Annotated in this window: 99 protein-coding genes and 1 pseudogene; 56 read left to right on the forward strand and 44 right to left on the reverse strand. The window is 63.6% G+C overall.

The genetic code is table 11. The features are described from left to right. Positions 1-111: 111 nt before the first annotated feature. Together RhoBH5_RS27420 and dapD are read right to left on the reverse strand one after the other, a co-directional pair. Positions 112-426: pseudogene (locus tag RhoBH5_RS27420) on the reverse strand (amino acid permease); the annotation flags it as partial. Continuing rightward, complete coding sequence (gene dapD / locus RhoBH5_RS27425) at positions 426-1,379, reverse strand: 2,3,4,5-tetrahydropyridine-2,6-dicarboxylate N-succinyltransferase (RefSeq protein ID WP_019749368.1); 954 nt, start codon at positions 1,377-1,379, stop codon at positions 426-428. The gene dapD and the pseudogene RhoBH5_RS27420, both read right to left, overlap by 1 nt. A 49-nt stretch (positions 1,380-1,428) precedes the next feature. On the opposite strand from dapD, the gene dapE reads away from it, so the two are divergent. The 10 genes from dapE to RhoBH5_RS27475 all read left to right on the forward strand — a co-directional run bounded on the left by dapE (position 1,429) and on the right by RhoBH5_RS27475 (position 9,878). Beyond that, positions 1,429-2,499 (forward strand): succinyl-diaminopimelate desuccinylase, encoded by a 1,071-nt coding sequence (dapE, locus tag RhoBH5_RS27430; RefSeq protein ID WP_030536946.1) that lies wholly within the window; start codon positions 1,429-1,431, stop codon positions 2,497-2,499. Between the two features lie 16 nt (positions 2,500-2,515). Then, positions 2,516-3,319: a TIGR00730 family Rossman fold protein gene (locus tag RhoBH5_RS27435; RefSeq protein ID WP_003945176.1), complete on the forward strand. Its 804-nt coding sequence runs from the start codon at positions 2,516-2,518 to the stop codon at positions 3,317-3,319. Further along, complete coding sequence (locus RhoBH5_RS27440; protein WP_270009022.1) at positions 3,313-3,870, forward strand: TIGR00730 family Rossman fold protein; 558 nt, start codon at positions 3,313-3,315, stop codon at positions 3,868-3,870. Before RhoBH5_RS27435 ends, RhoBH5_RS27440 begins: the two co-directional genes overlap by 7 nt. A 112-nt stretch (positions 3,871-3,982) precedes the next feature. Beyond that, complete coding sequence (locus tag RhoBH5_RS27445) at positions 3,983-5,755, forward strand: long-chain-acyl-CoA synthetase (RefSeq protein ID WP_003945170.1); 1,773 nt, start codon at positions 3,983-3,985, stop codon at positions 5,753-5,755. Between the two features lie 30 nt (positions 5,756-5,785). Beyond that, a complete protein-coding gene (folP, locus tag RhoBH5_RS27450; RefSeq protein WP_042450383.1) occupies positions 5,786-6,685 on the forward strand; it encodes a dihydropteroate synthase in 900 nt (299 codons plus the stop codon). Continuing rightward, entirely contained in the window at positions 6,682-7,623 is a 942-nt protein-coding gene (locus RhoBH5_RS27455) for a glucosyl-3-phosphoglycerate synthase (protein ID WP_003945188.1), read from the forward strand. The genes folP and RhoBH5_RS27455 overlap by 4 nt, the downstream gene beginning before the upstream one ends. A gap of 32 nt (positions 7,624-7,655) precedes the next feature. Continuing rightward, positions 7,656-8,033, forward strand: coding sequence for a DivIVA domain-containing protein (locus RhoBH5_RS27460; RefSeq protein ID WP_007736086.1), 378 nt, complete (start codon positions 7,656-7,658; stop codon positions 8,031-8,033). Further along, entirely contained in the window at positions 8,033-8,602 is a 570-nt protein-coding gene (locus tag RhoBH5_RS27465) for a DNA-3-methyladenine glycosylase I (protein ID WP_003945189.1), read from the forward strand. The genes RhoBH5_RS27460 and RhoBH5_RS27465 overlap by 1 nt, the downstream gene beginning before the upstream one ends. 151 nt (positions 8,603-8,753) lie before the next feature. Further along, the gene (locus tag RhoBH5_RS27470; protein WP_003945169.1) at positions 8,754-8,921 is read left to right on the forward strand and encodes a DUF3117 domain-containing protein; all 168 of its coding nucleotides are present in this window, start codon (positions 8,754-8,756) and stop codon (positions 8,919-8,921) included. Between the two features lie 117 nt (positions 8,922-9,038). Continuing rightward, positions 9,039-9,878, forward strand: coding sequence for a putative RNA methyltransferase (locus RhoBH5_RS27475; RefSeq protein WP_007736089.1), 840 nt, complete (start codon positions 9,039-9,041; stop codon positions 9,876-9,878). A gap of 6 nt (positions 9,879-9,884) precedes the next feature. Here RhoBH5_RS27475 and glgA read toward each other — a convergent pair whose 3' ends face one another. After that, complete coding sequence (gene glgA, locus RhoBH5_RS27480; RefSeq protein WP_003945186.1) at positions 9,885-11,057, reverse strand: glycogen synthase; 1,173 nt, start codon at positions 11,055-11,057, stop codon at positions 9,885-9,887. Positions 11,058-11,189: 132 nt separating this feature from the next. On the opposite strand from glgA, the gene glgC reads away from it, so the two are divergent. Beyond that, positions 11,190-12,404 (forward strand): glucose-1-phosphate adenylyltransferase, encoded by a 1,215-nt coding sequence (glgC, locus tag RhoBH5_RS27485; protein ID WP_003945185.1) that lies wholly within the window; start codon positions 11,190-11,192, stop codon positions 12,402-12,404. Here the strand turns inward: glgC and RhoBH5_RS27490 are convergent. After that, a complete protein-coding gene (locus tag RhoBH5_RS27490) occupies positions 12,401-13,036 on the reverse strand; it encodes an O-methyltransferase (protein WP_007736091.1) in 636 nt (211 codons plus the stop codon). The genes glgC and RhoBH5_RS27490 overlap by 4 nt on opposite strands. 330 nt (positions 13,037-13,366) lie before the next feature. On the opposite strand from RhoBH5_RS27490, the gene sigE reads away from it, so the two are divergent. From sigE to tatB, 4 genes are all read left to right on the forward strand, one after another. Continuing rightward, positions 13,367-13,963: an RNA polymerase sigma factor SigE gene (sigE, locus tag RhoBH5_RS27495; protein WP_029255812.1), complete on the forward strand. Its 597-nt coding sequence runs from the start codon at positions 13,367-13,369 to the stop codon at positions 13,961-13,963. Between the two features lie 52 nt (positions 13,964-14,015). Continuing rightward, on the forward strand, positions 14,016-14,375 hold the full coding sequence (locus RhoBH5_RS27500; RefSeq protein ID WP_003945180.1) for a hypothetical protein: 360 nt from the start codon (positions 14,016-14,018) through the stop codon (positions 14,373-14,375). A 30-nt stretch (positions 14,376-14,405) separates the two neighbouring features. Continuing rightward, positions 14,406-15,929, forward strand: a complete 1,524-nt coding sequence (locus RhoBH5_RS27505; RefSeq protein ID WP_370852746.1) for a trypsin-like peptidase domain-containing protein — start codon at positions 14,406-14,408, stop codon at positions 15,927-15,929. Positions 15,930-16,003: 74 nt separating this feature from the next. After that, positions 16,004-16,396, forward strand: coding sequence for a Sec-independent protein translocase protein TatB (gene tatB / locus RhoBH5_RS27510; protein ID WP_003945177.1), 393 nt, complete (start codon positions 16,004-16,006; stop codon positions 16,394-16,396). Positions 16,397-16,460: 64 nt separating this feature from the next. Here the strand turns inward: tatB and RhoBH5_RS27515 are convergent, their stop codons facing one another. The 5 genes from RhoBH5_RS27515 to RhoBH5_RS27535 form a co-directional block, all read right to left on the reverse strand. Then, on the reverse strand, positions 16,461-17,597 hold the full coding sequence (locus tag RhoBH5_RS27515; protein WP_003945178.1) for an Mrp/NBP35 family ATP-binding protein: 1,137 nt from the start codon (positions 17,595-17,597) through the stop codon (positions 16,461-16,463). A 24-nt stretch (positions 17,598-17,621) separates the two neighbouring features. Further along, the gene (locus RhoBH5_RS27520) at positions 17,622-18,485 is read right to left on the reverse strand and encodes a lytic transglycosylase domain-containing protein (protein WP_003945171.1); all 864 of its coding nucleotides are present in this window, start codon (positions 18,483-18,485) and stop codon (positions 17,622-17,624) included. Positions 18,486-18,630: 145 nt separating this feature from the next. Next, positions 18,631-20,100: a lytic transglycosylase domain-containing protein gene (locus RhoBH5_RS27525; protein ID WP_223304678.1), complete on the reverse strand. Its 1,470-nt coding sequence runs from the start codon at positions 20,098-20,100 to the stop codon at positions 18,631-18,633. 75 nt (positions 20,101-20,175) lie between these two features. Further along, the gene (locus RhoBH5_RS27530) at positions 20,176-20,718 is read right to left on the reverse strand and encodes a DUF1003 domain-containing protein (protein ID WP_003945067.1); all 543 of its coding nucleotides are present in this window, start codon (positions 20,716-20,718) and stop codon (positions 20,176-20,178) included. Then, positions 20,715-22,001 (reverse strand): magnesium transporter MgtE N-terminal domain-containing protein, encoded by a 1,287-nt coding sequence (locus RhoBH5_RS27535; RefSeq protein ID WP_003945077.1) that lies wholly within the window; start codon positions 21,999-22,001, stop codon positions 20,715-20,717. The genes RhoBH5_RS27530 and RhoBH5_RS27535 overlap by 4 nt, the downstream gene beginning before the upstream one ends. Positions 22,002-22,073: 72 nt before the next feature. Between RhoBH5_RS27535 and RhoBH5_RS27540 the strand changes: the two genes are divergently transcribed. From RhoBH5_RS27540 to RhoBH5_RS27565, 6 genes are all read left to right on the forward strand, one after another. Further along, entirely contained in the window at positions 22,074-23,036 is a 963-nt protein-coding gene (locus RhoBH5_RS27540) for an HpcH/HpaI aldolase/citrate lyase family protein (protein ID WP_054826602.1), read from the forward strand. A gap of 107 nt (positions 23,037-23,143) precedes the next feature. Further along, complete coding sequence (locus RhoBH5_RS27545) at positions 23,144-23,638, forward strand: general stress protein (protein ID WP_003945065.1); 495 nt, start codon at positions 23,144-23,146, stop codon at positions 23,636-23,638. Positions 23,639-23,889: 251 nt separating this feature from the next. Further along, positions 23,890-25,227 (forward strand): ABC transporter substrate-binding protein, encoded by a 1,338-nt coding sequence (locus tag RhoBH5_RS27550; protein ID WP_030536939.1) that lies wholly within the window; start codon positions 23,890-23,892, stop codon positions 25,225-25,227. Positions 25,228-25,307: 80 nt separating this feature from the next. Beyond that, on the forward strand, positions 25,308-26,189 hold the full coding sequence (locus RhoBH5_RS27555; RefSeq protein ID WP_044480569.1) for a carbohydrate ABC transporter permease: 882 nt from the start codon (positions 25,308-25,310) through the stop codon (positions 26,187-26,189). 1 nt (position 26,190) lies between these two features. After that, positions 26,191-27,021 carry a carbohydrate ABC transporter permease gene (locus RhoBH5_RS27560; protein WP_003945075.1) on the forward strand — a complete coding sequence of 277 codons (831 nt, stop codon included), beginning with the start codon at positions 26,191-26,193 and terminating at the stop codon, positions 27,019-27,021. A 4-nt stretch (positions 27,022-27,025) separates the two neighbouring features. Further along, complete coding sequence (locus RhoBH5_RS27565) at positions 27,026-28,195, forward strand: ABC transporter ATP-binding protein (RefSeq protein WP_003945069.1); 1,170 nt, start codon at positions 27,026-27,028, stop codon at positions 28,193-28,195. 3 nt (positions 28,196-28,198) lie between these two features. Here RhoBH5_RS27565 and RhoBH5_RS27570 read toward each other — a convergent pair whose 3' ends face one another. After that, positions 28,199-28,435 (reverse strand): hypothetical protein, encoded by a 237-nt coding sequence (locus RhoBH5_RS27570; RefSeq protein WP_207624637.1) that lies wholly within the window; start codon positions 28,433-28,435, stop codon positions 28,199-28,201. A gap of 126 nt (positions 28,436-28,561) precedes the next feature. On the opposite strand from RhoBH5_RS27570, the gene RhoBH5_RS27575 reads away from it, so the two are divergent. Beyond that, positions 28,562-29,827, forward strand: a complete 1,266-nt coding sequence (locus tag RhoBH5_RS27575; RefSeq protein ID WP_064444249.1) for a sensor histidine kinase — start codon at positions 28,562-28,564, stop codon at positions 29,825-29,827. Between the two features lie 10 nt (positions 29,828-29,837). Beyond that, entirely contained in the window at positions 29,838-30,944 is a 1,107-nt protein-coding gene (locus tag RhoBH5_RS27580; RefSeq protein ID WP_064444032.1) for a winged helix DNA-binding domain-containing protein, read from the forward strand. Here the strand turns inward: RhoBH5_RS27580 and RhoBH5_RS27585 are convergent. Both RhoBH5_RS27585 and RhoBH5_RS27590 read right to left on the reverse strand, forming a co-directional pair. Further along, positions 30,937-31,800 carry a hypothetical protein gene (locus RhoBH5_RS27585; protein WP_003945080.1) on the reverse strand — a complete coding sequence of 288 codons (864 nt, stop codon included), beginning with the start codon at positions 31,798-31,800 and terminating at the stop codon, positions 30,937-30,939. The genes RhoBH5_RS27580 and RhoBH5_RS27585 overlap by 8 nt on opposite strands. After that, positions 31,790-32,488, reverse strand: coding sequence for a metallophosphoesterase family protein (locus RhoBH5_RS27590; protein WP_221741908.1), 699 nt, complete (start codon positions 32,486-32,488; stop codon positions 31,790-31,792). The genes RhoBH5_RS27585 and RhoBH5_RS27590 overlap by 11 nt, the downstream gene beginning before the upstream one ends. A gap of 71 nt (positions 32,489-32,559) precedes the next feature. On the opposite strand from RhoBH5_RS27590, the gene RhoBH5_RS27595 reads away from it, so the two are divergent. Continuing rightward, entirely contained in the window at positions 32,560-33,144 is a 585-nt protein-coding gene (locus RhoBH5_RS27595) for a suppressor of fused domain protein (RefSeq protein ID WP_007736116.1), read from the forward strand. Positions 33,145-33,169: 25 nt separating this feature from the next. Here RhoBH5_RS27595 and RhoBH5_RS27600 read toward each other — a convergent pair whose 3' ends face one another. Continuing rightward, the gene (locus RhoBH5_RS27600) at positions 33,170-33,616 is read right to left on the reverse strand and encodes an SRPBCC family protein (RefSeq protein WP_007736117.1); all 447 of its coding nucleotides are present in this window, start codon (positions 33,614-33,616) and stop codon (positions 33,170-33,172) included. Positions 33,617-33,750: 134 nt separating this feature from the next. Further along, positions 33,751-34,821 carry a magnesium and cobalt transport protein CorA gene (locus tag RhoBH5_RS27605; protein WP_007736118.1) on the reverse strand — a complete coding sequence of 357 codons (1,071 nt, stop codon included), beginning with the start codon at positions 34,819-34,821 and terminating at the stop codon, positions 33,751-33,753. A 169-nt stretch (positions 34,822-34,990) separates the two neighbouring features. Between RhoBH5_RS27605 and RhoBH5_RS27610 the strand changes: the two genes are divergently transcribed. From RhoBH5_RS27610 to RhoBH5_RS27625, 4 genes are all read left to right on the forward strand, one after another. Beyond that, positions 34,991-35,845, forward strand: a complete 855-nt coding sequence (locus RhoBH5_RS27610) for a PHP domain-containing protein (protein ID WP_007736119.1) — start codon at positions 34,991-34,993, stop codon at positions 35,843-35,845. Beyond that, positions 35,842-36,456, forward strand: a complete 615-nt coding sequence (locus RhoBH5_RS27615; protein WP_164490628.1) for a MarC family protein — start codon at positions 35,842-35,844, stop codon at positions 36,454-36,456. The genes RhoBH5_RS27610 and RhoBH5_RS27615 overlap by 4 nt, the downstream gene beginning before the upstream one ends. 3 nt (positions 36,457-36,459) lie before the next feature. Further along, positions 36,460-36,852 carry a hypothetical protein gene (locus RhoBH5_RS27620; RefSeq protein ID WP_007736120.1) on the forward strand — a complete coding sequence of 131 codons (393 nt, stop codon included), beginning with the start codon at positions 36,460-36,462 and terminating at the stop codon, positions 36,850-36,852. A 476-nt stretch (positions 36,853-37,328) separates the two neighbouring features. Continuing rightward, positions 37,329-38,522 carry an NAD(P)-dependent malic enzyme gene (locus RhoBH5_RS27625; RefSeq protein WP_003945072.1) on the forward strand — a complete coding sequence of 398 codons (1,194 nt, stop codon included), beginning with the start codon at positions 37,329-37,331 and terminating at the stop codon, positions 38,520-38,522. A 73-nt stretch (positions 38,523-38,595) separates the two neighbouring features. On the opposite strand, the gene RhoBH5_RS27630 is transcribed toward RhoBH5_RS27625, so the two are convergent. Genes RhoBH5_RS27630 through RhoBH5_RS27645 form a run of 4 tightly spaced genes read right to left on the reverse strand, consistent with a single transcriptional unit; the run spans position 38,596 to position 42,058 of the window. Beyond that, positions 38,596-39,285 (reverse strand): ABC transporter permease, encoded by a 690-nt coding sequence (locus RhoBH5_RS27630; protein ID WP_003945081.1) that lies wholly within the window; start codon positions 39,283-39,285, stop codon positions 38,596-38,598. Next, on the reverse strand, positions 39,282-39,965 hold the full coding sequence (locus RhoBH5_RS27635; RefSeq protein WP_007736121.1) for an ABC transporter permease: 684 nt from the start codon (positions 39,963-39,965) through the stop codon (positions 39,282-39,284). The genes RhoBH5_RS27630 and RhoBH5_RS27635 overlap by 4 nt, the downstream gene beginning before the upstream one ends. Before the next feature lie 4 nt (positions 39,966-39,969). Beyond that, a complete protein-coding gene (locus tag RhoBH5_RS27640; protein WP_003945084.1) occupies positions 39,970-41,115 on the reverse strand; it encodes an ABC transporter ATP-binding protein in 1,146 nt (381 codons plus the stop codon). A 4-nt stretch (positions 41,116-41,119) separates the two neighbouring features. Beyond that, positions 41,120-42,058 carry an ABC transporter substrate-binding protein gene (locus tag RhoBH5_RS27645; protein ID WP_003945094.1) on the reverse strand — a complete coding sequence of 313 codons (939 nt, stop codon included), beginning with the start codon at positions 42,056-42,058 and terminating at the stop codon, positions 41,120-41,122. 203 nt (positions 42,059-42,261) lie between these two features. On the opposite strand from RhoBH5_RS27645, the gene RhoBH5_RS27650 reads away from it, so the two are divergent. Beyond that, positions 42,262-43,146 carry an ABC transporter substrate-binding protein gene (locus tag RhoBH5_RS27650; RefSeq protein WP_007736124.1) on the forward strand — a complete coding sequence of 295 codons (885 nt, stop codon included), beginning with the start codon at positions 42,262-42,264 and terminating at the stop codon, positions 43,144-43,146. 51 nt (positions 43,147-43,197) lie between these two features. On the opposite strand, the gene RhoBH5_RS27655 is transcribed toward RhoBH5_RS27650, so the two are convergent. From RhoBH5_RS27655 to RhoBH5_RS27665, 3 genes are all read right to left on the reverse strand, one after another. Beyond that, entirely contained in the window at positions 43,198-44,139 is a 942-nt protein-coding gene (locus RhoBH5_RS27655; protein WP_007736126.1) for an alpha/beta hydrolase fold domain-containing protein, read from the reverse strand. Between the two features lie 63 nt (positions 44,140-44,202). Continuing rightward, positions 44,203-45,033: an SDR family NAD(P)-dependent oxidoreductase gene (locus tag RhoBH5_RS27660; protein ID WP_007736128.1), complete on the reverse strand. Its 831-nt coding sequence runs from the start codon at positions 45,031-45,033 to the stop codon at positions 44,203-44,205. Further along, entirely contained in the window at positions 45,030-46,604 is a 1,575-nt protein-coding gene (locus RhoBH5_RS27665; protein ID WP_210377496.1) for a flavin-containing monooxygenase, read from the reverse strand. Before RhoBH5_RS27665 ends, RhoBH5_RS27660 begins: the two co-directional genes overlap by 4 nt. Before the next feature lie 71 nt (positions 46,605-46,675). On the opposite strand from RhoBH5_RS27665, the gene RhoBH5_RS27670 reads away from it, so the two are divergent. Beyond that, the gene (locus RhoBH5_RS27670; protein WP_007736130.1) at positions 46,676-47,305 is read left to right on the forward strand and encodes a TetR/AcrR family transcriptional regulator; all 630 of its coding nucleotides are present in this window, start codon (positions 46,676-46,678) and stop codon (positions 47,303-47,305) included. Between the two features lie 72 nt (positions 47,306-47,377). On the opposite strand, the gene RhoBH5_RS27675 is transcribed toward RhoBH5_RS27670, so the two are convergent. From RhoBH5_RS27675 to RhoBH5_RS27695, 5 genes are all read right to left on the reverse strand, one after another. Next, positions 47,378-51,139: a multifunctional oxoglutarate decarboxylase/oxoglutarate dehydrogenase thiamine pyrophosphate-binding subunit/dihydrolipoyllysine-residue succinyltransferase subunit gene (locus tag RhoBH5_RS27675; RefSeq protein WP_047268983.1), complete on the reverse strand. Its 3,762-nt coding sequence runs from the start codon at positions 51,137-51,139 to the stop codon at positions 47,378-47,380. A gap of 175 nt (positions 51,140-51,314) precedes the next feature. Further along, complete coding sequence (locus RhoBH5_RS27680; RefSeq protein ID WP_270009023.1) at positions 51,315-55,124, reverse strand: ABC transporter ATP-binding protein; 3,810 nt, start codon at positions 55,122-55,124, stop codon at positions 51,315-51,317. A 36-nt stretch (positions 55,125-55,160) separates the two neighbouring features. After that, entirely contained in the window at positions 55,161-55,934 is a 774-nt protein-coding gene (locus RhoBH5_RS27685; RefSeq protein WP_270009024.1) for an ABC transporter permease, read from the reverse strand. Beyond that, positions 55,931-56,932 (reverse strand): ABC transporter ATP-binding protein, encoded by a 1,002-nt coding sequence (locus RhoBH5_RS27690; RefSeq protein ID WP_007736138.1) that lies wholly within the window; start codon positions 56,930-56,932, stop codon positions 55,931-55,933. Before RhoBH5_RS27690 ends, RhoBH5_RS27685 begins: the two co-directional genes overlap by 4 nt. A gap of 68 nt (positions 56,933-57,000) precedes the next feature. After that, positions 57,001-57,750, reverse strand: a complete 750-nt coding sequence (locus tag RhoBH5_RS27695) for a hypothetical protein (RefSeq protein WP_003945111.1) — start codon at positions 57,748-57,750, stop codon at positions 57,001-57,003. A 154-nt stretch (positions 57,751-57,904) separates the two neighbouring features. Here RhoBH5_RS27695 and RhoBH5_RS27700 point away from each other — a divergent pair, with 154 nt between their 5' ends. Next, the gene (locus RhoBH5_RS27700) at positions 57,905-58,315 is read left to right on the forward strand and encodes a VOC family protein (protein ID WP_003945129.1); all 411 of its coding nucleotides are present in this window, start codon (positions 57,905-57,907) and stop codon (positions 58,313-58,315) included. Positions 58,316-58,326: 11 nt separating this feature from the next. On the opposite strand, the gene RhoBH5_RS27705 is transcribed toward RhoBH5_RS27700, so the two are convergent. Continuing rightward, entirely contained in the window at positions 58,327-59,361 is a 1,035-nt protein-coding gene (locus RhoBH5_RS27705) for a glutathione S-transferase family protein (protein WP_064112509.1), read from the reverse strand. 23 nt (positions 59,362-59,384) lie between these two features. Further along, entirely contained in the window at positions 59,385-60,074 is a 690-nt protein-coding gene (locus RhoBH5_RS27710; RefSeq protein ID WP_064112508.1) for a hypothetical protein, read from the reverse strand. Between the two features lie 126 nt (positions 60,075-60,200). On the opposite strand from RhoBH5_RS27710, the gene RhoBH5_RS27715 reads away from it, so the two are divergent. Both RhoBH5_RS27715 and RhoBH5_RS27720 read left to right on the forward strand, forming a co-directional pair. After that, positions 60,201-60,824 carry a PadR family transcriptional regulator gene (locus tag RhoBH5_RS27715; protein WP_007736146.1) on the forward strand — a complete coding sequence of 208 codons (624 nt, stop codon included), beginning with the start codon at positions 60,201-60,203 and terminating at the stop codon, positions 60,822-60,824. Positions 60,825-60,826: 2 nt separating this feature from the next. Continuing rightward, positions 60,827-62,311, forward strand: a complete 1,485-nt coding sequence (locus RhoBH5_RS27720; protein WP_003945132.1) for a DHA2 family efflux MFS transporter permease subunit — start codon at positions 60,827-60,829, stop codon at positions 62,309-62,311. Here RhoBH5_RS27720 and RhoBH5_RS27725 read toward each other — a convergent pair. Next, positions 62,271-63,671, reverse strand: a complete 1,401-nt coding sequence (locus RhoBH5_RS27725; protein ID WP_064112507.1) for an FAD-binding oxidoreductase — start codon at positions 63,669-63,671, stop codon at positions 62,271-62,273. The two genes, RhoBH5_RS27720 and RhoBH5_RS27725, sit on opposite strands and share 41 nt — an antisense overlap. On the opposite strand from RhoBH5_RS27725, the gene RhoBH5_RS27730 reads away from it, so the two are divergent. The 4 genes from RhoBH5_RS27730 to RhoBH5_RS27745 all read left to right on the forward strand — a co-directional run bounded on the left by RhoBH5_RS27730 (position 63,670) and on the right by RhoBH5_RS27745 (position 67,527). Next, positions 63,670-64,470 carry an enoyl-CoA hydratase/isomerase family protein gene (locus RhoBH5_RS27730; RefSeq protein ID WP_007736151.1) on the forward strand — a complete coding sequence of 267 codons (801 nt, stop codon included), beginning with the start codon at positions 63,670-63,672 and terminating at the stop codon, positions 64,468-64,470. The genes RhoBH5_RS27725 and RhoBH5_RS27730 overlap by 2 nt on opposite strands. 93 nt (positions 64,471-64,563) lie before the next feature. Further along, entirely contained in the window at positions 64,564-65,757 is a 1,194-nt protein-coding gene (locus RhoBH5_RS27735) for a class I adenylate-forming enzyme family protein (RefSeq protein ID WP_030536925.1), read from the forward strand. A 35-nt stretch (positions 65,758-65,792) separates the two neighbouring features. Further along, entirely contained in the window at positions 65,793-66,554 is a 762-nt protein-coding gene (locus RhoBH5_RS27740; protein ID WP_064112505.1) for a crotonase/enoyl-CoA hydratase family protein, read from the forward strand. Between the two features lie 7 nt (positions 66,555-66,561). Continuing rightward, complete coding sequence (locus RhoBH5_RS27745; RefSeq protein ID WP_019749316.1) at positions 66,562-67,527, forward strand: adenosine deaminase; 966 nt, start codon at positions 66,562-66,564, stop codon at positions 67,525-67,527. 3 nt (positions 67,528-67,530) lie between these two features. On the opposite strand, the gene RhoBH5_RS27750 is transcribed toward RhoBH5_RS27745, so the two are convergent. Next, a complete protein-coding gene (locus RhoBH5_RS27750) occupies positions 67,531-68,844 on the reverse strand; it encodes a D-arabinono-1,4-lactone oxidase (RefSeq protein ID WP_054781623.1) in 1,314 nt (437 codons plus the stop codon). A gap of 78 nt (positions 68,845-68,922) precedes the next feature. On the opposite strand from RhoBH5_RS27750, the gene RhoBH5_RS27755 reads away from it, so the two are divergent. Together RhoBH5_RS27755 and RhoBH5_RS27760 are read left to right on the forward strand one after the other, a co-directional pair. Beyond that, positions 68,923-69,570, forward strand: a complete 648-nt coding sequence (locus RhoBH5_RS27755) for a TetR/AcrR family transcriptional regulator (protein WP_020908434.1) — start codon at positions 68,923-68,925, stop codon at positions 69,568-69,570. A 70-nt stretch (positions 69,571-69,640) separates the two neighbouring features. After that, on the forward strand, positions 69,641-70,816 hold the full coding sequence (locus tag RhoBH5_RS27760) for an amino acid deaminase/aldolase (protein WP_003945107.1): 1,176 nt from the start codon (positions 69,641-69,643) through the stop codon (positions 70,814-70,816). A 29-nt stretch (positions 70,817-70,845) separates the two neighbouring features. On the opposite strand, the gene RhoBH5_RS27765 is transcribed toward RhoBH5_RS27760, so the two are convergent. After that, positions 70,846-74,289: a TM0106 family RecB-like putative nuclease gene (locus RhoBH5_RS27765; RefSeq protein ID WP_270009025.1), complete on the reverse strand. Its 3,444-nt coding sequence runs from the start codon at positions 74,287-74,289 to the stop codon at positions 70,846-70,848. Between the two features lie 83 nt (positions 74,290-74,372). Between RhoBH5_RS27765 and RhoBH5_RS27770 the strand changes: the two genes are divergently transcribed. Then, positions 74,373-75,014, forward strand: coding sequence for an alpha/beta hydrolase (locus tag RhoBH5_RS27770; protein WP_003945142.1), 642 nt, complete (start codon positions 74,373-74,375; stop codon positions 75,012-75,014). A 5-nt stretch (positions 75,015-75,019) separates the two neighbouring features. On the opposite strand, the gene RhoBH5_RS27775 is transcribed toward RhoBH5_RS27770, so the two are convergent. Continuing rightward, positions 75,020-75,637, reverse strand: a complete 618-nt coding sequence (locus RhoBH5_RS27775) for a cysteine hydrolase family protein (protein ID WP_030536921.1) — start codon at positions 75,635-75,637, stop codon at positions 75,020-75,022. A gap of 92 nt (positions 75,638-75,729) precedes the next feature. Between RhoBH5_RS27775 and RhoBH5_RS27780 the strand changes: the two genes are divergently transcribed. From RhoBH5_RS27780 to RhoBH5_RS27790, 3 genes are all read left to right on the forward strand, one after another. Continuing rightward, complete coding sequence (locus RhoBH5_RS27780; protein WP_007736157.1) at positions 75,730-76,431, forward strand: FadR/GntR family transcriptional regulator; 702 nt, start codon at positions 75,730-75,732, stop codon at positions 76,429-76,431. Next, positions 76,428-77,798, forward strand: a complete 1,371-nt coding sequence (locus RhoBH5_RS27785) for an FAD-binding oxidoreductase (protein ID WP_270009026.1) — start codon at positions 76,428-76,430, stop codon at positions 77,796-77,798. Before RhoBH5_RS27780 ends, RhoBH5_RS27785 begins: the two co-directional genes overlap by 4 nt. An 87-nt stretch (positions 77,799-77,885) precedes the next feature. Further along, positions 77,886-78,872 (forward strand): NAD-dependent epimerase/dehydratase family protein, encoded by a 987-nt coding sequence (locus RhoBH5_RS27790; RefSeq protein ID WP_270009027.1) that lies wholly within the window; start codon positions 77,886-77,888, stop codon positions 78,870-78,872. A gap of 56 nt (positions 78,873-78,928) precedes the next feature. On the opposite strand, the gene RhoBH5_RS27795 is transcribed toward RhoBH5_RS27790, so the two are convergent. The 4 genes from RhoBH5_RS27795 to RhoBH5_RS27810 form a co-directional block, all read right to left on the reverse strand. Continuing rightward, positions 78,929-80,716 carry an AMP-dependent synthetase/ligase gene (locus RhoBH5_RS27795; RefSeq protein ID WP_042450345.1) on the reverse strand — a complete coding sequence of 596 codons (1,788 nt, stop codon included), beginning with the start codon at positions 80,714-80,716 and terminating at the stop codon, positions 78,929-78,931. Positions 80,717-80,855: 139 nt separating this feature from the next. Beyond that, complete coding sequence (locus tag RhoBH5_RS27800) at positions 80,856-81,554, reverse strand: hypothetical protein (RefSeq protein ID WP_003945151.1); 699 nt, start codon at positions 81,552-81,554, stop codon at positions 80,856-80,858. Between the two features lie 126 nt (positions 81,555-81,680). After that, complete coding sequence (locus RhoBH5_RS27805; RefSeq protein ID WP_007736162.1) at positions 81,681-82,307, reverse strand: phosphoribosyltransferase; 627 nt, start codon at positions 82,305-82,307, stop codon at positions 81,681-81,683. 55 nt (positions 82,308-82,362) lie between these two features. Next, positions 82,363-83,190, reverse strand: a complete 828-nt coding sequence (locus RhoBH5_RS27810) for a carbon-nitrogen hydrolase family protein (RefSeq protein WP_003945106.1) — start codon at positions 83,188-83,190, stop codon at positions 82,363-82,365. Between the two features lie 102 nt (positions 83,191-83,292). Between RhoBH5_RS27810 and RhoBH5_RS27815 the strand changes: the two genes are divergently transcribed. After that, entirely contained in the window at positions 83,293-85,068 is a 1,776-nt protein-coding gene (locus RhoBH5_RS27815; RefSeq protein WP_003945121.1) for a DEAD/DEAH box helicase, read from the forward strand. Positions 85,069-85,192: 124 nt separating this feature from the next. On the opposite strand, the gene RhoBH5_RS27820 is transcribed toward RhoBH5_RS27815, so the two are convergent. From RhoBH5_RS27820 to RhoBH5_RS27835, 4 genes are all read right to left on the reverse strand, one after another. Continuing rightward, positions 85,193-87,091 carry an ABC transporter ATP-binding protein gene (locus RhoBH5_RS27820; RefSeq protein ID WP_019749303.1) on the reverse strand — a complete coding sequence of 633 codons (1,899 nt, stop codon included), beginning with the start codon at positions 87,089-87,091 and terminating at the stop codon, positions 85,193-85,195. Between the two features lie 92 nt (positions 87,092-87,183). After that, on the reverse strand, positions 87,184-87,780 hold the full coding sequence (locus tag RhoBH5_RS27825; RefSeq protein WP_007736169.1) for an AMIN-like domain-containing (lipo)protein: 597 nt from the start codon (positions 87,778-87,780) through the stop codon (positions 87,184-87,186). A 56-nt stretch (positions 87,781-87,836) separates the two neighbouring features. After that, positions 87,837-88,247, reverse strand: a complete 411-nt coding sequence (locus tag RhoBH5_RS27830) for a YchJ family protein (RefSeq protein WP_007736170.1) — start codon at positions 88,245-88,247, stop codon at positions 87,837-87,839. A 22-nt stretch (positions 88,248-88,269) separates the two neighbouring features. After that, positions 88,270-89,832, reverse strand: coding sequence for a long-chain-fatty-acid--CoA ligase (locus RhoBH5_RS27835; protein ID WP_030536912.1), 1,563 nt, complete (start codon positions 89,830-89,832; stop codon positions 88,270-88,272). A 262-nt stretch (positions 89,833-90,094) separates the two neighbouring features. On the opposite strand from RhoBH5_RS27835, the gene RhoBH5_RS27840 reads away from it, so the two are divergent. From RhoBH5_RS27840 to RhoBH5_RS27860, 5 genes are all read left to right on the forward strand, one after another. Continuing rightward, positions 90,095-90,868 (forward strand): ABC transporter ATP-binding protein, encoded by a 774-nt coding sequence (locus RhoBH5_RS27840; RefSeq protein WP_003945134.1) that lies wholly within the window; start codon positions 90,095-90,097, stop codon positions 90,866-90,868. Between the two features lie 4 nt (positions 90,869-90,872). Then, positions 90,873-93,407 (forward strand): ABC transporter permease, encoded by a 2,535-nt coding sequence (locus tag RhoBH5_RS27845; RefSeq protein WP_270009028.1) that lies wholly within the window; start codon positions 90,873-90,875, stop codon positions 93,405-93,407. Between the two features lie 68 nt (positions 93,408-93,475). After that, positions 93,476-93,922: a hypothetical protein gene (locus RhoBH5_RS27850; protein WP_007736175.1), complete on the forward strand. Its 447-nt coding sequence runs from the start codon at positions 93,476-93,478 to the stop codon at positions 93,920-93,922. 107 nt (positions 93,923-94,029) lie between these two features. After that, entirely contained in the window at positions 94,030-95,205 is a 1,176-nt protein-coding gene (locus RhoBH5_RS27855) for an acyl-CoA dehydrogenase family protein (protein ID WP_007736177.1), read from the forward strand. An 8-nt stretch (positions 95,206-95,213) separates the two neighbouring features. After that, positions 95,214-96,344, forward strand: a complete 1,131-nt coding sequence (locus RhoBH5_RS27860; protein ID WP_064112466.1) for an acyl-CoA dehydrogenase family protein — start codon at positions 95,214-95,216, stop codon at positions 96,342-96,344. Between the two features lie 58 nt (positions 96,345-96,402). Here RhoBH5_RS27860 and RhoBH5_RS27865 read toward each other — a convergent pair whose 3' ends face one another. Next, positions 96,403-97,749, reverse strand: coding sequence for a DUF5691 domain-containing protein (locus RhoBH5_RS27865; RefSeq protein ID WP_064112465.1), 1,347 nt, complete (start codon positions 97,747-97,749; stop codon positions 96,403-96,405). 104 nt (positions 97,750-97,853) lie between these two features. Here RhoBH5_RS27865 and RhoBH5_RS27870 point away from each other — a divergent pair, with 104 nt between their 5' ends. Continuing rightward, a complete protein-coding gene (locus RhoBH5_RS27870) occupies positions 97,854-99,065 on the forward strand; it encodes a hypothetical protein (protein ID WP_064112464.1) in 1,212 nt (403 codons plus the stop codon). 136 nt (positions 99,066-99,201) lie between these two features. Then, the gene (locus tag RhoBH5_RS27875; RefSeq protein WP_003945109.1) at positions 99,202-99,972 is read left to right on the forward strand and encodes a hypothetical protein; all 771 of its coding nucleotides are present in this window, start codon (positions 99,202-99,204) and stop codon (positions 99,970-99,972) included. A 2-nt stretch (positions 99,973-99,974) separates the two neighbouring features. Here RhoBH5_RS27875 and RhoBH5_RS27880 read toward each other — a convergent pair whose 3' ends face one another. Further along, entirely contained in the window at positions 99,975-100,922 is a 948-nt protein-coding gene (locus RhoBH5_RS27880) for an aldo/keto reductase (protein ID WP_007732210.1), read from the reverse strand. 183 nt (positions 100,923-101,105) lie between these two features. Here RhoBH5_RS27880 and RhoBH5_RS27885 point away from each other — a divergent pair, with 183 nt between their 5' ends. The 3 genes from RhoBH5_RS27885 to RhoBH5_RS27895 are packed head-to-tail and all read left to right on the forward strand — an operon-like array spanning position 101,106 to position 105,927. Then, positions 101,106-101,531: a hypothetical protein gene (locus RhoBH5_RS27885; protein WP_030536906.1), complete on the forward strand. Its 426-nt coding sequence runs from the start codon at positions 101,106-101,108 to the stop codon at positions 101,529-101,531. Further along, positions 101,531-105,634 (forward strand): cation-translocating P-type ATPase, encoded by a 4,104-nt coding sequence (locus RhoBH5_RS27890; RefSeq protein ID WP_270009029.1) that lies wholly within the window; start codon positions 101,531-101,533, stop codon positions 105,632-105,634. The genes RhoBH5_RS27885 and RhoBH5_RS27890 overlap by 1 nt, the downstream gene beginning before the upstream one ends. An 11-nt stretch (positions 105,635-105,645) precedes the next feature. Next, a complete protein-coding gene (locus RhoBH5_RS27895) occupies positions 105,646-105,927 on the forward strand; it encodes a hypothetical protein (RefSeq protein WP_030536904.1) in 282 nt (93 codons plus the stop codon). 69 nt (positions 105,928-105,996) lie between these two features. Here RhoBH5_RS27895 and RhoBH5_RS27900 read toward each other — a convergent pair whose 3' ends face one another. Next, a complete protein-coding gene (locus RhoBH5_RS27900) occupies positions 105,997-111,480 on the reverse strand; it encodes an ATP-binding protein (protein WP_270009030.1) in 5,484 nt (1,827 codons plus the stop codon). 542 nt (positions 111,481-112,022) lie between these two features. Next, on the reverse strand, positions 112,023-112,796 hold the full coding sequence (locus tag RhoBH5_RS27905; protein ID WP_232509030.1) for a hypothetical protein: 774 nt from the start codon (positions 112,794-112,796) through the stop codon (positions 112,023-112,025). A gap of 215 nt (positions 112,797-113,011) precedes the next feature. Between RhoBH5_RS27905 and RhoBH5_RS27910 the strand changes: the two genes are divergently transcribed. Both RhoBH5_RS27910 and RhoBH5_RS27915 read left to right on the forward strand, forming a co-directional pair. Then, complete coding sequence (locus RhoBH5_RS27910; protein WP_003945124.1) at positions 113,012-113,743, forward strand: GNAT family N-acetyltransferase; 732 nt, start codon at positions 113,012-113,014, stop codon at positions 113,741-113,743. Positions 113,744-113,796: 53 nt separating this feature from the next. Then, entirely contained in the window at positions 113,797-114,771 is a 975-nt protein-coding gene (locus RhoBH5_RS27915; RefSeq protein WP_003945115.1) for a sigma-70 family RNA polymerase sigma factor, read from the forward strand. Positions 114,772-114,850: the final 79 nt, after the last annotated feature.

Genomic DNA, 114,850 nt, shown 5'->3' on the forward strand with positions numbered 1-114,850 from the left:
CGCATGCGGTGAGCGCGATCGTCTTCTTCATAGGCATTGCATAGCAGACGCGGCCGACTTTGGACACGATAATCCCCTGACCTGCCCGTACTGTGACAATGGTATGCGACGTATGAACCAGTAGAGCCAGCCCATCACGAAGCCGGCCCACTCGCCGATCCCCAGGCGCGCGTAGTGAGAGAAGGAACCGCTGGCCGGGATCGCGGCGCCCATCTCGCCGAGCATGCGCATCACGAACACCACGACGGCGCCCGCAAGGATGTAGGAGATCAGGACGGCCGGCCCGGCCTTGGCGATACCGACGCCGGTTCCGAGGAACAGGCCGGCGCCGATGGCCGAGCCCAGGCCCATCATCGTTAGATGGCGGACCTTGAGACCGTGGCCGAGAGCAGTGGTTGTTCCGTCGGAGACGTCGGTGCTACTCATCAGTCGTTGGCGTGCAAAGCAGCGTTCAGTTCGACGCCGGTGCCCTTCCACGGCACGACCTCGACGGCACCCGAGACCGAGTTACGACGGAAGAGAAGGTTCGACTTGCCGCTCAGTTCCTTGGCCTTGACGACGGTTCCGTCCGGGCCGGTGACCTTGGTGCCGGCGGTGACGTAGAGGCCCGCTTCGAGGACGCAGTCGTCGCCGAGCGAAATGCCGAGGCCGGCGTTTGCGCCGAGGAGGCAGCGCTTGCCGAGGGAGATCGTTTCCTTGCCTCCACCGGAGAGGGTGCCCATGATCGAGGCGCCGCCGCCCACATCGGATCCGTCGTCGACGACGACGCCCGCGGAGATGCGGCCTTCGACCATCGAGTTGCCGAGGGTGCCGGCGTTGAAGTTGACGAAGCCCTCGTGCATGACGGTCGTTCCGCTGGCGAGGTGTGCACCGAGTCGGACACGGTCCGCGTCACCGATGCGAACTCCGGACGGCACGACGTAGTCGACCATGCGGGGGAACTTGTCGACGCTGAACACGGTCACGACGCCGCGGATGCGCAGACGCGAGCGAACCTGCTCGAAACCTTCGACGGCGCACGGGCCGAAGTTGGTCCACACGACGTTGCTGAGCAGGCCGAACTGGCCGTCGAGGTTGACACCGTGGGGTGCGACGAGACGGTGCGAGAGGAGATGGAGGCGCAGGTAGACGTCATGTGCGTCGACCGGCGCCTTGGAGAGATCGGCGATGGTGGTGCGCACGACGACCTGCGATACCTCGCGAGCGTCATCAGTGCCTGCCAGCAGTGCAAGATCGGAAGGAATATCTGTTCCCTCGACGTTCTCGGTACCGGTCTTGTCGAATGTTCCCAGCTCCGGTGCCGGGAACCAGGTGTCGAGGACGGTTCCGTCCGCGGTCACGTTGGCGATACCTACTGCTGTTGCTCCCTGTGCGCTCACGGGACTAGAGATTACTGGGTGGTGGGTGCACCGGCCTAGGCTGGTGCGTGTGAGCATCCTCGATCTTGCTTCGGACCCCATCGACTTGACGGCCGCCCTGGTCGACATCCCCAGCGTCTCGCACGACGAATCCGTCATCGCGCAGGCTGTCGAGGATGCGCTGCGTGAGCAGACTTCGGGCTTCGAGATCATCCGCAACGGCAATGCCGTGTTGGCGCGTACGTCGCGTGGTTTGCCCAGTCGGGTCATGCTCGCCGGACATCTGGATACGGTGCCGATCGCGGACAACGTTCCTTCGCGGCGTGACGGCGACATCCTGCACGGCTGCGGGACCGTGGACATGAAGTCGGGCGACGCGGTCTTCCTACACCTTGCGGCCACCATCGAGAACCTGGCCCACGATCTGACCCTCGTCTTCTACGACTGCGAAGAGATCGCCGCAACGTACAACGGCCTGGGACGGATCGAACGCGAGATCCCGCAATGGCTCGCGGCGGACGTCGCAATTCTCGGTGAGCCGACGGCCGGTTTCATCGAGGCCGGGTGTCAGGGCACGATGAGGGTGCGGTTGACGGCTTCGGGAACTCGCGCCCATTCGGCCAGGTCCTGGCTGGGGGACAATGCCATTCACAAGTTCGGCGGAGCGTTGGAGCGGTTGTCGAGTTACCAGCCGCGCTCGGTCGACATCGACGGTTGCGGCTACCGCGAGGGCTTGTCGGCGGTGCGGATCTCCGGTGGCGTCGCCGGAAACGTCGTCCCGGACGAAGCCGAGATGGACGTCAATTTCCGATTCGCGCCCGATCGCAGCGAGGTACAAGCCGAGGCGCACGTGCGCGAAGTGTTCGACGGTCTGGGCCTCGGATTCGAGGTCACCGACTCCTCGCCTGGCGCGCTGCCCGGCTTGGCGAACCCGTCCGCTGCCGCCCTGATCGAGGCGGCCGGTGGTCAGTTCCGTGCGAAGTACGGGTGGACCGACGTGTCCAGGTTCTCGGCGCTCGGCATTCCTGCCGTGAACTACGGACCGGGTGATCCGAACCTCGCGCACAAGCGCGACGAGCACGTTCCGGTGCAGCAGATCACCGACGTCGCGGCCGTGCTGAGGAAGTATCTGTCGGCCTGACCGTTAGCCTTGCCGCATGGCACCAGAGAAGAATTCGGCTTCGAAGAAGCAGAGCTCGTCGATCAAGCACCGCGGGCCGGTTCAGCTTCGACGCAAGCGCAAGGACGAGAAGACCACGACGGATCAGCGCTTGCTCGACAAGCGCGGACCCACGGATTGGGTACACACCGATCCGTGGCGTGTGCTGCGTATCCAGAGCGAATTCATCGAAGGTTTCGGCGCACTCGCCGAGGTCCCGCGTGCGGTGACGGTGTTCGGTTCGGCCCGCACCACGGTCGATCATCCCGAGTACCAATCCGGGCGCGAGCTGGGAACGGCGTTGGCCGAGGCCGGGTACGCCGTCATCACCGGTGGTGGGCCAGGAGTGATGGAAGCTGCCAACCGCGGTTGCAGCGAGGCCGGCGGGTACTCGATCGGCCTCGGCATCGAGTTGCCGTTCGAGCAGGGACTCAACGAGTGGGTGGATCTCGGAATCAACTTCCGGTACTTCTTCGCACGCAAGACGATGTTCGTGAAGTACTCCCAGGCATTCATCTGCCTGCCCGGCGGCTTCGGAACACTCGACGAGCTGTTCGAGGCACTCACCCTGGTCCAGACCCACAAGGTCACGCGCTTCCCGATCGTCCTGTTCGGTACCGAGTACTGGTCCGGACTCGTCGACTGGATTCGCGGCACCCTCGAGCGGGACGGCAAGATTTCCGAAGGTGACGTGAATCTGCTGCACGTCACCGACAGCGTGGAAGAAGCAGTACGAATCGTCCTCAACGCCGACAAGGGCGTCGACGAGGCCGCAGATCTGGGGAAAGAAGAAGAATGGTGACCGATTCCGACAAGAAGTACTCGATCTGCGTCTACTGCGCGTCGGGTCCGGTGGACGAATCGTTCCTGGCGTTGGCTGCCGAGGTGGGAACCGCGATCGGTCGACGCGGATGGCAGTTGGTCTCGGGTGGCGGCAACGTGTCGATGATGGGCGCTGTCGCCGAGTCCGCTCGCGCGGCGGGTGCCTGGACCGTCGGCGTCATCCCGAAGGCCTTGGTGCACAAGGAAGTTGCCGACGTCGATGCCGACGAGCTGATCGTCACGGACACCATGCGCGAACGCAAGAAGCTGATGGAAGACCACGCCGACGCGTTCATCACGCTGCCCGGCGGAATCGGGACGCTGGAAGAGTTGTTCGAGACGTGGACAGTCGGCTACCTGGGAATGCACGAGAAACCTGTCGTGATGCTCGATCCCGTCGGCCACTTCACCGGCCTGCTCGAGTGGTTGAACAAGCTCGACGGGACCGGCTTCGTCGGGCGTCAGGCGCTGGACACTCTGCTGGTGAGGACGGACGTCGAGGCCGCGCTCGACGCGTGCGTCAAATCCTGATCAGACGCGTGCGTGAAACCCTGACCTGGGGCATGGCGAGCTTTATTACCGTGCAGTAAGGTGGCCGCAGACTGGGCGGCCGAATGGGCGCCGGATACGTGTTAGGGGAGCCATGAGTTCGGAAGCCCGTTCGACCGTCGGCCTGCTCGATCTGGCGGCAAAACTGCCGTCGATGATCACCGAGGTGCCGATCCTGGCGCGGGGGGCCGCCGGGCTCACCCGTAAGCCTTCGGCCAAGGAATCGATCGGGTTGATCTTCCAGAAGGCCGCGCACGCGCACCCGTCGCGCCCGTTCATCCGGTTCGAGGGCCACGCGACCAGTTACGCGGAGGCCAACGAACTGGTGAACCGCTACGCCGACGTCCTCCGCGGACGAGGAGTCGACCGCGGAGACGTCGTCGGAGTGCTGGCAAAGAACACTCCCGAAGCGCTGCTGATCGCCTTGGCCGCGGTAAAACTCGGCGCGGCAGCGGGCATGCTGAACTACAACCAGCGCGACGACGTTCTGGCACACAGCCTTACGCTCCTCGACGCGCGGGTCCTGGTGGTCGCCGACGAGTGCGAAGAAGCCCTCGAATCGTTGCCCGCCGGATTTAGCGGACCGAACCAACTTCTCGTCAGCGAACTCGCGGATCTGGCGAAGACGGCTGATCCGTCCAACCCCGCGGTCACCGCCGAGGTGCTGGCAAAGGAGAAGGCGTTCTACATCTTCACCTCGGGCACCACCGGAATGCCCAAGGCCAGCTTGATGACTCACTTCCGTTGGCTGAAGTCGATGTCGGGCCTCGGGTTGATGGGCGTGCGCTTGCGCGGCTCGGACACCCTGTACTGCTGCCTGCCGCTCTACCACAACAACGCGTTGACGGTCTCGCTGTCCTCGGTGCTCGCGTCCGGTGCGACAATCGCGATCGGACGTCAGTTCTCGGCCTCGCGGTTCTGGGACGACATCGCACTGAACAAGGCGACCGCGTTCACCTACATCGGCGAACTGTGCCGCTATCTGCTCAACCAGCCGGTCAAGCCGACCGACAGTGACAATGCTGTTCGGCTGATGGTGGGTAACGGTCTGCGCCCTGAGATCTGGGCCGAATTCACCCAGCGGTTCGGCATACCCCGCGTCGCCGAGTTCTACGGTGCGAGCGAATGCAACATCGCGTTCGTCAACGCACTCAACGTCGACAAGACAGCAGGCATCTGCCCGTTGCCGCACGCCGTCGTGGAGTTCGACGAGGACACCGGAAAAGCGTTGCGTGGAGCCGACGGTCGACTCCGCAAGGTTTCCACGGGTCAGGTCGGACTCCTGCTGTCGAAGGTCACCGACCGGGCGCCTTTCGACGGTTACACCGACGAAGCGGCGAGCAACAGCAAACTGGTACGCGGCGGATTCAAGGACGACGACACCTGGTTCGACACCGGAGACCTGGTGCGCAAGCAGGGATGGGGCCACGTCGCCTTCGTCGACCGTCTCGGCGACACCTTCCGTTGGAAGGGAGAGAACGTCGCCACCACGGAGGTCGAGGGCGCGCTGAGTTCGCACCCGGCCGTCGAGGAAGCAGTTGTCTACGGCGTCGAGATTCCGGGCACCGACGGTCGCGCGGGCATGGCGGCGGTCAAGCTGCGGGACGGTCAAAGCTTGGAGGGAAGTGAAGTCGCGGCACACCTCTACGGCAAGCTCCCCAACTACGCGGTCCCGCTGTTCATCCGCATCGTCGACTCACTCGAACACACCAGCACTTTCAAGTCGCGCAAGGTGGAATTGCGCAACGAGGGCTACGACGTCGGCGCCGACACTCTGCACGTTCTCGAAGGCCGTGAGGGTGGTTACGTGGACTCGTACGACGAATACGTCGGAAAGGTCGCGGCGGGCTCGGTACCCAAGGGCTAGACCGAGTTCCGTCATGCCAGTATGAGTGGCATGTCTTCACTCCCCGGTTCTACCGCGCAGCCAGGTCCGGCGCCCACCCTGTGTGGGCGTCCGGTCGCGGTCGACCGTGCACTGGTGATGGCCATCGTCAACCGCACTCCCGATTCCTTCTACGACCAGGGCGCGACGTTCTCGGATTCGGCAGCGATGGCTGCCGTCGATCGGGCTGTCGGAGAAGGCGCCGATCTGGTGGACATCGGGGGAGTGAAAGCTGGGCCCGGTGACCTCGTCGACGCCGACGAAGAGGTCAGGCGAGTCGTTCCGTTCGTCGCCGCGATCAGAGCCAAGTACCCCGAGCTGATCATCAGCGTCGACACCTGGCGGAGCGGCGTCGCGCGGTTGGCACGCGGCGAAGGCGCCGACCTGATCAACGACACGTGGGCGGGTGCGGATCCCGACCTCGTCCTGGTTGCTGCCGAGACTGGTGCCGGGATCGTCTGCTCGCACACGGGTGGCGCGGTTCCGCGCACCCGCCCGCATCGTGTCCGCTACGACGACGTCGTCGCAGATGTGGTCACCGAGGTCGTGTCGGCGGCAGAGCGCGCCCTGGCACTCGGGGTTCCGCGTGACGCGATCCTGATCGATCCCACCCACGATTTCGGTAAGAACACCTTCCACGGGCTCGAGTTGTTGCGGAAAGTGGACGTTCTTGTAAACACCGGGTGGCCAGTGCTGATGGCGCTGAGTAATAAGGACTTCATCGGGGAGACTCTTGGTGTGGAGCTTTCCGAGAGGTTGGAGGGAACATTGGCAGCGACAGCAATGGCCGCGGCGGGCGGCGCCCGGGTGTTCCGTGTTCACGAGGTGGCGTCCACCCGTCGAGTCGTCGACATGGTGGCCGCGATCCAGGGACGCCGTGCCCCGGTACGTACGGTTCGAGGTCTGGCATGAGCATCACCGGTGCGGGCCCGACCCGCGTATGGGCAGACGCCAACAGTTGGGACCATCCGAGTTGGACGGTCGCCGAGCTCGAACGGGCGAAGGGGGGCCGAACCGTCTCGGTGGTGTTGCCCGCACTCAACGAAGAGGACACCGTTGCCGCGGTGGTCGACACCATTCATCCGTTGCTCGGTGGTTTGGTCGACGAGTTGATCGTTCTCGATTCCGGTTCGACCGACAGAACCGCCGAGCGTGCTCGCGCTGCCGGAGCAACGGTGATCAGTCGTGAGAGCGCGGTCCCGTCCATCCCGCCGACTGCGGGCAAAGGTGAGGTGCTCTGGCGTTCGGTCGCCGCAACGACCGGCGATCTGATCGCATTCGTCGACTCCGATCTCATCAATCCCGATCCGGCGTTCGTGCCCAAACTGCTGGGGCCACTGCTCACGGTTGACGGCATCCATCTGGTGAAGGGCTACTACCGCCGTCCGCTGCGCGTGAGCGGCACGGAGGATGCCAACGGCGGCGGGCGAGTCACGGAATTGGTTGCGCGGCCCATGTTGGCCGCGCTGCGGCCGGAACTCACGTCGGTACTGCAACCGCTTGGCGGTGAATACGCGGGCACCCGTGAGCTGCTGTCCGCTGTCCCGTTTGCGCCCGGCTACGGCGTCGAGATCGGCCTTCTGCTCGACACGTACGACACGTTGGGGCTGGCGGCGATCGGTCAGGTCAATCTCGGTGTGCGCAAGCATCGCAACCGGCCGCTCGCCGACCTCGGTGTGATGAGCCGGCAGATCATCGGAACGATGCTCCGGCGGTGCGGGATCGAGGATTCGGGTGCCGGGTTGACCCAATTCCTGGTCGACGGCGATTCTTTCGTGCCCGAGACCACCGAGGTTTCGCTACTCGATCGACCCCCGATGAATTCGATAGTGCGCACCGCGGGGGTCTGACCGCTCACACTCGGGTATGGGAGTATCGGTCCATGATGACGATCCTCCTGTACCTGATTGTCATGGCTCTGGTCGGCGCGATGATCTTCCTCGCCGCCAGCGCTGTGTTCGGGCGCTCGGAAGAGCTGCCGCCGCTGCCTCCTGGCACGACGGCGACCGTACTCCCGGCAGAGGACGTCACCGGGGCGGATGTCGACGCGCTGCGTTTTCAGCAGGTGCTGCGTGGCTACAAGGCGAGTGAAGTGGATTGGGCCCTGCATCGCCTCGGGTTGGAAATCGATTCTCTGCGTGCACAACTGGGCCGTGACGAGCGGTCTGAGGTCCTGGTGAAAGCGGATGCTCCGGACAAGGCCGAAGCATCGCAGGAGGAGCCTGAGACCGTATCCGAATCGAAGGATTCCCAGGGCTGATGGCCGACGGACTCGTTCGGTGCGGCTGGGTGGTCGAGACGCCCGGCGACACGCTCTACCGCGACTATCACGACGAGGAGTGGGGGCGTCCGCTGCACGGGCGCGACGAACTGTTCGAACGACTCGCCCTCGAAGCATTCCAATCGGGACTTTCGTGGATCACGATTCTGCGCAAACGCGAGGCGTTCCGCGAAGCCTTCGACGGGTTCGATCCGGACAAGGTCGCAGCGTACGGAGTTGCGGATGTCGAGAGATTGCTCTCCGATGCCGCGATCGTCCGCAATCGCGCGAAGATCGAGGCGACGATTTCCAACGCCCGAGTGCTCGTGAATTCGCCCGATCTGGACCTCGATTCGTTACTCTGGTCGTTCTCGCCGCCTCGACGCACCAGAAGACTGACATCAATTGCAGAGGTTCCCGCGGTCACTCCCGAGTCGACTGCCATGGCTAAGGAACTCAAGCGGCGCGGGTTCAAGTTTGTGGGTCCTACCACGGCTTATGCGCTCATGCAGGCCACCGGAATGGTCGATGATCACGTGGCTGATTGCTGGGTTCCGGCGCAGGTGTGACGGACGACTGAACACCCCTAAATGTGACTCAGATTCCCGGTTCCCGCATCCATAGGGAACAATGGAGGGTACGAGCCTCGCTGATTGTTGGCGGGGCGCACCGTTAGTCGAGGCGCAGAGCAATGCAGCGCAGATCTGGAGGGAGCAGAGGATGGCGGCCATGAAGCCCCGGACCGGGGACGGTCCCCTCGAAGCAACCAAAGAGGGACGAGGAATCGTCATGCGGGTTCCACTCGAGGGTGGCGGACGCCTCGTCGTCGAGCTGACCCCGGATGAAGCTGCAGCGCTCGGTGTGGAACTCACGAACGTCACCAGCTAGTCGGGTCCAGGTTGTAGCAGTACGAACAACAGCACGTGATTGCACGCAGGCTCCGTATCCGTTTCGGTACGGGGCCTGAAGTGTGTGCGCACCGCCGGTAGCCGAAAGGACGGATCAATGCTTGCCGCCGTGATCGATCTTCTGTCCTGCCCGCAGTGTGCTGCTGATCTGGAATTGGTGGACGGCGCCGCCGAGTGCGACCGCGGACATCGATTCGATATCGCTCGCCAGGGTTACGTGAGCCTGATCAGTGGCGGTGCCACGAAGTTCACCGGCGACAGTGCCGAGATGATTGCCGCGCGTGCACGATTGCTCGGCGCCGGCCACTTCGGCCCGCTGATGGATGCCGTCACCCGGGCCTGCGCGACGACGGCGGGGTCGGACCCCGCGCGGATCGTCGAAATCGGCGCAGGCACAGGACAATACCTCGCACACGTCGTGGATTCGCTGCCTGATTCTCGGGCGATAGCGTTGGACGTGTCCAAGTTCGCGGCCCGGCGTGCCGCGAAGGTCCACGAAAGAATCGGTTCGATCGTCGCAGACGTCTGGCAACCACTACCCATTCGCGACGGAGCGCTCTCTCACGTGCTCTGTGTGTTCGCTCCTCGTAACGGTCCGCAGTCCCATCGAGTTCTCGCCGAAGACGGAGTTCTGGTGGTCCTGACGCCCACCGACAGGCATCTGCGCGAGCTGATCGACATTCTCGCGATGGTCCGGGTCGACGACCGCAAAGTGGAACGTCTCGAATCGTCGATGGCCGGATACTTCGAGCGTGTGAGTAGCGACGAGGTCGAGTTCACGATGTCACTCTCACACCAGGACGTCCTCGACTTGGTGGGGATGGGACCGTCGGCGAGACACCTGACGCCCGCCGATCTGGCTGCCGCCGTGGCGAAGCTGCCGCAGCCGAGCACCGTCACCGCGTCGGCGACGGTCTCGACCTATCGCAAGATCTGACGCGGATCAGCGTCTCGTGACGGCGTCCGCGTAGACCTCGAGCGTCTGCTTGGCGATTTCGGCCCAGGAGAACTCGTCGATCGCACGGATCCTGCCCGCACGACCCATCGCGTCGGCGCCTTCTCGGTCGGCGACAACGGCATTGACGGTGGCCGCGAGCGATTCCTCGAATGCGTTCGGCTCGTAGGCGTTGTAGTGCACGAGTCGACCGGTGACGCCGTCGGCGACCACCTCGGGGATGCCGCCGACGTCGGAAGCGACCACGGCGGTCTCACACGCCATGGCTTCGAGATTGACGATCCCGAGGGGTTCGTACACCGAAGGGCAGACGAATACCGTTGCTGCCGAGAGTATTTCCCTGATCTGCTCGGTCGGAAGCATCTCGCGCACCCAGTAGACATTGCCCCGGTGCCGGGCGAGTTCGGCCACCGCCTTCTCCGTCTCGGCGGCGATCTCCGGCGTATCGGGAGCGCCGGCGCACAGCACGAGCTGAATCTCCGGGTCGAAGTGGTGGGCTGCCGCGACGAGGTGCCCGACGCCCTTCTGCCTCGTGATGCGTCCGACAAAGGCCACGATGGGTTTCGCCGGGTCGACGCCGATCGACGCGAGTGCGGACTGTGCTCCCGGCGCAGATCCCCCGGGATGCCATACCTCGGTGTCGATTCCGTTGCGGACTACGTGAACGCGACTCGGATCGACAGCGGGGTACGCGTCGAGGACGTCGAGTCGCATACCGGAACTGACGGCGATGATCGCGTCTGCGTGCTCGACGGCGTTGCGTTCGGACCACGACGAGATCCGATAGCCGCCGCCTAGCTGTTCGGCCTTCCACGGGCGTCTGGGCTCGAGTGAGTGCGCGGTGAGGATGTGCGGCACGTCGTAGAGAGCCGACGCGAGATGCCCGGCCAGTCCGGTGTACCAGGTGTGGGAGTGGACGATGTCGACACCGGCCGCGGCGTCCGCCATGCGCAGTTCGGTGGAGAGCGTCGTCAGGGCCGGGTTGGATCCGGCGAGAGCGGGGTCGGGAGAGTGGACGATCGCGCCTTCGCGCGGGGCGCCCATGCAGTGCACGTCGACCTCGCACAGCCGTTTCATCTGAGCGACGAGCTCGGTTACGTGTACTCCTGCGCCGCCGTAGATCTCCGGCGGGTATTCCTTGGTCATCATCGCGACTCGCACGCGCTAAACCTAACCGCCCGTGGTCGATCCGGCTACCGATCACGTTATCCCCGACCGTTCGGAGGGGGACACGATCGGACCTCTCGGACTGCTTCGCTAGCGGGAGTTCACCAGTGCGGATAGGTTAGCGGTGTGAGAAGCCAGCCGCATGTGCTTGGAATCGTGCTCGCCGGGGGCGAGGGCAAACGCTTGTATCCGCTGACCGCGGACAGAGCGAAGCCCGCAGTGCCCTTCGGAGGTGCATATCGACTTATCGACTTCGTGTTGAGCAACCTTGTCAACGCGGGATATCTGCGTATTTGTGTGTTGACGCAATACAAGTCACATTCACTCGACCGCCACATTTCGCAGACGTGGCGGTTGTCCGGGTTCGCGGGTGAGTACATCACCCCGGTCCCGGCCCAGCAGCGGCTCGGGCCGCGCTGGTACACCGGCAGTGCCGACGCAATCCTGCAGTCGCTCAATCTCGTTTACGACGAGGACCCCGAGTACATCGTGGTTTTCGGTGCCGACCACGTGTACCGGATGGATCCGGAACAGATGGTTCAGCACCACATCGAATCCGGGGCAGGCGTGACGGTCGCGGGTATTCGTGTACCGCGAAGTGAGGCTTTTGCTTTCGGCTGCATCGACAGTGACGAGTCCGGACGCATCACCCAGTTCCTGGAAAAGCCCGCCCATCCTCCCGGCACACCGGACGACCCAAATTCCACGTTCGCGTCCATGGGTAACTATGTGTTCACCACCAAGGTGCTCGTGGACGCCATCCGCGCTGATTCCGAGAACTCCGATTCCGACCACGACATGGGCGGAGACATCATTCCCGCCTTGGTCGCCGCGGGTGAGGCGTCGGTCTACGACTTCAAGGACAACGTCGTTCCCGGCGCCACCGATCGAGACCGCGGTTACTGGCGTGACGTCGGTACCCTCGACGCCTTCTACGACGCTCACATGGACCTGGTGTCGGTGCACCCGATCTTCAATCTCTACAACCGTCGCTGGCCCATCCGCGGCGCCACCGAGAATCTCGCGCCCGCAAAGTTCGTGAAGGGCGGACTCGCGCAGGAATCGGTGGTCGGTGCTGGGTCGATCCTGTCCGCTGCGACCGTGCGCAATTCGGTACTCAGTTCCAACGTGATGATCGAGGACGGTGCGACCGTCGAGGGCAGCGTGCTGATGCCGGGTGTGCGCATCGGCAAGGGTGCCGTCGTACGGCGAGCGATCCTCGACAAGAACGTCGTCGTCGGTGACGGCGAAATCATCGGCGTCGATCTCGAACGTGACCGCGAACGATTTGCCGTCAGTCAGGGTGGCGTCGTCGCCATCGGTAAGGGCGTCTGGATCTAGAGCTTGCTCGCGCAGAGGAGGCCGTCACCGAGGGGGAGGAGGACTCGAATGAGTCGCTCGTCCTCGGTCACGGCCTTTGCCGCTTCTCGGACCGCAACCGTTGTCGCGTCGCGTGCGGAGCTGTCTGCAACGCGGCCGTCGGCCAGGGCGTTGTGCAGAACGATGACACCGCCGGAGCGCAGCAGGCGGACACCTTCGCGGACGTAGTGCGGGTGGTCGATCGCGGCGCAGTCGACGAATACCAGGTCGTAGCCGCCGTCGGCGAGCCGGGGAAGCACGTCGAGAGCCCGTCCGTTGATCAGGCGAGTGCGTGCCGGAGCGATTCCGCTTTCGCGGAAGGTCAGCTTGGCGGCCCGCTGATGTTCGGGTTCGCTGTCGATCGTGGTCAGGACGCCGTCGTCGCGCATTCCGTGCAGAAGCCACAGGCTGCTCACGCCGGCTCCGGTACCCACCTCGACGGCCGTCTTCGCGTCGAGCATCCTCGCGAACATCGCGAGCGTCGCACCGACGGCGGGCGTCACCGGATGGGCTCCGAGATCCAGCGCTCGATCTCGCGCCGCGGTCAAAATCTCGTCCTCGGAAACTACGTCCTCGACGTGGCGGAGTATCTGTTCGGCGTGGGTCACGCTCATGAGGTTATCGGGCGGTTCGGATTGTCGCTGCAAGGCGCGCAGTCACCAGGATTCTCAGGAATCCCTCAGGCTCCTCATATGGCGTGCACACCGCGATGAGAAAAGGTGTATACATCGCCGGATCGAAGATCGCACGGCGGTATCGATTTCTACCAAGTTGATCTTTCGCAGCTCGGTGATCGGGAACAAATCACAGCATCGGCTGGTTCTCCCGAATATCGCGCATCACGTGATTCGGACAACGCGGTGATCGAACTACGCGATCCCGAGCAGGAGGATCAACTTATTTACCAGGTCAACGACGAGCCTCGCCCTCGAGAGTCGGAAGTTTTGACGACGGAATCGGCTGTGGATTCCGAATTGATCGGCACTGCTGTGTTCGATGCAACTGGTGAGAAGTCCTCCATGCCGTCTTGGGACGAACTCGTGCGTCAGCACGGTGACCGGGTGTACCGCCTGGCCTACCGGTTGTCAGGCGATGCCCAGGATGCCGAGGACTTGACGCAGGACACCTTCATCCGGGTGTTCCGCTCGCTCTCCGATTATCAGCCCGGAACTTTCGAGGGCTGGTTGCACCGCATCACCACAAACCTGTTCCTCGACATGGTTCGCCGACGCAATCGCATCCGTATGGAAGCGCTGCCCGAGGACTACGACCGCGTTCCCTCGCCCGGTCCCGACCCCGAGCAGATCTACCACGACGCGCGCCTCGACGCAGGTCTGCAAGCCGCACTGGACTCGCTCGCACCTGAATTTCGTGCCGCTGTCGTGCTCTGTGACATCGAAGGTCTGTCGTACGAGGAAATCGGTGCCACACTGGGAGTGAAGCTCGGAACGGTTCGTAGCCGTATCCATCGTGGGCGACAGGCGATTCGTGATCATCTGGCAGCGCAGCGCGCAGCCGAATCCGAACTCGTCGGTTTCTGACGGTCGGGTTCGAGCTACAGAGCGGGACGTGGTCAATCACCTGGAGGGACGAATGACGGAGGCGCGGGCACATCGCCAGTTCGGTTCGACCGAACATCTGGCCAGCGAGGCAATCGCTGCCTACGTCGACGGAGAACTCCGAATGCAGGCCTACTTGCGGGCCTCGCATCACATCTCGATCTGTGCCGAGTGCGCTGCGGCCGTCGATGCTCAGCAGCAGGCACGTGGTGCGCTGCGTCGAAGCGGCGAGATGACGATGCCGTTGTCCCTGGTGGGACTTCTCAGCCAGATTCCTTCGTGCAACAGTCCGACTACCGGGCCGAATTCGGAAAACGCCGACAGTTCCGTCGGTAATCAACCCGCCGGCTTCTCCACCATCAGCAAGAGGTTGTCCCGTCGCTGGCGCAAATGACGCCGCGCGCCAGCTTCCCGGCGCGGATCAGTGATACTGGACCATGTGACTGACGGAAAAAGGGGGCACTCCGGAGTGAGTTCGGATTCTTCGGCAAACGGTTCGGTGGACAGACCGGCAGATGCGCCGGTTCTCGACCCCCGTCCGGTCTATCGACCCCAGATCGATCCGGCCTCGCGCCAGGTGTTCGGTCGGCCGAGTGGAGTCGAGGGCTCGTTCACTCCGGTGGCCGCGCGATCGACTCCGTCCTCCGATGTCGTGATCGGGACTCCGGACCCGGTTCTGGCCGAAGCGTTCGGTCGACCCGCAGACGCCACCGAGTCGATCGGTCGCGATCCCGATGCGACGGCGAACAACACGCCCGACGAAGAACCGCCGCGTGATCCGTGGCGTGATCCTGAATCCGCCGTCTCGCTGGGCAAGCCCGCAGAGTCCGAGGCGCCGGTGCAGTTGCCTCCCGCCCAGAAACTCGACGTGCGTGAGCTGTTGTTCGGTCGCAAGGTCGCCCCCTCGGCACTGGCCGCGCTTGCGGGCATGGCGCTTGTCATCGCTCTTGTCGGTGGGTTGCTTGCCACTGTCATCACTGCCGATCGCAGTTCACTCACCAGCTCACGTGTCACGCTCGTTCAATCCGGCGGTGGGGAACAGCCGGAGTCTCAGGTGGCGAAGGTCGCCGACGCGGTACTGCCATCAGTGGTGTCGATTCAGGTCGCCGTCGGCGACCAGGGCAGCACGGGTTCCGGTGTGGTCATCGACGGCGCCGGATACATCGTCACCAACAACCACGTGATCTCCTCGGCCGTTCCGCCCGCTCAGGACGCGAAGATCCAGGTGATCTTCTCCGACGGAACCAAGACCGACGCCCAGATCGTCGGACGTGACGTCAAGACAGACCTCGCAGTGCTCAAGGTGTCGGCGAACAATCTGACGGTCGCTCAGCTCGGAAAATCCGAGGATGTTCAGGTGGGCGACGACGTCGTCGCCGTCGGCTCACCGCTCGGATTGAGCAAGACCGTCACCCGCGGAATCGTCAGTGCACTGAACCGGCCTCTGCGGTTGTCGGGTGAAGGCACCGACACCAACGCCGTCATCGACGCCGTCCAGACCGACGCGGCGATCAATCACGGCAACTCCGGTGGTGCGCTCGTCGACGATGAAGCCCGCGTCATCGGCATCAACACCGCAATGCTCAGTGAGTCCGGTGGTTCGGTCGGGCTCGGCTTCGCGATTCCGATCGACACGGTCACCGAGGTGGCTCAGACCATCATCCGTGACGGCAAGGTTCATCACCCCGACATCGGCGTGAATGCCCGCACCGCGGTCAATGACGCGACCAGTGGTGCTGCGGTGGCCAACGTGCGCGACGGCAGCCCCGCTCAACGTGCGGGGATCGTCGAGGGTGACGTCATCGTCAAGGTCGGTGACCGACCGGTGACAAGCGCCGACGAATTGGTGGTTGCGGTCAACGCGACGACCGTCGATCAGCCTGTCAACGTTCAGTTGATCCGCGACGGACGGCAGGTCGACATTTCGGTCACGCCGGTGTCGGACTGATCGGACCCTGCGATCTTCCTGTGAGGTTGATCCGGACATGCGCGCACCGAGCGAGCACACAGTAGGCTGACCCTGTGTTTGGCAACATCGGTTGGGGCGAGTTCATGATCCTCCTCGTAGCGGCTCTGGTCATCTTGGGACCTGAGCGGCTTCCTGGTGCGGTCTCCTGGGTCACGAAATCCCTGAGGCAGGTGCGCGAATATGCTTCGGGCGCTTCCAATCAGCTCAAGGAAGAACTGGGCACCGATTTCGAGGATCTGCGTAAACCGCTCGCAGATCTGAACAAGCTGCGCGGAATGACGCCGCGCGCTGTGATCACCCAGCACCTCCTCGACGGCGACGACTCCATCTTCACGGGCAACTTCGACAAGAAGCCGCAGAGCGGAGTGCAGGAGCCGAAGACGCTGTCGAAGGACAAGCCACTCACCGCCGGCGAACGTCCTCCTGTGGACTTCGACGCCACCTAGATTCGACATACGCAAGGGCGCCTGTCACCGATCGGTGACAGGCGCCCTTCCGTATGAGGGGGTTCTACAGGTTGCGAACCGTGTTGATACCGAGCGACATTCCGGCCAGCCCGCGCTGACGGACGGCCAACTTGTCGGCGATGTCCTTGAGTGCGATGGCTGCGGGTGAATCGGGAGCGCTGAGGACGATCGGCGTCCCGGCGTCGCCTGCCTCGCGGACGGACGGATCCAGCGGGATCTGTCCGAGAAGCGGAACCTTGGCGCCGACGGCCTTCGTGAGGCGATCGGAGACGGTCTGCCCGCCGCCTTCGCCGAAGACGTCCATACGGGTGCCGTCGGGAAGTTCGAGCCACGACATGTTCTCGACGACGCCGGCGACGCGCTGGCGGGTCTGCAGGGCGATCGCGCCCGCGCGCTCGGCGACCTCTGCAGCAGCCTGCTGCGGTGTGGTGACGACCAGGATCTCGGCGCTCGGGATGAGCTGAGCCACCGAGATGGCGATGTCACCGGTGCCGGGCGGCAGATCGAGCAGCAGCACGTCCAGATCGCCCCAGAACACGTCGGCGAGGAACTGCTGGAGCGCGCGGTGCAGCATCGGTCCGCGCCAGACGACAGGTGTGTTGCCCTGGGTGAACTGCGCGATGGAGATCATCTTCACGTCGTGGGCGACGGGCGGCATGATCATGCGCTCGACCTGAGTCGGCTTGGCGTCAGTGCCGAGCATGCGGGGGATCGAGTGGCCGTAGATATCCGCGTCGAGTACACCCACGGACAGTCCGCGCGCGGCCATTGCTGCCGCGAGATTGACTGTCACGCTGGACTTTCCGACGCCACCCTTGCCGGAGGCCACGGCGTAGACGCGGGTGAGTGAACCTGGCTGGGCGAACGGGATGACGGGCTCGGCGGAATCGCCGCGAAGCGACTTGCGGAGCTCGGTTCGCTGAGCGTCGTCCATGACGTCGAGTTCGACGCGAATCGCACCGACCCCGGCGACATCGGCGACGGCCTTGGTGACGCGTTCGGTGATCTCGGTGCGCATCGGGCAGCCGGCGGTCGTGAGATAGATGCCGATGTCGACGCTGTTGTCACTGGAGAGGGAGATCCCCTTGACCATCCCCAGTTCGGTGATGGGTTTGCGGATCTCTGGGTCCAGAACTCGCGCGAGCGCGGAGCGAACGTCGGACTCGGTCAGTACAGACATGACTCCATGGTAAGTCCAGGTAGGTCAGTGGATGCGCGGCAGGTCCGATGCGGCGGGCACGATGCCGGTGGAGTACCCGAGCGACCAGGCCAGAACGTTGGCGACGTAGGCGGCCGAGTTGTTGTAGCGGTGGATCGCGGAGGCAACCTGGGTGACGTCCTGCATGTTGAGTCCGCCGTCGCACAGGTACTTGCCGGTGGTCAGTGCGGAGTCGAAAAGGTTCTGGGGGTCGGCGATTCCGTCACCGTTGCCGTCACCGGCGTATTGGTTCCACGTGGACGGGATGAACTGCATCGGGCCGACTGCGCGGTCGTAGACGGTGTCGCCGTCGAGGGCGCCGCCGTCGGTGTCCATGATGACGGCCTGGCCGGGGAGGCTGCCGTTGAGTGGCAGGCCGATCACGGGCTTGTAGAGGTTGCCGTTCGCGTCGGCGTCCTTGCCGTCGTTGGCGTGGCCGGATTCGACGCGGCCGATACCGGCGAGGAGCGTCCAGTGCATGTTGCAGTTGGGCTTCTCGACGGCGAGGATCCGCTCGGCGTTCTGGTAGGCGGCGACGCTCACGCTCGGGATTCCGAGTGCTCCCTCGGCCATGGACGCGGGGAGCGGGGGAGTGGCCTGCACGGGAGCCAGCGGCGCGGGTTCCGGCGCGGGGGCGGGAGCCGGCTCGGCGATTGCTTCGACGGCGGGCAGAATCTGCGCCTGCGGCTCCTGCGTGGCTTGTGCGGCGGTGTCCACCGTTTCGGCGGAGCTGGTGTTGAAGAACGGGACCTTGGGAGCGGCGCCGGCCGTGTTGGCTGCGGTGACGAGTCCGATAGGGATGAGTCCGGTGAGCGCGATGACCGAATTTCGACGGATGTGCGAATCTGTCTTCTTGCTGTGCCGACCCACTGTTTATGCCTCCTGAACCTCCGCGAGGAGGTTTTCCGTTCAACTGACGGAGTCGAGGCTACCTGATTTGTTGCGTTTCCGTTATTCAACCGTGATCTAGAAGGGCAGTTTGGGGCATATGCACTGTTCTTTCGTGATTTTTCGGTTACAGAGCGGGCATGCCGGGCAGGCCTGGGAAGAACGGCACGAATGCCGGAGCCGGGGCCGGAGCGGGCTCCGGTGCGGGTGCGGGTGCCGGTGCCGGTGCGGGCTCCGGAGAGGGGGCGGCGGGTGGAGAGGATTCCGCGGGAGCCGCGTCGGTGGTGGCGGGTGCCGTGGCGGCCACTGCCATGCCCGGGATCGTGCACGGCAGAAGGATGCCGTCCTGCAAGGCGTCGAGGGCTGCGGGGTCCGGAAGGATCACACACATGTCGTCGGGCCAGCGCCATCCCTCGGCCGTCAGAATCGGCCACACGAGACCCCGTGAGGTGAGGACGGGGAGCGGGATGATCGGACCGGGAGCTGCGTTCCGGGCGGCGTTGGGTCCCGGAGCGGGGCTGGTCGGCATGACGCCCGGCGGGATCAGTGCCTGGATCTCGGGTGAGAGTGCAGGCATGTCCGGCAGACCCGGGAAGAGGGGAGTGGTGGTCGGGGTCGGCGTCGTCGACGCTGATTCCTTGTCGCCGGCCGCCGGATCGGTAGCCGCAGCCGCGGCGAGTACGGCCGAAGCGGCGGAGTCTGCCGAGGCGGCGGCGTTGATCGCGGAGCTTCCGGTGTTGATGCCCGAGGTGTACGGCAGCTGACCGGAAGGAATGACACCGTTCTTGTATGCCGTCGACCACATGATCACGTTTGCTGCGTAAGCGGCCGAGTTGTTGTATCGCAGAACAGCTTTGGTCTCCTGGGCGACATCGCGCAGGTTGAGTCCGCCGCTGCAGAGGTACTTCGCTGCCGAGAGTGCCGCATCGAAGACGTTGTTGGGGTCCTTGATTCCGTCCCCGTTGCCGTCGCTGGCATATCCGGCCCAGGTGGCCGGAATGAACTGCATCGGCCCGACGGCGCGGTCGTGAGTGGGGTCGCCGTCGATTGCGCCCTTGTCGGTGTCCCGAATGACTTCGTTGCCTGCCAGCCGTCCGTCGAGGACGGGGCCGAGGATCGGGGTGACCGTCGTACCCACCGAGGTCGTCTTGCCGCCGTTGGCGTGACCGGATTCGATGCGTCCGATGCCGGCCAGAAGATGCCAGGGGATTCCGCATCCCGGTGCCTCGGTCATCATCACCAGCTCCGCGGAGCGGTACGCGTTCAGGACGATCTCGGGGATGCCCAGAGAGGTGAGGACGACGGCCGCAGCGTTGGGCGCTGCCGGGGCGCCGGCGACCGTATCGCTGGGCGGGGCCGATCTTTGCGTTCGGACCGTGCGGGGCGTCGGGAGGAAGTCGACAGAGTCCGGCTGCGCAATCGAGGCGGAGCCCGCCAGTGCGATCGGAACCTGTGACCCTCCGGTCGGTGCGCTTCCGGCAGTGAGGGCCGCTGGACCTGTGACGACGAGCAGTCCCCCCACCAGTGTGGATGCTGCAATCATTCCGCGTACTCGCACGATTCCCCTTTGCTGGCGCTCCCGCTCCGGAGTACCCACCGTGATATCCATATTGCTGTGACTTATGTTACATATCGGTCACGGTGCGTGCAGCAAAACTCAGCGAACGCTCAGCTAGTTGTGACTTTGTTTCGCAGTATTCGAGTCACGGTGCTTCTTCTTCGGGGTCGGTTCGCCGTCGGCAGCAAGGATCGACTTGATCTCCTCGAGCTCCCGTCGCAGGTAGTCGCGGGTGGCAACCTCGCCGACGGCGATACGCAGAGCTGCGAGTTCTCGGGCGAGGAATTCGGTATCCGCCTTGGTTTGCTCGGCGCGTGAGCGGTCCTCCTCGAGCGAGACCCGGTCGCGGTTCTCCTGACGGTTCTGGGCCAGCAGGATCAGCGGCGCCGCGTAGGCGGCCTGGGTGGAGAAGGCCAGGTTGAGCAGGATGAACGGGTACGGGTCCCACTGCAGGGCCACCGCGAACACGTTGATCAGGATCCAGACGATCACGATGATCGTCTGGATTGCGAGATAACGCCCGGTGCCGAGGAAGCGGGCGATGCGTTCACTGACGCGCCCGACAGCTTCGACGTCGAAATCGAGATTGAACCGGCGGCTTCCGCGAGGCGTTTCCAGTCGTTGCCGTGCGGTCGTGCTCGACGCCCGTTCGCTCATCGGAGTAGTTCCTCGTCGTCGGAGTAATCCTCACGCCAGTCTTCCGGCAGGAGGTGATCGAGCACGTCGTCGACCGTCACGGCCCCGATCAGGTGGTTCTCGTCGTCCACGACCGGCCCGCATACCAAGTTGTACGTCGCGAAATATCGGGTGACCGACGCCAACGAGTCGTCCGGGGCCAACCGGGGCATGTCGGTGTCGAGTAGTCCGCCTACCAGGCTGGCGGGAGGCTCGCGGAGAAGCTTCTGCAAGTGGACGCAGCCGAGATACCGCCCGGTCGGAGTCGCCGTCGGCGGACGTACGACGAAGACCATGCTCGACAGCGCCGGGGTCACGTCGTAGTTGCGGGCGCGGGCAAGGGCCTCCGCGACCGTCGTCGAGGCCGTCAGTACCACCGGTTCGGGCGTCATCAGACCACCGGCAGTGTCCGGGGAATGCTCGAGCAGGCGTCGAACAGGTTCGGAATCCTGCGGGTCCATCAACTGAAGCAGTGACTCGGCCTCGGTTTCGGGCAGCTCGCCCAACAGGTCGGCGGCGTCGTCGGGATCCATCGCTTCGAGTAGATCGGCGGCGCGTTCGACTTCCAGGTGCATCAGCAGATCGGTCTGGTCGTCCGCCGGCAGTTCCTGCACGACGTCGGCGAGGCGTTCGTCGTCGAGCGCCACGGCCAGTTCGTGGCGGCGCTTCTCCGGCAGTTCGCGCATGGCGTTGGCCACATCGGCGGGTCGCATGCCTTCGTACTGGAGAAGCAGGTGAGCTACGCCCTGGCCGGGGAGTGAGAGATCGCTCTGGGTGAGGCCGGCGACGTGCTGCCAGTCGACGATGTGTATCGCCGCGCGTCGACCGAGGCGTCCGCGATGGCCGCGAACCGCGACCTTGGAGACCACCCAGTCTCGCGTCCGCGTCGATTCGATTCCGAGATCGACGACTATCGTGTCGACGCCGTGAAGCTCCTCGAGTTCCGGGTCGTCCACGCGCACATGGGAATCGAGTACCTGCGCCAGAGCGAGCACTTCGCCCGGGCGCTGGTTGAAGCGCCGCAGACTGACGTTGCCGGTGGTGAGGGTGACTGCACTCGGTTCGATTGCTGTCACACGCAACATCGGAACGAAAATACGTTTGCGCGTGAACATTTCGATCACCAGACCGAGAACGCGGGGTTGCTGGCGTCCGATGCGGACCGTGATGACGACGTCGCGCACACGACCGATCGATTCGCCGTCCGGGCCGAGTACAACCAGGCCGGCAAGCCTGGCTGCAAATACCTTGCCTGCTGCTGCCATGATTGCAAGGCTAATTCGTCCAGCGTCAAAATCTGCAACGGCGCCACCGAAAATCGAGAAGGGCAGTCCGCAATGACTTCACGCAACCGTTCCCGTCGATCGGTATTGGCAGTTCCCGGCAGCAGTCGGAAGATGATCGACAAGGCGAAGGGATTGCCCGCCGACGAGATCTTTCTCGACCTCGAAGATGCGGTGGCGCCGCTGGCGAAGCAGGCGGCCAGGGAGTCGATCGGCGACGCGTTGGCCGAGGACGGGTGGGGCAAACAGGTCAAGGTCGTCCGGGTCAACGACTGGACCACCGAATGGACGTATGCCGACGTCGTGGAGGTGGTGGGCCGCGCCGGAGCGCATCTGGACGCCATTCTGCTGCCCAAGGTTCCCGATGCGAGTCACGTCCAGGCGCTCGATTTGTTGTTGACGCAGGTCGAGAAGGCCAACGGTCTCGAGGTCGGCAAGATCGGGATCGAACCGCAGATCGAGAACGCGATCGGCTTGACCAACATCGACGCGATCGCCACCGCGAGTCCCCGCGTCGAGGCGCTCGTGTTCGGCCCGGCCGACTTCATGGCGAGCTTGAACATGCGAACTCTGGTCGTCGGTGAGCAACCGGACGGCTACGACCGCGGTGACGCGTATCACCACATCCTGATGACCATCTTGATGGCCGCGCGGGCGCACGGCGTCCAGGCCATCGACGGGCCGTACCTGCAGATCCGCGACGTCGAGGCTTTCACTCGGTCGGCTGCGCGAACGGCAGCGCTCGGTTTCGACGGCAAGTGGGTTCTGCACCCCACGCAGATCGAGGCGGCCAACGAGGTGTTCAGTCCGCGCCAATCCGATTACGACCGTGCGGAACTCATCTTGGACGCGTACGCGTTCCACACCTCGGCTGCCGGGGGAGGGCGGGGCGCGGTCATGCTCGGCGACGAGATGATCGACGAGGCGAGTCGCAAGATGGCACTGGTGATTTCGGCCAAGGGTCGCGCCGCGGGGATGGCGCGCACGTCGGAATTCACGCCGCCCGAACACGCCTGACGCTCGCATAGCCGAACGAATCAGGTCTGTAAAGGGCACAATAGGGGGTAGATGTACTTGCGTCATCCGCGTGGATGACGTGCCCGAAAAGAGGAGCGCAGCCAGCCATGTCCAATCCGCTCGGTCAATCGTCGAATGGGTCGCGCCGTGGAGCGTTGCCGACACCGCCTTCGGGATGGCCCATCGGGTCGTACCCCACCTACGCCGAGGCGCAGCGCGCAGTCGATTACCTCTCCGATCAGGAATTCCCGGTTCAGGACGTCACGATCGTCGGCGTGAACCTGATGCAGGTCGAGCGAGTTCTCGGTCGGTTGACGTGGGCCAAGGTGATCGGTGGCGGCATCGTCTCCGGTGCTTGGCTCGGTGTCTTCTTCGGCCTGGTGCTCGGAATCGTCACCGGTGGTTTCCTCGCTCCGCTGATCGCGGGCATCGTGGGCGGCATCATCTTCGGTGTCATCTCCACGACGATTCCGTACGCCGCGACGCGTGGGCAGCGGGACTTCGCCTCGACGATGCAGTTGGTCGCCGGACGTTACGACGTACTGTGTGAGCCCAAGACGGCGGAGTCGGCGCGCGACCTGCTCGCCAAGCTCGCCATCTGACATTCTCGCTCGGGCTGCCAACTTGTGTGATCTCGGTTACTTTATGTACACGCGGGCGAGGTAGTACTCGCTTCCCGTGACCGTTTGCCGGACAAGGAAATAGGTCCCTTCTCCGGCAAAAGTGCCGATGTGTGGTGCGTCGGCCAGCCGTAACGACTGCGCCGTCTCGCCGCCCGAGGAGGACGGCTGTGCAGAACAAGAGATCGCGGGCGGGGCAGAACGAGAGATCGCGGGCGGGACAGAAGAAGAAATTGCGGGCGGGGCTGCTCGGCGCGGCAACATTGTTGTTGGCGCCCTTGCTCAGTGCGTGCGGATCGGACAATGACGACGGCGTGGTGCTGTCCTTCTACACCGCTGCCGACGGCGCCGAGCAGTATGCGGAGGCCGCCGCCAATTGTTCGGCGGCGTCGAACGGCGCGTACCGGGTCGAGCAGAAAACTCTGCCCAAGGGTGCCGACGACCAGCGACTTCAGTTGGCCCGGCGTCTGACCGGCAACGACAAGTCACTCGATCTGATGACGCTCGACGTGGTGTGGACTGCCGAATTCGCCGAAGCGGGATGGGCATTGCCGCTTCCTGACGACGTGGCGGCCGAGGTCAGCAACGGGACGCTCGAGGGTCCGCTGGAGTCGGCGAAGTGGCAGGACCAACTCTATGCGGCGCCATTGAACACCAACACCCAATTGCTCTGGTATCGAAAGGATTTGATGCCGGACGGGCAACCACCCCAGACCTGGGATCAGATGATCGACATCTCCGAAGGCCTGGCCGCGGAGGGGCGCCCCAGCTGGATCGGTGTGCAGGGCAAGCAGTACGAAGGATTGATGGTCTGGTTCAACACCCTTCTCGCCAGTGCCGGCGGATCGGTGGTGGGGCCGGACGGAACAACCGTGACGGTGGCCGACGGTGATGCTGCCCAGCAGGCGCTGACCGTCATGAAGCGCGTCGCTACCGCCAAGGGTGCGGATCCCTCGATCTCGCAGGGGGATGAAGCGTCGTCGCGACTGGGTATGGAGAGCGGCAAATCTGCCTTCCAGGTCAACTGGCCGTTCGTGCTGCCCGGCATCATGGAGAACGCCGAGAAGGGCGATCTGCCGTACATCGACGACAAGGGCAACGTCACCAGTGAGAACACCGGAAACACGGTGCTCACGGTGAACGGAGAACGGAATTTCCTTGCCGCTCCGTATCCCTCGGTGATCGAGGGTAAGCCGGCCGAGGTCACGATCGGCGGCTTCAACGTGGCGGTGGCCAAGACCAGCCAGCATCCGGACCTCGCTTTCGATGCGCTGACCTGTCTGCGTAACGAGGAGAATCAGCGCAACAACGCGGTAGCCGGTGGCGTTCCGCCGACTCTCGAGAGCCTGTACGACGACCCGGCGTTCCAGGAGGCGTACCCGGCGTGGCGTGAGGTTCGCGACAGCCTGGACACCGCTTCGGTTCGGCCGGTTTCTCCTGCCTATCAGAGTATTTCGACGCTCATCACTGCCACGCTGAACCCTGTGGGAAACATCGATCCGGAATCGACCGTGAACGATCTTGCCGAGCAGGTACGCAAGGCAGTCAATTCCGAGGGGCTGATTCCGTGACGATCGACAGCGAAAATTCGGGAGCTGCACCAACAGTCGCGACGCCATCGCCGGAGCCGAAGCACTCCGCGAAGTCGAAGATGTCCGACGGAAAGGCGGCTGAGCGTCGACTCGGTCTCTGGCTGGTGGCCCCGGCCGCGATTCTCATGATCGCGGTGACCGCGTATCCGGTGGTCTACGCCGTTTGGCTGAGTTTGCAGCGCTACGACCTGCGCTTCCCGGATCAACGAAAGTTCGTGTGGTTCGACAACTACGTGTCGGTGCTGACCGACGGTTACTGGTGGCAAGCGTTCGCGGTGACGACGTCGATCACGGTTGTCTCGGTCGTCATCGAGTTCGTTCTCGGACTGACCATCGCACTGGTGATGCACCGAACGATCGTGGGTAAGGGGCTCGTCCGCACCGTTGTGCTCATCCCGTACGGCATCGTCACCGTCGCGGCGGCATACAGCTGGTACTACGCGTGGACGCCGGGGACCGGCTACCTCGCCAATCTCCTGCCCGACGGCAGTGCGCCGCTCACCGACCAGATCCCGTCGCTCGCGATCATCGTCCTTGCCGAGGTCTGGAAGACGACGCCGTTCATGGCGCTGCTCCTGCTCGCCGGCTTGGCGCTCGTGCCCGATGACCTTCTCAAGGCGGCTCAGGTGGACGGCGCCGGCGCGTGGACCCGGTTGGTACGCATCATCCTTCCGCTGATGAAGCCCGCCATCCTCGTCGCTCTGCTGTTCCGCACACTCGACGCATTCCGCATCTTCGACAACATCTACGTGCTCACGAAGGGAGCGAACGACACCGGGTCGGTGTCGATTCTGGGTTACGACAATCTGTTCAAGGCATTCAACTTGGGCATCGGATCCGCGATCAGCGTGTTGATCTTCGTGTGCGTGGCCGTGATCGCGTTCATCTTCATCAAACTTTTCGGTGCTTCGGCTCCCGGATCCGATACGGAAGGACGCTGACATGACCGTGACTCCCAGACTCAAGATCAGCTGGTCCGTCGTCAACCTTCTGGTCTTGCTGTACGCGTTGGTTCCCGTCCTGTGGATTGCGAGCCTGTCCTTCAAGCCCGCCGGAACCATCAAGGACGGCAAGTTCATTCCGGAGAAGTGGACCCTGGACAACTACCGAGGAATCTTCGACACCAGCGCCTTCACCAGTGCTCTGATCAACTCCATCGGCATCGGACTCATCTCGACGGTCATCGCCGTGGTGATCGGAACCATGGCTGCTTACGCGATTGCGCGCCTGGATTTTCCGGGCAAGAAGCTGCTGGTGGCTGTTGCCCTGCTGATCGCGATGTTCCCGCAGATTTCATTGGTGAGCCCGCTGTTCGACATCGAACGACGGCTCGGACTCTTCGACACCTGGGCCGGACTCATCCTGCCGTACATCACCTTTGCGTTGCCGTTGGCGATCTACACGCTCTCGGCATTCTTCAAAGAGATTCCTTGGGAACTCGAGAAGGCGGCGCAGATGGACGGCGCGACGCCGGGGCAGGCGTTCCGGAAGGTGGTAGCTCCGCTCGCCGCGCCCGGCATCGTCACGGCGGGCATTCTGGTGTTCATCTTCTGCTGGAACGATCTGTTGTTCGCGATCTCGCTGACGTCGACCGAACGCTCCATCACCGCCCCTGCGGCCATCGCAAACTTCACCGGCGCTTCACAATTCGAGGAGCCCACCGGGTCGATCGCCGCGGCCGCCATGGTCATCACCATTCCGATCATCATCTTTGTTCTGTTCTTCCAACGTCGTATCGTGGCCGGGCTTACTTCCGGCGCAGTGAAGGGATAAGCCTGTGGCCGAGATCGTGCTGGACAAGGTGACCAAGCTGTACCCGGACGGAGCCAAGGCGGTCAGTGATGTCGACATCACCATCGCCGACGGAGAATTCATCATTCTCGTGGGCCCGTCCGGTTGTGGAAAATCCACGACTCTCAACATGATTGCCGGGCTGGAAGACATTTCGACCGGTGAGTTGCGGATCGCGGGTGAACGCGTCAACGAACGCGCCCCCAAGGACCGCGACATCGCGATGGTCTTCCAGTCGTATGCGCTGTATCCGCACATGACGGTGCGCCAGAACATCGCGTTCCCGTTGACCTTGGCGAAGATGTCCAAGGACGAGATCAACGCCAAGGTCGACGACGCGGCGCGGGTCCTCGACCTCACCCAGCATCTCGATCGCAAACCGGCGAACCTGTCGGGCGGTCAGCGTCAGCGTGTGGCGATGGGACGCGCAATCGTGCGCAGCCCGAAGGCGTTTCTCATGGACGAGCCGCTATCCAACCTGGACGCCAAACTGCGCGTGCAGATGAGGACGGAGATCGCCCGTCTGCAGCAGCGGCTCGGTACGACAACGATTTACGTGACCCACGACCAGACCGAGGCGATGACGCTCGGCGATCGGGTAGTCGTGCTGCGCGGCGGAATCGTGCAACAGATCGGTGCGCCGCAGGAACTCTACGATCGTCCGAACAATCTGTTCGTGGCGGGGTTCATCGGGTCCCCGTCCATGAACTTCTTCCCCGGACAGTTGACGGCCGACGGTGTGAGCACGCCGATCGGCGATGTTCGCCTGCCCGCGGCGGCGCAGTCGAAGATCTCGGGCAGCGGCTCGGGCAAGGACGTCGTGGTCGGTATCAGGCCGGAACATTTCGAGGACGTGGCGCTGGTCGATGCAGCGCAGAAGCCGCACGGTGGGACGTTCACCGTCGACGTCGACGTGCTGGAATCGATGGGTTCGGACAAGTACGCGTATTTCCTCGCTGGTGGCCCCGCCGTCAACTCTCGTGAACTCGAGGAACTCGCCGCCGATTCGGGAACGGCCGTCGCTGGTGGCGGTCAACTGGTTGCCAGGCTCTCGTCCGAGTCCACGGTGGCCCAGGGCAGGTCTGTCGATCTGTGGTTCGATCCCGCCAAGATCGCGGTGTTCGACGGCGGTACGGGAGCCAATCTGCTGCTGTGACCTTTACCCGGGCAAGGTGACCGAATACGTCGCGCCCCAGGGGAGCGGTACCTGTTCGGGGCCGGGCGCTGCGTCGGCCGGTTCGGGTAGGGGGACCAGGCGGCCGAATTGTTCGTGATGGGTGGAGGCCGGGGTGGCTTGCGCTGTCCCGGCCACCACGGCGATCGGCGCCGCTGCCAGGGCGCCGGCGACGGCAAATCGAGTGGCGATGCGGCGCTTGCTTGCTCGGGTCGAGATCATGAGCACTCCTGCGTGGTTTCGAGGTTCGGTGAATGCTGTGCCATTCACGGTATTGCGGGTTGATTGTGAAATCTCGTGCGCGAAGCTCATTCACAGGGAACTGGGATGGGCGGCACAGGAGGACAGATGAACGAATCCTCGGTACGAACCGAGCACCTGCCCGGTGGCCCGGACCTCGAGCGGATCATGCGCGAACACGCCTACCGCGGTGCGTACCTCCAACTGACGGTGCGTGGCGCTCTGGTGCTGTTCATCGCCCTGACACTGATCTTCGTCCCGCCGATGAACGACGCGGGATGGTGTTTCGCGATTCTGGGCGCCTATGCCCTCTGGTCGGCAGCCGTGGCGCTGTGGATCCGCAAAGGCGGCACCGGCCCGGTGACGATGATCTGGCTCGGCTTGTTCGTCGACCTCGCCGTGCTCGCAACTCTGACATTGCTGACCGGTCTCGCAGCCGAGCAGAGTTGGACCGCCGACATCTTGAGCAACGGGCTCTTCGTCATTCCGGTTCTTGCGTGTACGCAACTGCGGACGGACGTGTGTGTCGGCGTCGTTGCCTGCACGATCGGGGTGTTCTTCGTTTCCAGTTGGGCAACGATGACTTCGAACTCCGAGCCGTGGCCGTCGATCCTGCTGAGCACCATGGCCTTGGCCGGAGTGGGCGCGGGCGCAATCGGATTGACTCGGATTCAAAGATCACGCGTGTTGACCATCGGACAACTCGTCGGGCATCGCACGAGCCTTCTTGCCGAGCTCATGGGGCTCGAGCAGCGTGAGCGCACGGAACTGTCGGAGCAATTACACGACGGGGCGCTGCAGTACGTCCTCGCGGCGCGGATGGATCTCGACGAATTGGCAGACAGCGCGGAGCCTGTCGCCCTGGCGCGAGCCGCGAAAGCGCTCGGTGAAGCGACAACGCTGTTGAGATCCTCCGTCTCGGAGTTGCATCCCACTGTCCTTGTTCACGTGGGTCTTGCCCGCGCAATCGGGGACCTCGCGCGATCGGCGCAGGGACGCGGCGGAGTGGTGGTCGACGTCGACACTTCGGGCTGGAACGACGATCTGCGCACGTCCGCGGACGAAGTCTTGTTCGGCGCCACCCGAGAGCTTCTGGGCAACGTCGTCAAACATGCCGGCGCGCAGAACGTCCGGATCGAGCTTGCACGACTGGACCACCGTGCGGTGCTCGTGGTCTCGGACGACGGTCGGGGGATCAGCGCCGATCGGATTGCCGAACGACGGGCTGCCGGGCACATCGGACTGCTCTCGCACGAACTGCGGGTTGTTGCCGCGGGTGGCTCGTTCTCGGTCGGACCGGGTGAAGAGTCCGGAACCCTCGCGCGAGTCGAGATACCGTTCGAGATCGTCACCGCCACTGACCACGATCGTTGAGGAGTTGTCGATGGCTGCACTGATCACCGATCGCGAGCTCAACCTGGCGACTCTGGCGCGGCAGTTCCTGCTGCGGAGGGCCGAGGTCAGTGCGTTGGATGCGATCGAGCACCTGGCAGGTCTGCAGGCCCAGGCGCCGAACCCGCCCTACCTGGCGCTGTGGGCGCGGCTGAAGAACTTTGCGGCAGAAGACCTCTCCACCCTTGTCGAGAAGCGCCAGGTGGTGCGGCTTGTTGCCATGCGGGGCACGGTCTTTGCTCTTTCGGCCGCGGATGCGGGTCCCTTCCGGGCCACGGTTCAGACGATCATGGAACGCGATCTCCACACCAACAGCACACAGCGTGCGGCGCTCACCGGGTTGGATCTCGACGCTCTGGCGCGGGCGGGACGGGACCTCGTAGCGGACGGGCCGCTCACCCAGATGCAGATGAGACCGATACTGGCAGAGCGCTTTCCCGGTCACGCGGCCGAGGGACTGGCGCACGGAGTTCGAGGACTTCTGCCGATGGTGCAGGTCCCACCGCGAGGCCTGTGGGGACGATCCGGAGTACCGGCACTGACGACCTTGGAGAATTGGCTTGGCACGGAAGTGAGTTCATCGCCGGATCCGGATGCGATGGTGCTTCGTTATCTGGCGGCCTTCGGGCCCGCCAGTGTGAAAGATGCGCAAGCGTGGTCAGGGCTCACGAGACTCGCCGAAGTCTTCGAGAGGCTACGTCCCGGCTTGATCACCTTTGTCAACGCGAAAGGGGCCGAGGTGTTCGACCTGCCGGACGCGCCACGACCGACCTCCGGAACACCGCCGGTCAGAATCCTTGCTCCGTTCGACAACATCCTGCTCTCGCACGCCGACCGCTCGCGAATCATGGACGAGCAGTACCGAACTCGCGTCTTCACCGTCAACGGCATCATCAAGCCCGCCATCCTGGTGCGCGGAAAGGTGGTGGGATTCGCGACGGTGACGCCGGACAAGGAGACGGTCGAATTGGGCGCGACTCTGTTTGCGCAGCAACCGAAGACCGCGCTCGCATCCATCGAGAAGGAAGCGCGTGCGTTGCTGAAATTCATGCACCCGAAGATCCCGAACCGAGAGGTGCGGATCGCTGTCGCTACGTAGCGGGCTTGTGCTTTCGCGGTGCTCGATCGCGTAGTTCGGCCACGATCTCGTCGTTCCACATGTGGCGCCGCACCAACCGGTACCGCTCCCGTGCAATCCACAGATATGCCTCGGCGTCGGTGTGTTCGGGCAACATGTCGGCGCCTCGCAGCATTCGCACGACGGGGAGAAACTCCTCACCGAACCAGCGGCGGGCGACGGTGTCCCGGCCGAGAAACTCACCCTTCTCCTGCATGAGGCGAAAACCCCACGCCTCCACGCACTCACTGAGTTCGGCGTACTCCCACGGGTCCGTGACTTGTACGGCTTCGCGTTGTGAACCCTGCAGCGGAACGCGGGTGAGGAAGAGGCGGCGATGATCCTTGATGAGCAGATCGGCGCGCTGAGTGATGCCTTCCGGTGAGATACGCGTGATGATCTCGGTGACGTACGCGTCGATTGTCTTCTGGTGCATCGCACACGCAATGGACACTCGGTGGTGCCCGTCGATCACGAAATGCATGGAGCCGACGCGATACAACTGAACAGGTGGTACCGATTCGCCGCGTCGTTGCGCCACCGCAAGTCGCTCCCAACGAGCGCGCGAGTGAGTGGACGTCGGACGGAAGTACCTGTCGAAATCACCTGTGCGGTCGACACTTCCGACTATCGATTCGATGGTGACGACCTGCAGCCCCAGAGACTTCTCGCCGACCTTGCCCAGAGCTGCGACAACCTCGTCGAACGGCAGGATCGCGTTGACGTCGTCGGGTTCGCGTCGTAGCCAACTGACCAGACGTGCCACGTCGGCACGTCGACGCTGACGAGCGAAGTCGTTTTCCGCGTCGGCTGTGGGAAATCCGGTGTCACGAGCCATGTCGGCGCCTCACGATCGTCGGCGGAGTACCTGGGGAAATCTCCATCAGCGTGAAGCCGACGGTATTGAGCACGATAGTCCGGCCTACCTCCAGATCGAGAGGGGTTCGCCCGTGCGGGTGGATGTGTCCGTGGACCATCACCGTCGGATCGAGGTTGTGAATCAAAGGCGTGAAGCATTCGAACCCTCGATGTGGCCGATCCTCGGCGTCGCCGACACCGCGGGCGGGACTGTGGGTGAGCAGCACATCCACGCCCGCCCGGCTGCCGGGAAGCCGCGATTGCCAGGCGTTTCGCCAGGCGAGCGAGCGAGCGCGTCGGCTCTGCTGGCGCTCGGACCACTGATTGGGACCCGTGTTGTATCGGATGGAACCGCCGAGGCCGGCGATCCGCAGACCGGCGACGGTCACGATGCGTCCGTCGGCGTTGACTGCGCCGGTCGGCCCTGGCCACTGCGCCGGCATCCCTGCCCGCGTCCAACCGGATCTCTTGTTCGAATATCCGGACAGATCGGCGTCGTGGTTGCCGGGAACGAACACGCACGGCGCATTCAGCTGATCGGACAGGTACTCCAGATACGCAAACGGTAGATCGCCTGCGCCGAGGATCACGTCGACTCGGAGTGAACGAACCTGACTGCTCCACAGGAATTCGACAGTCTCGTCGCTGACAGCGAGAACGGAGACCATTTCGACGACGCTACCGCCACCGCGAGGTATCTGCGCTGCGAACCTCGCGGGCACGGTGTTTAGATGGACGAGTGTCAGACAGCGTCGTATCTTCCGTCCGGGCCCATCTCGTCAGCAGCATCGAGGGGCCGGACCCCACCGCGGCCTCAGTGACGTTCCTCGGTGTCGAACCGCTGGACGTGCTGCGTTTCGAATCACCCGACGGCCTGGTCCGCTACGTCACACTGGGGTGCTCGCGTCATCCGATGGGCGACCCCAACGAACTGGTCGCAGACCCCACACGCGGACCCCGCGCCGAGTTGGTACTCACGCTGCGCGGTGGCACAGGTGTGGCGTCAGGTGTGGCCAGGACGCTCGCGGTGCTGGCCGCGGCGCCGTCCGTCGAAGGCGTCGTGCTGCTCGAGGACGCACTGTTGGACCTGGGCGAGCCGCTGTGGAAGGACACTGCGTTCACGGCGGTGCTTCTCGGTGACAGCGGGATCGAAGACCTGACGCTGCCGGAGCCGTTCGACCCGGTGCGCTTCCTTGGTGTGGTCCCCCTGACCGGTACCGAAGCCGCCTGGGTGCGTCTGCGCGGCGCGGAGGCACTGAGGGAAGCGTGGACCGAGGCGGGGATCGACATCCGCGATCCGCACCGTTCCGCTGCCTCGCTCTAGCTGCGCTGGCGCTTTGTCCGTCAGATCATTCGGCGTGCACGAGGATGTCCGCCAAGTTCTCGAGACTTACCCGAACCGTCCGTGAAAATGCTTTCGTGACGATCGGGTCGGCCATCTTGCCGAATACTCCTCCCAGGCCGCTTTCGCTGTCGAGTCGGTAGGTGACCCGAGTGCCGTCACCGACTTCTTCGCAGGTCGTGGTCTGCGAGAAGCTGACCGGACTTTCGACGGACGTCGATTTCGACGATCTCGGTGGGTCGTACTCGGTGAATTCGGATGTCCACTCGAGACGCTTGCCCAGGATTCGCGAGACACCGTGCCAGCGGCTTCCCACGCCCATCGGGCCGTCGGTGATCTGTTTGCACTCGACCATCGAATTCTCCCAGTTGGGCCAGTTCTCGGCGACGGCGATGTACTCCCAGACGTCCTTGGGTGGCAACGCGATCTCCACGGATTGCTCGACTGTAGGCATGGTTGCTCCTCCACTTCTCTTTGGATCTGAATTTGCTTGTCGCAAAATGGATTTCGGGAACGGAATGAAAATGCGTACCCATATCCATTGTCCGCCTGCGACGGTGGCAAGTACAGGGAGTCAGCGTGCGAGGTTCACAGCCAGTTGTTGCGACGGAAGAGAAAGAACAAGCCGACACACACCGAAGCGATGAGGAACAGGATGGACTGATAGCCGTACTTGTAACCGAGTTCCGGCATGTTCTCGAAGTTCATCCCGTAGATACCGGCAACGCCGGTCGGCACGGCGGCGATAGCGACCCACGCGGAGATCTTGCGCATGTCGGTGTTTTGCTGCACCGCGATCTTCGCGAGTGCGGCGTCGACCAGCGAACTCAACACCTCGTCGTATTCCGAGATACGTTCGGCCACGATCGTGTGGTGATCTCGTACGTCACGGAAGTATCGCCGGATCTCCTTCGGGACGAGGCCGCCCGCGGGCTGGGTCAGCTGGAGCAGTGGCAATCCGAGTGGAGTGACCGAGCGTCGTAGTTCGACGATTTCACGTTTGAGCAGGTAGATGTGCTCGACGGCAACGGTGTTCCGCGGGTTGAACACCAACTCTTCCATGCTGTCGACGTCCTGTTCGACGAGTTGGATGACGGAGAGATAGCTGTCGACGACGTGGTCGGTGATCGCGTGCAACACCGCGAACGGGCCCATGGTGAGGCGCTCGGGGTTCTGCTCGAGTGACTTGCGCACGCTTGCCAGTTCGGAGTGATCCCCGTGCCGGACGGTCACCACGAAGTCGGGGCCGACGAACACCATGATCTCGCCGGTTTCGACGATCTCGCTCGCCGTCGCGACGGACTCGTGCGGCACGTAGACGACCGTGCGCAGCACCAGGAACATGACGTCGTCGTAGCGTTCGAGTTTCGGGCGCTCGTGTGCATGGACGGCATCCTCGACCATCAGCTCGTGGAGTCCGAAAGTTGCTGCTACATCTTGCATCTGACCTTCGTCGGGAGCGTGCATGCCCACCCAGACGAACGCGTTGTCGCGACTACGAACCTCGGCCAACGCAGCGCGGTGCGTGTACTTGCCCGGCAACCGCACGCCGTCCACGTAGACCGCGCAGTCGACGATCGCGCGGGCTGCCGGAACGGGGATCTTGGGCGCATCGGCTTGCGTCGATTTGCCGTTCGACCAATTCGGCAGTGACGGCATGGTTGGCACGCTCGCTCCTTCTCGGTCTGTAATGCAGTGGAACGGCAGTGGAACGGCACTACAGCGACACCTGATCGAATTGCGCTGCCGCTGCGGCGTAATCGTACGTCAGCTTCCGGCTCGCCCACCGGAGCGCGATGAAGTTGCCGATTGCTGACACACTGGAACAGTGCGAATAGACCTTCACACCCACTCCAACGCATCGGACGGCACCGACACCCCGGCTGCCCTCATGCGCGCCGCAGCCGACGCCGGACTCGACGTCGTCGCCATCACCGATCACGACACGACTTCGGGCTGGGCCGAGGCGGCGCAGGCCTTGCCGGCCGGCGTCAGCCTGGTTCGTGGGATGGAGATGTCGTGCGAAGGTCGAGGTGAGCGTGGTTGGCCGGTCGCTGTACATCTGCTTGCGTACCTGTTCGATCCGACGCACCCCGAATTCGCAAAAGAACGTGAGCGACTGCGCGCCGAACGCGTCGAACGTATCCGGGTGATGACGACCATGATGGCGCGTGACGGTCTGCCCGTCGATCCCGATCAGATCCTCGCCGACGCCGGTCCGTCCGTCGGACGCCCGCACGTCGCAGCGGCCCTGATGCGGGCCGGTGTGGTGTCGAGCATCAGTGAGGCTTTCTCCGACCTGTTGTCCAGTCGAGGGCGATACGACGTTCCCAAGTACGACACTCCGCTCGAGTACGCCGTCGAACTGGTGGCAGCGGCCGGGGGAGTAACTGTCCTTGCGCATGGACGGGCGCGTTCGCGCGGCGGATTGCTTGCGCTCGACCACATCCGTGATCTGGCCGAGCTGGGTCTCGGGGGTCTCGAAGTCGATCACCCGGACCATCGCAGCGACGATCGTGACGTCCTACGCCGCCTGGCTGTCGACCTCGGTTTGGCAGTCACCGGATCCTCTGACTACCACGGCGAGAACAAGACGATCGGACTCGGCGACGAGCTCACGGACGAAGCCGAGTTCGACAAACTCGTCTCGGCTGCCACCGGCGTGGAGGTACTGGGGCGCTGATGCTCGACACCACGCTCTACCTCACCGTGTTCATCACGCTGTTCGTGATCATGGACCCGCCCGGAGTCATCCCGGTGTTCTTGTCACTCGTCGGACGTAAAAGTCGTGAAGATCGCAATCGAGCGGCATGGCAGGCCCCCGCCGTCTCCCTTGCGGTCATCTCGGTCTTTGCCATCGGCGGTCAGGCGATCCTCAACTACCTCCACATCGGCATTCCGGCGTTGCAGGGCGCCGGCGGATTGCTGCTGCTTCTCATCGCACTCGAACTGCTGACCGGCAAGGCCTCCAACCGTCCGCAGGGAGCCGACGACGTAAACGTCGCACTCGTTCCTCTGGGAACGCCGATGATGGCCGGTCCCGGTGCGATTGCAGCCGTCATCGTCTTTGTCGCCCAGGCCGACGGTGAAGCGGCGTCGTATCTGGCGATCGCGTTGGCGATTCTGTCCATCCACCTCGTGCTGTTCGTGGTCCTGCGCTTCTCGACCGCACTGATCCGGATACTGGGCGAGGGTGGCATCAGTCTGCTGGCACGCATCGCCGGTCTTCTGCTCGCCGCCATCGCGGTTCAACTCATTGCGGAATCAGTCCGCGGATTCGTCGCGGGAGCGTAAGAGATGACATACGACGACAGGTACGACCGGAACGACAGGTACGAGGACGACTACCAGTACCAGGAATATCAGGACTATCAGTACGAAGACGATTACGACTATCCCGCCGACAAACGACAATGGCTGCTGGTCCGCGCTCTACGCGCCCTGAGTGGCACCGTGGCGGCCGGAATCGTGGTCTTGACACTCGTGATCATCGGTTCGGCATATCTGGGCGGCAACCGCGGATTCCCGGGTCCGGGAACAACGTCGATCACCGCGCACATTGCGGCCTCGGTGGTTGCTCTGGCCGCGCAGATCTGGTGCGACCGCAGGCGGGGTATCGCGGCGGTTGCCGGATCGGTGGTCGTGCTCGTGGTGGCGGGGCTGTTGTTGGTGACGCAGTGGTGGGGATGACTGGGTGGGGATGACACGGTGGGGATGACTGGGTGGGGATGACACGGTGGGGATGACTGGGTGGGGATGACACGGTGGGGATGACTGGGTGGGGATGACACGGTGGGGATGACGGCTCGGGTTCGAGTGTGGTGAGGAATCCGACCGCTTGGAGGATTTGATTGTGATCCGACTCTGGTGGCAAACTGGAGTTACTTCGAGGCGGCGCCACAGCCCGGCCCCGAAGTGCAGGTTTCGTCAGAATTTCTCCCGAAACCTAGATTGCATGGATACGCCAGGGCTCACCCGCCCCACACCATGACGCTTCGGATGTATTGCGGCCCACTTTCTCGCGCACGCCGAATGCTCTTCTTCTCAGTAGTCGTTCGCGGAAGAAATGATCTCTGACCGTTGTGAACGTAGTTTCGCAGCGGTCCGAAGGATTACTTCCCAGTAACCCAGCCCCGCTTGAGGCTGGACTAATCAGGAGTGTCATCGTGTCCCTCGTGACTGAAGCCATCAACGTACCCAAGGTCGAGTTGACCGACGAAGAAATCTTTGCCGCTCACGTCGGTGGCAAGCTCTCGGTCGAGACCACAGCACCGCTCGATACGCAGCGGGCCCTCTCGATCGCCTACACGCCGGGTGTTGCTCAGGTGAGCCGCGCCATCGCTGCAGACGAAACCCTCGCCGATCGATACACGTGGACCAACCGACTCGTCGTCGTGGTCAGCGACGGCACCGCGGTTCTCGGACTCGGCGACATCGGCCCCCGCGCGTCGCTGCCCGTCATGGAGGGCAAGTCGGCACTGTTCAAGAACTTTGCCGGACTGAACTCCATTCCGCTGGTTCTCGACACCAAGGACCCCGACGAGATCGTCGAGACACTCATCCGACTGCGTCCGAGCTTCGGCGCGGTCAACCTCGAGGACATCTCGGCGCCGCGTTGCTTCGAGATCGAGAAGCGCGTCATCGAAGCTCTCGACTGCCCCGTCATGCACGACGATCAGCACGGAACCGCCATCGTGGTCCTCGCGGCACTCAAGGGCGCCGTGAAGGTCCAGAGCCGCGACATCACCACACTCAAGGTCGTCATCTCCGGCGCCGGCGCTGCGGGTGTTGCCTGCGCGAACATCCTGCTCGCCGCCGGAATCAGCGACGTCATCGTGCTGGACTCGAAGGGCATCATCTCGGGTGAGCGCAGCGACCTCAACGACGTGAAGGCAGAACTCGCGGCCCGCACCAATCCCCGTGACCTGCATGGTGGTGCCATCGAGGCTCTCGAAGGTGCCGATGTGTTCCTCGGTGTCTCGGCGGGCAAGATCCCCGAGGAGCTCATCGCTTCGATGGCTCCCGAGTCGATCGTGTTCGCACTCTCCAACCCGGACCCGGAGATTCACCCCGAAACCGCGTCGAAGTACGCGGCGATCGTGGCGACGGGCCGTAGTGATTTCCCGAACCAGATCAACAACGTTCTTGCCTTCCCCGGTGTCTTCAAGGGCGCGCTCGACGCCGGCGCCCGTCGCATCACCGAAGGTATGAAGCTCGCTGCCGCCGAGGCAATCCTGTCGGTGGTCGGCGACGAGTTGGCGGCGGACAAAATCGTCCCCAGCCCACTCGACCCTCGCGTGGCACCCGCAGTAGCGGAAGCCGTCGCGGCCGCAGCGCATGCTGAGGGCGTGACCAGCTAAGAGGGACTACGAAAGCCCCGATCGGAACCCGCACACAAGGTTCCGATCGGGGCTTTTTCGTGTGTACCGAGAGCTACAGACGAGTGAGGTCGGGTGTTCGGCGTAGCCTGCCGGTCCCGGGAACCGATGCCCAGACCACCAGCGCCAGTAAGCCGTCCACGACGAGAGCCACAACCGCGACCAGGATTGCGCCGACGACCACTCGGTCGTACTTGTAGAGCGCGAGACCGTCGAAGATGTACCGGCCGAGGCCGCCGAGGTTGACGTAGGCGGCGACCGTTGCCGTGGCAATCACCTGCAGTGTCGCGTTACGCAGTCCGCCGAGAATCAATGGCAGCGCATTGGGTATCTCGACGCGGAAGAGCACTTGGAGTTCGGTCATACCCATCGCCCGTGCGGCCTCGACGACGCCGCGGTCGACGCTGGCGATTCCGGCGTACGTGCCGGCGAGTAGTGGGGGAATACCAAGAATGACGAGGGCGAGAATCGGCGGCATCACTCCCAGACCCATGAGAAGAACGAGGAAGGTCAGCAGGCCGAGAGTAGGCAGTGATCGCAGTGCGTTGACCAGACTGACGACCACGATCTCACCGCGACGCAGATGGCCGATGAGTAATCCGATGGGCACCGCGATCACAGCCGAAAGTGCCACGGCCAGAACGCTGTACCAGAGGTGCTGGAGGATGCGGGTGCCGATTCCGGTGTCGCCGCTCCAATTTCCGGGATCGACGATGAAGTCCCAGGCCCCGGTGAAGATGCTCATACGGGTTCCCCCTCGGCTGACAGGACGGCGGGAACCTTCGACGAGGTCGACGTTCTGGTCCACGGGGTCAGGAATCGGCCGATCAGATACAGGATCAGATCGAGCGCCAGTGCCAGCACGACGATCGCGATGATGCCCGCAACGATCTGGTCGGGATAGTCGCGGTCGTAGCCTTGTTTGAACAGGACTCCAAGCCCGCCGATTCCGATCAGAGATCCGACTGACACCAGCGAAATATTGGTAACGGCAATAACTCTGATGTTCGCGATCATCACCGGCAGCGCCAATGGCAACTCGACCGTCAGAGCGCGTCGTAGTGGTGTGAAACCGACGGCGGTGGAGGCGTCGATGACGTTGTCCGGCACCGAGTCGAGTGCTTCGGGTACTGCCCGGATGAGCAGTGCCGTCGCATACACGCTGAGTGCGATCACGACGTTGAGAGGATCAAGGGTCTTGAGTCCGAACAACTGGGGGATGGTGACGAACAGCGCGAGCGACGGAATCGTGAACGCAATGCTCGCCAGGGTCAACGTGATTCGGCGCAGCCATCTGACGTTGCGGATCGCTGTTCCGACCGGAACGGCAATCAGGAGACCGATCAGCAAAGGAAGCAGTGCCAGATACAGATGGGTCTTCGAGTAATCCACGACCGTCGAGAAATTGTCGATGAGCCAGCGCATGCCGCTACGACCCGAATCCCTCGGTGAAGGCGACTCGGTTGCGTTCCTCGTCCTCGCGTCGACGCTGATCTGCCAATTTCGCAACGACTTCGGAACCGAGGATCCCGCCGATGACCGCGCCCTCGCCGTCGACGGCAACACCGATACCGGAAGGCGACGAGATTGCCGCATCGAGTGCTTGGCGGAGATCGCCGCCGGGGGAGAACAGCGAACCACCGGCAGACGTCGACTGAGCAAGGGTTCGTCCCGAGCGCAGGCCTTCGACGCCGGTCACGTCGATCCATCCCTGCGGGGTTCCGTTGTCCGTGACCACGAGAACCCATTCGCCCAATTCGAGACGTAGAGCCTTCAATTCGTTCTCGACGGCCGTGCGTACAGGGTGCAACGGAACCTCGTCGGCAGCGCGGAACGACAATCCCCGATAGCCGCGATCGCGTCCGACGAATCCGGCGACAAAATCCGTTGCCGGTGCGGCCAACACGTCGCGAGGTGCCGCAACCTGCTGAAGCCGCCCGCCGGGACCGAAGACGGCAATGTGATCACCGAGTTTGACTGCCTCGTCGATGTCGTGGGTGACAAAGACGATCGTCTTCTTCAGTTCGCTTTGAAGACGGAGCATTTCGGTCTGCAGATCCTCACGCACCACCGGGTCGACGGCGCTGAAGGGCTCGTCCATCAACAGGATCGGCGGATCGGCAGCCAATGCTCGCGCAACTCCCACACGTTGTTGCTGCCCACCCGAGAGTTGCCCGGGATAGCGGGTGGCAAGGGAGATGTCCAGACCGACTCGTTCGAGTACCCCCAACGCGGCTTTGCGCGCTGCGCGGCGGGACTCACCGCGCAGTACCGGAACTGTTGCGACGTTGTCGATCACGGTGCGATGCGGAAGCAAGCCGGCGTTCTGGATGACGTACCCGATGCCGAGACGCAGCTTCACCGCGTCGGTCTGGGCGATGTCACGACCGTCGACGAAGATCTTGCCCGACGTCGGTGTGATCATCCGGTTGATCATGCGCATCGACGTCGTCTTGCCGCACCCGGACGGCCCCACGAACACCGTGAACGACTCGGCCTCGATGGTGAGATCGAGACGGTCGACGGCGGTGGTGCCGTCCGGATACTGCTTGGTGACGCCCTCGAAGGTGATCACGTGACTACGAGACCGGCTTGTCGAGGCCCTGCGCCGTCACCCACGCTTTGGCCGCCGCTGCCGGCTCCGTCTTGGTGTCGCCGGACACCTGGACGTTGAGTGCCAACAACTCTTCGGTGGTGAGCTTGGCGGACACCGCATCGAGGACTGTCTTCAACTTGTCGGAAGACTTCGAGGCACGCAGCACCGGCACCACGTTCTGAGCCGGGAAATTGTTCTTCGGGTCTTCGAGAACCACGAAGTTGTTCTCCGGGATGGAGGCCGACGTCGTGAAGATGTTTGCCGCGGTGATGTCACCGGAGGAGAGAGCCTTCACGGTTGCCGGTCCACCGCCGTCGGCGATCGGAACGAAGTTGGCTGCCGAGATGTCGAGGCCGTAATTGGACTTCAAACCGGGCAATCCGGCTGGACGTTCCTGGAACTCGGCCGGAGCACCGAACTTGACCTCGGCGGAATGCGGAGCCAGATCGGCGATCGTCTTCAGGTTCCACTTGTCAGCGGTTTCCTTCGTGACGACGACGGCGTCCTTGTCCTCGGCGGATGCAGGCGTCGCAATTGCCAATTCCGACCCGAGAGCTGCGGGAAGAGCAGCGAGGACGTCAGCGGAGCTGGTGGCCGTGCTGTCGGGATCCAAGTACTGCAGGAGATTTCCCGTGTAATCCGGAATGACACTGATGGACCCGTCCTTGAGTGCCGGAATGTACGCCTCGCGGCTGCCGACGTTGAACGACGTGGACACATCGAACCCGTTGACACGCAGTGCTTCGGCGTAGATGTTGGCGATCGTCTCGGATTCGGTGAAGTTGGCGGAGCCGACGACGATCGCGTTGGGATCGCTGTTGGAGTCACCGTCGCTGCTACCGCACGCTGTCAGTGCAGTCAGAGAGACAACGGTTGCCGCGGCTACGAGCCAACGGTTGGAACGAAATCGTGAGGTGCGCATGAGCGTCCTTCCGGTTTTTCGGGCGTCCCGTGTTTCGGGCGTCGGAAACCATTCCCTTGTGGCGAAGCCACCCGAGTGACTTCGACGGCGCCGCCACCGAGTGGCTGCGTCAGGACTGGTTACCGCGCATCGCCCGACAAGTGTAACGATAGGTACCGACATGGCACGGTTTTCGATCCATGGGATTGGATGTGAGGATTTCGGTGAAGAGCACACGCACGAAGTATTCGACTGTTGTTGCAGCACTGATGGTCCTGCCGATTCTCAGCGGATGCGCAAACGGTGATTCGGTGGTAGAGGGTGCCGAAGCGGAGTCTCGTGACCAGATCGTGGTGGCTGCTGACGCATCGGTGGAGAGTTCGGTGTTGGCCGAGGTGTATTCGACGGTGCTCTCCTCCTCCGGCCTGTCGGCTCGCGTCGAATCGGTGGGTGGTGGCCGAAACCAATCACTCGAGGCTCTGGACGCAGCGCGAGTCACTTTGGTGCCCGAGTTCACCGGCGCGCTGCTCGATCACTACGACCCGTCATCCCCGGCCCGCAAGGCCGACGACGTCTTCGAAGCCTTGAGTCGCTCTCTGCCGGAGGGTCTTTCGGTCTCCGACTATGCGATGGCCGAAGATCGTGCGGTCCTCGCACTCGACACCGGATACGCACAGTCGTTGGGAGCGAAGACGATAGAAGCCTTTGCTCCTTCGTGTGCCGCGGCGACGCCGCTCGTCTCCGCGAGATTCGTCGAGGACGGGGCAGTAGAACAGTTGGCCGAGGGCGCCGAGTGTGTCTTCGCCGGTGTCGATCAGGCAACGCCGGCAGACGTACCCGGTGCACAAGTATTCGGAACCACGACGCTGTCGGCGTTGGCACAATCCGATGCCGTCACAGTGCTCGCTGATTCGAATCACGTTCTGGCTGCGCAGAATGTCGTTCCGCTCTTTCGAGCGGGCGCACTGGGAGATTCGGCTGTCAAGGCGCTCAGCGTCGTTGCCGGTGAACTGTCCACCACCGATCTCGCCGCAATGATCGAGCAGGTGCGGACCGGCAAGGCGTCAGCCTCGGAAGTCGCCCGAACCTGGTGGGACACCCGTCAGTGACATGGACGGAGTGGGCCACCCGTCAGTGACATGGACGGAGTGGGCCACCCGTCAGTGACTGTTCGAGCCCACTGCTGAACTCGAATCATCCTTGGCACGAATCAGTTTCGATGCGATGAACTGGCCGAGGTCGGAAACGGCGTCTGCTGCTTCCTTCACCAGTGACGCCTGTGCGTGAGCCACGTGCCACAGTCGCGCGTACTCCACCAGGGACACGTCGACGCCGGCAGCGGAGAGCTTGTCGGTGAACGTCATGATCTGCGGGTAAAGGACTTCCTCGGAACCGACGTGAATCCTGGTGGGTGGCAACCCGTCGAGCTTGCCATGCATCGGTGCGTAGCCGGGATCAGTACGGTCGCCTCCGGCAAGGTAGGCGTCGGCGGCGTCGAAGGACCACGCTGTGTTGACCACCAGGTCGGCCTTTTTGGTAGCACCCCGATCGCCGGGATCGACCCACGGTGAGATCAGGGCAAGCGCGCCGGGGGTCACGCCGTGACGCTCGATCAGACGGATAGCGGTCGCCGCGGCCAGGCCGCCACCGGCCGAATCGCCGGCGATGGCAACGCGGTCTTCCGAATAGTCGAACTCGGTGACCAACTGCATGAAGGCTGAGACCGCGTCGTCGAGAGCGGCGGGATACGGATTCTCCGGCGCGAGACGGTAGTCCAAGGTGAAGACCGCACTGGACGACTCACGGGCGAGATGAGCTGCGAGAGAACGGTGTGTGGACAGCGAACCCAGCGTGTACGCCCCGCCATGCAGGTAGAGAACTGCGGTGGGGCGCTCGGTTGCGCCGACGGTGATCTTCTCTGCCGGTCGGCAAGCCAGCTCCAGCGGGCGCACGACGGCGCCCGCTGGAACCTGCTGTAGCGGTGCCCCGGCCTCGAGCAACAGACGTTGAATCCGATACGGCAGCCGCGAGTTGAAAGCCAGACGGAAGTACGGCTTCAACAAGAATGCGACCACGGGCAGCGGAAGGGTGAACGTGCTCACCGGCAGGGCTCCTGACTCTTTGTGCGAACTGCGCTGTGAAACGAACTGCGCTGTGAAACGAACTCAGCTGGACTTGGGCATCATTCGGCCGGCGACGATCGCGACGATGCGCTGGTAGCCCGATCCTACGAGGCGAACCCAGGCGTCGAGTGCGATTGCGTCCATCCCGATGAGAACTCGCGGCTTGCTCTTCCGAACACCGTTGACGATCGTCTTGGCGGCATCTTCCGGAGTGGTGCGCGCGAGCTTGCGGTCGAAGAACTCGGAGAAGACCGCAAGATCTTCACCCGGGCCTGCGGTGGCGTTGCGTGCGATGGCGGTCTTGATTCCGCCCGGGTGCACACAGGTCACCTTCACCGGGTGCTTGGCGATCAGCATTTCCTGGCGAAGCGACTCGGTGAAACCGCGAACGGCGAACTTGGCCGAGTTGTATGCGCTCTGACCCGGCATCGACAGCAGACCGAAGAGGCTCGACACGTTCACGATGTGCCCGTCGCCGGATGCGATGACGTGGGGGAGGAATGCCTTGGTGCCGTTGACAACTCCCCAGAAGTCGACGTCCATGACACGTTCGAAGTCCTTGAATTCGGACTTCTCGAAAGTGCCGTGGTAGGCGATTCCGGCGTTGTTGTAGATCTGGTTGACCTTGCCGAAATGGGCGACAACCGCGTCGGCGTACTCGAGAACCGCTTCGCGCTGGGTGACGTCGAGATGGTCCGACTTCACCTCGGCGCCGATGGCTTCCACCAGACGCGTTGTCTCGGCGAGCCCGATGGTGTCCACGTCGGAGATTGCCAACTTGGCGCCCTGGCCGGCCAGGTTCAGTGCTAGTGCGCGACCGATGCCCGATCCCGCTCCGGTGATGACTACGACCTTGCCTGCAAAATCACTCATTGTGCTACTGCCTTCTCGTCGTCGAGGTCGATCTGTGAAGTGGTCGCGGTGCCGACGGCGCCGAGATCCGAGGTGGCGACGCTGCGGTATGCCGCGAGGTCGAAATGCTTGGTGGCATTGCGGAACTGGAAGGTGAAGCCAGGCCACAGGGTGGTGTTGTTTCCGTGCTTGTCCATGTACCAGCTGGCGCAACCGCCGTTGTTCCACACGCTCTTGGACATAGCTGCCTGCAGGTCCTTGTTGTACTTGTCCTGCTTGTCCTTGCGCACCTCGATGGTGCCGATGTCGTACTTGTCGATGGTGGCGATCGCGTCGACCAGGTAGTTGATCTGCGACTCGATCATGAAGACCATCGACGAATGTCCGAGGCCGGTGTTGGGTCCGACGAGGAAGAACATGTTGGGGAAGTTGGCAACTGCCGCGCCCTTGTATCCCTGCATGCCGGTCTCTTCGAAGACCTCGGCGAGCGAACGCCCGTCCTTGCCGAAGATTCCCGCGAAGGTGGGGGAGTCGGTGACGTGGAATCCGGTCGCCACGACGATGGCATCGATCTCACGCGTGGTGCCGGTCTTCGAAACGATCCCGTTGGCGGTGACCTCCTCGATGCCTTCGCTCACCAGGTCGACATTGTCCTGGGCGAGGGTGGGGAAGTAGTTGTTCGAGATCAGCATGCGCTTGCAGCCGATCTGGAAGTTGGGCATGACCTTCTTGCGAAGATCCTTGTCCTTGATCTGGGCCTTCAGGTGACGCTCGGCGGCGAACTGCAACGGCTTCATGAAGACCGGCGCCTTGGCCAGGCCGACGACCTGCGTCTCTCGCATCCAGTAGATACCGGTGCGGCACAACTTCTGGAAGCCGGGGAGGTACTTGAACGCGAGGTGCTCGATCTTGGTGTACTCGCGGTCTGCGCGGGGCAGGATCCACGGCGCCGTGCGCTGGTACACGTCGAGATGCGAGACCTTCTTGCCGATGGCCGGCACGATCTGGATGGCCGAGGCGCCGGTTCCGATGACGGCCACACGCTTGCCGGTCAGATCGGCGTCGTGGTTCCAACGCGAGGAGTGGAAGATCTCGCCCTTGAAGCCGTCGATGCCCTTGATGTCCGGAAGTGAAGGCTCACACAATGCGCCGACGGCCGAGACGACGATCTTTGCGACGAATTCGCCCTTGTTGGTGCTGACGTGCCACCGAGCAGACGCCTCGTCCCAGCGTGCGGAGAGAACGTCGCAGTCGAAGATGTGCTTGTCGAGCACCTTGTGGCGGTTGGCCACCGACTGGATGTACTTGTAGATCTCGGGCTGAGTGGAGAAGGAGCGTGTCCACTCCGGATTGAGTGCAAAAGAGTACGAGTACAAATGCGACGGCACGTCACACGCGGCGCCCGGGTAGCTGTTGTCGCGCCAGGTCCCGCCGACGTCGTTGCCGCGCTCGAGAACGACGTAGTCGGTGATGCCGGCCTGTGCCAGTTTGATCGCCGCACCGAGACCGGCGAAACCACTGCCGATGATCAGTGTGCCGACGTGGCGAGTATCCGCGGCAGGTGCTGAGGTATCTGTAACTGGAAGACTCATGTAGGGAACGATATGCCTTTATTGAGTCACGGTCAATAGCTTATTGACGAATATTCAGTAGTCTATTGGGCATGGACGCAGTAAAGCGAACGCGGCTCGACCCTGCGCAACGCCGAGCGCAACTCATCGACCTCGGGGCGCGGATGCTGGCCGAACGGCCGCTCGAACAGATTTCCGTCGAGGACATCGCCGATCAGGCTGGTGTCTCGCGGGGGCTTCTGTTCCACTACTTCGCGTCGAAAAGCGAGTTCCATCTGGCGATCGTCCGCCACAGCAGTGAACAGATGCTCCAGCGCACGGAGCCGAGCGAGTCGGACGATCCGATGCTCACCCTCCGCTCGGTGCTGGCGTCGTACGTCGACTACGTGACCGAGAACCGCAATACCTACGTCTCGCTGCTCCGGGGGACCGCCAGCGGGGATCCGCAGATGCGTGAGGTGTTCGAGCAGACTCGCGACATCATGGCCAAGAGAACCCTCGATCAGCTCCCGAAGATCGGCCTGACTCGAACACCTCAGGTGGAGTTGGCCGTTCGCGGTTGGATCGCGTTCGTCGAGGAAGCCACCATCAGTTGGCTCCGAGCGCCCGCCATCACCCGCGAGGAACTGATCGACCTGACGGTTCAGTCGTTGCCCGCGTTGGCACTGGCCGCCGTCGGCTTCGATGCCGGGCCGGATCTGGGTCTGCTGCAATCGAATTGACGTGAACGCAGAAAGGCCGGGCCCCACACTCCTTGCGGAATGTGGGGCCCGGCCCTTGTCAAATTACTGAGATCAGTTGGTCGGCAGGAACGCCTCGTCCAAGATCTCCTGCTGCTCCACCGCGTGGACCTTGCTCGATCCCGAAGAGGGAGCGGACATCGGACGACGCGAGATGCGCTTGATACCGGTCAAGGTCTCCGGCAGAAGGTCCGGCAGAGCCAGCCCGAGGAACGGCCACGCACCCTGGTTTGCGGGCTCTTCCTGGACCCAACGGAACTGATCCGCATTCGGGTAACGGTCCAGGGTCTCCTTGAGGCGACGCTTCGGCACGGGGTAGAGCTGCTCCATGCGCACGATGGCGATGTCGTCACGCTCGTCCTTGTGCTTCTTCGCCAGGAGTTCCCAGTACAGCTTGCCGCTGACCAGCAGAACCCGCTTGACCGATTCGCGTGCGCTTTCGCCGCTCTCGTATGCCGGCTCCTCGAAGACCGAACGGAACTTGCCCGTCGTGAAGTCCTCGACGTTGCTGACGGCAGCCTTGTTACGCAGCATCGACTTGGGCGTGAAAACCACCAGCGGACGGCGGATGCCGTCGAGGTGATGGCGACGCAGCAGGTGGAAGTAGCTGGCCGGAGTCGACGGAACCGCAACGGTCATCGAGCCTTCTGCACACAGCTGAAGGAAACGCTCGATGCGACCGGAGGTGTGGTCCGGACCCTGACCCTCGTGACCGTGCGGCAGGAGCAGCACGACGTCGGAGAGCTGACCCCACTTGGCCTCACCCGAAGAGATGAACTCGTCGATGATGGTCTGCGCGCCGTTGACGAAGTCACCGAACTGCGCTTCCCACAGGACCAGAGCGTCGGGGTTACCGACCGAGTAGCCGTACTCGAAGCCCAGACCTGCGTACTCGGTGAGTGCGGAGTCGTAGACCATGAACTTGCCGCCGTTTTCGGCGTCGGCAGCGATCTTGGCGATCGGGCTGTACTCGTTGCCGGTCTTGCGGTCGATGAGGACCGAGTGACGCTGCGTGAACGTTCCTCGCTTGGAGTCCTGACCCGCGAGGCGGATCAAGGCACCCTGCTCGGCCAACGAGCCGAACGCAAGCAATTCTGCGAACGCCCAGTCGACATGTCCCTCACGGGCCATCTCGCGGCGCTTCTCGGCAACCGGCTTGACGCGCGGGTGAACGGTGAAGCCGTCGGGGACGTTGACGAACGCATCACCGATGCGCTCGAGGACCTCGGGAGCGACAGCCGTGGTCAGGCGAGCCGGGGGAGTCTGGTCGAGTTCGACGGACTCGGACGGTTCGGGCTGGAACTTCTCGAGTTCACGGACCTCGTTGAAGACCCGTTCGAGCTGGCCCTGGTAGTCGCGAAGTGCGTCTTCGGCTTCCTTGAGCGAGATGTCACCGCGGCCGATGAGGGACTCGGTGTAGCTCTTACGAACGCTGCGCTTGGTGTCGATGACGTCGTACATGGCCGGCTGGGTCATCGACGGGTCGTCGCCCTCGTTGTGACCGCGACGGCGGTAGCAGATGAGGTCGATGACAACGTCCTTGCCGAACTTCTCACGGAAGTCGACGGCCAGCTGAGCAACCCAGACGCAAGCCTCGGGGTCGTCGCCGTTGACGTGGAAGACCGGTGCGGCGATCATCTTCGCGACGTCGGTGCAGTACTCGGACGAGCGTGAATGTTCCGGAGCGGTGGTGAAGCCGACCTGGTTGTTCACGACGATGTGCACGGTGCCACCGGTGCGGTAACCGCGAAGCAGCGAGAGGTTGAGCGTCTCGGCGACAACGCCCTGACCGGCGAATGCAGCGTCACCGTGCAGCATGAGCGGCAGGACGGTGAAGCCTTCTTCACCCTTGTCGAGGATGTCCTGCTTGGCGCGGACCAGGCCTTCGAGAACCGGGTCGACGGCCTCGAGGTGCGACGGGTTTGCGGTCAAGGAGACAGCGATGTCGTTGTCACCGAACATCTGGATGTACGTTCCGCTGGCACCCAAGTGGTACTTCACGTCGCCGGAGCCGTGAGCGGCTGCCGGGTTCATGTTGCCCTCGAACTCCGTGAAGATCTTGGAGTACGGCTTGCCGACGATGTTGGCAAGCACGTTGAGACGGCCACGGTGCGGCATGCCGATGACGACCTCGTCGAGCTGGTGCTCGGCGGCCTGGTCGATCACGGCGTCCATCATCGGGATGACGGCTTCGGCGCCTTCGAGCGAGAAGCGCTTCTGGCCGACGTACTTGGTCTGCAGGAACGTCTCGAAGGCCTCGGCGGCGTTGAGCTTGCTCAGGATGTACTTCTGCTGAGCGACCGAAGGCTTGGCGTGATGGCCCTCGACGCGGTCCTGGATCCACTGACGCTGATCCGTCTCGAGGATGTGCGTGTACTCGACGCCGACGTGGCGGCAGTACGCGTCGCGCAGCACGCTCAACACGTCGCGCAGCTTCATCTTCTCTTGACCGTGGAAGCCGCCGACCTTGAACTCACGGTCCAGATCCCACAGCGTCAGGCCGTGGCTGATGACGTCGAGGTCGGGGTGGCTGTGGAACTTGTCCTTGACGAACTGCAACGGGTCCGTGTCGGCCATGAGGTGGCCGCGGTCACGGTATGCAGCGATCAGTTCGAGAACGCGGGTGTTCTTGTCGACAGCGCCTTCCGGCACGTCCTTGCGCCAACGCACCGGCTCGTACGGGTTGCCGAGCGCGTGGAAGATCTCGTCGTAGAACTCGTCGCTGATCAGCAGGTTGTGGATCGTGCGCAGGAAATCGCCCGACTCGGCACCCTGGATGATGCGGTGATCGTAGGTCGAGGTGAGAGTCATCAACTTGCCGACGCCCATCTCGGCCAGCTTCTCGTCGCTGGCGCCCTGGAACTCGGCGGGGTATTCCATCGCGCCGGCACCGATGATGGCGCCCTGGCCCTTCATCAGGCGAGGAACGGAGTGAACCGTGCCGATACCGCCCGGGTTGGTCAGCGAAATGGTGACGCCGGTGAAGTCTTCGCCGGTGAGCTTGCCTTCACGGGCGCGTCGGACGATGTCCTCGTATGCCGCGTGGAACTGGACGAAGTTCATCGACTCGGTGTTCCGGATGGCGGCAACTACCAGTGAGCGGTTGCCGTCCTTTCCGGGAAGGTCGATCGCGAGTCCGAGATTGGTGTGCTCGGGCGTGACCGCGTTCGGCTTGCCGTCGATTTCGGCGAAGTGCCGGTTCATGTTGGGGAACGCGTTGACTGCCTGGACGATCGCGTAACCCAAGAGGTGGGTGAACGAGATCTTGCCGCCGCGGGTACGCGCGAGGTGGTTGTTGATGACGATGCGGTTGTCGAACATCAGCTTCGCGGGGATGGCACGCACGCTGGTTGCAGTCGGGATCTCGAGCGAGAGCGACATGTTCTTGACGACTGCGGCTGCGGCGCCGCGGAGAACCTTGGTTTCCTCGGCTCCGCCGGCAGGGGCGGGCTTCGCAGTAGCGGCCGCGGGCTTGGCTGCTGCGGGCTGGGCCGGGGCGGCCTTGGCGGCGGGCGCTGCCGTCTTCGCGGGGGCCGGAGCGGCAGCCTTGGCAGCCGGCGCAGGAGGTGCGGTCTTGGGGGCGGGAGGCGTGGCCTTGGGAGCAGCAGGCGGAGCTACAACAGCGGCGGGTGCAGCCGCGTTGCCGTTCGAGGCAGTCCCGTTTCCACCTCCCGTGTTCGCCGAGTCCGGCGAGTAATCGGTCAAGAATTCGTGCCAACTGGGATCCACGGACGACGGATCGTCCTGGAAGCGTTGGTACATCTCGTCAACCAGCCACTGGTTCTGTCCGAATTGGGATGTAGAACTGCTGCTCACGGCAGGTGTTCGCCTCGTTTCTATTTCGGTACCCGATCAGAGCGCCTATATACATGAGATTAGCCCGAGCGTGTGACGAGCAATTGTGCGGCACACAATTTGTGAGCTGTCTCACGGAAGTCCGTGATCTTGCGATCGCGCACTACCTCTCGGCGGTACAAATCCGTGCCGACTGTCACGCGACGGGGTTGCCTTCGATGACAGTTCTCGACGTCAGATTATTCCCCTCACGCGCCTGCGATGCATCCCAGAGTCCCGAGTAGTGACCACCGGCATACCGCAGAACATCGTGCGGGCCGTATTCAACGATACGTCCCCGGTCAACTACGACAACGAGGTCCGCTCGGGCAGCTGTCGCGAGGCGGTGAGCTACGACGACGGAAGTCCGTTTCCGGGTGACCGACCGACTTGCTTCGAGCACCATTCGTTCGGTCGCGGGATCGAGCGTCGCGGTCGCCTCGTCGAGGAGCAGAAGGTCCGGGTCGACGAGTTCGGCACGGGCCAATGCGATCAGTTGGCGTTGGCCTGCCGAGAGCCCCTGGCCGCGCTCGCCGACGGGATGATTCATGCCTCCACGCATGTCGGCTATCGAATTCAGTGCGCCGACGGAACGTGCCGCTTCCTCGATCTCCGCGTGCGACGCCGACGGCCTGCCGTACGCGATGTTGTCGGCGACCGTGCCGGTGAACAGATGGGCTTCTTGTGGGACCACGCCGAGGCGACGTCGGTACTGCGAGAGGTGGAAGTTCCGGATGTCGGTTCCGTCCACGTCGACCGATCCGGACGTCGGGTCGTAGAAGCGGGCGAGCAACTTCACGACCGTCGACTTCCCGGCACCGGTTCGGCCGACCAGAGCGACGGTCGTGCCCGGCGGGATTTGCAGATCGAAATCGGAGAGGGCGTCGACGTCCGCACCCGAGTACCGGAACCCGACCCCGTCGAGATGGACGGCGCCGTCGAGTCGTCCGGAGATCGCGATCAAATCCTCGCTGTCGGCAGTCTCGATCGAACTGCGAGTGCGCAGCAGGTCGCCGATTCGTTGCAATCCGACGTTTGCCTGTTGGTAACCATCGAACACTTGTGAGAGTTGCTGAATCGGTCCGAACAGCAGACCGAGGTAGAGCACGAAAGCGATCAGTACGCCGGGCGAAGTCGATCCGTTGGCGATCTGGTGCGCACCGACGAACACGACCGCGGCCAACGCGAGGTCGGACAGGAACGAAATGAAAGGGAAGTAGATCGAAATGGCTCGCTGCGACCGCATCCGCGATCGGCGGTAGCTCTCGGAGCGTTCTGCGAACCTACGCGCAGCACCTTCTTCGCGGCGGTAGGCCTGAGCCGCTCGCAGACCGGCGATGTTCTCCTGGAAGTCGGCATTAACGAGCGAGATCCGTTCGCGGGACTGGCTGTAGGCAACCGAGGAGATCTTGCGGAAGACCACGGTCGCGACCACGAGCGGTGGGATGACGGCCAGCGCCACCAGGCCGAGCGTCACGTCGGTCGCCAGGAGGGCGATCGAAATTCCGCCGACGGTCAGGACGCTCACGATCGCCGTCGACATACCGGTTTGGATGAACGACGAGAGCGCGTCGACGTCGGTGGTCATACGCGTCATGATGCGGCCGGACAATTCCCGTTCGTAGTAGTCCAGACCCAGGCGCTGCAGGTGTGCATAGCTGCGTACGCGGAGCCCGAACAACACGCGTTCGCCGGCCCGGGCGGTGAGCACCGTCATGACCGCGACGACGACCCAGTCCGCTGCGACCAGGAGCGCGCCGAATGCCGTCGCTATCCAGAGCGTGCTGCTGTCCGCGGTCACGACTCCGTGGTCGATCGCGTATCTGACGAGGGAGGGAAATGCGATCGCCGCGGCGGAGTCCAGGGCAAGGCACACGACAACCGCCAGTAGAACCCAGCGGACCGGCCTCAAGATCTGTCGGAGTGAGAACTGTGGATTCGATTCGCGCAGGCTCTCAGGAGCGATTCCGGGGTCTTCGCGTGCGGGTGGGAGAGCGTCGACTGCTGCCCGCAGAGACGGAGTCACCGCGATTCCGCTGAGCGCTCCGGCCATCGGTCCGCCCGCACCCTGCGTCGTAGCGGCTGTGCTGTCGGCTTCGGATTCCGGTGCCTGCGGCCACAACTGCTCGGTTGTCGGCTCGCTGCGGTCACGTCCGAAAGCATCGGAGTCGACGTCGTCGAGTTCGGCCGGTAGTTCCGGCGGCGAGGAGAACAGGGCGCGAAAGAGCGGACATCGCGCTTCCAGTTCGTCCACGGTTCCGGAGTCGATGATCCGTCCGCCGTCGAGAACCGCGACGCGATCTGCCAGCGTCAAGGTGGATCGCCGGTGCGCGAGGATCAGCGTGGTTTGCCGTCGTCTGGCCCGGAACGCGTCGAAGATCGCAGCCTCGGTTGCCGCATCGACCGCGGAGGTGGCGTCGTCGAGGACCAAAATCCGCGGGTCGACGAGGAGGGCTCGGGCAAGCGCGATGCGCTGACGCTGGCCTCCCGACAGCGTCAGACCTCGTTCACCGACAACGGTGTCGTATCCGTCCGGGAGTGCCTCGATGAAGGTGTCCGCCTGTGCCAATGCAGCTGCGGCGCGGATGTCCTCGTCTGAGGTGTCCTCGCGGCCAAGTGCGATGTTGGCGGCGATGGTGTCCGAGAACAGGAAAGGTTCGTCGAAGACCAGGCTGACGGCGGCACGAAGCTGCTCACTGCGCAGTTCGCCGATGGGGAACGTCTCGCCCGCGGTATCGACGGTCACTACACCCGAAGTCGGGGCGTAGAACCGGGGGAGAAGCAAGGACAACGCGGTCTTGCCCGACGCGGCCGGCCCCACGACGGCGACGGTCTCGCCCGGTTCTATGCGGAGGTTCAGCCCGGTCAGGACGTCGCGTTCGGTGTCGAACCCGAATGCCACGTCGTCGAAGGTGACGCCGAGCGGACCGTCGGGCAGGTCCACCGGATGGTCAGGATCGGCGATGTCCGGCTGAGCGTTGATGACGTCGTAGACACGCTCGACAGCGGCGCGCGCCAGCTGCGCCATGACGATGACCGACGACAGAGTTCGGGTGACTCCGGTCATCGTCACGATGTAGGTGGCGAACGCGAGAAACGTTCCCACGGTGATCTTGTCGTGCAGTGCGAGATACCCGCCGAGGGCGATCACTCCCACCTGCCCCAGCTGGGGCAAGGCGGCCATGGTCGGCGCGAATTTCGCGTTCAACCACGCGGCGCGAAGACGCTCCGAATACAGCGTGCGGCTGTGCTTTTCGAGTTGGTCGACGGCTCGTTGTTCCTGCCCGAATCCCTTGACGACGCGCACGCCCGTGACGGTTTCCTCGACATGTTGGGCGAGGTCGGCGGCCCGCTGCTGCGCGGACCATGTTGCGGCGAAGAGCATCGGTCGCATCAGGAACACCACCAGCCCGACTGCGGGGATGACGGCGACAGCGACGAGAGTCAACAGCGGCGAGAGCCACGCCATGATGCCGATCGCGAGCACGAATTGCAGGAGCGCACCCGCGGACATGGGCACCATCGCGAGCAAACCCTGGACGAGTTGTAGATCGGTGATGGACCGGGATACCACCTGGCCTGTGCGGATCTGATCCTGCCCGCGTCCGTCGAGGCGTTGCAGCGAGCCGAGCAGGGCGAGCCGCAAGTCGTGTTGAACATCGAGCGAGAGTCGGCCGGCAAGCATCCGTCGGCCGTACTGGCACGCGAAGCGCACGACCGCGAGCAGCGCGATCGCCAGCGCGGCGAACCCGATCACCTTGCCTGGGTTCTCCTGGCTTGCGGCGTCGAGCGCATAGCGGGTCAGAAGAGGAAACGAGATGTCGATCGCCGAAGCGATGACGGTCACCAGAAGCGCGCCGATGGCAACTCTTCGGTGCAACCAGCATGCGTGCGCCAAGCGGCGGATCCAGCCCGGAGCTCGATCGACCTCTCCAGCTACCGGACTGTCCGTGTTGATCGTGTTCATCGAGATCCACGGTAGACCCGGCCCCAGACAGCCTTTTCAGGTGATGTCGCGGGTCCTGGTCCGCAGCCAACCGAGCCCGCAGAACAGAACCACCCAAGCTGCCAGCATCATCGGGCCGCTCGGCCAGGACGCAAACGCGTCGACGTCGATCGACGGGGCCGCATTGACGATCGTGCCGATCGTGGCCGACACCGGAAGCGCGGCCCCGACCCCGCCGAGATCCATCGCGAGCAGCACTGCGCGGACGATCCATTCACCGAAGACGAACCACAGGATGACCGAGAGGGCACCGGCCATCGACGAACCGGTGAGCAGTGCCACCCCGGCGCCGAGCAGTGCCCACAGAGCGCACGCCAGAATGCCTGCGGCGCAGATGGCGAAGAGATCGGTGGTGAAGCTGAAGTCCCGGCCGAAGAGCAACATCGCGCCGATGCTGACTACTTCGACCGCCAACGCGTAGCCGACGGCGACTACCGCGACGACGGCAAGTTTTGCGCCGAGAACTCCGTCACGGCCGCGAGCTGTGAGGAACGTCGTGGTGAGAGTTTTGTAGCCGAATTCGGATCCGGCGGTGAGTGCTCCGAAGACAGCCGCGAACACCAGGACAAGCGTGTTGGAGACACCGAGGCTGACGCCGGTGGACACGACATCGACGTCGAAGGTGGTGTCTGCCGAATCGGCCACGACTTCGACGAACGTCCTGGTGGAGGCAGCAATCAGCACGGCCACGACGACCGGTGCGATGGCCAGTGCCCACCAGTAGCGCAGGGTGAGAACTTTGAGTGTCTCCGCGCGCACGAGCGTGGTCATCGGTGTCCTCCGGAAGGTCCGTATGCGGCAGGGCCGTAATAGCCCGGGCCCGAACCGGGACCGGGTGGGCGGTGGTATCCGACCTGGGGGACGGCATATTGCGGCGTTGTCATGGCCAGGAACAGTTGCTCGAGATCTGCGCCTTCGGTTGCGACACCGAAGATCGTGACTCCGGCGGCGGATGCCACCGGTGGCAGTACCGACGTGTCGGTGCCGCCCACGGCGAGCCGTCCGTCCTGGGTGATCTGGGCGTCGATGATTCCGCGAGCGGCCAATGCCGTGGCGAGGAGCGCTGGGTTGGAACACGAGACGAGCAGTCGACTGCGCTGCGAGCGGCGAAGTTCGTCCATGGTCCCTTGGTAGACGAGTGAGCCGGCGCTGACGATGACCACGCTGTCGACGGTCGCTTCCACTTCACGAAGCGCGTGACTCGAGATCAGAACCGTTCGGCCGGAACCGGCGAAGGTCTGCAGGAACTGACGAAGCCACGCCATGCCCTCGGGGTCGAGTCCGTTCGCGGGTTCGTCGAGCACGAGGATCTCGGGATCACCGAGCATCGCGGTGGCAAGGATCAGGCGTTGGCGCATCCCGAGCGAGAAGGTGCCGGTCTTGTGGACTCCGACCGATCTCAGACCGACCATGTCCAGCACCTGCGCCGCGCGCTGAGTCGGCATGCCGATAGCGGCCGCGTAGATCTCGAGGTGTCCGAGCGCCGTTCGTTTCGGATGGAGACTGCCGACGTCGAGTACTGCGCCGACGGTCCGAGCCGGGTTGGGCAGCAAACGCATCGGGGTGCCGTTGATCGTGGCCGATCCCGACGTCGGTGACACCAGTCCGAGGAGCATCCGCAACGTGGTCGTCTTGCCCGAACCGTTCGGGCCGAGAAACCCGGTGATCGAGCCCGCCTGAACGTCGAAGCTCAGGTCGTTGACCGCGCGCGCCGCCTTGAACGTCTTCGTCAACCCACGAATCTCGATGGGGGCAGAGAAGGATCCCATTGCGGTGTTCGTCAATGCTGCTCCCGGGTCGGCGGCGAATACGTGATGCGAGCCTACGGCCCGGACGGCTATCTGCGGATGGCCCGGCGTGTCTCCGTCTGGGGAAGCACTGCGGCATCGTCGGCAGGCATCACGATCAGGTGGTCGGTCCACCTGGCCGGTGCCGGTCCGAAGGCTTCGCGCGCATTCTTGACGACGCCCTTGCCGATTGCACGGTTGCCCGCACCGCCGATGACCGCACCGATTCCGGCCGGAACGAGCTTGCCGAGGATCAGTGCGCTGCGCTTGGCGGCGTACTTGGTCACGAATTTCCGCACGAGGGTGCTGTTCATTCCCCTCATCGTGGGTCCGGGAATCTTGCTCGTGATTGCCGTTCCCCAGTTCTTGGCTGTGATTCCGGTGGCCTTCTGCACGATCTCCATACCGGATTCGCCGAGGGCGACTGCCAGGACCAGGGCACGTCGTTGCTGGTGATCCTGTACGGAGATTCCATGCACTGACGCAATTGCCAACGTCAGCAGCGCTGACGCCTCGAGGAAGAAAGCCGATTCCGCACCGACGGCAGCGATGGACGCGACCGTTCCGACGCCCGGCACGGCGGCGGTGGCGCCGACGGCACTGCCGCTTCCGGTCACGGCGAGAATGAACATCTTCTCCATCCGCTCGACGATCTGAGCAGGTGACTCGTCGGGGTGGGCCTTACGGACATGGTTGACGTATTTGGCCACTGCGGGCGCTTGCAGGCGGCTTCCGTTGTCGAGAACGGAAACGAGGACCTTCTCGATACGCCCGCTGTCGTTGTTCGTCGACTTGCTCATTGCTGCCCCTCCACAGTTGTCCTCCTCTGAAGCGAGGTGGACCGTATCTCGAGAATAGGTGAAGTTTTCGCTGGCGGCGGTGATCACCGGGGCCATAGGCTCGTACGAGACTCGGTTTTCTTCGTGAGTTTTCCCAGGCAGGAGTTCGAGTGTTATGACCGCCACTTCGGAATCTCGTTCGACGACCATCTGGCCGACGCTGCGCTACCTCGACGCCCGTGCGGCAATCCACTTTCTGGTGAGCACCTTCGGTTTCGTGGAGAAGGCCGTCTACGGAGAGGGAGACGTGGTGGACCACGCCCAACTCGACTGGCCGGGCGGTGGCGGCATCATGTTGGGTTCGCCGCGCACCGATTCGGCGATCGCCGGCCTGCCGCCTGGAATCGGTTCGGTGTACATCGTCGTGGACGACGCGGACGCCGCCGATGCACTCCACGAACGCGCTGTCGCGGCGGGCGCCACGATCACGCAGGGATTGCGCGACGAGGACTACGGTTCGCGGGGGTTCACCTGCCGTGATCCCGAAGGTGTGTACTGGAGTTTCGGCACGTACGCAGGGGAGTAGCCCCCCGCGACCTACCTGGTGGCCCAGTGCTCTGCCGGAACCACTTCCGACGGGATGGGCGGATGAGGTGGTGTGCCGTCCCCGAACGGTCGGCCACCCAACTGTTCGCGTCCGTGCGGTTCGAGCCAGTGTGTCAATTCCGGTCCCTTGGGCACGATTCCGGAGGGATTGATCTCGGAATGCACGATGTAGTAGTGCGCTTTGATCTGTGTGAAGTCGATGGTGTCACCGAATCCGGGGGTTTGGAACAGATCGCGCGCGTAGTCCCACAGCACCGGCATCTCGCTGAGTTTGCTTCTGTTGCACTTGAAGTGGCCGTGATAGACGGGATCGAACCGTGCCAGCGTGGTGAACAGGCGCACATCGGCTTCGGTGATGGTGTCGCCCACCAGGAAACGTTGCCGGGCAAGACGTTCGGTGAGCCAGTCGAGGCGAGCGAACAGCGTGTCGTATGCCTCGTCGTACGCCTGCTGTGAACCGGCGAAACCGCAGCGGTAGACGCCGTTGTTGACGTCGCGAAAAACGTACTCGGCCACTTCGTCGATTTCGTTTCGCAGAGGCTCCGGGTACAGATCCGGTGCGCCTTCGCGGTGGTACTTCTTCCATTGCGTCGAGAAGTCGAGGGTGATCTGTGGGTAGTCGTTCGTGATCACCTTGCCCGTGGCGATCTCCACCATGGCGGGCACCGTGATTCCCCTGGGGTAGTCGGGATCTCGGGCGAAGTATGCGTCCTGCAGTCGCGGGATCTTCAGTACGGGATCGACGCCGCCCGGGTCGAGATCGAAAGTCCAGCTTCGCTTGTCGTGAACCGGACCGCAGATGCCCATCGACAGTACGTCTTCGAGGCCGAGCAGGCGGCGGACGATGATGGCGCGGTTTGCCCACGGGCAGGCACGTGCCACGATCAACCGGTATCGCCCGGGTTCGACGGGGTACCCGTCGCGGCCGTCCTCGGTGATCCGGGTCGGGATGTAGTTGGTGTCGCGTTTGAATTCACGACCCTCTTCGACGAATGTCGGTTCGCTCGCGCCGTCGTCCGTACTCATCCGCGGTCCCTCTCGTTCGAGTGTCAACTGGGCAGGTGCACGTGTACCCGAGCGTATGCCCCCAGAACGTCGAATTTGGCTTTACGTGGAAGCGTCGCTCCGATCGCACTGCCGCGACTTGTGCGTAGCTGCGGGATCAATCCGGAATCGAGAGCGTCCTCCGCAGCGAGAAGCGTTACTGCGCAGCCGATTCCGTGACGGCGATGCGCTGGAGCAGTCAGGGTCGTGAGATCTGCCACGAATCCCTGAAATTCGGAGTATGCCGCGCATCCGAGCACCTCGGCGGAATCGGTGAGGGCGGTGAACCACCGCGTCCGGTTCCCGAGGTCGGCTGTGGTGCTGTCGTCGGGTGGGCACAGCGCAGCGACGGCGAGGGCATCGTCGATGTCGTGGGAAATCAGTAGTTGCTCGTCGGGTGGCGCGTCCGTGTAGTCGCCGAGGAAAGCGAGATCGACGGGGCCGGTGATTCGGCCGCCGTGATCGCCGGCGATCTCGAGCAGGCGCGCCGGTTGCAGCAGGGCGTCGACGGAGACGTCCTCGGTGCGCTCGATGAACCACTGCGGCCCGACGATTGCACCTGAGCCTGCCAGATCGAGAACGTGGATGTCGTCGCCGACGACGCGGGCCGTGTGTGCCGGCCGAAGTGCCGAGTCGCCGAGGCCCAGTTCACGTGCCCAAGCGAGTCGGATGATGTCGAGGTGATGTTCGTCCACTCGCTACAGGCTAGTCCGATTCGAACGGGTTGATCGAGATGGACAGAGGTCGTATATTCCATGTGGACTATTTCAGGTGGAATAGTCAAGAAATAGTCAATTGCGGCTTGTCAGGGAGGGGGACTCATGGGTGACGTGTCTCTGACGCCTCTGGGAATCACCGTTCTGGGCCTGCTGTCCGAGCGTTCGATGCATCCGTACGAGATGTATCAACTGGCCTCGGTTCGCCGGGGCGATCAGTTGGTGAAGATCAAGCCGGGATCGCTCTATCACACGGTTTCCCGGTTGGAGAAGCAGGAACTTCTGGCTTCGATCGGGACCGATCGTGAGGGCAACCGGCCCGAACGGACGACGTACGAGATCACCGCCCGGGGCCGTGAGGCCCTCGAGCATCAACTACGTGAGATGTTGGCGGTTCCGGTGCGGGAGTATCCGCGGTTGCCGCTCGCGCTCGCTGAAATGCACAACCTCTCCGCGTCCACCGCGTGTCAGATGCTTCGAATTCGTCTCGCGCACCTCGACAAGACGATCGCGAAATTCGAGGCCGACTACGAAGCGCTGAAGGCGGCGGAAAAACCACGAATCTTCACGGTGGGCGCGGACTACGCCCACGCACTGACCGTCGCCGAAAGAGAGTGGATCGGCGCGTTGGTGACAGACATCGAGAGCGGCGAAATGCCCTGGCTCTCACAAGAACTTCTCGACCGGCTGGCCGGCTCCGCAGGCTCGTCCGCACTACCTAAGGACTGAAGATGGAAAAGCAGGTCAATCCCTGGCACGCGCTGTGGGCGCTGTGTATCGGGTTCTTCATGATTCTGGTGGACAGCACCATCGTCGCTGTCGCCAACCCTGCGATCATGGAGGACCTCGGCACCGACATCAACAAGGTCGTCTGGGTCACCAGCGCGTACCTGCTGGCGTACGCGGTGCCGCTGCTCGTCACCGGCCGGCTCGGTGACAGGTTCGGACCGAAGAACCTGTACATGATCGGCCTCGTACTGTTCACCGGCGCTTCACTGTGGTGTGGTCTGTCCGGCAGCGTCGAGATGCTCATCGTGGCAAGGGCTTTCCAGGGTCTGGGCGCCGCAATGATGACGCCTCAGACGATGGCCGTCATCACACGCACGTTCGCGCCGAACAAGCGTGGCGCCGCAATGGGCCTGTGGGGCGCGGTTGCCGGTGTTGCGACGCTGGTCGGTCCGCTTGCCGGTGGTGTGTTGGTCGACAATCTCGGCTGGGAATGGATCTTCATCGTCAACGTCCCGGTCGGTGTCATCGCCTTCCTCCTCGCGTGGAAGCTTGTTCCGTCGTTGCCGACCAGCGAGCACAAGTTCGACATCCCCGGCGTGATTCTCAGCGCCGCAGGCATGTTCCTGCTCGTGTTCGGAATCCAGGAAGGCAGTTCGTACGACTGGAACGGATTCGTCTGGAGCCTGATCGGCGCCGGTGTGGTGTTGCTCGCGGTGTTCGTGTTCTACCAGTCGCGCAACAAGAACGAGCCCTTGCTCCCACTCGAACTCTTCAAGGACCGCAACTTCTCGCTCGCCAACGTCGCGATCACCGCGATGGGCTTCGCGATCACGTCGATGGTCCTTCCGCTGATGTTCTACACCCAGGCAGTTCGCGGACTCTCCCCGACGCAGTCGGCGCTCCTCCTCGTTCCGATGGCCGTGCTGACCGGCATTTTTGCGCCGATCATCGGCAAGCTCGTCGACAAGACGCATCCGCGCTACATCGCGGGCACCGGCTTCCTGCTGTTCGCGATCGCCCTGGGCTGGCTGGCATTGGTTATGTCTCCCGACGTCGCGATCTGGGAACTGCTCCTGCCGATCGGCCTGATCGGCTTCGCCAACGCATGCATCTGGTCGCCGCTCGCGGCCACCGCCACACACAACCTGCCTCCGATGCAGGCCGGCGCCGGGGCGGGCGTCTACAACACCACCCGGCAGGTGGGTGCGGTTCTCGGCAGTGCCGCGATCGGAGCACTGATCACCGCACGATTGGCGGCACAGGGTCTGACCGGCGGCAGTTCCGAAGCCGGAGTGGGTCACCTACCCGAGTTCGTCCGTGAACCGTTCAGCACGGCGATGTCGGAGTCGATCTGGCTGCCCGCAGGCGTGCTGCTCATCGGCTTCGTCGCTTCGGTGTGCTTCGCTCGGCCTCTGCGCGGCGACGCACACGACGACGCGATGGCCGTCAGTGCCGAAGCGCGTCGGGAAACATCACTGCACGATTGAGATAGTCGCTCGGGTCCAGGGCTCGCTTGATCGCCCACATCGTGGCTATGTCCTCCGCAGAGAGGGCCAGGTTCAGATAGTTGCGTTTGAGCGAGCCCACCCCGTGCTCGGAACTGACGTTTCCGCCGTGATCGCGAACCAGTTCGAGGACGCTGCGGTACACGGTGTCGGCGTTCGGGCAGTTCAGGACGTTGAGGTGGATGTTTCCCTCGGCGACATGTCCGAAGAGGATCGGAATTGCCTCGGGGGCACGACTCGCGATCACCGCCGCGGCGTCCTCGGCGAAGGTGGCAAGCGAGTCCAGCGGCAGCGCCGCGTCGAATTTCAGTGGGGGACCGAACAGTCCGACCACTTCGGCGAAACACTCCCGCGCCGCCCACAAACGCGTCGAGCCGGGATCGTCGACCGCCACTGCCGGGGTCTGCGGTGGGTCGATGCGTTCGAGCAGCTCGGCCAGGTCTTCCAGCGGATCGTGGGCCGCGGACACCTCGGCGAGCAGGTACCACGGTCGCCCCGTCGGCACCGCGGCGTTCAAATGGCGTGCGGCCAATTCGAGTCCACGGCCGTCCACCAACTCCAATGCGTCGACGCCGTCGAGAGTGCGCAACGTGCGCCCCGCGTCCACGACGTCTTGCAGTCGGTCGAAACCGGTCAGCGTCGTGACCCGGTGAGTCGGTACCCGTCGTAGTTTCAGATCGACTGCCGTGACCACCCCAAGAGTTCCCTCGCTGCCCACCCACAGTGCGGGCAGGTTGTATCCGGAATTGTCGGACAACACTTTCGGTGACCGGCGCACAGGAGTTCCGTCGGGGAGTACCACCTCGAGTCCGAGCACCTGTTCGGCCATGTTCCCGTATCGAACCGTGTGCAGGCCACCGGCATTGGTGGAGACCATGCCGCCGATCGTCGCAGTGTCCCGCGAGGCTATGTCGACACCGAACTTCAAACCGGCGGCGGCGGCCGCCGAATGTACCTGCGCGAGTGCCACTCCCGCACCGACGGTGATCCGACCGGCGGCAACATCGACTTCGCCGATCGCCTCGAGGCGTTCGGTGGAGAGCAGGACGTCGTCGTGCTCGGGCACCGTCCCGGCGACCAGACCGGTTCGCCCGCCCTGAATGGTGACCGGTACGCCGCGCGAGCGGCACACGTTCAGCACTGCCGAGACTTCGGCGGTATTTCCGGGTCGGACCAGAGCGCTGGCGCGCCCGCTGTAGCGCCCTGTCTGGTCGGTGGAACGGGTCGCCAACACGTCGGCGTCGTCGACGACGAACCGGTGTCCCACAACGTCCGCGAGTGCATTTCTCAGACCGTCCACCCGACGATCGTAGGCCGGTTCGATGTGGCAGTGTGGCGGCATGACTGCTCCCGAATCGCATCCCACCCGTCTCGAGCGCTTCACCACCGATGGTGGTGCCGAGGTGGCTGTCCTGACGTTCGCGCACGGACCACTCAATCTGTTCGATCAGGCCATGTTCGACGCCGTCATCGCCGATGTTGCAGCGCTGACCGAAAACCCACCGCGCGCTGTGCTTCTGCGCGCCGAGGGCAAGGTCAACTCGGCCGGCGTCGACGTCCATGTGTTCGACGGACTGAACCCGGAGCAGGGAGCGGAATTGTGGCGCGAACTGTTCGCCCAGATCTGCCATCCGCTCGAGGCGTTGCCGTGCCCGGTCATCTACGCGGCGCACGGGCTGACGCTGACTGCTGCCTTCGAGATCTCCTTGGCCTGCGACATCATCCTCGCGGCGCCGAAGGCGAAGTTCGGACTGGTCGAGACAGTGGTCGGTCTGACGCCGTCCATGGGTGGACCGCAGCGTTTGGCCGAGCGCGCCGGTTCCGGACGGGCTCGGGAGTTGGTCATGACCGGCGATCTCTACGACGCCGCAACTCTGCACTCGTGGGGCGTCGTCAATGCCGTTCACGACGATGTCGATGCTGCGGCGCGTGCCCTGGCGGCCCGGTTGGCGGACGGGCCCACGCGAGCCCACGACGCCACCAAGCAGATCGTGGCGGCCTGGCGTTCCGGCGGGATCGCCCACGCTGATTCGGTGACTCCCGGGGTGTCCGGTGCGCTGTTCGCCACCGATGACCTACGCGGCGCTGTCCGCAGTTTCCTCGAGGTCGGACCGGGCAAAGCGGTCTACTCCGGAAAGTAAGTTTGCGACGATTATCGCCAGAGACCTCCACGAACTGTGATCCACGTCATATAGTCGAATGGCCGGTGGGTTGTCAGTGACGTGGAGGTATCGATGCGGTCGACGCTTGTGGAATACCCGTGTTCGACTCAGCTCCTCGCCGACGCCCGTGTCACCCGTGCGGGTGACGGGGTGCTTCGGTACAGCCAACTCGACCCGTCGCTGTCCGAACTCCTCGATATCGCCGTTCATCGATTCTCCTCACGCATCGCGGTGGAGGAGGTCGACGGCGAGCAGGTCACCTTCGCGGAGTTGTGGGCCGAGGCGTCGCGGGTCGCAGGCGGGCTGAAGTCGCGAGGCGTCGAGATCGGTGACCGTGTGGCCATTCGCGTCGCCGCCGGGGTGAGGTGGATGGAGGCGTGCCTCGGCGTCATTCTCGCCGGCGGTGTTCCAGTCTCCGTGGGTGTTCATCTGAGCGACGACGCGGCGGACTTCGTCATCGCGGACAGTGGCTCGGTGTTGGTGCTCGACGGGGAACTCCCACACGGTGTTCCGTTCATCGACGACGGTGCCGCCCCGGAGGAGATGGCGATCCTCGCGTACACCGCCGATTCTTCGGGTGAAATGCTGGGCGTCGAGTTGAGCAACGAGAACGTGCTCTCCGCCATCGTCGGCATTCTGCACTCGCGCGATTACGGCGTCGAAGGTGTGCGCAATCTGTTGGTGGACAATGACTTCAAGTCGGTACGGCAATTCGTGCACGTGCTCGCGACGTTGGTGGTCGGTGGAACGGTGGTCCTCGCCGGCGACTTCTGGCGTGAGAGTGTGCATACCGTCGACATCGTGACCGGGCGGCCCGAGGATCTGCTCGAGCCACGGTTGCTCACCCTTGGACCGGCGGCGCGTGCCGGTTCGAGGTCGGTTCAGTGGATCGATTGCAGCGGGTCGCCGATCACGGCCGAACAGGAATCCAAGCTGCTGACCCTGTTCCCGGCCGCTCGGCATGTGATCGGGTGGGGCAAAACCGAGACCTGTGGGGCTGGTCTCATTCTGCCAACCGAGTCGGCGCCCACCCACCTCGGAAGCGTCGGAATCGCTTTCGGTGGAATGGAAGTGGCGTTGTACGGCCCGGATGCTCCAGGTGGTTTCGGTGAGTTGCTGTGCCGTGGACCGAGTGTCACGCGTCGGTATTGGAACTCGCCGCAAGCGACCTCGACGAGGTTCACCCAGGGGTGGTTCTGCACTCACGACACCGCGCAGATCGACCCCGATGGCTTCGTCCGTATTGTCGAACGCAACGTCGCGTAGTCACGCGAGCGTGGTCGACAAACGAGAGGGACATCATGGCGGACGAGGTTCTCACCGAGCGGCGCGGGCGGACACTGATCATCACCATCAACCGGCCCGAGGCGCGTAACGCCATCAACTCGGCGGTCAGTCACGCATTGGCCGCTGCGGTCGAAGAGCTCGATGCGGACGACGATCTGTCCTTGGCGGTGCTGACAGGATCCGGCGGAAACTTCTGTGCCGGTATGGATCTGAAGGCATTCGTGGCCGGCGAGAACGTACTCGTGCCGGGACGCGGTCTCGGATTCACGGAAGGGCCGCCGCGTAAGCCGATCATTTCGGCGGTCGAGGGCTTCGCGTTGGCAGGCGGCACGGAACTCGTGCTTGCCACCGACCTGGTGGTCGCGTCGTCCGAAGCGAAGTTCGGTATCCCGGAGGTCAAGCGAGGGCTGGTCGCAGGTGGAGGCGGATTGTTGCGCCTGCCCAAGCGGATTCCGTACCAGAAGGCATTGGAACTGGCCCTGACCGGTGACAGTTTCACAGCCGAGGAGGCCTACCGCTACGGCTTCGTGAACACGGTGACCGAGCCAGGTAAGGCGCTCGAAGGCGCGCTGGAGCTGGCTGATCGCATCACCCGCAACGGACCGCTCGCGGTTGCGGTCACCAAGGAGATCATCGTCAAGGCCGGCGGTTGGTCCGACGACGAAGCTTTCGCGAAGCAGTTGCAGGTCATGGCGCCGGTGTTCGCGTCCGAAGATGCACGCGAGGGCGCGACGGCGTTCGCCGAGAAGCGCGCCCCGGTCTGGAAGGGGCGGTAACACCGACATGGCTACACCTGTCGCAGAGCTGCACATGCACATCGAGGGTTCTCTGGAACCCGAACAGATTTACCGACTTGCCGAGCGCAATCGAATGGACTTGCCGTACAAGGATATCGACGATCTGAAGTCGAGGTACGAGTTCACCGATCTGCAGTCGTTCCTCGATCTCTACTTCGCCAACATGGCCGTCCTGCGCACCGCGGAGGATTTTGCCGACCTGACGCGAGCGTACTTCCGTCGCGCGGCTGCCGCCGGCGTCGCGCATGCCGAGTTCTTCTTCAATCCACAGGCGCACGTGGTCCGTGGTGTTCCGCTGACCGAGGTCCTGGACGGGATCATGGATGCGGTGGCATCGAGTGAGCGCGAGTTCGGGCTCAGCAGCGCGGCAATCGCCGCCATCCTCCGAGATCAGCCCGTCAAAGACGCCGAGGAGATCTTCTCCGAGATAATTCGCCTGCAGGCTCCGATCGTCGGGCTCGGACTCGACTCCGCGGAGGTCGGCAACCCGCCGTCACTGTTCGAGGACGTGTTCGCCCGCGCGCGTGCCGAGGGTTTGCACGTTGTGGCTCACGCCGGTGAAGAGGGACCGCCCGAGTACATCTGGCAGGCGCTCGACATTCTCGGCGCCGAGCGGATCGACCACGGAGTCCGGGCACTCGAGGATCCTGCCCTGATCGAGCGTCTGGTCGACGAGGAGATTCCACTGACGGTCTGCCCGTTGTCGAACGTTCGTCTGCGGGTGTTCGATTCGCTGTCGGATCATCCGCTTCGATCGATGCTCGAGATGGGTTTGATCGTCACGGTCAACTCCGACGACCCGGCCTACTTCGGGGGATACGTCGACGACAATTTCACCGAACTGGGCCGAGCCCTGGGTCTGACCGAGGCCGAGCGAGACACCCTCGCCCGGAACTCGATCAAAGCCTCGTTTGCGAGCGATGCGCGAAAAGCGGAACTGCTGCGGCGCTGACCGTCAGTCGCCCAGCACCTGACGCAAGTATTCGTTGTCGAACACACGATTCGCGTCGTACTTGTCTCGAACGGCGACAAAGTCGTCGAGTCGGTCGTACGTCGGACGCAGGTCGTCGACGGTCCGGTTGTGCATTTTTCCCCAATGCGGCCGGCCGTCGACGGCGCGCGCGATGGCTTCCACCGCGGCGAAGTACTCCGTTTCGGGTCGGCGGTGGTACTGGTGTACCGCGATGTATGCGGTGTCGCGTCCGTGAGCAGTGGAGAGCCAGAGGTCGTCGGCGGCAGCGAAACGTACTTCGACGGGGAAAGCGACGTTGGTTCCGGACTTCTTCATCCAGCGATCGATTTCGTGAAGTGTCTCGGTGACGTGTTCGCGGGGAATCGCGTATTCCATCTCCTTGAACTTCACCCGGCGCGAAGACGCGAATACCCGGTAGCTGCGATCTGTGAACTCGCGGGCGCCGAGCAATCGGGACGACACGTTGTTGATTCTCGGGATCGCGGCCGGTGCCAGGGTGGCAACGCGGTTGACACCTTCGAAGAGTGTGTTCGAGAGGAGTTCGTCGTCGACGAACGCGCGGACCTTGCCCACCGGATCGGGTTCGGTATCTCCGGGGAGTCGCGTATTGCTCTTCGTCAGGACACGATCGGTGTGCGGAAACCAGTAGAACTCGAAGTGGTCCAAGCCCAGACGATCGCTCTCGAGGGTGTCCAGTATGTGAGACAGCGTGTCGGGTTCCTCGATTGCGCGAAGTGTGAATCGCGGGACGCAGGCGAGAGTGATCTTCGAAATGATGCCGATTGCGCCCAATCCGAGGCGGCCTGCTTCGAACAATTCGACGTTTTCGTCGGCGCTTGCGGTAACGACGGATCCGTCGGCGAGAACGATCTCGATTCCGCGAATCTGCGTGGCGATACCGCCGAATCGTGCGCCGGTGCCGTGTGTGCCGGTGGACGTCGCGCCGGCCAGTGACTGGACGTCGATGTCACCGAGATTGGCCATCGCATATCCGCGTTGCCACAAGGCGTCGTTGAGAGCATGAAGGCGAGTGCCTGCAAAAACAGTGACCAGCGCACCGTCGTCGGTCGGTGTGATCGAGTCGATTCCGCTCAAGTTGTCCAGGCTGACGAGGACACCGTCAGTGACCGCGACACCGGTGAACGAGTGGCCGGCGCCGACGGCCTTCACACGTTGGCCACGCGAGGCGGCCTCGGCGACCAACGACGAAAGTTCACGGGTATTTGTCGGCGTCGCAAAGCGACGCGGCGCGGCGCTTTGAGTGCCCGCCCAGTTCTGCCAAGTGTCCGAAGCCATTACGCAATAATGTACTTGGACGGTCGTCCAGGCAAGTATTGCGCGAAGATTTTGTCATTTGCGTTCTACGATCATTGGATGCTGAACAGGCTCCCGGCGGACGAACGCCGCACACAATTGGTCGAGTCCGCCTTGTCTATTGCGGAACAGCGCGGTGTCAGTTCTGTGACGGTAAGGGCGGTGGCAGAGGAGGCCGGGGTATCGCTCGGCGTCGTTCATTACTGCTTCGAGAGCAAGGAAGCGCTGATCGCGGCGATGGGTGAAACGCTCATTCTGCAGCTCAGTGCGTCGATGCAGTATGCGTTCGCGCAGGTCCGCCATGCGCCGGATCTCAGTGGCGTGCAGGGGCTCAGGGAATTGCTGCACATCGGCCTGACCGGAATGTGGCCGACCATCGAGGCAACCCCGGATCGCCAGTTGTTGACCTACGAAATTACTGCGCAGGCACTGCGTAGTCGCAATCTCGGAGCCGAACGTGCTGGGGCGGTTGCATTTGAGCAGTACCGAATCATGGATGAGCTCGCGGTGTCGTTTCTCGAAGAGTGCGCCAAGATATCGGGCACGGTGTGGACGGAGCCGTTGAGTTCGATTGCGCGACTGAGTCTTGCAATGATCGACGGCCTTGTTCTGCGATGGCTGGTCGATCGTGACTCCGACGCGACTATTGCCGAGTTCGGAGAAATGGTTCAGGTAATCGCCAACAAAGCCGTGGTCGCGCCTCAGTAGAACCGCCATCCTGGACATACGTCCAGGATTGGTGATTGACTGGTCGCACGCCGCGACGATTGGATCATCTGTGACCAGGACCCTTGATCGACTCACTGCTGCCACGCGAGAACTCGACCCGCCTCTGGCTGCTCTGGATCTGACCACACTGCGCAGTAATGCAGCCGACCTGGTGCGCCGCGCCGGTGGAACCCCGGTGCGAGTGGCGAGCAAATCGGTTCGTTGTCGGACGGTTCTGGCTGAAACTCTCGGCGACACACTGACCGCGTCCGGCGGATTCCGCGGAATCATGGCGTACTCACTGCGCGAGGCTCTGTGGCTGGTCGGGCTCGGCGCACGGGACATCCTGATGGGGTACCCGACCGCCGATCGTGGCGCCATCGCGGATCTCGCTGCCGACGACACCGCGCTCGCATCGATCACCTTGATGGTCGACGACGATGCGCAGTTGGACCTCATTCGTTCGGCGTCGACGGGGGATGCGCCTGTCCGCGTGTGTCTCGACGTCGACGCGTCACTGCGGATCGGCCCGATCCATCTGGGCGTACGACGCTCGCCGCTGCGCGAACCTGCCGCGGTCGCCGCACTCGCGGCGCGTGCGCGCCAACGCGGATTCTCCGTCGTCGGAGTGATGTTCTACGAAGCCCAGATCGCCGGCCTTCCTGACACCAGTGCTCCGATCGGTTGGGTCAAGAAGGCCTCTGCCCGCGAACTGGCGTCCAGAAGGGGCGCTGTGGTCGCGGCCGTCACCGATGCCGTGGGTGCACTCGAGATCGTCAACAGCGGCGGTACGGGGTCGCTGGAGGTCAGCTCGGCCGATCCTGTGGTGACCGAGGTAACAGCAGGCTCCGGACTGTACGTACCGACCCTGTTCGACCGCTACCGTGCCTTCCGTCCCGATCCGGCGCTGTTCTTCGCGCTGTCGGCCGTGCGCAAACCGACGCCGTCGGTCACGACCCTGTTCGGTGGCGGATACATCGCGTCCGGACCTGCGGGAGCCACCCGCGTTCCGTCACCGGTCTGGCCCGCTGGTCTCAAACTGCTCCGCAACGAAGGGGCAGGCGAAGTCCAGACGCCGGTCACCGGGAAGGAAGCCGGAAACATCGCGATCGGCGACCGCGTGTGGTTCCGTCACGCCAAAGCCGGCGAGCTGTGCGAGCGCTTCGACCGCGTGTACGTGGTCGAAGCCGACGGCACCCGAACCTCGGTTCCCACCTATCGCGGCGAAGGGCAGTGCTTCGGGTAGGGCAGTGCTTCGGGTAAGACAGGCTTCGGCTAGCTCGTCAGCCTCATGAATGCACCCAGTTCGACCAATCCCGCAGGCGTACTGGGCATGTACTGCGTCAACGCGTGCGATCGAACGATGATCGCGCACCACTTGCCGCGTGAGACAGCAACATTGAGACGGTTTCGCGACAGCAGGAACGACATCCCTCGCGGGACGTCCTCGACGGCAGATGCGGCCATCGACACGATTGCCACCGCAGCCTCGCGGCCCTGGAACTTGTCGACGGTCCCGACCTCGACCTCCGTGAGACCGGCCTCGGTGAGATCGCGCTCGACGGTGCCCACCTGGGCGTTGTACGCCGCGACCACGAGAATGTCCGACTGCTCCAGCGGCCTGGTTCCCTCGAACTCGCTCGGGTCGGTCCAAGGCGTACCGAGAAGGCCCTGGATCTGGCGAACGATTTCCTGGGACTCTTCCGGGGAGTAGGTGGAATTGCCGCGGTGATCGACGAACACCGTGTGTACTCCGGCAGCGAGTCCGTCGAGTTTTCTTGCCGCACTCACGGTTTCCTGGGAATGCAGCTTGCCCTCGTACGACAATGCGGACACGGGCGCACACAGATCCGGGTGCATCCGCCACGTTTTCTCGAGGAAGTAGCCGAGTTCGGGTGGCAGTGCGCCGTGTCCCTCGGCGAGCCAACCGAGTGCCGATTCGTCGACCGGTTCGGGGTGAGTGCCTTGGCTCACCTGCGGCAACTGCTGCGGATCGCCCAGCAGCAACAGGTTTCGCGCGGAAATCGCGACGGCAATGGTGTTCGCCAGCGCGAATTGGCCTGCTTCGTCCACGACGAGCAAGTCCAAGCTGCCCGCTGGAACACGATCGGTGTTCGCGAAGTCCCACGCAGTGCCGCCGATGACACAGCCGACGCCTTCGGCCTCGGCGATGAATCCCGCATATTCTTCGGATGCGATGTCCTGCCATTCTGCGGTCTTGCTCCGGCTGCCCTTCTTCGCGACCAGTGCAGGGTCCACGCCGGCCTTCAGAATGCCGCCGAGCATGTTCTCGACCACCGAATGTGATTGTGCCACCACGCCGATTCGCCAATGGTGTTGTTCGATCAGTGTCTTGACGACACGAGCGCCCGTGTAGGTTTTGCCGGTACCGGGAGGACCTTGCACCGCCACGTAGGAATCGTCGAGGTCGAGAAGTGCGGCGGTGATGGCGTCGGCGTAGTTGTTGTCGGTGCCGACAGGTGGCAGCGGTGAACCCGAGCGGGTTCTCGGGGTGCTGCGCCTGAGAATGTCGACTGCCGCGATGTGTGGCAGTTCGGGCAGGCTCTCGCTGGCGTCGGACGCGGCAGCGGCGATGGACTTCTCCATGCGTCCGGTGGGAATCGGACGACCAGGTGCCAACGCGACCGGGGAATCGATGTATTCGTCACCGCTGAGCAGTTCTTCCACGGTGACCACGTCGAGCCCTTCGGACTTGACGACGGCGGTGACCTTGACGCTGCTGGTGCCGCGCTGGGTGGGGTTCTCGCTTGCAACGGCATCGGGGGAGGGGGTTGCGTAGAGAGCGAACAGATCACTGCCCGGGCTCAAAGACGTTCCGGTGCCGAAACTTCCGGTCAGCTGAATGTGTCGACGGAACTTCTTCTGACGTGGAGTGCTCTTGTGCCAGTCCGCCTCGATTTCGGACTGTTCGACCACCATGACGTCGCGGATGTCCACCAGGTCTTCGATCGGTGTGACCAATCGGTCGAAGTGGGCCCACCAGTACGGCTTCCGCTCACGATTGTGGTACCCCACCGCAGCAGCCAGTAGAGCAGCTGCCTGCTGATCGGGGGTACGCGCCGAACCTGCCTTGTGTCCTGCGAATTCGCGGAGCGCGATCTCCGATTCGGTGAGCTCCTCGAGTGGAATCTTGATCTGCCCGGTCGGCTCACGAAGTTCGACGCCGTGTTCTGCGGCGCGCTCGGCAAGCCAATCGCGCAGGCGCAGAGTGGATTCGCAGTCGTATTCGTTGTAGTCGGAGATGCCCTGAAGAAGTTCCCTGGCCTGGTCGGCTTGTCCGCCGTCGCGCAATTGGCAGTAGTCGGCATAAGCGACAACCGAAGCGGCGGCATTGGTCACGTCGCCGTCGCGGCCGTGCTCACCCATGTAGAGCGGCTCGAGTTTCTTGATGCTGTACGAGCGTTGTCCGATCCGCAGGCAGGCACGGACGATCGGGTACAGGTCCACGAGCACGTTCTCGCTGAGCAGGGTGTCCACCGTTTGCTCGCCGACACCGTGACGTGCGGCCAAGCGCAACAGCGCCGATTTCTCGTACGCGGCGTAGTGGTAGATGTGCATGCCTGGATGAGCTTCTCGACGCGCGGTGACGTAATCGAGGAAGTCGAGGAGCGCCTGGCGCTCACCCTCGCGATCGTGTGCCCAGAACGGCTTGAACACGTAGTCGTCCGCAGGCCCTTCGACCACACCGAACAGATACTCCAACCCCCAATCGGTGGACCCGTCCTCGGCCCAGAGCGGATCGCCCTCGAAGTCGAAGAAGATGTCGCCGTCGTCGGGGATGGGGAGTCCTCCGAGCGCCGAGGGTTCGTAGACCTCGAATTCGGCGTCGCCGGACACTTCCTGGCGTAGTTGAACCGCTGCCTGTGCACGGAGCTTGTCGAGTGTTTCCCGGCGGATTCCCTCGACAGGGCCGGTGCTCGCGGCGAGTTCGTCAATTGTCGTGATCCCCGAGACGATCAGCTGTTCACGCTGATTGCCGCGGACACCCGCAACCAGCAGCAGGTCTCGATGGCTTTCGACCTCGACGCTGCAGGTGTCGCATCGACCACAACGCAGGTACCGATCGTCGAGCCACTGTGTCGGTTTCCCCTCGGCGCGGTGCTCGTCGAGGACTCGTTCGAGTTCAGCTCTACGTGCCGCGAATACCGGCGCGATGTCTCCGATGTCGTGCGACGACGTGCTGCCGTCGCCTAGCAGTAGATGAACTTGATCGGAGGCGGCAATTGCATTGCGCTCCAACGCATCCGCGTATGCGGCGAGTTGTAGAAGCGCCGACACCTTGGCGTGCCGGGAGAGCTTGCTGTCGTAGACCGCGTAGGTGTCGCCTTCGCGGACGAGGAAATCGCAGAACCCGAGGAATCGGCCGTCGAAAAAGGTTCCCTGATAAATGACTGGAGCGCCCGATCGTGCTGCCTCGACGGTGGCCAACGTGGCAGCGGTCAACCCCGCGCGTGAGTGTTCCGGCCGCGGCATGACGACGACGCCGTCTCCGTGCTGATCGATGAACTTCTGAAGCTGTTCGCGCTCGTGCGAGTCGCCGAGGCTCGACGTCCGCTCGAGCATCGGATCCGCCTCGGCGGCCTCGGCCGCGATCAGACCGGTTCGGGCGTCGAGTTGCCGCAGCAGTGCGAACTCGCACGAGGCCGCAGCCGAGAGGTCGCTGGCGCTGTAGACGATCTGATCATCGAGTAGGAACACAGGGCGATTGTGCCATCGCTCACCGACAAGGCAACCCACCAGTAATCGCTCACGAGCCGCGGATATCGGTAGCGGCGTGCAGAATGACGATCATGCCTTTCTTCGACGGACGAACCGGTCAGGTGCACTTTCGGCATTGGCCGGCGGCAGGGGGTGCGGTGCCCACGGTGTCACTGGTCTTTCTGCACGGTCTCGGCCAGCACAGCGGCCAGTATCACCGCTTCGCGGGCGCAATGACGGCGTCGGGGATCGACGTGTGGGCGATCGATCACACCGGGCACGGTTTGTCGGAGGGCGATCCGGGAGTCGGGGCTCCGCTCTCCGATCTTGCTGCCGATGCAGCCGCGCTCGCTGACATCGCTTTGGCGGAACTGCCCGAAGTCCCGCAGGCGGTGATGGGCCATTCCTTGGGTGCGGTGACGGCGCTGACGATGCTGGCTCATCGCGATCACGATTTTGCCTCCGCAGTGCTGTGCGGCATTCCGCGCAGTGCGGTCGAGCAACACGGGTGGGCGGAACTCTCCGACGCGGGCATCCCAGTCCTGGTCGTTCACGGTACCGACGACCGGATCGCCCCGGTCGATCCCGTCCGGGACTGGGCGCGGACGCTGCGCAACGTCGAGATGCGCGAGTTCGAGGACGCCGGTCACGACCTGCTGCACGAGAAGGTTCACGCCAGTGTCACCAACGTCAGCCGTGAATTCCTTCTAGCGCATTCCAGGTAGTCCTCTCAGGAGAGCGCGCCGAGCACCTCTTTCGACGTGACGGGGTGCGAGAACATCGGGTAGTCGTAGGTGATCGCGTTCTCGTGTTCGGCGACCGAAGTTCCGGCTACACAATCGGTGAGTGTGATGACCCGGTAGCCGTTCTCGTATCCGGTGCGCATGGTCGATTCGACGCAGCAGTTGGTCAGGAAACCGCCGAGAAGGATCGTGCGAATTCCTTTGCTGCGCAGAATGAAATCGAGGTTGGTGCTGGCAAAAGTGTCGAGTCCACGCTTGCCCTCGATGACGATGTCGCCGTCTTTCGGAGTGAGGTCGTCGACGATAGCGGCGCCCCACGAACCCTTCACGAAGGCCTTTCCGTCGACGACGCCCTTGAGGATTCCGTACGGATGCGAGGTGATTTCGTTGTACCCCTCGGCGAAGGTGATCGGTGCGTGCATCACGGTGACACCCGCCGCACGGGCCGCATCGACCAGCGCGGCGGTGTTCGCGAGGAGTCCGTTCGATTCCATGACCGGTGCGACGGCCTCGTGAAGAACACCGCCCTCGGTGGTGAAGTCGTTCTGGTACTCGATGAGCACGACGGCGGTGGTCGCGGGATCCAATTCGAGCTTGTCGGTCATGGTCGGCACCTTCTCTGTTGTGGTCCGGGTCACGAATCTCCTCAATTAAACAGTTTGTCAGACAAGCAGGCAAGGGGTGGTAGCGTCGCGGCATGGATACGACTCCGTTGTCGCGCATGCCGCTCAGCCTTGCCGTGTCGGGACGAATCCGCGCTGCCATTCTCGACGGTTCACTCCCGGTCGGTGAGGCATTGCCCACCGAACAGGAACTTGCACAGACGTTCTCGGTGGGTCGATCGACGGTCCGTGAGGCCCTTCGGGTCCTGCAAGCGCAGGGATTGTTGACCGGCGCGGACACCACTTCTACTGCCAGGCCTCGGGTGACGCACGAGCACACGGCCGATTCTGCGGCCACTGCCCTGAGTACGGCACTGCAAGTGGGCGCGGTTCCGCTCGGCGATCTTGTCGAATTGCGAGTGCTGCTCGAAGCTGCTGCGCTGCGCACTGTCGTCGCGGTGCCGAACGGCGCCCGGGATGCGATCGAGCGGATGCGCGTCGCAACCCTTGCCGACGACTCGGTCGCATTCCACGACGCCGATGTCGACTTTCACGTTGCGCTGGCCGGAGCCGGCGGGAACAAGGCGTTCGGGTTGGTCATGACGGTTCTCCGCGACAGCATCGCCGGCTACCTGCTGAGCGAACTCGACTCGCGCGAGAACTCGGCGGCCACGCTCGGCGCACTGCTGGCAGAGCACGAGGGTATCGCCGACGCGATCGAGCGCGGCGCAGCTGACGAGGCCGCCGTTTTGGTCGAGCGCCATGTGCGCGGATTCTACGAAGGACGAACACAATGACCACGAGTATCGATCTGTTGGGTGAACGCTTGCAGAAAGCGGTGGGGGACAGGGCGACAACCGATCCCGACCGAATGGGCGCGTACGTCCGGGATCAATCACTGCTCACCGCAGCCGGAACGCCCGCCGCGCTGGTCAAGGCGAAGACGGTCGACGACGTCGTTGCGGTCATGACGGTGGCCCACGAACTCTCCGTTCCCGTGGTGACACGAGGGGCAGGTACCGGGTTGGCCGGCGCCGCCAACGCACTCGACGGATGCATCGTCTTGAGCGTCGCGGGCATGGATCGCATTCTCGAGATCGATCCTGCCGCGCGCACCGCCACGGTGGAGCCTGGAGTGATCAACGGTGACCTGGCAGAAGCTGTTGCACAGCAGGGACTTTGGTACGTACCGGATCCGGGAAGCCGGTCCATCTCGAGTATCGGCGGCAACCTGGCGACAAATGCAGGCGGCATCTGTTGCGCCAAGTACGGCGTCACCGGTGATCACGTCGCGGCCCTGACGGCGGTACTCGCCGACGGGCGTGTGATCCGTACCGGTGCACGGACGCGCAAAAACGTTGCGGGGCTGGACCTGACACATCTGCTCGTCGGGTCGGAGGGCACTCTCGCGGTCATCGTCGAAGCCACGATGCGGTTGCGTACGGCGCCCACTGCCGTGACCACTGTGGTCGCCTTCTTCGATTCCGCGGAGTCCGCGATCGATGCCGTCCTCGCCCTGTCGGCAGTGGCCGAACCGTGTCAGATGGAGTTGATGGACGACGTCACCATCGGCGCCGTCAATCGGCTGACCAAGATGGGGCTGGACGTATCGGCCGGGGCGATGCTGCTCATCCAGTGCGACGGTAGGTCGGCGGCCGCCGAGGCAGCGGACTGCGCCGCGGCGTGCGAAAGCGCCGGGGCCCGAGAGGTTTTCCACACCGACGATCCGGTGGAAGGTGAAGAGTTCACCGCCGCGCGCCGCATGGCCTTGCCGGCTCTCGAGGCGTTGGGCACGGTACTTCTCGACGACGTCGCGGTGCCGGTGCCGGCGTTGCCGTCCATGTTGGAATGCATTCGTGAAGCGGCCGATCGCCACGGCGTCACGATCGGAACCTTCGGTCACGCCGCCGACGGCAATCTCCACCCGACCATCGTGTTCGACGCTGCCGAATCGGGTGCGCAGGATCGTGCGCGCGGAGCTTTCGACGACATCGTTGCCGGCGCACTGGCGTTGGGCGGAACGATCAGCGGTGAACACGGTATCGGGGTTCTCAAAGCGCCGTACATGGCGGACATGGTCGGCCAGACCGAACGCGAAATGATGCTTGCAGTGAAGGCCGCATTCGATCCGAAGAACATTCTCAATCCCGGACGAGGTATCTGAGCGGTTAGTCCGTGCCTCAGTCGCCGGAAATTGCGCTACCAGACGAACGTGTTGCCGCACGACGCTTTTCAAGTGACGATGGCCCTCATGAAGCTGTTGATGCTCGGAGGAACACGGTTCCTCGGCCGCGCTCTCGTCGATGACGCTTTGGCTCGGGGCTGGGAAGTGACAGTGCTCCATCGTGGGCTCACCGGAGCGCCACCACCTACAGCGGAGGTCCTGTTCGCGGATCGCACCGATCAGCGTGCGATGGTTGATGCGCTCGGTGATCGTCGATGGGATCTTGTCGTCGACACCTGGTCGGGTAGCCCCCGAGTGGTCGGTGAGAATGCACGCGTTTTGCGCGGTCACGTCGACCGGTACGCATACATCTCCAGTGGATCCGTCTACCAATGGGGCTTGCACGTAGACGAGACCTCGCCGGTGGCGGCCGCATCTGCGACCTCCGATGACAACAGCGATTACGCGTCCGCCAAACGTGGGGCCGAACTCGCTGTCCTGGAATCCTTCCCGGACGCGTTGCTCGCGAGGGCAGGGTTGATACTCGGCCCGCGCGAGGACATCGGGCGGTTGCCGTGGTGGCTGCAGCGTATCGCGGCGGGCGGACGTGTCGTTGCTCCCGGAGTGCCGACCAGACCGTTGCAGTACGTCGATGCCCGCGACATCGCAACCTTTGTCTTGGCCGGACTGGCCGCCGGGATCAGCGGGGCATACGACGTCATCAGCCCGTCCGGCCACACCACTACCTCCGGGCTCCTCCAGGCGTGCGTGGTTGCCACCGGTTCGGACGCTGAACTCGTGTGGATCGACGAGGACAGGCTGGCCGCTGCGGGAGTGCAGCCGTGGACACAACTTCCGTGTTGGGTTCCGCAGGAGGGCGAGTTCGCGGGCTTCCTCGAAGCCGACACCGCCAAGGCGGGGCAAGCAGGGCTGCGGTGCCGGCCCGTCGAAGACACCGTGCGCGATACCTGGGAGTGGATGCAGCGGGAAACTCTGCCGACTCAGCGGGAGGATCGTGCGGTGCACGGCCTTCCATCCGAGATCGAAGAGGAACTACTCTCCGCCGGACAGTGAAACGAGTCTGGCCCGGTTCGCATTCGAACCGGGCCAGACTCGTGAAAGACGATCGATCAGGCGTACAGGTCGCTGATCTTGGTCTTGTGAGCTTCGTGAATGATGTTGCGCTTGAGCTTGAGCGTCGGCGTCAATTCACCGGTCTCCTGGGTGAAGTCGACCTCGAGGATCGTGTACTTCTTGATCTGCTCGGGGTTGGAGACCTTCTTGTTCGCGTCGGCAACGGCCGAGTCGATCTCGGCGATCAGGTCGGCGTTCTTCACCAGATCGGCAATCGGGGTGCCGGCGGGCAGGCCGTTGCGCTCGACCCAACCGGGCAGAGTCTCCGGATCGAGGGTGATCAGTGCACCGATGAACGGCTGACCGTCGCCGACGACGAGGCACTGGCTGATCAGAGCGTGCGCGCGCAGGGAATCTTCGAGGCCTGCCGGTGCGACGTTCTTGCCGCCCGCGGTGACGATGATTTCCTTCTTGCGTCCGGTGATGGAGACGTAGCCCTCGTTGTCGATCGAGCCGAGGTCGCCGGTGTGGAACCAGCCGTCGACGATGGATTCGGCAGTGGCCTTCTCGTTGTGCCAGTAGCCGGCGAACACGACCGGGCCCTGCAGGAGGAGTTCGCCGTCCTCGGCGATCCGTGCTGCATGGCCGTTGATCGGCTTGCCGACGGTGCCGACGCGCTGCGCGCTCGAGGTGTTGACGGTGATTGCGGCGCTGGTCTCCGTGAGTCCGTAGCCCTCGTAGATCGGGATGCCGACGCCGCGGAAGTAGTGGCCGAGGCGCGCGCCGAGGGCTGCGCCACCGGAGACTGCACGCTCGCACTCGCCACCCAGAGCTGCGCGCAACTTCGAGTAGACGAGCTTGTCGAATACCGCGTGCTTGAGCTTGAGTGCCAGTCCGGGGCCACCCTTTTCGAGGGATTCGCTGTATTCGATGGCGGTGGCAGCAGCCTTGTCGAAGATGCTGCCCTTACCGCCGTCGACTGCCTTCTGGCGAGCCGAGTTGTACACCTTCTCGAACACGCGGGGCACCGAGAGGATGAAGTTGGGCTTGAAGCCGGCGAACTGCTCGAGCAGCGTCGTCAGGTCCGACGTGTGGGCGACGGTGACCTTGGCGTCGAAAGCGCCGAAGGAGATCGCTCGCGCGAATACGTGGGCAAGCGGCAGGAACATCAGAGTCTTCTTGCCGGGGACCATGGACTCCGGCATCGCCAGGCGGCAGGCGTTGGACTCGGCGTAGAAGTTGGAGTGCGTCAGCTGGACACCCTTGGGGCGTCCGGTGGTTCCGGAGGTGTAGATCAGGGTCGCGGGCGAGGCAGCGGTGACCTGGTGACGACGAGTGTGCAGTTCTTCGTCGGTGATTGCCGAACCGCGACTGGACAGCTCGTCGATCGCACCCGACTCGATGACAAGAACCTCGCGGAGGGCTTCTGCGCCGTCGGTGACTTCCTTGTGAGTCTCCGCGTGCTTGGCCGTTTCGACGACCAGAAGTGTTGTCGCTGAATCCTCGAGGATCCACTGCGCCTGATCAGGGGAGGAGGTCTCGTAGATCGCGACGGTGCATCCGCCTGCAGTCCAGATGGCGTAGTCGAGAACGACCCACTCGTAGCGAGTCGCGGACAGGATAGCGACGCGGTCGCCGAGCTCGACACCTGACGCGATCAGGCCCTTGGCAACTGCGGAGACCTGCTTCGCGAATTCAGCTGCAGTGACGTCGACCCATCCACCGTTCGACGGCCTCTTGAACGGCACGAATGTGGGGTCTTCTTCGGCGTGACGGAACACGGAGTCGGCCATGGATACGTTCTCCGGAATTGAGAACGACTGTGGAACTGAGAACTCGCGCACTATTGACCCCTCCAGTGACTACTGACATTTCTGATGTGCATTGCATCACATTAGTCGTCATTTTGCACTGTCGTTACTATTCGGTAGAACTGGTCGGGCGCTGACCTGCAGTTTAGTGTGACCGCCTGTTTACAGGTACTCAGGCGACGTGTTGGAGCGTGCGACCGTGCACGGACAGCCACCGCCGAATTGCGTAGTCCAATCGGTCCGGATCCACTCCGAGTTGCTCTGCAGTAGCTGCAAGGATCTCCGAGGTGTCTCCCGGCAACTCGGTGGTGCCGAGTGTCGCGCTGATGAAGGTGTCGGCAGCGGTCCCCAGATCGGTGTGCGGAATTCCGGCCAACATCAACAGGTGGGCCCAGGTCACTTCGGAACCGTCTCCGCACGCGTCCACCCAGGCATGGTGAACGGCTTCGAGAGCGTTGTCGGAATCGGCGGCCGACAGCAGGTCCTCGACGCTGTTGATCCGCAAGTGATGGAGTTTCTCGGCGACCTGTTGGATGTGCCGTGCCTCGATCGGGACACCCGTCGCCGTGTAGCGACGCTTGTACGAGCCGATCTTGCCTGCCCACTGGTCCGAACTGCCGGCTTCCTCGAAGGTGCGGAGTAGTTCACGTGCGCCATCCGTGACGGGTTTGTCCTCGCGGGCTTTCCGGTACGCCAGGTAGCGATCGACGACGGTCACTTCGCTGTGACCCGACGTGGACTGAACGGATTCGATGATGCACAGGGCGAGGCTCTGTCGATAAGCGTCTGACGCAACCCAGGCGGAAGGGTCGCCCAGGCGGTCACGGCACGCAGCTGCGACGGCGTCGACGGTATCGGTCGAGATGGTCACGGTTCCTCCAGAAAGCCGAATTCTTTTTGTTCCATTTGGGCTATCGGCACCGAGGAGCGAAATGTTGCACACATCACAAATTCTCAGAGATCTCTTGGACTGTGCTCAGGCTGGAGAGGTGTGCACTCAGGCGAGGAAGGACAGCACTTCGTCGTCGCTGAGTTGATGAAAGTCCTCGAATGCAGCACCGACGCCGCCTAACAGGGCAGGAACGAAGGGGCAGACGACCCGATCGGCGGAGCACGCGATCACTCTCATGGCTTCGGGGGAGGCTACTGGGACCGCGACGATCACGGCGGCAGCACCCGCGGTGCGCGCGCATCGGCAGGCAACCGCGGCACTCGCGCCCGTAGCCATTCCGTCGTCGACGATCACCGCAGTGCGTCCGTGGAGGGAAACCGGGGTCCGCCCCTCGCGCAGGAGATGCGCCCGCCGTTCCAATTCGGTTCGCTCGTCGCGTTCGACGGCGACGAGTTCTCTTTTCGAGACGCGAACCGCTGCGATGACGTCGTGGTTGAGGACCCGCACGCCGCCCTCACCGATAGCGCCCATCGCCAGTTCCGGGTTGTACGGACTGCCGAGCTTGCGCACCACCACGATGTCGAGCGGAGCGTTCAGTGCCGCAGCCACCTCGGCTGCGACCGGAACTCCGCCGCGTGGGAGTCCGAGAACGACGGGCTTGTCGATACGCAAGGTCTCGAGCCGCCCGGCCAGAAATTTGCCGGCGGAAGATCGATCCCGATACTGGGTCACTGCGTTGTCCTCGAGAAGCTCGAACCCCGACCAGTTCGACGCTACTCGCTGCAGGTCACCGCGACGAGACTGTGAACCTCCGCAGCGCGAGAGCAGGATTCTTCTCGCGTACCTCGGCTATGCGAGCAGCCGAAACGAGTGCGGTGGTGACCCCGACCTGCTCGCCAAGGGAACACATCACGACGCCCATCGGGTCGACGATCATGCTGGCACCCGCGCCGCCGCGCGCGCTCTGATCTGCCGCTGCGATGTACATCGTGTTCTCGATGGCCCGGGCGCGCACGAGAGTGGTCCAGTGGTCTTCCTTGAGCGGCCCAGGCACCCACTGGGCGGGCAGGAGCAAGATGTCTGCGCCGACGTCGACGATGCGCCGGGTGACTTCCGGGAAGCGCAGGTCGTAGCAGGTCTGGAGGCCGAAGGTCAGGCCGTCGCACCCGAAAGTCTGCGGTTCGGTGATCTCGCCCGCGCGGATCACGGCCGACTCCTGGTAACCGAAAGCGTCGTAGAGATGCAGCTTCCGGTAGGTCGCCACCAGTTCGCCGTTCGGGTCCATCGCGACGAGGGTGTTGGAGATTCTGCTCACGTCGTCGATCCGCTCGTTCATTCCTGCCACGAGGAAGATTCCGAACTCCGCGGCGACCGACGCCAGCGCCGAACCGAATTCGCCGTCCAGGTCCTCCGCGGACTCGATCAAACGCTCATCCGTCTTCGGTGCGGTGAACATCGAGTATTCCGGCGCCACGACAACTTTCGCGCCGCGTGCTGCTGCATCGGAAGCCAGTGATCGCAGTGATTCGAGGTTGGCTTTCTTGTCCGTCCCCGGGGCGAATTGGGCAATCGCGACAACGGTCTGGGAGGGGGTGGCTGCGGTGGCTGCGGTCATGCTTCCTACGCTAGGCGAAACCCGCTGGGAGGGTGGATCTGTCGTAAATGCACCCCCGGTATGTCGTCGTGTCTATACTCTATCCGCTAAACTGCTGGTCAAATGAGTGATATTGAGCGTGACCCCGAACCCCCAACATTTGCCGACCTCGACATCGATGATCGGGTACTGAAGGCACTGTCAGACGTGGGCTACGAGTCGCCCTCGCCCATTCAGGCTGCCACCATTCCGCCACTGCTCGAAGGCAAGGACGTCGTCGGTCTCGCACAGACCGGTACCGGCAAGACCGCAGCCTTCGCAGTTCCCGTTCTGTCGCGGATCGACACGTCGATCAAGCAGACCCAGGCGCTGGTGCTTGCTCCCACGCGTGAGCTGGCGCTTCAGGTTGCCGAGGCCTTCGGCAAGTACTCCGCGCACATCCCCGGACTCAACGTCCTGCCGATCTACGGTGGCCAGAGCTACGGCGTCCAGCTGTCGGGCCTGCGCCGCGGCGCACACGTCGTCGTCGGTACCCCGGGTCGTGTCATCGACCATCTCGAAAAGGGCACCCTGGATCTGACCAATCTCAAGTACCTCGTTCTCGACGAGGCCGACGAGATGCTCAAGATGGGGTTCCAGGAGGACGTCGAGCGCATCCTCCGCGACACCCCCGGCGACAAGCAGGTCGCCCTGTTCTCCGCAACGATGCCCGGCTCGATTCGCCGGATCTCGAAGCAGTACCTGAACAATCCGGTCGAGATCACCGTCAAGTCCAAGACGTCGACCGCCTCGAACATCACGCAGCGCTACATTCAGGTTGCTCATCAGCGCAAGCTCGATGCACTGACCCGAGTCCTCGAGGTCGAGGCATTCGAGGCGATGATCATCTTCGTCCGTACCAAGCAGGCCACCGAAGACCTGGCGGAGAAGCTGCGCGCCCGCGGGCACTCGGCTGCCGCGATCAACGGTGACATCGTCCAGGCCCAGCGTGAGCGGACCATCGGTCAGCTCAAGAACGGCGCCCTCGACATCCTCGTCGCGACCGACGTTGCTGCTCGAGGCCTCGACGTGGATCGAATCTCCCACGTCGTCAACTACGACATCCCTCATGACACGGAGTCGTACGTCCACCGCATCGGTCGTACCGGCCGCGCCGGTCGTCAGGGTGACGCGTTGCTGTTCGTCGCCCCGCGTGAGCGTCATCTGCTCAAGTCCATCGAGAAGGCGACCCGTCAGCCGCTTGCGGAGATGCAGCTTCCCAGTGTCGACGACGTCAACGCCCAGCGCGTGGCCAAGTTCGGTGACTCCATCACCGAGAGCCTGGCCTCGGAGAATCTCGCGATGTTCCGCAAGATGATCGAGGACTACGACCAGGAACACGACGTTCCGCTCATCGACATCGCTGCCGCTCTGGCGTTGCAGTCGCGCGACGGCGAAGCATTCTTGCTTTCTCCCGAGCCGCCGGCACCGCCGCGTCGTGAGCGCGAGCCTCGTGAACCACGTCCTCCCCGTCGTTTCGACGATGGCCCGGCCCCGCGCTCGCGTGGGCCCGAGGGCCAGGAGCTGGCCGCGTACCGCATTGCAGTCGGCAAGCGTCACCGCGTCGTTCCGGGTGCCATCGTCGGTGCCATCGCCAACGAGGGTGGGCTTCGTCGAAGCGACTTCGGGCACATCAGCATTCGCCCGGATCACAGCATCGTCGAGCTGCCGGCCGACCTCTCCAACGAGACTCTCGAAGCTTTGCGTCGCACACGCATCTCCGGCGTCCTGATCCAGCTGCAGCCTGATTTCGGGCCGCCGCAGGGTCGTCCGAGTGGCCGTGGCGACCGTGGTGGCCGGGACGATCGTGGTGGACGTGACGACCGCCGCGGTGGCGGACGCGATCGCTACAACGACTGACATACAGCTTCAACGACTGTCATGAAGACTGAAACAGGCGCTGCCCTCCGCGAGGAGGACAGCGCCTGTTTTCTGTGTGGGGGGCAAGGCTTTTCTGTGTGGGGGGGCAAGGCGCTGCGCGGTATCAGATCGGCGTCGGTGCGAGGGCGCCGTTCTTCCGGGCGTTGGTGTCGAACTGCGTGCGGTACAACTCGGCGTAGCGGCCGCCGCGCGCGAGCAGTTCCTCATGGTTGCCGCGCTCGACGATCTGGCCTGCCTCGACGACAAGGATCAGGTCCGCGGAACGGATCGTCGACAATCGGTGAGCGATCACCACCGCAGTCCGCCCGGCGAGTGCTTCGCCGAGTGCTTCCTGAACCGCAGCTTCCGACGTCGAGTCGAGATGCGCGGTGGCCTCGTCCAAGATGACGACGCGAGGCTGGGCCAGGAGCAGGCGTGCGATGGTCAGGCGTTGACGCTCGCCGCCCGAGAGGCGGTAACCGCGTTCACCCACCACGGTCTCCAGTCCGTCGGGCAGCGACGCAACCAGGTCGGTGAGCCGTGCGCGCTCCAGAACCTCACGCAGATCTTCTTCGGTGGCATCCGGTCGTGCAAGGAGCAGGTTGGATCGAAGGCTCTCGTGGAACAGGTGCCCGTCCTGCGTGACCATGCCGACGGTCTCCCGGATGGAATCGGCACTGAGGTCGCGGACGTCGACGCCGCCCAACTCGACCGAACCGGAGTCGATGTCGTAGAGGCGCGGAATCATCTGCGCCACGGTCGACTTTCCGGCACCGGACGTGCCGACCAAGGCGACCATCTGTCCTGCTTCGGTGCGGAACGACAGGTCGTGCAACACGTCCTCGCCGCCGCGGGTGTCGAGGATCGCGACTTCCTCCAGGGACGCGAGAGACACCTTGTCCGCGGATGGGTAAGCAAAAGTGACGTTCTTGAACTCGACGGACACCGGGCCCTGCGGCACCGTGCGTGCATCGGGCTTCTCGGTGATGAGCGGCGCCAGATCGAGAATCTCGAATACCCGCTCGAAGCTGACCAGGGCGCTCATGACGTCCACCCGGGCGCTGGCCAGTGCGGTCAACGGCGAGTACAGCCGCGTCAACAACAATGCCATCGCCACGACGGCGCCTGCGTCCAACTGTCCGCGCAGCGCGTAGAAACCGCCGAGTCCGTAGACGAGGGCAAGAGCAAGGGCCGAGACCAGCGTCAGCGCTGTGACGAAGACGGACTGCAGCATTGCGGTCCGGACTCCGATGTTGCGCACACGCCTGGCGCGAACCGCGAACTCCGCAGATTCTTGCGACGGGCGGCCGAACAGCTTGACCAGAGTCGCGCCGGGAGCGGAGAACCGCTCCGTCATCTGGGTGCTCATGAGCGAATTATGGTTGGCTGCTTCACGATTGAGTGCTGCAAGTTTTGCGCCCATGCGCCGTGCGGGGATGACGAAGATCGGGAGAAGTAGCAGCGCGAGGACGGTGATCTGCCAGGAGATCCCGAGCATGACGATCAGCGTGATCACCAGGGTGACCAGATTGCTGACCACTCCGGACAAGGTGTCGCTGAAGGCGCGCTGAGCGCCGATGACGTCGTTGTTGAGACGGCTGACCAGTGCTCCGGTTCGAGTTCTGGTGAAGAACGCGATGGGCATCTTCTGGACGTGATCGAAGACGGTGGTGCGCAGATGCAGGATCAGGTCTTCGCCGATGCTGGCCGAGAGCCACCGGGTCAACAGTCCCAGAGCGGCTTCGAGAAGTGCAACCAGTGCGATCAGGGCGGCAAGTTTGACGACCACGTCGACGGCGTCGCCGCCGACTATCGCGTTGACCACGCGCCCGGCCAGGACAGGTGTTGCCACGGCAAGCGCAGCAGTGACGACACTCAGTACGAGGTACCAGCTGAGGTTGCGTTTCTGTGGAACTGCGAACGTCGCGATCCGCTTCAGTGTCGCCTTCGAGAACGGGCGCCGATCTTCTTGCGCGTGCATCGCGTTGTACATCGCGTTCCACGCGGTGACTTCCATACTCATGACTTCGCCCCTCCGGTCGCCGGCCACGAAGATTACGTGGCCGGTACGACACGAAGGTAGAACCTCAACCAAACTTCAGGTCAAGTGCGGCCTCAGCGGGCCACGTCGACCACCACGCGAGGAGGGTCGCTGAGCGTCGTGACCGTGAACGGCTGCTTCTCGGTCACGCCGATGAACGACTGCGTGACTCCCTCGAAGACGTTGGACCCGTTGACCTCGGTCACGACTCCGCCGACGCCGGGGACCGGGTTGGGGCCGGAGTACTGCTCGACTCCGCTGTCGAAGGGATATGCGGAACCGTCGATCAGGACCTGGATCACTGCGGCACCCTTGATGTCCACGGGCTTACCGCTGCCTTCCTGCGTCGCCGCGTCGACGTACTTGACGCGCCAACCGGGTGTGCCGGTTCCGCCCATTTCGTAGACGACACGATCGAATCCGTCGTGCTCGCCCACTCGGATGTCGACGACGGTGAGCTTGGATTCGGTGCCCGCAGCCGACGTCTTGTCGGAGCTGTCCGTCGGGACTGGTTCTGTGGTCGACGCTGCTGCACTCGAGGTCGAGGTCGAGGTGACGGCCGAGGTGGCTGCCGTGGGAGTGGTCTCCGCGTCCTGCGAACAGGCAGTCAGGCTCACGCCCACTGCGATGGCAGCGACAGCGGCAAATGATCTCGTCCGGTTCGTTGTCATGACTCGATCGTAGGGCTCGCGTTATCGGGATCCGCGGCGGCGGTGCCCGGAGTTACCTAACCGATATCGCCGTCGACATAGAGCCACTTACCCTCTGTTCGCGCAAATCGACTGCGTTCGTGGAGCATTCCCCGCTCGCGTCCGAATGTGTAGTGAGCGCGAAATTCCACGACGCCGTCGGAATCGAACAGCCCGCCCCGTTCGGTGTCCAGGATCTCCAACCGGAGCCATTTCTGGTCGGGGTCGAGATCGAGTTGGGCTGGGCGATGGTCGGGATGCCAAGTCTGCGTGAGATATTCGTCGTCCATCACAGCGAAAGCCGTGTAACGCGAACGCATCAGGGTTTCGGCGGTCGGTGCGTGCGCTACTCCGCTGATGTACTTGCCGCAGCATTCGGCCAACGCGTTGCCGCTGCCGCACGGGCACGGATCGGTCGGATTGGGTGTGGTGGGGCGGCGCGAAGTCACCGCCCCATTACAGCACGCGAACTCAGACCAGTTTGTGTTCGCGGTTCTCCCAGTACGGTTTGCGGAGGTCGCGTTTGAGGATCTTTCCGGTGGGATTGCGGGGAAGAATCTCGACGACGTCGATACTGGTCGGGCACTTGAACTTTGCGAGGCGTTCCTGTGTATAGGTGATCAGTTCGGCTTCGTCGATCTGCGCTTCGGCAGTGAGAACCACGACAGCCTTGACGGTTTCACCCCAACGGTCGTCGGGAACGCCGATGACCGCGACCTCGGCGATTGCCGGATGCTCCACCAGTACTCGTTCGATCTCGGGGGAGTAGACGTTCTCGCCGCCGGTGATGATCATGTCCTTGAGGCGGTCCTCGATGAAGACGAAGCCGCCGGAGTCGGCGCGGCCCATGTCGCCGCTACGTAGCCACCCGTCTGCGGTAATCGTTTCGGCCGTCGCCTCAGGCTTGCCCAGGTATCCGGGTGTGCACTGTTCGGATCGCCACCACAGTTCACCGGTCGTTCCGGTGGGCACGTCCTCGAGCGTGACGGGGTCCACCACGCGCATCTCGACGCCGGGGATCGCCGTACCTGCTGATGCCATGCGCTCGACCTGCGACTCGTCGCGGTGAACGTCCGGCATCAACGCGGTAATGACGCCTGCCATTTCGGTCATGCCGTAGACCTGCACGAATTCGGTGTCCGGCCACGCTGCGAGTGCCGCGCGCAACAGTGGGAGCGGCATGGGGGCGGCGCCGTAGGTGATGCGTTTGAATGCTTTGAAGGCGGCGACCGCCTGCTCGCCTGCGGCCAGGACTCCGGCAATGACCGGTGGGACGAGAAAGGCGATGTTGGCTCCGGCGGCGAGACCGGCGAAGATCGACGGTCCGTCGGCTTCTCTCGTGAAGTAACAGCGGCCACCGGTGTGAATTGCCATGATGGCGTAGCACGTTCCGCCGACGTGGAACATCGGCATCGCGATCAAGAATCGGTGATCCTCGTGGGCCGGCAGGATTTCGAGGACATTGTTGCTGTGCGCGAACAGGTTTCGATGCGTGAGCTGGACACCCTTGGGGCGACCGGTCGTCCCGGAACTGTAGAGAACCAGAGCGGTGGCATCGGGGCTCACCTCGGGGCGGGAGTGCAGCGGTGTGACCTCGTCGATCCACGGCTCGAATTCGTCGTGTTCACCGCCGACGGCGAAGATCGATTCGACGGCCGTCAAGCGGTCTCGCATCGCGACGACCTGGGGGAGTAGTTCGCTGCCGACGAACAGAATGCGAGCGCCACAGTCCGCGAGAACGTAATCCAGCTCTTCGCTCGAAAGTCGCCAGTTGGGAACGACATTCGCGGCGCCGAGTAGTGAGGCGGCGTAGGTGACTTCGAGACAGGACAGATGATTCTTGTCGACGAACGCGACAGTGTCGCCGGCACCGATGCCTGATTCGGCGAGGGCGGCGGCGATACGCAAGATGCGGTCCCGCCACTGAGCCCACGTGAATTCGGTCCCTTGGAAGGTCATCGCTGCTTGATCAGGCTTGACCGTCGCCCAGTGCTCTAGCCGATCGAAAATGATTCCAGCGGTGGCGTCGGACATTCGGCCGCCTCTCTCGTGTGATTGGTGTCACAAGGTTAATGTGCGCCCGGTCTTCGTATCGCTGTTTCCAGTCAATGCGCACAAGCAGGAGGGGTCGCATTCCCCCGACCCTGACCGGCTCGGCCGCAGATATCAGGGTGGTCCCCGATGGCGGGCGCGCCCGCCACCCGACAGGATGGAACCAACCATTGCGGGCGTCCGTGTTTTCACGGGCGCCCGTCACGCCCGCAAAGTAGCACCGAAGTGAACAGGAAAGGCGATCATGAGTTCGCACGCCCAGGATGTCGCGGCCCGCGCAGTCGGCCTGTCCAAGACCTACGGCACCGGAGATACCCAGGTGCACGCCCTCAGTTCGGTGTCCGCAGATTTCGCCCGCGGTGAGTTCACGGCGATCATGGGGCCGTCCGGTTCCGGTAAGTCGACGCTGATGCATTGCCTCGCCGGTCTGGATTCCGCCAGTTCGGGTTCTGTTCTCATCGGTGACACGGAACTCACGACGCTTTCCGACAAACAGATGACCCAATTGCGACGCGATCGCATCGGTTTCGTTTTCCAGGCGTTCAACCTGGTGCCGACCCTGACCGCGCTCGAGAACATCACGTTGCCGCTCGACATCGCGGGACGCAAAGCGGACCCGACCTGGTTGAACAGCGTCCTGACCAAGCTGGGTCTCGGGGATCGCCTCGATCATCGGCCGGGAGAGCTCTCGGGTGGTCAGCAGCAGCGTGTGGCGTGTGCGCGTGCGCTGGCGGGTCAGCCGGAGATCATCTTCGGCGACGAGCCGACCGGAAACCTCGATTCGAAGTCCTCCGGTGAGGTGCTCTCGATCCTGCGGGCGGCCGTCGACGAGTTCAACCAGACCGTGGTGATCGTGACGCACGATCCGCGGGCAGCGGCGTATGCCGACCGGGTGGTGTTCCTCGCGGACGGCAAGATCGTCGACGAATTGCGCGAGCCTACGGCGGATTCGGTCCTCGACCGGATGAAGCGTCTGGACGCTCCGCAGGCGGTCGTGAACGTGGAAGCCGGGGCTTGAGCACATGGCTTCGGTAAGCAACTCGCCGATGCGCAAGGTTTCCCTGCGCAACTTGGCGGCACACAAGGTGCGACTTGCGCTGACGGTTCTCTCCGTGGTGCTTGGCACGGCTTTTGTCGCGGGGTCGTTCGTTTTCACCGACACCCTCCAGAAGACTTTCGATTCGATCTTCGAGAACACCGCCCAGGGCGTCGACGTCCGGGTATCGATGGAAGAGCGCAACACCAGTGGCGTTCCGGTCCAGGATGTCGACAAACTTGCCGCAGTCGACGGCGTCCGAGCGGTAGCCCCGGCCGTCAGTGGACAGATCGTCCTGATCAACGCAGACGGCGGCGCTGTTCAGACCGGCGGCGCGCCGAGTATCGGTCAGTCCTACCTACCGCCGGGCCAGGCGATTGCCGAATCCGACACCTTCGTCGAGGGCGCGCCTCCGACGCAGACCGGTCAGGTCGCGCTGAACACCAGCGCCGCCGAGCGAGCCGGACTGAAGGTGGGGGACTCCGCCAAGGTTCTGGCACCGGCCCGCGGAATCGTGGACGTGACGTTGTCCGGCATCTACGAGGGGGCGGGCAGTGACACCGGCGGGTTCATCGGCGCGCTCTTCACCGACGAGCAGGCCCGTGGACTCTTCACCGACGGCCAACACGTCGAGTACATCGACGTCGCGGGCGACGGGGTGTCGCAGACGGAACTGCAGCAACGCGTCGAGCAGGTTTTCCCCGATCTCAAGGTGCAGACCGGCGACCAGGTTCGTGAGGAGACCAAGGCCGAGGTCGACTCGGCGCTGAGCTTCATCAACTACTTCCTGTTGGCGTTCGGCGCGATTGCTCTGCTCGTCGGAACGTTCATCATCTACAACACCTTCTCGATGATCGTGGCGCAGCGTCTTCGTGAGCTGGCGCTGCTGCGTGCGATCGGTGCGAGCCGAGCGCAGGTCGGCCGTTCGGTGGTCACCGAGGCGCTCGTGGTCGGACTCATCGGCAGCATCATCGGTCTGCTCGGCGGTATCGGTCTCGCCTACGGATTGCGCAGTCTGCTCAACACATTCGACGTCGGTCTGCCGGAAGGCCCGCTCCAGGTGGGTGCCCGCACGATCATCGTCGCGTTGGTAGTCGGCGTCGTCGTCACGACGCTCAGCGCTTACGCCCCGGCTCGTCGTGCGTCGAAGATCCCGCCGGTAGCGGCCATGCGTGAGGAGTTCGCCTCTACCGGTGACTCACTGCGAGTGCGGACGTTGATCGGTGCGATTCTCGGCGTGATCGGTGTGGCACTGCTCGTGTTCGGCTCTCGCGGTACCGGTGGTGGCGCGGCGCTGATCGTCGGGCTCGGTGCGTTCTCGTTGATCATCGCGGTGCTTCTCGGGGCTCCCGCGCTGTCGCGGCCGATCGTCGGCGCGCTCGGTGCCGTGTTCGCCAAGCCGTTCGGTGCCATCGGGCGATTGGCTCGTACCAATGCGGTGCGCAATCCCCGTCGCACGGCCGCAACGGCATTCGCGTTGACTCTCGGTCTGATGCTGGTGACGGTCATCGGAGTGTTCGGTTCCTCGGCCAAGGCGAGCATCAATGCTCTTGTCGACGTGGGTGTTTCGGCCGACTACATCCTGACCGGTCCCAACGCGATCGGCGTGCCGCGAGGTGCGGCCGACGCCGTCCGACAAGTGCCCGACGTGCAGAGCGCGACGTCGTTGCACGGAGTGCGTGCGAAGGTCGACGGTGAGGACGAGCAGGGCGCTTCGTTCGACGGCCCGATCGAAGGCGTGCTCGAATACAAGATCCTCGAGGGCACGGTCGATCTGACCGGCAACAACATGCTCGTCTCGAAGTCGACTGCGGACGACAAGGGTTGGACTGTCGGCTCGACCCAGACGTTGACCGGTCCCGGCGGCGTCGAGTACCAGACGGTTGTCGCGGGAGTGTTCGAGGACAACCAGCTGATCGGCTCGTGGATCGTCTCGGACGAGGGGTATCGGAAGCTGATGCCGGCCGAGAGTCTGCCGGACTTCGTGGTGCTGGTGAAGGCGAAGCCTGGCGCGGATCTGACAACGCTGCGATCCGAGCTCGAAACGGCCACGGAGAAGTACGTCGTCGTCCAGGTGCAGGATCGTGAGGAGTTCAAGGGAACTCAGGGCCAGCAGATCAACACGTTGTTGGCGATCCTCTACGGACTGCTTGCACTCGCGGTCGTGATCGCAATCCTGGGCATCATCAACACCCTGGCACTGTCGGTGGTCGAGCGGCGACGAGAAATCGGAATGCTGCGAGCTGTCGGCATGCAGCGCGGACAGATGCGACGCACGATCTACCTCGAGTCGGTGCTCATCGCGGTGTACGGCGCGGCGGTCGGAGTTGTTCTCGGCATCGCGTTCGGTTGGGCCTTCGTGAGCACTCTCGCGGATCAGGGCCTCGACAAGATCACGATCCCGTGGGGTCAGGTGGTCGGAATGCTGATCGGCTCGGGTGTGGTGGGTGTCTTGGCGGCGCTGTGGCCGGCCAACCGAGCGGCCAAGACGAAGCCGCTCGAGGCGATTGCAGACATGTAGGGCCTTCGGCCCCCGTGCGCACTTTTGGTAGCGGAAGCAGCCGAAAGTGCGCACGGTACCGTTGCCACATGAGCACCCTTCAAGAAGTCGGCGAACGTGAATCCTGGCGCTGCTGGCTGTGTGACGAACCGGTCGATCCCGATATGTCCGTCAATGATCCGCGCGGCCCGAGTATCGACAGCATCAACACCGCAAAAAAGGGTGGCAAGACCAAAGGTGGCGTCGAACGCTTGGCGCACCGCGCATGCAACACCAAGAAGGGTGCGGTCAAACCTGTTGTGGAATGGCCGGATCGGCTGTTCGTCGTGGATCCCGCCCCGATCATCGGGGTCGTGGAGCAGCTCGAGCGAAAGGGTGGCCGCGTCGCCGTCGCTCGCTGCCCCGGCAAGGACGACGCCCAGGAAGCGTCGGATTGGTTGATCGATCGGTTGTCGCGTCTGGCTCCCGCGTTGAATGTCGAAACAAGTATCGACGCCGCGGGCGGGGGTTACCTGTTGGTCCTGAAAACCGTGTAGGGGGTCGGCCCTGAGTGCCGTCTTTTGCGGTACCTGTTCCGCCTCCATAGCTGTCGGGGTACGGTCGAACCGAACATGAATCCGGTTTCGAGTGCGAAGGAATCCCGATGAACCTGGCATTGACCGACGAGGAACTAGCGTTCCGCGACGAGATGCGGACGTTCTTCCGTACGCAAATCCCCGCGGACATCAGGGAGGCGTACGCCCACGGCGAGGAGTTGGGGCGCGACCGTATGGTCGAGGCGCAGCAGATCCTCAACGCTCACGGTCTGGCGGTACCGCACTGGCCGGTCGAGTGGGGCGGCAAGGACTGGACCCCGGTCCAGCACAACATCTGGCTCGACGAACTGCAGCTTGCGTCGGTTCCCGAACCTTTGGCGTTCAACGCCAACATGGTCGGTCCGGTCATCGCGGCCTTCGGCTCGCAGGAGCAGAAGGAGAAGTTCCTTCCGGCGACTGCGAACCTCGACATCTGGTGGTGCCAGGGATTCTCCGAACCCGAGGCCGGTTCCGATCTCGCTTCGCTCAAGACCCGTGCGGTCCGCGACGGCGACGACTGGGTCATCAATGGTCAGAAGACCTGGACGACGCTGGGACAGTACGCCGACTGGATCTTCTGCCTGGTGCGCACCAATCCCGATGCGCCCAAGCGTCAGGCCGGCATCTCGTTCATCCTTGTCGATCTGAAGACGCCTGGCGTCACGGTCCGCCCGATCAAGCTGATCGACGGCGGCTACGAGGTCAACGAAGTGTTCTTCGAGGACGTCCGCGTTCCGGGAGAGAACCTGGTCGGTGAAGAGAACCAGGGCTGGGGCTACGCCAAGTTCCTGCTCGGCAACGAGCGAACCGGTGTCACCCGCGTCGGGTTCTCGAAGGTTCGTCTGGCCCAGGCCAAGGCCCGCGCTGCCGAGGTCAAGGTCGGCAACGGAACACTGCTCGAAGATCCGCTCTTCGCTGCTCGTCTCGCCGAACTCGAAAACGAATTGCTTGCCCTCGAGCTCACTCAGCTCCGGGTGGTAGCCAGTTCCGCTGACGGCCAGCCGAACCCGGCGTCGTCGCTGCTCAAGCTTCGTGGCTCCGAATTGCAGCAGGCGAGCGTCGAACTGCTGATGGACGTGGCCGGCCCTGATTCACTGCCGTACGACGCGGGCAGCGACATCGCCTCCGCGAGCTGGGCGCAGCACACTGCCCCGACGTACTTGAACTACCGCAAGGTATCCATCTACAGCGGATCGAGCGAAGTGCAGCGCAGCATCATCGCCTCCTCGATCCTCGGATTGTGAGGCGTGGCATGGACTTCGAACTCAACGACGAACAAAAACTTCTCCGCGACACCACCAAGGATCTCCTCGCGCGTAGCTACGACGCCGAGAAGCGCAACGCGATCATCGACTCTGATCCCGGGTGGAGCCCGCAGGTCTGGAAGCAGTTGGCCGAGGTCGGCTTGCTCGGCCTGACATTCTCCGAGGACGACGGCGGCATGGACGCCGGCCCAGTGGAAATCGGCGCGGTCATGACCGAGATCGGTCGACGCTTGGCACCCGAGCCGCTACTCGACGCGGTCGTGACGCCGGGCGGCCTCATCTCCGAAGGTGGCAGTGCAGAGCAGCGTTCGTCGATTCTTCCCGGAGTGGCCGAGGGCACCACGTTCCTCGCGTTCGCCGACCAGGAACCCGGAATCCGTTGGCCGGCAACCGAACGGGCCACCGCGGCGGCCCAGGTCGACGGCGGCTGGACCATCACCGGTATCAAGAATCCCGTCGGCCACGGCGCGACGGCGGACATCTTGGTCGTGAGCGCTGCGCTCCCCGGCGGTGGCGTCGGACTGTTCCTCGTCAAGAGCGATGCCTCCGGTTTGGTACGCAAGTCCTACGCCACTCACGACGGGTTGCGCGGGGCGCAGATCGAGTTCACCGATACGCCGGCCGAAGCACTCGGTGAGGGCGGTGACGCTACTGCTCTGATCCAGGCCGCGCAGATCCGTGAGCAGGCCGCGCTGTGCGCCGAGGCTGTCGGAGCGATGGAAGAGGCGCTACGCCTGACCACCGAATACCTCAAGACGCGTAAGCAATTCGGGGTTCCCCTCGCAAAGTTCCAGACACTGACACACCGCGCCGCCGACCTGTACGTCTCGCTCGAGTTGGGACGCAGCATGAGTCTGTACGCAACGATGTCCCTTGCCGACGGCGTCGTCGATCCAGTGATCGCTTCGCGGGTGAAGTTGCAGATCGGGCGTTCGGCTCGGCTCATCGGCCAGGAGGCGATCCAGATGCATGGTGGTATCGGTATGACCGCAGAGTACCCGGTGGGGCACTACGTGAGCCGACTCGTCGCCATCGAGCACACCCTCGGCAGCACCGAAGATCACCTTCGGGTGTTGGCCGCCGGTGTGGCTGATCACGAGATGGTCAGCGTGGTCTGATCTTTCACGAACGACGAAGGGGCCGCATTCCGTTCCAAAGATGCGGCCCCTTCGTCGTTCAGCGGTGATTGCGCAGGACGTCCAAGCGGAGTCGGCGCTGCTCGATGTTGACGGCGCTGTCGGTGAATGCGTGTTGCCACCCGGGGTCACTCGTTCGGGCCGCCGCGTCCTGCAGAAGCGGTACGGCGTCGAAAGGGAAGCGCGCCTGCACGCTTCGCAGGGTGGAAAAGTGACTGTGACGCGAGTGGATGCCCAAGTCCTCACCCGTCGCAGCATGCTCCATCGCTTCGTTCTCCAAGGCGTTCAACAACTTTTCGGCGACGGCCAGGGGCCATGGGCGGTCGATGCCGTCGAGTAGTGCGCTGCCGTCGACGCCCAGAAGGTACTCGTCCGCGTGGCCGGCAACGATGTACTCGACGCGCTCGCGTGGGTCCGCGATGGCGACGATTCTCCGGTCGGTCGTGCGCCCGTCCCGCTCCAGAAATGCCGACGCCCACGCGGTGTTCTTCTGGAGAACGGTTGCGGCAATCCATGATTCGATCATCACCGCGCGCCATTGCTTCTCGATGGGGATGGTGAGGGCCTCGCGTGGCGAACCGGCCATAGATTCCCACAGCGTCAGCGGAGTGGCGGTCACGACTTGCCGTAACCACCAGCGCCGGATGCCCTTGTTCTTGTAGTGGACGTCTTCGATGCCGTCACGAAATGCGAGGTCGTCGAGCGAGCCGGGCAATCGGACGGCAAGGCGCGGCCGCAAGGGCTTCGTCTCGAGCCGCACCCAGGACCGAGCCCGAGTGACCATTCGAGAGGCAAACGGAGATCGGGGGAGTTGCCGTAGTAGTTGAATTGCACGCTCACGGACCCGCACGGCTGGATCGTCGAGTGCACGCTCGAGGAGCGCGTAGTCGTGTTCACCCAGCCCGACGTCGAGATGGTCGAGGAAGTGCAGCCGGCTTGCCGTGGCCTCGTCGTCCCAAGCGATCTCGAGCTCTTCGCTCGCCAGTTCCGGGTCGACCGTACGTATGTAATCGAACCAGGCCGTACGGTCGTCCGGATCGGGCGAAAGCCACAGCTCGTCCCGGCGTGTTCCGATTCGTCGTAGCTGGGCCCAATCCGGGTTCTGCTCCGCCAGGTACTGCCCGCGTCGACCGGCGAGGCGAAGTAGCGCCTCGCGGTGCTCGGGATACTTCAGCGCGGCTTCCATGAAGAGCGGGACACTGGCCGCGGGCGCGAGGAATCCGCGTTGGTCGGCCATCGCGAACCATTCCGCGAGAGTCCAGGAACGTACTTGCAACAACGACTGAAGTTGTTCGATCGCGAGGTCGGGAAGCAGCGGTTGAACTGCTGGATCAGTCTTCGATGCGCGCGAGTGACCTGCGTGCGCGTCTGATCGCAGGGAGGTCACCCGCCTACGGTATGGCAGGGGTGCGTCGAGCTGGGCCGCAGGGGTCGGGCGCGTGTCGGCAGATTCTGGAACAGTGGTATCCGGCGACCACAAGGAGGCGTGAGATGACAGACGGAACTGATGACGTCTTTGTCGTGGCGTCGGTGACCGAACGGCGAACGCTCATCTCCACCCGAGTGAGGGAGTGGTGTGCGGCGGGAACCGTCGAGTCGAACCGGCCGGAGTTGTCCGATGATGTCGCGCTGCTGATCGCCGGCGGCTATGTGGACGAGTCGACGCGGTCGATCCTGGCGAACCGGCGCAGTGTCGGACGTTCGTTCCCGGAGATCGGCGGCTTCTCGGAGTTGCGGTATCTCACCGACGAGCTGGCCCGCACCAGGCGTCGACTGCTCGCAACTCGCATCGGCCCTGTTCAGGTTGTCCTCGAACGACGGGTGCAGGCGCTCGAGAAGCGCGTTCAGTCGATGCGATCGGCGATCGTGCATTCCAATCGTCACTTCGCGAGCAGTGTCCGTGCCATCCGCAAGGACCGGCGCGACGGCCTGCATCTCGACGTCGAGCAACGCGAGGCTCTCTTTGCCGGGCTCACCCGTACACCGGTTCCAGCCAAGCTGCCGGTGGGGCTCGGTGTCGTGGCCAGCAGTGGAAACGCAGCACTCGACAAACTTGCCGCCCAGTTCGGGAAGGTCCAGGGAACCGGTGTCATCGCCGATGCCGGAAGGCGCATCGCGGAAGTCCTCGACGGACTGGTCGATTCAGAACCCGAGGGACGCGCCGGTGAGTACGACGCCTTGCTTTACCTCGCCGGGAATCTGTTCGACCGGATCGAAAGCTCCAGCGCGTGGCATTCCGACCACTTCGTCATTCAGCGCAACCAACTCGACCTGGCCGACGAGATCACCCAGATCGCGGTCGACACCGTCGCGCTGCGTTCGATTCTTGCGGAGTTGGACGACGCGGCTGCACTGGCACGCGACGAGGGAACCCGAGCTGGAATCGCTTCGCGCAGGGAAGCGCTCGGCGCGGTCTGGGACCAGCTGGTCGAGCGCGTCGCGGCCCTCGCGCGGATCGGTGACCTGGTCGCACGGGCCGAGGATCAGTTGAGTTCGCAGCGCGCGGTTGCGCATGCAGCGAGCCTCGACAGCCGGATCGACGACCTACTCGCGCGCTCGGGCTCACGTGAACTTTCGGCTGCAAACACGCACTACGTCGGGGATCAATTCGACGGTGTGGAAGAGCTGATGTTCGCTCACCGGGCGGCGCTTTACGGGGACATTGCACTGCTGACCTCTGGGAACGAGCGTCGGGCGCCGTAGTCAGGCCGTCGCCGGAGCTGTAAGGTCGGGGGTACTGACCGGCCACACGATCGAAGTAAAGGCCGGGATTTCGCTCAATGCTCGACCCCGATGCCGATCCGGTGATGCGGGCGTACCCGCTCGAGACAGGTCGATCATGGAAGACACCGCAAGCCGCGGCATCAATGCGTTCATTTCCGAAGCTACGCAGCGTGGGGGCAAGGCTGTCCGTCTCACGCACTCACGTCGTAATCCCGTCGAGGTGACGGGCGCTGACGGTGTCAGCCGAATCGTCCGCGTGCGGTCCAAGCTCGACGGTGACTGGCAGGCCAGGCGTCAGGACGAGTCGCTCGAGAGTGACGACACCCGCTCCGAGTTCTGGGTGTTCGTCGACCTGGCAGCAGATCCGCACGAGTTCTACATGTTGCCCTCCAACGAGGTCGCCGACGACATCCGCGCCGAGGTCGACCTGTGGATCATGGACAGCCCCGGACGTAATCGCACCGGCCATCACGCGATTCCGCGTGGGCGCGTCGTGCACGGTCACGATCGTTGGGATGCGCTGGGCTTGGCCGCGGTCAAGGATCCGAGCATTTACGTCGAGACCCCGGTTGCGACCAAGCGTAAGACGTCGCCAGTCGCCGCGAAGAAGCGTCGCGCCAGCGGTGTCGAGGAGATCGAAGTCGTCGACAATCGCCTCGAGATGACAGCCGATTGCCACGGATATCGCTGGGTCGGGCGCTTCGACGAAACCACCGAGGTCGTCGAGATCATGCGCGGACCGATGGAAGGCCGCCGATTCCCAGATCCGACCGCGGCCGCAAATGCCGTCACCGGTCACATCTCAGGCGACACCGAGAGCCATGACGGTTGGTCGTTCTGGACGATCAACAACACGGCCCTCGGCGCTCATCTCAAAACTGCCTGATCTCAGGCTCCGACTGCCGCCGACACCCGTTCGAGAGTGTCCAGTTCATTCGACGAGAGCACCAGATTCGGGGCGTCCAGTAGCGCCGGGAGCTGCTCGGGCCGGCTGACGCTCGCGATCGGTGCGGTGATGCCCGGTCGAGTCAGCAGCCAGGCCAGCGCGACGGTCGAGATCTCGCTGTCGTGTGCCTGCGCGATTGTCGCCAGTTCCGCGACGACGTCGAGTCCGGCGTCGCTGAAGTATCCGGCCGTCAGTCGTTCGCGGGAGCTGCCTTCGATGTCCGCGCGGGTCTTGTATTTTCCGGTCAGGAAGCCGGAAGCGAGAGCGAAGTACGGGAAGACGCTGATGTTGTTGTCGGTGGCGATCTGGGCAAGTTCGGGTTCGTACGACTTGCGGTGAACCAGGTTGTAGTGCGGTTGCAGCGCGATGGGCGCGGCGTAACCGTTCTCCTCGGTGATCCGCAGCCACTCCCGGACGCGGTCGGGGCTGTAGTTGGAGATTCCGAGATAGCGAACCTTGCCCGCGACGACCAACGCATTGAAGGCTTCGAGAGTTTCCTCGAGCGGAGTCTGCGGGTCGTCGAAATGCGCGTAGTACAGATCGATGCAGTCCGTCTGCAGGCGCTGCAGCGACGCCTCAGCTGCGGCCGCGATGTTGTCGGCCTTCAGGCCCTTGAAATCGGGATGGCTACCCACCTTGGTGGCGACGACGATGTCGTTCTGCAGTCCCCGATCGGTGATCCATTTCCCGATGATCGTTTCGGATTCCCCGCCGGAATTGCCGGGAGCCGACGCCGTGTACGAGTCGGAGGTGTCGATGAAGTTTGCACCGGCTTCGGCGAACGAGTCGAGGATCTCGAAGGACGTCTTCTCGTCTGCTGTCCATCCGAAAGGGTTGCCGCCCAAGCTAAGTCGGAAGATGTCGAGGTCCGAATTTCCGATGATCGCCACTGTGTGGAACTCCCGTCGATGAAGGTGGTCGCTGCATCCCGCACCGTACCCTCTCACGGCGCTGGCGATGGCGCGCCCTCGCCAGGTTCGCCGAAAAATGTACCGGATCGTGATTGCCGCCGTCGGTGTTGGGTATGGCCTCAAATACTGAATTCTTCGATGGACTGCTGATAGGAGCGTCCGATGATGATTGTGGACGAAGCCACCCGCGTCGTTCGTGGTGTGGCAGACGCAACGACGACGGTGGCCGGAGCCGTCGGCGGTGGAGTGATCGGTGGAGTGACGGGCGGGATACGCGGATCGGCGGAGGGTGTCCGAGACGGAATTCGTGCGGGTAGTTCCTCGACGCCGACGGCGGTTCTCACGATGGCGGCCGTGGGTGCGGCGGGATTGGTGGAATGGCCGGTGCTCTTGGCAGTCGGCGGCACGGCCCTGGTACTCCACGAATGGGATCGCAAGAGCGGTCGGCCGGATCGCCAGGTCAAGGCGGTTGGCCGCACGAGCAAGCCGGAACAGGTAAAGAAGGAATCGAGCGGAAACTCCCACAAGGCGGCCGGCCGGTCACAGGATCGAACTCACAGTTCTTCGCACACTCGATCCACTCACTGATGTTCTCAGCGATGGCCCGGCGTGCGGTGTCGGTGGCAACTTTGCCGCCGCGCCTGGCGTTGTCGGGACTCGCGTTGGTGGGCGGTTCGACGATTCCGCGAACCGCTGTCAGTGACGTGGCGTTGCGGACCGGCACCCTCGCGTTGGCGGGTGTGGGGATGATTCCTGCAGCAGCGGGATCGATATTCGGTGCCCCGCGAATCCCAGGTTCCGCCTATGTCTCGGCGGCCGCGTCGGCGATCAATTATCAACCCCGGGTGCGTCGGCGAATCGAACAGCGCCTTGGCCGTTCGCTCACCGACTTCGCATTGGAGTCGGCGACGTCGTTCGCGGATGTTCTGACCTATGCGCCTGCGTCATTGGGCGTGGATTTCGGGCTGCGGACGATGCTGCTGCGCGAAACTCTGGCGGCGCGAAACTCTCGGCGGGTGTGGTCATTCGAACCTGGCGGTCGCGGTGCTTCCACGAGGCCTGACCCGAGTGGTCCGGGGGAGCGTTATGCCGACAGGATCGCTGGGATTCAGCTGGCGGCCGGGGCTGCACTGGCTACCGTGTCCGCCGGCGGTGACACCGTCGCGACGAGTATCAAGGTTTCGGCGCCGCGGCCGCTTCGGATGTCGCGCGAATCATTCGCTGCTGGTGTGTCATACGGTCTGTGTCGGACGCACCACACCGCCGTTTCGGACTCTGCGGCTCTACGCATGCTCGATCGTATTGACACCGTCCTCGTCGATCCGAGCGTCCTCTTCGACGACTCGCTCCGGGTTTCCGACATACGAGAGGTGGCCGAGTCGGATCGCGTCGCAGTGTGGGAACAAGCCAGGAAAGCTCTGAACGACGGAACTGTCGGAGTGGGAAGGCACCGCATCGGCGGCGCCGAAGTGGTCGTGCGACCCGTGCGAAAAGGTCTGGCGGAAACACTGATAGGCGAAATACGTGCGGCCGGGGTCGCAGCCGTCACGATCGACGACGACGGGCTCGGATCACTGCGAAGTGGATTCGACGAGCTCTATCCGGCGCAATCGACTGCCGAAGCCGGCCTGCGCGAGGCTCTCTCGGCGTTGGTGGCCGAGGGTCGGACAGTTGCGATCGTGTCGAGTAGGGCGATATCGGGACAGGCAGTGCTACGCATCGGGATTTCACCACCGAGTGGCGAGCACGTGAGTGCCGACATCCACACCGACTTGGCCGGGGCGTGGCGGGTTGTCCATGCGCTCCCGGCTGCTCGAACAGCGACGAGGCGCGGTGTCGAACTCTCCTCAGGTTCTTCGGCATTGGGTGCCTTGATCATGCTTCCGGGAGTTCGAGGGGCAGGGCCGGGGCCGGTCACGGCTGGTTCGGCCGCGGGACTGTGGACCGGATACACCTTGTCCCGATCTGTGATTAAAGCGCCCGTCCCTGTCGGTGCTCCGAGCGATACCTGGCATGAGATGGACGGTGATGCTGTCGTTCGCGAACTATCCGAATCCATCCGACATACACCGCACCGTGCGGAAGCTCGTGTGCGAGCGCCCGCACGGTTCAGGTTGATCCGTGACGGATTGTCGGCGTTGCGAACAGAATTGGCGGATCCACTGACGCCTGTATTGGCGACCGGCTCCGCTGCCAGTGCAGTCCTCGGTTCACCGGTAGACGCCGTCCTGGTCGGCTCGGTCTTGGTCGGCAATGCCGCGATGTCCGCTGTTCAACGGCTTCATTCGGAGCGGGCGGTGCAGCGGCTCTTGCGGACTCAGGAACCGGTAGCTCGGCGAGTAACCAACGACGGCACGGTCGAGACAGCGGCCGACGCGCTCGAACTCGGTGACGTCGTGGCAATCGAGTCCGGGGACATCGTGCCCGCAGATTGTCGCCTGTTGAGCGTCGAATCGCTGGAAGTCGACGAGTCGTCGTTGACGGGAGAGTCCCTGCCCGTCGACAAGCAGACCGACCCGACCCCTGGGATGCCACTGGCCGAGCGACGGTGCATGGCCTACGCAGGGACAACAGTGCTTGCCGGATCCGGTCGTGGCGTGGTCACGGCCATCGGAGCCCGAACGGTGACCAGGCGTGCCGATGTCGGTGTGTCCCGATCCGGACCTGCTGTGGGCCTGACCAACAGACTTCGCGAACTCACGAGGGCGACTCTGCCGGCCAGTATCGGCGGTGGGGCGTTGGTGACAGTCGCGGGTCTGCTTCGTGGTACCGGTCTGCGCCGCGCCGTCACCGGAGGTGTGGCCGTGGCTGTGGCTGCCGTGCCGGAGGGGCTGCCTCTGGTTGCCACTCTGGCTCAGCAGGCCGCAGCGCGAAGGCTCACTGCAGCAGGAGTGTTGGTTCGTGCGCCACGATCGATAGAAGCGCTCGGTCGTGTCGACGTGGTCTGTTTCGACAAGACCGGAACCCTCAGCGAGAACAAGCTACGGGTGGCCGCGGTCGAACGCGTCGACGGCTGGGACGAAAGCGAGATTCTGGAAGTTGCGGCGCGCAGTGCCCTGGGAAGTCGCGACGATCGCGTGTTTCATTCGACGGATGCCGCCGTCGTCGATGCAGCCCAGCAAGCTCTGGACGATGCTTCGGTTTTCGGTGACGTCGAGGCGAACAACCTCGTTCCGTTCAGGTCGGGGCGGCCGTACTCGGCAGCTTTGCTCGGCAGGCGGATCGCACTCAAAGGTTCGCCGGAATTCGTGACCGAAGCAGGACGAGATCCGAATGCTGTGTCGGCGACGCACGTTCAAAGCATGGCCGGACGCGGTCTGCGGGTGGTTGCCGTCGCCCAGCGCGAGTTGTCGGAACACGACGCGCGACGCGCAGGCGAAGACTCGCAATTTCTCGAACAGTGTTGCTCCGAGGGGTTGGAAGCGGTCGGCCTTCTCGGACTCTCGGACACGCTCAGACCCGAAGCAACGCAACTTGTTCGAGAACTTCGAGGCGACGGACGGCAAGTGCGCGTGCTGACCGGGGATCATCCGACAACAGCGGCCGCGGTCGCCACCGAACTGGGGTTGGACGTCGCACGCGAGGATGTTGTCACCGGTCCTGACTGGGAGAACTTCTCTCGCGCCGAAAGACGGGATGCGGTCCGCGGCAGCAGCGTCTTTGCGCGCGTGACACCCGAGCAGAAGGTCGAGATCGTGCAAGCGTTGGAGACCGACGGGCGGGTGTGCGCCATGGTCGGTGACGGCGCGAACGATGCTGCGGCGATCCGAGTTTCCAGCGTGGGAATCGGGGTGGCGTCGACCGACAGTGATCCGGCGCGCGGCGCCGCAGACATCGTGCTCCTCGACGGCCGTGTCGGCGGACTGACCGACGCATTGGACGAGGGCAGTCAATTGTGGCGGCGGGTCGGATCAGCGGTAGGGGTTTTGCTCGGAGGCAACGCGGGCGAAGTCGCATTCGCGCTGATCGGTTCTGCGTTGTCCGGCGAATCACCGCTCAACGCAAGGCAGTTGCTACTGGTCAATCTGATGACGGACGCCTTGCCCGCTGCCGCGCTTGCGGTGAGCACCCCGTCCGAGAACGGATCCGAGAAGTCCGAACAGATGGACGCTCATGCGTTGTGGCAGACGATCGCTGTCCGCGGCGGTGCCACGGCAATCGGTGCGCTGGCAGCGTGGCTTCTGGCCCGGGCGAGCGGTAGGAGGCGGCGAGCGTCGACGGTGGCGTTGGTTGCCCTGGTGGGCACCCAACTGGGGCAGACGCTGCTCGAATCACGCAGTCCGCTGGTGGTCGCAACCGTTGCCGGATCCGCTGCGGCGCTGGCGACGCTCGTCAGCACACCCGTGGTGAGCCAATTTCTCGGTTGCATGCCGCTTGGTCCCATCGCCTGGGGCCAAGCGGTGGGCTGCGCGTCGGCGGCGACGCTGCTCGCGGCGCTGGCCCCGCGGGCGTTGGAGCGGATTGCCGCAACTGAGGAGAACGCGAACGGTCAGTCGACGATTCGCAAGATCCCGACGCGAACGAGCACTGCGTACACCTCCCGAACCGGGGGAGTCAGCGCCCGCGACAGCGTGGAAATCAGCGACGTGGAAATCAAAGAAGCGGAAACCGGTGAATCGGACACGCTTGTGAGCGTCGCTGCTGGAAGTGACACGTCGCCGAACTCCCGGGCGACCCGAGATGAATCCTGAGGAATCGCGACATGTCCCAGAACACCGTCGACCACACGAACCCCGTCGATCACCGCGCGGTAGTCGAATCCGTCCGTTCGGCACGGAGCTTCGAGTTGGAGCTACCGATCGTCGGTGCCATCCCTGTTCCGAGACCCGAGCAGATCGCCTACTTTGCGGTGATGGGACTGATGGTCGCCTTCGAGATCATCGAGTGGCCCGTGGCAGTCACCATTGCAGCGGGGCATCTGCTCGCAACAGAGCAGCACAATCACGTCCTCGAAGAGATCGGAGAGGCGCTCGAGGGCGTCTGACGCAGGCGCTGCCTGGACACAAATCGAGCGGCCCCGCATTTCGCGGGACCGCTCGACGTGCGGAGAAACTTACTGCGCGAGTGCGCGCTTCATGCCGCGTTCGACTGCTGCGATGATCTGCGGACGCAGTTCTGCGGCAGGGACGATCTCATCCACCGAGCCGACCTCTCGGGCCCGCTGGATGTTGTGGATCGCTTCGAATTCGGATGCCACTTCGCCGAGCTTGTCGGAGCGGACGGCGATGCGCTGAGCGTTCAGTTCTACGCGCAGATGTGCTTTCTCCGTGTCATCCTTGGCTGCTGCCAAGTCTGCCTCCAGTTGCTGCACCTTCGGGTCGTTGTTGGTGCGGGTGTTCACCTCACGGGTGAAGACCACTGCGGCGGCGGGGGCGCCGCCGAGTACCGACGCGAACGAGCCTTCGACAGCAAGAACTTCCATGTTGTCGTTGAGCGCACCGGAGAACACGACGAACGCGCCGCCGTGGTAGCGGGAGACGACGCAGAACACGATCGGTCCGTCGAAGTTGACGATGGCGCGGCCGATCTCGGCGCCGTACTCGAGCTGGATGTTGCGCAGCGACTCCGGGGAACCGTCGAAGCCGGACAGGTTGGCCAGCACCACGATCGGACGGTTGCCGCTCGCAGCATTGATCGCGCGGGCAGTCTTCTTCGACGAGTTCGGGAACAGCGTTCCCGACGTCCAGGTGTCGGGACCGTCGGCGGGGAAGTGCCCCTTACGTGGGATCGCGCGGGATTCGATGCCCACCACTGTGACCGGATGTCCGGCGAGGTGCGCGTCCAGAACGACCGAGGTGTCGGCGCCGGCCATGTCGGCCCAACGCTCGAGAACAGAGTGGTCCTGGTCGACCACCGAACGCATTACGGTGCGAATGTCGAAGGGCTTCTTGCGATCCGGGTTCTTCGCCGAGGAGAAGATGTCGCCGACCGTCTCGAAGTCGCTCGACGGGTGGGTGTGCGGGAAGCTACGCACGTCGCGATCGACAGGGTCCGTCGTCGCTGCGCGGCGCGGGAACCGTTCGCCGGGAGCGAGGTACGAGTGTGCGTAGTGACGGAACAGGATCTCGCACGCCGCAGTGAGGTCGGGGGCCCAATACTGTGCCTGGCCGTTGGGGCCCATGACGCGGTCGTAACCACCGATACCGAAGTTGTCCTCGGCCGACACACCACCGGAGTAGTCGAGAGACTGCTTGCCGGTCAGCACCATCGCGCTGTCCGGGGTCATCACCAGAATGCCCTTGGTGTGCATCAACATGGTGGCTTCGGCGTTCCAGTAGGGCTGAGCGCCGACGTTGATTCCCGTGACGACGATATTGATTTCACCGCCGTTCTGGGTGAAGGTGATGATCCGGCGCAGGCCACGGGAGACCCAGTCCATGTTCTCGGTGCCGCTCTCCATCGAGATGGTGGCACCCGAGGACAGTGCAAACCACTCGACCGGGGCGTTCAACTTCTCGGCCAGGTCGATGGCAGCGACCACGCGTGAGCATTCGGCCTCGGCCACGGTACCGAGCGCCTTGGTGGGGTCACCGAAGAGCGCGACACGGGTCATTCCCTCGGGATAGCGCGGCGTCGGAGTGTTCACGAGGCCGACGACGATGCCGGCCTTGTTGAGCCCGTACGGACGCTCGACAGGTGAGAGGACGCCCGCTTCGTCGAAGTCGTGCTCGACGAAGGTGCCCTTGGTGCCGGTCAGGAGGGGAATCAGCTCGTACGGGTACACCGTGCCGCGTGCCCGCGAACTCTGGACCTTCTGGGCGTACGCGTCGAGGGGGAGCAGCGGTTCAGTGGGAGGCGTGGTCTTGTTGATGACCACACCGGCACCTGCGCGGTAGGAGAATCGCAGCGCAACTTCCTTGGGCGCGCCGCCCTTTCGGTCCTTCAGGCGGGTGATGAGTGTGATCTCTTCTAGCCCGGCGCCGACGGTCAGTCGGGCTGCGTTCTGAGCGATCACGGAGAAGCGTTCGCTGGGAACGTCGGCGACCGGCCACACGTACAGCACGACGCGGTTGGCTGCCAGTCGACGCTTGTCTCCGCGCTGGGACTGCGCACGGCGGATGCCGTCGAGGCACGCGGCAAGTGTGCGCTCGATGGCCGGAAGCGCAACCATCTGGCCTTCGTCGTCGAGCTGCGGTGTCACGTCACGGATTTCCGCGAGAGCGATCAGGCGCTCGTCCTTCGGGTTCTCCTTGGCGGAGAGGTGGAACAGGTAGGTGTTCTCCGGAGCCGGCAGACGCTTGCCGTTGAAGTTCTTCAGACGCCACATGTCCAGACGCTGACCCGTGAGCGGATGCATGTCGCGGATGATGTTGTCCTCGACCAGTTCACCGTCGATCGGGCGGAAGGTGACCCAGCGGACCGGCTCCCCATTCGGATTGCAGATGATCACAGTCGCGCGGCGGGACCGGGTGATCGTCTCGTTGCGCGAGAGTTCGGTGCGCAGCGTCTCGACGAGCGTGTCGCCGTCGGCGGGCTGATTCGGCCAGTCGAGGTAGATGTCGACTACCAGGCCGCGACCGGATGGAGCATCCTGCGCGATTGTTGCGACATCGTCGAGAGCCGTTCCGAGAGCGTCGAATTCGGCCACCGTCGAGACCAGATGCAGCCCGTCGCCCTTGAGGTCGAAGTTACCGGTTACGAAACGGCGGTCGACGTGCTCGAAAACGCGGACGTCTTCGAACGAGTGAATCTTGTAGTAGCGACGCGTGATGACCTCGAGCAGAGGGCCGCCATCGCGGTTGCCGAGGCCGATCTTTCGACCCAACAGGTCCAGGAGCGGTTCGGGAGTGGCGACGAGATTGGCGATTCGATCGTCGAAATCTGCAGCGTCCGGCTGCTCTTCGAGGTAGGCGAGGTTGCCGCGTACTCCGTCGTAGACGTCTTCGCGAACCTTGCGGATGCGCGGCTCGTCGAAGAACCGGAAGCGAAGGTTGCGGGCGACGTCGCCGATGACGGGGTAGCGGACCTGCGTCGCGACGATGAGTCGATCGAGAACCTCGTTGAGCTCCTGAGCCGAGCAACCGGGAGCCTTGTCGCCGACGAGCCAGCCTTCGAGAAGTGCTGCAATGACCGGGATCTGGGCTTCCATGCGCTGCAGAGCCAGGAAGAGTCGGTACACCGCTTCCTCGACGGCCTGGCGATCTTCCAGATCGGTGACGTCGTAGTGGCGAAGTGCCCGTTCGAGTCTCGTGCGGAACGACGCCGGCAAACCTTCGCGCTCGGAGTCGAGTGAGTGCAGGAAGGTGTGGAAGTGCTCGCGGGGGCTGTGGACGGATTCGTCCTTCGCGGACTCACCCGAGGTGGGCTTGTTGCGCGAGAGTTCGCAGATGTCGGCGAAGGTGGTCAGCACAGCCAGTTCGGCCTGTACCAGTTCGCGGTCCTCGGATTCGAGTGCGCTGCGAAGTGCGTCGTACTCGGCCAGAACAGCGTTTGCGTGCTTGCCGCTGACGTCGTAGCCACTGATCATCGCGGTCAGTGCTTCGAGCTGTGCCAACGCGTCGTCGCGGGCGTCGGAACCGGAAGTTGCTGCCGGAAGATCGAATTGGACTCGCGGAGCCTTCTCCGTGACAGCTTCCTCGCTGACCTGGTCGACGCGCAGGAGCGGCGCGCCGGCATCGACCTGAGAGTTGACGGTAGCGAGAACTTCACGCACCTTGCCCGCGTACGGTGCGCGAACTGCGGTCTCCATCTTCATGGATTCGAGTACGACCAGGGTGGAGCCGGCTTCGACGTCGTCGCCGACCGCGACCGGTACAGCCACCACGACGGCGGGAGCCGGTGCGCGGACCACTCCGGCGTCGTCCTGGCTGATCTGGTGGCTGATGCCGTCGACCTCGACGAGATAGCGAGCCGGGCTCACGACGGAAACGACGTGGAAGCGCCGATCACCGATCACCAGCCGTGACTCGAAGTCGCCGAGACGATCGACGTCGACCTCGATGTCGCCGGCGTCTCCGTCGACGCGGTAGCGGTGCGGGCCGATACGCCCGACGGTCAGTTTGTATGCCTGACCTTGGTAGTTGAGCTCGACGGTACGGCCGATCGCGTGATTGGCGCGGGGACGGCCGCCACGTGCCGAGGCGAGGAAGGCCGCACGCTCGAGGGACTCCTCGGCGTCGTAAGCATCGATGGCGGTGGCGATCAGTGCGACGTCCGCGCGACGAGTGGTGCCGGTGAGGGCGCCCGTGCGGTCGAGCCAGCCGGTATCCGCGGATGCCGAGATGACCTCGTCGCGATCGAGTAGATCGAGGAGGAACGACTTGGTGGTGGTGCCGCCGTCGAGTACGACTGTGGTTTCACGAAGGGCGGTACGCAGGCGCGCAAGTGCCTCGGAGCGGTTGCGGCCCCAGGCGATGACCTTCGCGACCATCGAGTCGTAGTCGGGCGGAATGACGTCCCCGGCAGCGATGCCGGTGTCGACCCGGATGCCGGAGCCGAGCGGGAACTTGAGGAGCTGAACCGTGCCGGGTGCCGGCGCGAAATCGTTGTCCGCGTCCTCTGCGTTGAGGCGGGCTTCGACGGCGTGGCCGAATGCGGGCGGGCAGTCACCGACCAATTCGTCACCACTGGCGACCAGAATCTGCAGTTTGACGAGGTCGATTCCGGTGGTGACCTCGGTGATCGGGTGCTCGACCTGCAGACGGGTGTTGACCTCGAGGAACGTGAAGAGCTTGTTCTCGGGCTGGTAGAGGTATTCGACCGTGCCTGCGCCCTGGTATCCGGCTGCCTTGACCAGTTCGGCGGACACCTTCTTGAGGTGGTCAGACTGTTCTTCGGTCAGGACGGGGGAGGAGGATTCTTCGATGACCTTCTGGTTGCGACGCTGAATCGAGCAGTCGCGAACGCCCGGAGCCCAGACATTGCCGTGGTTGTCGGCGATGACCTGTACCTCGACGTGGCGTGCATCGGTGACAAGGCGTTCGAGGAAGACGACGGGGTCGCCGAAGGACCGCTCTGCTTCGCCCTGCGTGCGCTCGAGTGCAACTTCGAGTTCGTCTTCGGCCCAGACCTTGCGGATACCGCGTCCGCCGCCGCCGCTTCGGGCCTTGATGATCAGGGGATATCCGATGGACTGAGCATGACGACGAGCGTCGGCGCGCGTTTCGACCGGTCCGCCGCTCCACGGGGCGACCGGTACGCCGACCTTCTCGGCCAGGATCTTGGCGGCAACCTTGTCGCCGAGCAGGCGCATCGCGTCGGCGCTCGGGCCGATGAACGTGATGCCCAGTTTCGCGACGATCTCCGCGAAGGCGGGATCCTCGGCCACGAAGCCCCAGCCGACCCAGACTGCGTCGGCCTTGGCCGCGAGCAGTGCTCGCTCGAGTTCGGCGTAGTCGAGATACGGGCTACCGGTGCCGGTGCTGCGCAGGGTCACGCCCTCATCGGCCTGGCGGACGAACATGGCGCGGCGCTCGGCCTCGGTGTGCAGTGCAATGACGCGAATGCCGTAGTCGTGTTCGGCGTTCAGTTCGCGTACAGCCCTGATCAGCCGGACCGCGGCCTCACCTCGATTGACCACTGCGATTCGTTTGAACATTGTCACTGCCACCGTCCTTGATGAGATTCTTCGTCACGTACGTTGCGATATGAGCCGACCGTGTCCCACATACCCGGATTCCCCGGTTCGTGAACTACGCCGCGATGCGCTGTGTTTCCCCCGGTTGCGCGTCGGCAAGTGATTGCCCTTCCGGTTCGTCGAGTCCCCTGCGCTGAAGCACTGTGTGCACCGAAGCGCTGTGTGCGCTGAGACACTGTGTGCCTTGTGCGCCACCCTGCAGGCGTGGACTCAGAACCGCTCCAATCACGAATCAGCAACATATTGTGTCTGCTTCCAGGGAATCCCTGGTTTATCTAAGAATGCAGTATGTCGACGCTCATGTCACCTGGGCGAATTGAAGAATATTAGTCAACGTGAACCACGGTTACACATATGGCGTTAAATCATTGCGGTGCAATGGAATTCGGACTTGTGACACGGATCACGATGGTAATGAAATCGGCAAGAAAGTGAATACTCACTGGTAACAAAATCGCATATTCGGAGAATTCTCTGGGTTGCTCGATTATTACTGATCGGTACTACTGGCGAGTATTTTTTATGTCCGGTCGGACCGTATTCGAGAAATCGCCTTCGATGGTTGCGATGTGCTTTGCGATCGCGTCGAGTCCTGAGGGAGGGAGGTGCAATGCGTTGCCGAGAGCAAGTGAAGTCCGCTTGAAGTGCTCCACGAGTGGTTCGTATTTCGTGACCAGTCTCAGTCTGTCGGTCCCGTTCAGGTACTTCACGCTTCCCGCGTTGTCGACGAAGTCGCTGAACTTCACGAGGAACACTGCGGGATCTGCTATCGCGCGGATGACGTGATCCTGATATCCGGCGGTGGTGTTGTCGTGTGGGTAGTCGATTGGATTGGTCACTGCCTCAACAAGTTCGGAGATTCTGTGGCCGAAGCGCGAGGCGATGAGTGTGGACGCACGTTCCTGCGCTTCGGATGCGGACATGTCGTCTGCAGTCTGGCCACCGAGGAGCGCGATGACGGCGTGTGGTCGGTCCTCGACCGTGTCGTGAAGTGCGGTTGCGCTCAGGATCTCGACATCGGAGCACCCGTACCGAAGCAGCCGCAATACATTTCGTAGGGGATGAACGATGTAGGGATCCTCGTCGGACTTGATCCCGTTCTTTCTGAACTGATCGAGGTGCGCAAGGGTCGCGACCTCCATGGCGAGCCGTAGGGTTTCACCCGGGATCGCCAGCTCGTGGACGGCGCTCTCGATGGCGAAGACCAGCGTTGCAGCGTCCATGTCCTTCAGGGGCAACTGGTCGAATGCAGACCTGATCGGGTCGGAGTTGCTCATGCCAAATGGCCTTCCGGTTGGTGAGGCGTCGCGACGAATGTCCTGGTGCAGATCTGCAATCGAGCCCTGATTGACGCCGGAAATACAGGTCGAGGTCAGAATCATCTTGATTCTATCCGGCGACTACGACAGCAAGTGTTCCTAGCGTTGTCATAGAGGTGGGCGGGGAGGTTCGTTCGCCTCCATCACAGGCAAATAGGGCAGGAAGAGGTTCGATGACCACGGAGGCGACCCTGGCGTCGTTTGTCGAGACAGTTGACACGGATGTCGACACCCATCCGCTGGACGATCCTGTGCGACAAGGACTTCGCGGACATCATGCGCAATTCGCTCGCTGGGCAGGGAGAGTTGCGCGATACGACCCGACGGTCGCGCCGTTTGTCGGTCATCCGCCCGAGTTGGACGCCGAGGACTGGGAGAACCTACTCACACTCGTAGGTCCTGGCGGCACAGTAGGTTTGCGAGGATTTGATCACCGCCCGCCGGAAGGGTGGCGCGTTGTGGATCAGTTCGGCTCGGTGCAGATGGACGGATCCGCACTCGAAGTCTCCGTTGATCCGTCGGTCGAACTTCTCGGAACGGGCGACGTTCCCGAAATTCTGGCATTGATCGAGCGCACCAAGCCAGGACCGTTTCTTCCTCGTACCGTCGAGATGGGCAGTTACTACGGCATTCGCGTCGACGGAAGACTTGTTGCCATGGCGGGGGAGCGGTTGCACCCTCCGGGATGGACGGAAATCAGTGCGGTGTGCACTGACAGCGACTTTCGGGGTCGAGGCCTGGGTACGACGCTGATCCGTGCCGTCGCTGCCGGGATTCGCGAGCGCGGCGAGCTGCCATTTCTCCATGCAGTGCAATCGAATACGAATGCGATCAGACTCTACGAATCACTGGGGTTCGTTCTCCGGAAGAGATCCAGGTTGACTGCGGTGCAGGCGCCTGCCTGATCGAATTCTCGCCGACGCCTGTGTTTCGGGCGCTCGGCCACTAGTCTGAACAAATGACAGTCGATCAGGCGTTGGACAGTGATTTCCTCACTCTTGCCGATCCGTACCGCCGCGAGTTGCTGGCGCACTGCTATCGCATGATGGGGTCGATTCACGACGCCGAAGACCAGGTCCAGGAGACGTTCATCCGGGCTTGGCGCGGGTTCGACGGTTACAAGGGCCAGTCATCTCTCAGGACCTGGCTCTACCGCATCGCGACGAATACCTGCCTGACCGCGCTGGAGGGGAGATCGAGGCGTCCCCTCCCGACCGGCCTCGGCGCACCTAGTTCGGACCCGGCCGACGATTTGATCGAGCGCAACGAGATTGCCTGGTTGGAACCGATTGCCGATTCTGCGTTGGGCGACGTCAATGATCCGGCCGTCATGGTCGTCAATCGCGATTCGGTCAGGCTCGCCCTTGTTGCCGCTTTGCAGCACTTGTCCGCGCGCCAACGTGCGGTTCTGGTTCTACGTGACGTTCTCCAGTGGAAGGCGTCGGAAGTTGCGGAGGCGCTGGACACCACAACCACTGCGGTAAACAGCCTGCTGCAGCGGGCTCGCGCGCAGATCAATCACATCGGACCCACCGAGGACGATCTCGTGGAACCGACTACCGAGGCTGCCCGGAAGTTGCTTCGCGACTACGTGCACAGCTTCGAGAGCTACGACGTCGAGGCCATCGTCGAACTGTTCACGCGCGAAGCCATCTGGGAGATGCCTCCGTTCGAGGGTTGGTACCAGGGCCCCGAGGCAATCGGGCAACTCATCGGAACCAAATGCCCGGCCGACGGACCAGGAGCGATGCGCCTACTTCCGACCGCTGCGAACGGACAGCCGGCGTTCGGCCTCTACATGCGCGAGCCCGATGGTGTTCACCGCGCTTTCCAGTTGCACGTTCTCGATGTCACCGAGTCCGGGATCTCGCACGTGACGTGTTTCTTCGATCTGAGTCTGTTCGCACGGTTCGGATTGCCTGCCGAGCTGTAGGGGCCCTGCCGAGTTCTAGGGGCAAGGAGTTGCGCGAGCCCCCCCAGTATGGAGGGACCCGCGCGACTGCTCGTTACTG

This window comes from Rhodococcus sp. BH5 (assembly GCF_027583855.1).
GTDB classification, from domain to species: Bacteria; Actinomycetota; Actinomycetes; order Mycobacteriales; family Mycobacteriaceae; genus Rhodococcus_F; species Rhodococcus_F qingshengii.

What these genes read in the sequence shown, in the direction of transcription:
- RhoBH5_RS27705 (WP_064112509.1), bottom strand. Translation starts at nt 59,361, where the DNA reads ATGAGTACGGACGACGGCGCGAGCGAACCGACATTCGTCGAAGAGGGT.
- RhoBH5_RS27530 (WP_003945067.1), bottom strand. Translation starts at nt 20,718, where the DNA reads ATGAGCGAACGGGCGTCGAGCACGACCGCACGGCAACGACTGGAAACG.
- RhoBH5_RS27810 (WP_003945106.1), bottom strand. Translation starts at nt 83,190, where the DNA reads ATGACCGCAGCCACCGCAGCCACCCCCTCCCAGACCGTTGTCGCGATT.
- RhoBH5_RS27730 (WP_007736151.1), top strand. Translation starts at nt 63,670, where the DNA reads ATGACTGCTCCCGAATCGCATCCCACCCGTCTCGAGCGCTTCACCACC.
- RhoBH5_RS27875 (WP_003945109.1), top strand. Translation starts at nt 99,202, where the DNA reads ATGGAAGACACCGCAAGCCGCGGCATCAATGCGTTCATTTCCGAAGCT.
- RhoBH5_RS27545 (WP_003945065.1), top strand. Translation starts at nt 23,144, where the DNA reads ATGTCCAATCCGCTCGGTCAATCGTCGAATGGGTCGCGCCGTGGAGCG.
- RhoBH5_RS27540 (WP_054826602.1), top strand. Translation starts at nt 22,074, where the DNA reads ATGACTTCACGCAACCGTTCCCGTCGATCGGTATTGGCAGTTCCCGGC.
- RhoBH5_RS27445 (WP_003945170.1), top strand. Translation starts at nt 3,983, where the DNA reads ATGAGTTCGGAAGCCCGTTCGACCGTCGGCCTGCTCGATCTGGCGGCA.
- RhoBH5_RS27645 (WP_003945094.1), bottom strand. Translation starts at nt 42,058, where the DNA reads ATGCGCACCTCACGATTTCGTTCCAACCGTTGGCTCGTAGCCGCGGCA.
- RhoBH5_RS27775 (WP_030536921.1), bottom strand. Translation starts at nt 75,637, where the DNA reads ATGACCGACAAGCTCGAATTGGATCCCGCGACCACCGCCGTCGTGCTC.
- RhoBH5_RS27720 (WP_003945132.1), top strand. Translation starts at nt 60,827, where the DNA reads ATGGAAAAGCAGGTCAATCCCTGGCACGCGCTGTGGGCGCTGTGTATC.
- RhoBH5_RS27685 (WP_270009024.1), bottom strand. Translation starts at nt 55,934, where the DNA reads ATGACCACGCTCGTGCGCGCGGAGACACTCAAAGTTCTCACCCTGCGC.
- RhoBH5_RS27755 (WP_020908434.1), top strand. Translation starts at nt 68,923, where the DNA reads ATGCTGAACAGGCTCCCGGCGGACGAACGCCGCACACAATTGGTCGAG.
- RhoBH5_RS27475 (WP_007736089.1), top strand. Translation starts at nt 9,039, where the DNA reads ATGCTTGCCGCCGTGATCGATCTTCTGTCCTGCCCGCAGTGTGCTGCT.
- RhoBH5_RS27905 (WP_232509030.1), bottom strand. Translation starts at nt 112,796, where the DNA reads ATGAGCAACTCCGACCCGATCAGGTCTGCATTCGACCAGTTGCCCCTG.
- RhoBH5_RS27825 (WP_007736169.1), bottom strand. Translation starts at nt 87,780, where the DNA reads ATGACAACGAACCGGACGAGATCATTTGCCGCTGTCGCTGCCATCGCA.
- RhoBH5_RS27630 (WP_003945081.1), bottom strand. Translation starts at nt 39,285, where the DNA reads ATGAGCATCTTCACCGGGGCCTGGGACTTCATCGTCGATCCCGGAAAT.
- RhoBH5_RS27745 (WP_019749316.1), top strand. Translation starts at nt 66,562, where the DNA reads ATGGCTACACCTGTCGCAGAGCTGCACATGCACATCGAGGGTTCTCTG.
- RhoBH5_RS27835 (WP_030536912.1), bottom strand. Translation starts at nt 89,832, where the DNA reads ATGTCCGACGCCACCGCTGGAATCATTTTCGATCGGCTAGAGCACTGG.
- RhoBH5_RS27785 (WP_270009026.1), top strand. Translation starts at nt 76,428, where the DNA reads ATGACCACGAGTATCGATCTGTTGGGTGAACGCTTGCAGAAAGCGGTG.
- RhoBH5_RS27465 (WP_003945189.1), top strand. Translation starts at nt 8,033, where the DNA reads ATGGCCGACGGACTCGTTCGGTGCGGCTGGGTGGTCGAGACGCCCGGC.
- RhoBH5_RS27440 (WP_270009022.1), top strand. Translation starts at nt 3,313, where the DNA reads ATGGTGACCGATTCCGACAAGAAGTACTCGATCTGCGTCTACTGCGCG.
- RhoBH5_RS27890 (WP_270009029.1), top strand. Translation starts at nt 101,531, where the DNA reads ATGTTCTCAGCGATGGCCCGGCGTGCGGTGTCGGTGGCAACTTTGCCG.
- RhoBH5_RS27490 (WP_007736091.1), bottom strand. Translation starts at nt 13,036, where the DNA reads ATGAGCGTGACCCACGCCGAACAGATACTCCGCCACGTCGAGGACGTA.
- RhoBH5_RS27635 (WP_007736121.1), bottom strand. Translation starts at nt 39,965, where the DNA reads ATGCGCTGGCTCATCGACAATTTCTCGACGGTCGTGGATTACTCGAAG.
- RhoBH5_RS27750 (WP_054781623.1), bottom strand. Translation starts at nt 68,844, where the DNA reads ATGGCTTCGGACACTTGGCAGAACTGGGCGGGCACTCAAAGCGCCGCG.
- RhoBH5_RS27605 (WP_007736118.1), bottom strand. Translation starts at nt 34,821, where the DNA reads ATGCCGTCACTGCCGAATTGGTCGAACGGCAAATCGACGCAAGCCGAT.
- RhoBH5_RS27780 (WP_007736157.1), top strand. Translation starts at nt 75,730, where the DNA reads ATGGATACGACTCCGTTGTCGCGCATGCCGCTCAGCCTTGCCGTGTCG.
- RhoBH5_RS27535 (WP_003945077.1), bottom strand. Translation starts at nt 22,001, where the DNA reads ATGGCAGCAGCAGGCAAGGTATTTGCAGCCAGGCTTGCCGGCCTGGTT.
- RhoBH5_RS27690 (WP_007736138.1), bottom strand. Translation starts at nt 56,932, where the DNA reads ATGGGATCCTTCTCTGCCCCCATCGAGATTCGTGGGTTGACGAAGACG.
- RhoBH5_RS27915 (WP_003945115.1), top strand. Translation starts at nt 113,797, where the DNA reads ATGACAGTCGATCAGGCGTTGGACAGTGATTTCCTCACTCTTGCCGAT.
- RhoBH5_RS27570 (WP_207624637.1), bottom strand. Translation starts at nt 28,435, where the DNA reads ATGATCTCGACCCGAGCAAGCAAGCGCCGCATCGCCACTCGATTTGCC.
- RhoBH5_RS27590 (WP_221741908.1), bottom strand. Translation starts at nt 32,488, where the DNA reads ATGGTCTCCGTTCTCGCTGTCAGCGACGAGACTGTCGAATTCCTGTGG.
- RhoBH5_RS27855 (WP_007736177.1), top strand. Translation starts at nt 94,030, where the DNA reads ATGAACCTGGCATTGACCGACGAGGAACTAGCGTTCCGCGACGAGATG.
- RhoBH5_RS27695 (WP_003945111.1), bottom strand. Translation starts at nt 57,750, where the DNA reads ATGAGCAAGTCGACGAACAACGACAGCGGGCGTATCGAGAAGGTCCTC.
- RhoBH5_RS27790 (WP_270009027.1), top strand. Translation starts at nt 77,886, where the DNA reads ATGAAGCTGTTGATGCTCGGAGGAACACGGTTCCTCGGCCGCGCTCTC.
- RhoBH5_RS27770 (WP_003945142.1), top strand. Translation starts at nt 74,373, where the DNA reads ATGACGATCATGCCTTTCTTCGACGGACGAACCGGTCAGGTGCACTTT.
- RhoBH5_RS27885 (WP_030536906.1), top strand. Translation starts at nt 101,106, where the DNA reads ATGATGATTGTGGACGAAGCCACCCGCGTCGTTCGTGGTGTGGCAGAC.
- RhoBH5_RS27435 (WP_003945176.1), top strand. Translation starts at nt 2,516, where the DNA reads ATGGCACCAGAGAAGAATTCGGCTTCGAAGAAGCAGAGCTCGTCGATC.
- RhoBH5_RS27585 (WP_003945080.1), bottom strand. Translation starts at nt 31,800, where the DNA reads ATGGCTCGTGACACCGGATTTCCCACAGCCGACGCGGAAAACGACTTC.
- RhoBH5_RS27840 (WP_003945134.1), top strand. Translation starts at nt 90,095, where the DNA reads ATGAGTTCGCACGCCCAGGATGTCGCGGCCCGCGCAGTCGGCCTGTCC.
- RhoBH5_RS27670 (WP_007736130.1), top strand. Translation starts at nt 46,676, where the DNA reads ATGGACGCAGTAAAGCGAACGCGGCTCGACCCTGCGCAACGCCGAGCG.
- RhoBH5_RS27870 (WP_064112464.1), top strand. Translation starts at nt 97,854, where the DNA reads ATGACAGACGGAACTGATGACGTCTTTGTCGTGGCGTCGGTGACCGAA.
- RhoBH5_RS27470 (WP_003945169.1), top strand. Translation starts at nt 8,754, where the DNA reads ATGGCGGCCATGAAGCCCCGGACCGGGGACGGTCCCCTCGAAGCAACC.
- RhoBH5_RS27850 (WP_007736175.1), top strand. Translation starts at nt 93,476, where the DNA reads ATGAGCACCCTTCAAGAAGTCGGCGAACGTGAATCCTGGCGCTGCTGG.
- RhoBH5_RS27860 (WP_064112466.1), top strand. Translation starts at nt 95,214, where the DNA reads ATGGACTTCGAACTCAACGACGAACAAAAACTTCTCCGCGACACCACC.
- RhoBH5_RS27500 (WP_003945180.1), top strand. Translation starts at nt 14,016, where the DNA reads ATGACGGAGGCGCGGGCACATCGCCAGTTCGGTTCGACCGAACATCTG.
- RhoBH5_RS27660 (WP_007736128.1), bottom strand. Translation starts at nt 45,033, where the DNA reads ATGAGTGATTTTGCAGGCAAGGTCGTAGTCATCACCGGAGCGGGATCG.
- RhoBH5_RS27740 (WP_064112505.1), top strand. Translation starts at nt 65,793, where the DNA reads ATGGCGGACGAGGTTCTCACCGAGCGGCGCGGGCGGACACTGATCATC.
- RhoBH5_RS27680 (WP_270009023.1), bottom strand. Translation starts at nt 55,124, where the DNA reads ATGAACACGATCAACACGGACAGTCCGGTAGCTGGAGAGGTCGATCGA.
- RhoBH5_RS27620 (WP_007736120.1), top strand. Translation starts at nt 36,460, where the DNA reads ATGACATACGACGACAGGTACGACCGGAACGACAGGTACGAGGACGAC.
- RhoBH5_RS27895 (WP_030536904.1), top strand. Translation starts at nt 105,646, where the DNA reads ATGTCCCAGAACACCGTCGACCACACGAACCCCGTCGATCACCGCGCG.
- RhoBH5_RS27575 (WP_064444249.1), top strand. Translation starts at nt 28,562, where the DNA reads ATGAACGAATCCTCGGTACGAACCGAGCACCTGCCCGGTGGCCCGGAC.
- RhoBH5_RS27715 (WP_007736146.1), top strand. Translation starts at nt 60,201, where the DNA reads ATGGGTGACGTGTCTCTGACGCCTCTGGGAATCACCGTTCTGGGCCTG.
- RhoBH5_RS27700 (WP_003945129.1), top strand. Translation starts at nt 57,905, where the DNA reads ATGACCGCCACTTCGGAATCTCGTTCGACGACCATCTGGCCGACGCTG.
- RhoBH5_RS27515 (WP_003945178.1), bottom strand. Translation starts at nt 17,597, where the DNA reads ATGTCTGTACTGACCGAGTCCGACGTTCGCTCCGCGCTCGCGCGAGTT.
- RhoBH5_RS27910 (WP_003945124.1), top strand. Translation starts at nt 113,012, where the DNA reads ATGACCACGGAGGCGACCCTGGCGTCGTTTGTCGAGACAGTTGACACG.
- folP (WP_042450383.1), top strand. Translation starts at nt 5,786, where the DNA reads ATGTCTTCACTCCCCGGTTCTACCGCGCAGCCAGGTCCGGCGCCCACC.
- RhoBH5_RS27600 (WP_007736117.1), bottom strand. Translation starts at nt 33,616, where the DNA reads ATGCCTACAGTCGAGCAATCCGTGGAGATCGCGTTGCCACCCAAGGAC.
- RhoBH5_RS27560 (WP_003945075.1), top strand. Translation starts at nt 26,191, where the DNA reads ATGACCGTGACTCCCAGACTCAAGATCAGCTGGTCCGTCGTCAACCTT.
- RhoBH5_RS27555 (WP_044480569.1), top strand. Translation starts at nt 25,308, where the DNA reads ATGTCCGACGGAAAGGCGGCTGAGCGTCGACTCGGTCTCTGGCTGGTG.
- RhoBH5_RS27455 (WP_003945188.1), top strand. Translation starts at nt 6,682, where the DNA reads ATGAGCATCACCGGTGCGGGCCCGACCCGCGTATGGGCAGACGCCAAC.
- RhoBH5_RS27735 (WP_030536925.1), top strand. Translation starts at nt 64,564, where the DNA reads ATGCGGTCGACGCTTGTGGAATACCCGTGTTCGACTCAGCTCCTCGCC.
- RhoBH5_RS27580 (WP_064444032.1), top strand. Translation starts at nt 29,838, where the DNA reads ATGGCTGCACTGATCACCGATCGCGAGCTCAACCTGGCGACTCTGGCG.
- RhoBH5_RS27845 (WP_270009028.1), top strand. Translation starts at nt 90,873, where the DNA reads ATGGCTTCGGTAAGCAACTCGCCGATGCGCAAGGTTTCCCTGCGCAAC.
- RhoBH5_RS27820 (WP_019749303.1), bottom strand. Translation starts at nt 87,091, where the DNA reads ATGAGTATGGAAGTCACCGCGTGGAACGCGATGTACAACGCGATGCAC.
- RhoBH5_RS27725 (WP_064112507.1), bottom strand. Translation starts at nt 63,671, where the DNA reads ATGCCGCCACACTGCCACATCGAACCGGCCTACGATCGTCGGGTGGAC.
- RhoBH5_RS27665 (WP_210377496.1), bottom strand. Translation starts at nt 46,604, where the DNA reads ATGAGTCTTCCAGTTACAGATACCTCAGCACCTGCCGCGGATACTCGC.
- RhoBH5_RS27460 (WP_007736086.1), top strand. Translation starts at nt 7,656, where the DNA reads ATGATGACGATCCTCCTGTACCTGATTGTCATGGCTCTGGTCGGCGCG.
- RhoBH5_RS27900 (WP_270009030.1), bottom strand. Translation starts at nt 111,480, where the DNA reads ATGTTCAAACGAATCGCAGTGGTCAATCGAGGTGAGGCCGCGGTCCGG.
- RhoBH5_RS27815 (WP_003945121.1), top strand. Translation starts at nt 83,293, where the DNA reads ATGAGTGATATTGAGCGTGACCCCGAACCCCCAACATTTGCCGACCTC.